Below are 113,256 nucleotides of genomic sequence, written 5' to 3'. Positions count from 1 at the left end.
GCCGGCACGCGCATGAATGCGCTGGCCGAAACGCACGGCTTCATCGTCGCCTATCCGATCCAGCCGCAGAGCGCGAATGCGTCGAAATGCTGGAACTGGTTCAAGCCGGGCGATCAGCAACGCGATCAGGGCGAGCCATCGCTGATCGCGGGAATGACGCGCGAGATCATGGCGAATCACAACGTGGACCCCAAGCGCGTATATGTCGCCGGGCTGTCGGCGGGAGGCGCGATGGCGGCGATCATGGCGCAGCGCTATCCGGATCTGTACGCGGCGGCGGGCGTTCATTCCGGCCTGCCCGTCGGAAGCGCGCACGACTTGCCTTCAGCGCTCGCGGCGATGCGCGGCGGCAAGGCCAAAGCCAAGGCAGGCCGTGCGGGCATGCACGACGCACAAACGCCAAAATGCCCGCTCATCGTATTTCACGGCGATGCCGACGCCACAGTGAATCACGCCAACGCCCACGAACTGATGCGCGGATTCTCGGCGAACGGAACAGCGTCTGCCGCCGGTCTCGGTGCGCGCAAACATTCGGTCCAGAAAATGACGTCTAAAGAAGGCATAGCCGCCGAATTATGGACCCTTCATGGCGCACCCCACGCATGGTCAGGCGGCTCGGCGAGCGGAACCTATACCGATCCCAGCGGACCCGATGCCAGTGCGGAGATGCTGCGCTTCTTCCTCGAACACCCGCGCCGGCACTAACCGTCGTCAGCCTGCGGGCACGCTTTCGAGCAAGCGTTTCAATCGCGTCACCGCCTCGTCGGATTCGGACTGGATCATGCGCTTCAGCACGATCCAGTTCACGAGCGCGAACCATAGCGAAGGCGCGCGATACGTGAACTCGCGAACGAAGCGCGTCGTTCCCTTCCCTTGCGGCGTGAGCGTATAGGTGACCGTGCCCGCGGCGCGGCCATCGATCACGCCATCGATCGACCATCTCGCGGGATACGCTTTGTCGCCGACGGTCCACACGACGCGGCCGCGTCTGCCTGCAACGCGAAATTCCTCGACGACCTGCTCGCCCACATCGAGCGGATGATCCACCTTCCCTTGAACCGATAGTGACGACGGATGCCATGCCGGCCAATGCGCCGGCGTCGTGACGAAATCGAATACGACCGAGGGCGCACGTCGTATCTCGACGACACTGACGATGCGCGTTTCCGGCGACACGTCGCGCGGCAACGGAATGAAAAGCGCGCCGACGACGACCACCAGCGACGCCAGCAACACCAGCAGAGTCCTCATCGTCGATCATGCTCCGCATAACGTCGCCGTCCACACTGGCGAACGCGATGCTATATTGCCCGACATACCCAGCCATCAGCGCAGTCCGGCCCATTTTTGCCCATGACGGACATCACCTCAGGCAACACCGGTAACTTCGACGCGAACGCCTCCGACGACGCCGACAGGCTGCGCCGCGAGCACGTGAACCGCCTGCTCGTGAACGTCGCGAGCGGCGACGAGAAAGCGTTCGACGAACTGTATCGCGCGACCTCGCCGCGTATTTTCGGCGTGATCGTACGCATGATCCGCGACCGCGGCGAAGCCGAAGACATCCTGCAAGAGGTCTTCGCCGCCGCCTGGCGTCGCGCCGATACCTTCGACATGACGCGCGGCAGCGCCATCACCTGGCTCATCACGCTCGCGCGCAATCGTACGATCGACCGCATGCGTCAGCATCGCGAGGAACCGCTCGGCGAGAAGGACGCACCGGAAATCGCAGACGAATCGCCGACGCCCGCTGTCGCGGCCGAATCGAGCGAGGAACGGCGGCGGCTCGAACACTGTCTCGACCGGCTCGAACCGCAACAAAAGAGCGCGGTCCGCGAAGCCTTCTTCACAGGCGCGACGTATAGCGAAATGGCGCAACGACTCGCCGTGCCGCTTGGCACCATGAAAAGCTGGATTCGCCGCAGCCTGATGCAACTCAAGACCTGCCTCGAACAATGAACACGCCCGCCGCGAACGACGACGACCTGCGCTGCGCCGAATACGCGCTCGGCGTGCTGGATGCCGAAGCGCGCGCGACGCTCGAAGCGGACGTATCGCGTGATCCTGCGTTGCAACGCGAACTCGATGCGTGGCAGCAACGGCTTGCGCCGCTCGCGGACGATATCCGCGCGATCGCTCCTCCCGAGCGCGTCTGGACGCGTATCCGCCGCGATCTCGGCTTCATGACGCCGCAAGCGGGCACGCCCGCAAGCCAGCGCTGGTGGGACAGCCTGAACGTCTGGCGCTGGCTCGCGATCGGCGCGAGCGTTGCCGCGCTCGTCCTGCTCGGCGTGAACCTCGTGTGGGTGCGGCAAGCGCCGCAAGCCCCGACGACAGCCGCCGTGCCCAGCGAATACATGGTCGCGTCGATCGCCCGCAAGGACGGCCTCGTGCACTGGACCGCGACTGTCGATCTGCGCGGCGCGCACATGGTCGTCGTGCCCGCCGCGAGCGTGGCGGTGCCCTCGAACCGTGCGACGGAACTGTGGCTCATCCCGCCCGACGCGAAGCCGATCGCGCTCGGCGTCTTCCCGTCCGATCGCCCCGCGACGATGACGCTGCCACCCGAGATCATCGCGCAGATGAGTGCGCGGGCCGTGCTCGCGGTGTCGGAAGAGCCGCCCGGCGGATCGCCGACCGGCGCGCCCACCGGCCCCGTGCTCGCAACCGGCCAGATGCATTCCACCTGAGGATTGCAGTCCTCCTGATTTTCCGTCGCGCTGCATCCGATCGCGCGTCCCATCCGTAAGGCTCAGTGAACACGTGTTCGCGGAGCTGTCATGCCCGTCGTCGTCACTGTCGTTATCGTCGTCATCGGTCTTGTGCTGGTGTTTTCCGCCGCGTGGCTCTGGCAGCTGCGCACGCAAAACGCCGGCATGGTCGATCCGGTCTGGGCCGCTTCGCTCGGCGCGGCCGCGCTCTTTATCGGCGCGTGCGCGACGGGCGCGGCGGCCAATCGCGCGTGCGTCGCGGCGGGCGGCGCGCTCTGGGGCGCAAGACTCGCGCGGCATCTGTGGCGGCGCAATCACGGCAAGCCCGAAGATCGGCGTTATCGCGCATTCCGTGAACGCTGGGGCGCGCGCGCCGCGCGCAACATGTTCGGCTTCTTCCAGTTGCAGGCGCTCATTTCGGTGTTGCTGGCCATCGCGTTCCTCGTGCCCGCGTATGCGCCGGAGGCGGCGAGCCCGCTGAGCATCGCCGCATTCATCGCGATATGGCTCATCGCTGTCGCCGGGGAAGCCGCCGCCGACCGTCAGCTGAAGCGCTTCGCCGCCGATCCCGCGCAGCGCGGCAAGGTGTGCCGCGAAGGATGGTGGCGCTATTCGCGTCATCCGAACTATTTCTTCGAATGTGTGCATTGGGTCGCCTACGCGGTGCTGTCGATCGAACTGCCGTGGGGCTGGGCCACGCTGGCGCCGCCCGTGGTGATGGCATGGCTGCTGCTGAAGGTGTCGGGTGTTCCGATTCTGGAGGCGCATCTGGCGAAGACGCGCGACGGTTATCGCGACTACATGCGTACGACTAGCGCGCTGATTCCGTGGCCGCGCAAAACCTGTGTGAACCCGGGGAGAACGAGCCGATGAACATCACCGCCCGCGACACGCCCGCCGACATGCCCGCGCTCGACGAAAGCCGCATCATCCGCGCCTGCGAGCGTGGTCTCGTGCCCGATGCGCTCGTGCGCGCCGGCATGTGCATGCTGATCCGCCAGCGTCTCATCGACGAGCACGCGCACGACAACGCACTGCGCACGCAAGCCTTCGAGCGCCTGCTCGCCGAACTGCGCGCAAGCCCCATCGCGATCCACACGCAGGCCGCCAACACGCAGCATTACGAATTGCCCGATGCCTTCTTCGAAGCCCATCTCGGTCCGCTGCTCAAGTATTCGTGCGGCTTGTATCCGCGCGGCGACGAGACTCTCGCGCAAGCCGAACTGGCAATGCTCGAATGCTATGCGGATTGCGCGCAGCTCGCGGATGGCCAGCGCATCCTCGATCTCGGTTGCGGCTGGGGATCGCTCGCGTTGTGGCTGGCCGCGCGCTATCCGCGCGCGCAGATCGTCGCGCTATCCAATTCGCACGGGCAACGCGCCTTCATCGAAGCGCGGGCGCGGCAGCGCGGACTCGGCAACCTGCGCGTCGTCACGGGCGATATCGTCGATTTCGAATTCGCGCGCGATGAAGCACCCTTCGACCGCATCCTGTCGATCGAGATGTTCGAGCATATGAAGCACTACGGCTTGTTGCTGGCGAAGATCGCGCGCTGGCTCGCCGACGACGGACGACTTTTTGTCCATCTCTTTGCGCACAAGACGCTTGCGTATCACTTCACATCGCGCGATGGCGGCGACTGGATGTCCCGTTACTTCTTTACCGGCGGCACGATGCCGTCCGCGTCATTGTTGCTGCATTTCCAGGACGATTTGCGCGTCGCCCGCCAATGGTGGGTGAACGGCACGCACTACGCCCGCACCGCGAATCAATGGCTCGCCTCGCTCGACGCCGCACGCGCTCGTGTCCTGCCGATGTTTCGCGACGTCTACGGCGATGCCGCCTCGATCTGGTTCCAGCGCTGGCGCATGTTCTACATGGCGGTGGCCGAACTGTTCGGCTATGCGCGCGGCGGCGAATGGGGCGTCGCGCACATGCTGTTCGAGCCGCGTGCGACGAAGGTGGCGTCATGAAGCGCGCGCTCGTCGTTGCGTTGCTGGCGGCTGGCGTCGTCGTGGCGGTGGCAGCCTGTTCGAGCCCGCCGAATCCCAATCCGCGCGCGCAGCAGCCGCTCGACACCGTGGCCGTCGACATTCCTCGCTATATGGGGCGCTGGTACGTGATCGCCAACATTCCGTACTTCGCCGAGCGTGATTACGTCGGCACGCACGTCGAGTGGTCGCTGCGGCAGGACGGCAGGATCGACGATATCTTTCACGGCCACAAGAACGGTTTCGCGCAGGCGGAAACGACCTATCACTTCATCGATACCGTCAAGCCCGGCAGCAACGGCGGCGAGTGGAGCGTGCAGCCGTTCTGGCCGGTTCGTGTGACGCAGCTCACGCTCTACGTCGATCCCGACTATCGCTACACGATCCTCGGTTACCCGAACAAGAAGCTCGGCTGGATCTTCTCGCGCGAGCCGACGATGAGCGACGAAGTTTATCGCTCACTCATTGCACGCCTCGACGCGATGGGCTACGACACCGCGCGTTTCCGGCGCGTGCCGCAATCGCCCGAACAAATCGGCCAGGCAGGTTTTCAGAGTCCCGGCCAGCGCGAGTGACGAAGCGCCCACGCGCGTGCATCCGCGCGCGCGTCTCTTTCGTATCTGTAGAAACGACCACGTCCAAGCGGCGCGAGGAGACCTTCTGGCGCGAGGAGACCACCCGGCAATGAACGTATCGAATCGAGGAGGAAGTCAGCGCATCGCGGTGATCGGCGCGGGAATCGCCGGTCTCGCGGGCGCGTATCTGCTCGCGCGCGCGCATCGCGTGACGCTGTTCGAAGCGGCCGATTATCTCGGCGGTCACACGCATACCGTCGATGTCGCGCTTGATGGCATGCATCATCCGGTCGATACGGGTTTTCTCGTCTTCAACGAGCGTACGTATCCCAACCTCATCGCTCTCTTCGACGAACTCGGCGTCGCCACGCATCGCAGCGAGATGTCGTTCTCCGTGTCGCTCGACGGCGGACGTTTCGAATGGGCGGGCTCGAATCTCAACACCGTCTTCGCGCAGCGGCGCAATCTCTTTTCGCCGGCGTTTCTCGGCATGTTGCGCGATATCATGCGTTTCAACGCGTCGGCGCACAGGCATCTGGAGCGTGTGAGCGCGAATCGCTGTTCGGTCGGCGAACTGCTCGTCGAAGGCGGTTACGGTGCGCCGTTTCAGCAGCACTATCTTTTGCCGATGGCCGCAGCGATCTGGTCCAGCGCCGCGCATGACATCCTGCGCTTTCCCGCCGCGACCTTCCTGCGCTTCTGCCTCAATCACGCGCTGTTGCAGGTGAACCAGCGCCCGCCATGGAGAACGGTGGTGGGCGGGGCGCGCGAATATGTGCGGCGCATCGCGGCCACGCTCGACGACGTGCGCACGCGCGCGCCCGTGCGAGGCGTGCGCCGCGACGACGACGGCGTTATCGTGATGACCGACGCTGCCGGCCGCGAGCGCTTCGATGCCGTCGTGCTCGCCACGCACGCGCCGACGAGTCTTCGCCTGCTCGACGATGCGTCGCCGGACGAACGCGCCCTGCTCGGCGCCGTGCGTTATCAGCGCAACCTCGCGGTGCTGCACACGGATTGCGCGCTGCTGCCGCGCCGTCGCCGCGTGTGGTCGGCGTGGAACTACATCGGCGCGCGCTCGGGACTTGCGCGCGGGCAGGCCGTGCCGGTGTGCGTGAGCTATCTGCTCAACCAGCTTCAGCCCTTGCCTTTTACGACGCCCGTCGTCGTGACGCTCAATCCCGTCGATGAACCCGCGCCCGGCACGCAGCTCGGCCGCTACGAGTACGAACATCCGCTCTTCGATCTCGCCGCCATCGACGCGCAGACCCGTCTGCCCCATATCCAGGGCACGCGCCGCACGTGGCACGCGGGCGCATGGACGGGTTATGGCTTTCATGAAGATGGCCTGAAATCGGCGCTGCGCGTCGCGCGCGACTTCGGCGTGCAGCCGGCCTGGGCCACGCCATGAGAACGGCGCAATGGCTGACAGGCCGCGTGATGCACGAGCGATTGCGTCCGGCGCGGCATCGATTCGACTATCCGGTGCGCTATGTCTATTGCGATGTCGCGCAGCTCGATGCGCTGCGTTGCGCGTGGTTCGGCATCGACCGCGTTCGGCCGCTCGCGCTTTTCAGGCGCGATTACGGTGCGCGCGACGACTGCGATCTCGATCTCTGGATGCGCGCGTGCCTCGCCGAAGCGCGCATTCCCGCCGATGGCGAAATCCATCTGCTGACGATTCCGCGCGTGTTCGGCTACGCGTTCAATCCGGTGAGCTTCTGGTTCTGTCACGATCGCGCGGGCGCGTTGCGGGCGCTTTACGCCGATGTGCGCAATACCTTCGGCGAGCATCGCGGTTATCTGCTGAGCGCGAAGGACCACGCGCCGATCGCCGATGACACCGTGCTCGTCTGCCGCAAGACGCTGCACGTCTCCCCTTTTTGCGAGGTCGTCGGCGATTACGCCTTTCGCGTGCGACGTCATGGCGAGCGCCTGTCGGTGTCGATCGACTATCGCGATCGCGATGGGCTCGTGATCCGCACCGCGATCAGTCTTGCCGCGCGGCCGCTTACTCGCGCGATCGTATGGCGCACGCTGTTGCGCGAGCCGTGGTTCGCCGCGAGCGTCATCGTGCGGATTCACTGGCAGGCGCTGAGGCTGTGGATGAAGCGCGTGCCTTTTCACGGCAAGCAGTCATCCGGTACCAAGGAAACGAAACACAAGGCTCGAACATGAACTTGCTGCGGTCCTTTTCCGCGCAAGCGGCCATGCCGCTGTCCGCGCGGATTTTTTTCGGTCTTCTGCGTCGCATTCGCGTCGGGCATCTCGTGCTCATCACGCCGGACGGCGGCCGCTACGTGTTCGGCGATCCGCTCATGCAGCCCGCCGCGCGTCTCGCCATTCACGACTGGCGCGCGTGCCGTGCGATCCTGCGCGCGGGCGATATCGGTTTTGCGCAGGCGTATCGTGAACAGTGGCTCGACACACCCGATCCGTGCGCCCTGCTGCGGCTCGCGATCCGCAACGAGGCGGCGCTGGCGCGCACTGTCGCGGGCGGTGTCGTCGCGCAGTGCTGGCACAATCTGCGCCATCGATTGCGGCTGAATACGCGCGCGGGCAGCCGCCGCAACATTCACGCGCATTACGACATCGGCAATGCGTTCTACGCGCTCTGGCTCGATCCGACGTGGACCTATTCGAGCGCATGGTTCGATGGCGACGATGCGCTCTCGCTCGAGGCCGCGCAGGATCGCAAGTATCAGCGCATCGTCGATACGCTCGGGCTGTCGGCGGGCATGCGCGTGCTGGAAATCGGCTGCGGCTGGGGCGGCTTCGCGCGGCACGCGGCGCGCCTCGGCATTCGCGTGCATGGCGTGACGATATCGCCGGCGCAGCACGCGTTCGCCGTCGAGCGCATCGCGCGTGAAGGACTGGATGAGTTGGTCGATATCGAGTTGCGTGACTATCGCGATCTGCGCGGCCAGTATGACGCGGTCGTGGCGATCGAAATGTTCGAGGCGGTCGGCGAGACGTTCTGGCCGGTGTTTTTCCGTACGCTAAAGCGCTGTCTCGGGCCGGGCGCGAAGGCGCTGGTGCAGTCGATCACCATCGACGATGCACGCTTTCCCGCGTATCGCGCGTCGAGCGATTTCATTCGCGAGGCGATCTTTCCGGGCGGCATGCTGCCGAGCCCGGAGCGCTTCGCGCGCGCGGCACGGCGCGCGGGACTTGCGGCGCGCTCGACGCTTTCGTTCGGCGCGGACTATGCGCGTACGTTGCGGTATTGGCGCGATGCGTTCGAGGCGCGCGCTGACGCGGTCCGCGCGATGGGATTCGATGAAGCGTTCGTGCGTGTCTGGCGGCTGTATCTGGCTTATTGCGAGGCCGGGTTCGATGAGAGGCGCACGGATGTGATGCATTTTGTGGTCGCGCGGGAAGGTTGATATTGGCGGCTTTCTGCTCGCCGATGACATTGCGCGCCATTTACTGGCGTTGCAAACTAAGACGGTTAGTTGCGATGCCACGTCTTCCAACCGATGCGCGTCTTTCCCATTCAGCCAATCCCCCCACCCAATCCGTTATCCCGGCCAATTCCCTTTGACATCGACGAAACCGAAACCTAACTTTCAAGCCGACACCACGCGTTCCGCAGTCGGAGACGGCTCATGGACAATGCCGCTGAACACACGCTGATCCGGGACTTCTCCCGCGATGTCCTGACGCAGCTCGCACCTCAGGAGCTTCCGCTATTCACAACCGCCAGCGCGGCGTGGTTCGCCGATCCCGCCGCCGCGATGAAAGCCTCGAAAAACCGCGATGCCGCGCTTGGCTTCGGCACCGAGGCGTTCTCGATCCTGTTCACGCCGCTGATCCTTCAGGTCGTCTCCGAAATCATGCCGATACTGGGCGGCATCGCGCTCAAGGCGACGGAAACCGCGGTCGGAGAAGAAGTGTCGATACTCGTCAGAAAGATGTTCCGGCGCGGCGAAGCCGATACCGCCGCCAGCGCCGATGCCGCATCCGTCCTGACCCGCGAACAGTTGGGCGACGTCCATCAGCACGTGATCGCCGCCGGCAAACGCCTGCGTCTTGAATCCGCTCAGGCGCAGCGGCTCGCCGATGCGGTCATCGCGCAATTGGTCCTTCCGAAAGAGTGAAGACATCGTGTCGGACCATGTCGCTCCGGGACTGCGTGCGTCGCGGCTCAATCCGTTGCCCTTTCCGTCCGACATCACCCTTCGGTTCGATCTGCTGATCGTTCTGATCGTCTGCGTCAGCAGCCAGTTCTATGGGCACTTCTGGGAAAGCATCCATCTCGAAGGAAGAGACGCGCTGACGGCCTGCGCGTCGAGCATGGTTACGGGCGTATTCGATCCCAGCCTGCGCACCCAGGATGTGCTGTCTTCGTCGGAAATACGCGCGCAATTCGCCCCGCAGGTGGCAAGCTGCATGGCGATGCTCAGGCCGCAATCGACCTGGAAGATCATCGGGATCGTCGTCACGCTCGCGCTCGGAGCCGTGTTCTACTGGCTCTTTCCCCTCTGGAAGCTGAAGACGCAGCATCTCACGCCGATCCACAAGGACGATCCGCCCGGCCTCCTCGATGCGCTCACCAGCCTGTGTCAGGAAGCGCAACTGAGCCGCGCGCCCGCCTTCGTATGGAATCCGCTCGCGAGCGGTCTGCCGGTGACGTTCGGACGCCGTCGCAACCATTACGTCGCGCTCAGCGGATACTTCGTGGCGCATTATTTCTACGCCGATCCAGCCGCCTTTCGCGCGATCATCCTCCACGAGCTGGCGCACATCCGCAACCGCGACATCGACAAGACGTTCATGACGATCTCGGCGTGTCTCGCGTTCGTCATCGTGAGCGTGGTGCCGTTGCTCGGGGTCATCGCGCTGACCGAGCGCGCGTGGCATGAATCCATCTTTCTGCTCGCGGAAACCGCCCTATGGAGCGCGCTCGTGCTGCTCTCGGGCGCGTCGGTGCTGCGCGTTCGCGAGTTCTACGCGGATGTTCAGGCATCCCAATGGGACGGCTCGCCTGCCCAGGTCGATCGCGTCCTCGCGCGCATGAACGCCGCGCCGGCACACGGACCGGGCGCATACCTGAGCCTGCATCCGCGTGGCGAAACGCGCCGCGCGGTGCTCGTCGACACCACGCCGCTCTTTCGGCTCGGCAAGTGGGATGCGCTCGCCATCGGCTTCGCGGCCGGCGTCGTCATCGATACGGCGAACGGCTTTCTGATCGGCTTCGTTCCGGCGGGTTCCACGGCGGCGGTCGCGCGCATGTCGTTTGTCGTGACGCTGGTCACGCCGCTCATCGTGATGACCTTCGCGATCGGCGCGCTCAGCACCGGAATCTGGCGCGGCGCCTACGCGGCCGTGCTGAACGGCCGCGATCCCGTGAAGGGCACGGCCGCTGCAGGCGCGCTCTTCGCGCTCGGATACTTTTTGAATCAGATCCTGCTGGGCGTGGAGTTTCTCTGGGGCGGAGCGTCGACGCCGCACATTCCCGCCGACAACGCGATGACGATGTTCGAAATTCACATCATCGCGTTCGTGTTCGCGATCATCGGCTGCTGGCTGTTCTGTGACTGGATCGCGCGCGCGGCCGCCGCGTGGGTCGAGGTGACCGTGAAAAGCCGCTCGCCCCTGCCGGTGCTGATGCTGACGGGCGGCTTCGCCGTCGCGGGCGTCGCGACGATGTTCGCGTGGGGCACGTTCGTGTCCGCCTCACTCGTCTCGCTCGGACCTCACAATACGTTCTACACGTCGCTCGTCATGATCGCACCGCCGTTGGTCGTCGGGGCGCTCGCGGCATGGCTCTTTCCCTGGTCGTCGCGATGGTTCGGGCGCACGCGCCGCACACGCGCCGTAGCCGGCTGGGTGTTTCTCGATGCGGGACCGCACGCCGCAGGCGCTTTGCGTCACGTCGAGTTCCGTCCGATGCGCGCTTGGTGGACAGGCGTCGCCGCCGGGCTGGTGTTTTGTCTCTGGATCGAACTGCTCAGATTTCGCAAGCTTTTGCCGGATGGTATCGACGCGGCGGTCTATGCGCCATTCGCCGCGCTCCTGCGCATCGCGGAGCGCGCGGGCAGCAGCGGATTCGCGCTCATCATTCCCGTGGCGTGCGCGGCGGCGCTGGCGGCGTTCATCGCGGCGTCGCGTCCCGGCGCGTTCAATGCGCTCTACGGCCTGTGCGCAGGTTCGGTCGCGGGTATCGTGATGAGCGTCGGCGCGCTGGTGACCATCGAGCTGAACGCGCAATCGACGCTGGAATCGTGTCTGACATCGGTTCTGCTGTATCTCTGTGTGGCCTCGCTGGCGGCGCTGCCGGGCGCGATGACGGGAGCTGTCGTCAGCAAGGTTCGCCGTGCCGATCCACGGCGCGAGCTTTCCGTAGCGCACAAAGTGGCAATGGCCGCGCTGGGTCTCGTGGTGATCGCGGGATGGATCAAGTCGATCCATGCCTGACCGACCTGTGGCGCCGCCGCACGCCACTGTCGCAGGACGAAACGGTGTCGATCTGAACCCTCGTCAAAGGCGCGTTGGGCAGCCATCATCCGCCCGACACGGCGAATCGGACGATGGATCAGCAACGCGCCCGGCGTTCCGATCAGCGCGGACAATCAGGCCGTGGCGGTGGAATCGAGTCAGACCGCGGCTTGACGGAGCGGCGGTCGCGCTATGCAACGTCAAGCACGAAGTCGAAGCGGGCCGACTTCCGGTCGCCGCTGTCCTCGATCGTCATCAGCAACCGGCGATCGAACAGCGAATCGCGCGCATTGCCCTGCTCGCCGGGAAAGTAGAGCTGCGTGGTAAGCGCCGATCCGCGCGGCGGACGCAAGGTCACATGGAAATGCCGCGTGCGGCCCGGATACCCACCCGGCACGATGGTTTCGAGCCGGTAGCGCCCTTCGCTGTCCGAGAATTGATGGCCGCGCAGCCGGAAGCCATCGATGTCGTATTCCCCGTGGTCGTCGGCGTGCCAGAAATCGAGCAAGGCGCCGGGCACCACCTTGCACCGCGACGACCACACCCGCCCGCTCAGGACGATCTTCGTTCCGCCGATGCCCGGTTCGAGCAGCGATGTCCGCTGCGGCGAGTCCGGCAGAAAGAACGGCCCGGGCGTCTGCCGACGCGTGGGTTCGTGTTCGTCGGCGCAGGCGGGTGTCGCTGAAACCTTATCGGCCAGCGCCAGCAGCAGCAAAGTCGGTGGCACCGCCCCAGCCTTGCGAAGAAAATCGCGCCGTCCCCGGTTCGGATTTCGTGTCCACATCGCGCGCTCCCAGGTTGCCCCGTCGAATATGGTAAGCCGAAAGCCCAAACGCTCAGTCATCCTTTTAAAGATGCAATCGATTACGCAACACGCTACACTCCGCGCGTCGAACGATTGAAGCGAAGCTTTCAAAGTGCCCTCATCCAGCGCTAATTCTCATGTCCGATCATGGATGCGTGGTCGTGATGATCGATTCGAAAAGCAACCTGGAGACGCCTCAAATGAGCACTATCGCTGACAGCAATGTTCCTGCACATCCGAGATCGAAGCGCTTCGGTCTTTTCGTCTGCCTCATGGCAGCGCTCGCCGGCCTGCTGTTCGGCCTCGACATCGGCGTGATTTCGGGCGCGCTGCCCTTCATCGCGAAACATTTCGTGCTGAACGACCGCGCGCAGGAATGGATCGTCAGTTCGATGATGGTCGGCGCGGCGGTCGGCGCATTGGGGGCCGGCTGGCTGTCGTGGCGCCTCGGACGCCGCCATTCGCTGGTGCTGGCGGCGGTGCTTTTTATCGTCGGGTCGCTCTGGTCGGGGTTCGCGGGAAGTCCCGAGCATCTGATCGGCGCGCGCCTGGTGCTCGGGCTTGCGGTCGGCATGGCTTCGTTCACGGCGCCGCTGTACCTTTCTGAAGTGGCGCCACGGCAGGTGCGCGGCGCCATGATCTCCACCTATCAACTGATGATCACGGTCGGGATTCTCGCGGCCTTCCTGTCCAACATCGGCCTGTCCTACGTGGCCGACTGGCGCTGGATGCTCGGCGTGATCGCCATCCCCGCCGCGTTCTTCCTGGTCGGCGTGCTCGCCCTTCCCGACAGCCCCCGCTGGCTGCTTCAGCGCAACCGCGGCGCGGAAGCGCGCGCCGTGCTGCAGCGTCTCTACGCCAATCCGGCCGACGTGCAGGCCGAACTCGACCAGGTCAACGAGGACAACACGCGGCCCCAGCAGGGATGGAGCCTGCTGCGCAAGAACTCGAACTTTCGTCGCTCGGTGCTGCTGGGCGTCGTGCTGCAGATTTTCCAGCAGCTCACCGGCATCAACGTCGTGATGTACTACGCGCCGCGCATCTTCGAACTGGCCGGCTTCGCTACACACGAGCAGCAATTGTGGGCGACGGTCATCGTCGGTCTCGTCAACGTGCTGGCGACGTTCGGCGCGATCGCGTTCGTCGACCGCTGGGGCCGCAAGCCGATTCTCTACGCGGGATGCGCCGTCATGGCAGTCGGCATGTGCTCGCTCGGGTTTCTCATGCATGCCGGTGTGGCGGGTCTGACGGCGCAGGTCTTCGCGGTCGGGTCGCTGCTGCTCTTCATCGCGGGCTTCGCGATGTCCGCCGGTCCGCTGGTCTGGATTCTCTGCTCGGAGATTCAGCCCCAGCTGGGACGCGACTTCGGCATCGCCGTCTCGACGCTGGTCAACTGGGTCGCCAACATGGCCGTCGCGGCGACGTTCCTCAGCCTGCTGTCCACGGTCGGCGAAGCGAACACCTTCGTGCTGTATGCCATCCTCAACGTCATCTTCGGCGTCGTCGTGTTCTTCTACGTGCCCGAGACGCGCGGTGTCTCGCTCGAAAAGCTGGGCAGCGATCTGATGGCCGGCAAGCGTCTTCGTGATCTGGGCAAGGTCAACTAAGCATCAGGCTTGCTTCGAATGCTCGGCAAGCAACTGCCGGTGGCGTGCTTCGGTTTCGTCATCGGCGGGAAACATGCATTCGAGACGTAGTTCCTGTGCCGCCACGTTCTGCGGCGCGCCGACGGTCGTGACCATCGAGAAATATCGAAGCACGACGCCCTCGCTGAGAAAGCCAATCGGAATGACGGGCATCGTGGGCGCCGCCGGGTGCCCATGTTGCGTTTTCCAGTCGCGCGGCACGTCGGGATAAGCGAGCAGTTCGTCGAGCAGACGCCCGGTGCCGGCGTCGACCACATGCCCGACCGATTCCCGATACACCCGCTGCAACAGGCTCCGCGAAACGATGTCCCAATCGGCCACGAACGGCCGCATCCCCTGCGGATCGAAGATCAGATGCAGCATGTTGCGCGGACCTTCGCGCGCGGCCATGTCGATGAAACAGTCGAAGAAGCGCGGCGCGGCGTCATTGGTCATCAGCACGTTCCAGTGGCGATCCATCACGATCGCCGGAAACGGATCGTGCTGCCGAACGACCCGTTCGAGCGCGCGGATCACGCCATGCATCTCCTGCGCGTTCCACGGCGCTTCCGAATACACGGGCGCGTAGCCCGCCGCGAGCAGCAGCGCGTTGCGCTCGCGCAGCGGCACATCGAGGGTTTGCGCGAGCGTGAGCAGCGTGTCCCGGCCCGGCACGCTGCGCCCGCTTTCGATAAAGCTGATCTGCCGTTGCGAAACGCCCGCCTCCAGCGACAGATCGAGCTGACTCACGCCGCGCACGTCGCGCCAGTAGCGCAGCAAATCACCCAGTTCGACAGGCGGCGCATTCGAATCGGGACGCATGGCGTTCATCGGATCTTCCGGATCGGGGTGGATGAATGGAGCACGCTCAGGCTGCCGGCGCATGCCAGGCGAACGCTTCGAACTGCGCTTCGAGCGGCGGCCGGGTCACGCTGCTGGCATAGTTCGTGATTGTCGATGCGGCAACGACCGCGATGACCTCGAGTATTTGCGCGGCGTCGAAGCCCGCTTCCAGAAAGCGCCGCTGATCCGCCTCCGCGACGCGACCGCGCTGCCCGATCAGCGCGCGCGCCAGTGCCGACAGCGCGGCCAGTCCGGCGTCGTCGGGCAGCGCGCCTCGGCGGATAGCGTCGACATCGGCGGGAGAAATGCCCTGTTTCAGTGCAAGTGCCGTGTGAAACGCGACCGGCCATTCGCTGGCGTTCGCGACGGCGTTGGTCAGCAGGAGCGTCTGAATCTGCGGCTCGGTGAGGCTGCTCGCGTGCACGCGCTGGAACACGCCGACGAAAGCGTCGATCAGCACCGGCGACGCAGCCATCGTGCCCGCGACATTCGGGATCAGGCCCAATGCCTGCTGCAGTTGCCGGAGCGCCGGCCGGGATTGCGCGGGCGCGGAATCGATCGTATGAACAGGAAAGCTCGACATGGTAAGTCCTTGGCGATGGGCGCCGCCGGAATGGCGACGCGACAGCCCAAGAGTAGAAGCGCCCGGTGCTCGCGCCAATTACATCCGATGTAATCGACGCGGCGCACGATACGTCGAATAGACGCCTGTTGTGACGGCTTCTCGCGGCATCGGCCGGGCGCCGCCCCCTGCACACTGATGGTCAGCAGATGCACGCACATAACGCGTTTCCGACCGGATGAGGTGAACATGTTCCTGCTCGAATTCCTTGGCACGATGGCGTTCCTGGCTGTCGTTTCGCTGTCGCTGCTGGCGATGTTCGACATTTTCGTGCCGCGAGCCTCGCGCGTTTCCGGCGCGCGACGCTCCGCCGAGCATCCGCGCGCACGCAGGCAAGGGAAACTGCACGGGTAAGCGCTTGCTGAATCTCGTATATCGTTAGCGAAAATGATGCGTTCCGGCACGCCCGGCCGCTGGCTATGATGCTCCATCCGACGGCTCGCGCCGTCCCCTTGCCGGAGCATCGAACTTGTCCCGAACTGAATCTTCGCGCCGGCCTTTCGTGGTCGGCATTGGCGGCACGACGCGGCCCGCCTCGTCGACAGAACGCGCGTTGGCGCTCGCGCTGAAAGGCGCACAGGATTCCGGCGCGCGCGTGCAGTTGTTCGGCGGCGCGTTCCTTCACAGCCTCCCGCATTACGCGCCCGAGACGCGCGAACTGACCGACGAACAGCACGAACTCATCGAAGCGGTGCGCGCGGCGGACGCGCTCATCATCGCGACGCCCGGTTATCACGGCGGCATTTCGGGGCTCGTCAAGAACGCGCTCGATACGCTCGAAGAACTGCGGCTCGACGGGCGTCCGTATCTCGATGGCCGCGCGGTCGGCAGCATCGTCACGGCTTACGGCTGGCAGGCGGCGGGCACGGTGCTGACATCGCTGCGCTCGATCGTGCACGCGCTGCGCGGCTGGCCGACGCCGTTCGGCGCCGCCGTCAACACGCTGGAGACGCGCTTCGAAACGACCGATACGTGCTCGGACCCGAAAGTCCTCGAGCAGTTGCGCACGGTCGGACAGCAGGCGTCGAGCTTCGCGCTCGCGTTCGGCGCGCATCGGCAGGACGCGTGGCAGGCAGTGGATGCGCGCGTGGCCGTGACGCAGGACTGATCGCGCGGAAACTTTCAAGTAGCGGGATCGCCAGAGTCTGGCGATCCCCATATCACGCGCCCAGATCGCGCCCGGAGAAGAAGCGATCGTCGGGCACGACGTTCAGCGCGATCGTCAGGCGGTTCGCATAGTTGAAAAACGCCGAGACTTCGAGCACTTCCGTCACGGCTTGCGACGTGAAGCCGATCGATCGCAGACGCTGTAAATCTTCCTCGCGCACGCTCGACGCATTGCGCGTAAGGCGTTCGGCCAGTTCCGCGAGCGCGGCCTCCTTCGCCGTCAGACGCACATGATGAAAGCCCTGCGCGATGCGTTGCGCGCGCACCGTGTCGGCGGTCACTTTCGCGAGCGCCTGCGTGTGATTGAACACGCAATAGCTGCAATTATTCGCCGCCGACGTCACCACTGCGATCAGTTCGCGCTCCGCCGCCGTCAGATGGCTGCGATGCGGATCGAACAGATGCTCGTAGAACGTGACGAGCCGATACGCCGTATCAGGATTGATCGCGAGCGCCGCGAGCCAGTTCGGCACGAAGCCGTATTGCCGGCGGAACTTCGCATAGATCTCCGCGACGTGCGGCGGCAGTCGCGTTTCCTCGGGCACGCCGAAGCGCGAAACGGGTTCGCGGTCGGCAATGTCGTCGGATGCGTTCAGGGATTCGGCGAGGGCGAGCGTAGACATCGGAATAGACTCCTGCGCTGGTCGTGAAGCGCTCAAGGTAGCGCACCTCCCGATGCTTCGTATGGCTGATTTTTCATAAGCAAATGCGAGCGCACCGGCTGGATAGCAAATCGCAAATCGATATTGGATCGCGCTCGCGCTCGCTGCGCATAATGGCTCGCACTCTCCTTCGCGAGGAACGCGACATGGCAGAAGTCCTTCACGCCGATGCGCAAGTCATCGGCCGTCTCGACGTGCCCGAACACGATGCGCTGGGCGATGACATCCGCGAGCTCGTCGATCGTCATGGCAACGACAACTGGATTCGAGCGCTCGCACTGAATCCGGACACGGCGCGACGCTTCGCGCAGTATTTCGAAGGGCTTTTCAGCGCGACGGGCGGCCGCCTGCCGATCGAGGAGCGCGAGCTGATCGCGGTGATCGTGTCGCGCACCAACGGCTGCGGTCTGTGCACGATCCATCACGCGCATGCGCTCGGCGCGGCGCTCGACGATCGCGTGAAGGCACGCCGCATCGCGCTCGACTATCACCTCGCGGATCTGTCGCCGCGCCAGTTCGCGCTCGCGCAGATCGCCGAAACCATCACGACGACTCCGCGCGAGATCACCGCGCAAGACCTCGACCGGCTTCGCGCGCTGGCCTCTCCGACGCCGACATTCTCGAAGCCGTCGAAACGGCGTCGTGGTTCAACCATACCAATCGCATCTTCATCGCGACCGGCGTCGTGCCGGACGAAAAATACTTTTCCGCTCTTGCGTGAAGGAGACCTACGATGAGTGCCGTCCTGCAACCCGTCGTCGCGCCGCCAGCGGCTTTATCGCGATGTCCGCGCGGGTGCGTTTCATCCGCCGAACGCGGATGCGAGTCATGAGGTTATCGGGCAGGCGTGGTTGGGGGTGTTGGGGCAGGTGTAAGTGGCATCACCTGATCTGCACCACCGCATCACGCACATCGATATGGCGCGGAATCACCTTGTCGCGCCAGGCGAGATCGGCGGAATCCTGTTGCGCCCTGATGACCTCATCGGGAATCGGATAGCTCACGCCCCATTCGAGCCGCGCAATCGCACGGCTCCAGACGTTCAGCGGCACGCCGGTGTTGCTCGCGAGAAAGCGCGCGGTGTCTTCGGGATGCGCAAGGCTGTCGGCGTTCTGCGCGGCGAGTTCGTCGAAGATCAAACGCAACGCGGCGGGGTATCGTTGCGCGAAGCTACGCGTCGAAATATAGAACCCGTACTGCGGCACCGACAGTTTGCCGATGGTGAGAATCGTGCGCGCGCCGGTGGTCAATTCGGTGTCGGCGTAGCGCGGATCGGGCACCGCCCACGCATCGACGAAACCGCGCTCGAACGCCGAACGCGCATCGCCATAGGACAGGTAGGTGAACTGCGCGTCATCGGGATTCATGCCCGCGTCCTGCATCGCCTTCAGCACGAAAAGATGCCCTTGCGAGCCCTTCGCGAACGCGATCTTCCTGCCCCTGAGATCGCGTACGTCCCTGACCGGCGAATCCTTCGGCACGACGATGCCATAGCTCGCGCTGAGCTTCGGCGCGGACGCCACGTACACCACCGACGGCGCCGCGCCCGCCTGCGCCATGATCGGCGGCGTCGAGCCGACGGTGCCGAGATCGATGTCGCCCGCATTGATCGCTTCGACGAGCGGCGCGCCATACACGAACTCGTGCCACGAGACCTTTACGTGATGCGCGGCGAGCGCTTTCTCCAGCCGTCCCGAAGCGCGCAACGCGACGAGCCCGTCGCCCTTCTGGATGCCGATACGCACCTGCTCCGGATAGCCTTCGTCGGCAAATGCGGCCGAAGCCAGCGCAAGGCAGCCGGCGACGATCGCCAGCGGTTTCAACACATGTCTGAGCATCAGCGTTGGAAATAAGGATTGGACGGGCGCGCGAGGCCGTAGTGACCGCGCAACGTGTCGTGTTCGTATTCGCGCCGGAACAGGCCACGCTTTTGCAGGATCGGCACGACATGTTCCGCGAACACCTCGAACTGCGCGGGCAGCACAGGCGGCATCAGATTGAAGCCGTCGGCGGCGCGGCTTTCGACCCAGTCGGCGATCACGTCGGCAATGCGCTCGGGCGTGCCGCTCAGCGTGAAGTGGCCGCGCGCCGCCGCAAGCTGTCTCAGCAGGACGCGCAGGGTCGGCCGCTCGCGCGCGACGAGTTGCGTGATGACCGCCGCGCGGCTTTGCGCGGCCTGCACCGTCGACGGGTCCGGAAAGTCGTCGACGGACAACGGCTGGTCGAGCGGCAGCGTCGAGAAGTCGTATCCGCCGAAGCGGGCCGACAGGCGTCCGAGGCCGACGCTGATATCGGTGAGTGAATCGAGTTCGTCGAGCAACGCGTTCGCTTCGGCGTCGGTGGAACCGATCGCCGCGCTCAGTCCGGGCAGGATCACGATGTCGTCCGCCGAACGGCCCTGCGCGATCGCGGCGGCCTTCAGCTCCGCATAGAAAGCGCGCGCCGATTCCTTCGTCAGGTGCGCGGTGAACACGGCCTCGGCATGGCGCGCGGCGAACGCCTTGCCCGCCTCCGACGAACCCGCCTGCACCAATACCGGATGCCCCTGCGGCGGACGCGGCAGATTGAGCGGCCCCGCCACGCGATGAAAACGCCCTTCGTAGCCGATGCGCCGCACCCGCGCGGGATCGAGAAAGCGGCCGCTCGTCGGGTCGTCGATGATGGCGTCGTCGGCCCAGCTATCCCACAACTGCTTCACGACGTCGAGAAATTCGTGCGCGCGCGCATAGCGTTGCGCGTGCTCGATCTGCGCGTCGTAGCCGAAGTTCGGCCCCGCGCCGCCCGACCACGACGTCACGATGTTCCAGCCCACGCGCCCGCCCGAGATGTGATCGAGCGAGGCGAACTGGCGCGCGAGATTGAATGGCTCCGTGTAGGTCGTCGATGCCGTCGCGATGAGCCCGATGCGCGTCGTCGCCTGTGAGAGCGCGGCAAGCGTGGTAACCGGCTCCAGCGCGCCGGACGCGACGAAGCGCGCGCCGTCGCCGAGCGCGAGCACATCGGCGAAGAAGATCGAATCGAACAGGCTTTGTTCGGCCTTGACGGCGAGATCGCGGAAATAGCCGATGTCGGTCAGCGCCTGACGCGTCGCGCCGGCATGACGCCATCCGGCTTCGTGATGACCGCGTCCGTGAACGAAGAGATTGAGGTGCAGGTGTCGGGGCATGAGGGCGCGAAATGTGAGGCCGGTCTGGGCCGGCGAACAGGCGTCTCAGTCTAGTCAAGGGCCGTTCATGCGCTAACGAATGAAGTTTCATATCGATATGAAACGCGCTCCATCGAGGCGCCGAAGCTGGAAAGCTAAGCATAAAAAACCGTTTGTCACGGCCACGCCCGGCAGCCTCTAATAGCAAGCTCTCTTTCGCGATGCCCCACCCGGAATCGACATGTCCGATCTGACTTCTTCACCACCCCGCTATGTCGCTTCGACACCGAGCCGATCCGGTTTGTCGAAGGCCGCGCTCTATCGATGGCTGTCGTGGATCGTCCCCGCGCTGGTTGTTCTGCTCTGGGAGGCCGCCGCGCGCCTCGGGCTGATCGCGCCGCAAGTGTTGCCCGCGCCAAGCCGTGTCGTCGAAACCGCTTTCGACATGGCCCGCACCGGCGATCTCTTTGTTCACCTCGGCGTTTCGCTGTTGCGCGCCGCGGCGGGCTTCGTGATCGGCGGCGCGCTCGGGCTCGTGCTCGGGATTCTCGTCGGCTTCTCGCCGCTCGCGCAGGCGCTGCTCGACCGCTCGATCCAGATGGTGCGCGCCGTGCCCTTTCTCGCGATGCTGCCACTCGTGATCGTGTGGTTCGGCGTGGGCGAGATCGCGAAGATCTTTCTGGTTTCGCTCGCCGTGCTGTTTCCGATCTACATCAACACGATGCTCGGCATTCGCCAGATCGATCCGAAGCTGATGGAGCTGGCCAAGGTCGTCGGGCTCGGCTGGACCGCGATCGTGCGGCGAATCATCCTGCCGGGCGCAATGCCCTCGATCCTCACGGGCGTGCGCTATGCCCTCGCCCACGCGTGGCTCGCGCTCGTCATCGCCGAAACGCTCGCGACCACCAGGGGCATCGGCTTCCTCGCGATGGACGCGCGCGAATTCCTGAACACGAATGTCATCCTGCTGACCGTGATCATCTACGCGATCATCGGCGTGGCGGCGGATACGCTGGTGCGTCTGCTCGAAGCGCGTTTGCTGTCGTGGCACGCGAACTATGCCAAAGGAGCACGCTGATGGATCAGAGCATCACCGTGTCGCGCGATTCGAACGCGCATGTCCGCAACGACGAGCCGCCGCTCGCCGTATCCGTGCGCGGTCTCAAACGGCGTTACGGCAGCCGCGTCGTCATCGATGCGCTGGACCTCGATATCCGCCAGGGCGAATTCGTCGCGCTGCTCGGCGAAAGCGGCTGCGGCAAGACCACGCTGCTTCGCGCGCTGGCCGGGCTCGATCAGCCGGACGCCGGCACGATCCGCGCGCCCGAGCGCCCGTCCGTCGTGTTCCAGGAGCATCGGCTGCTGCCGTGGGCGGCGTTATGGGCCAACGTCGCGCTCGGCCATGAATCGACGATCGGCCGCGCGGGCGCGATACGCGCATTGGCCGAAGTCGGACTCGCCGGACGCGAAGACGACTGGCCGCGCAATCTCTCAGGCGGCCAGTCGCAGCGCGTGGCGCTGGCGCGCGCGCTCGTGCGCGATCCCGCGTTGCTGCTGCTCGACGAACCGTTCGCGGCGCTCGACGCGCTCACCCGCATCAAGATGCACGGGCTCGTCAAGGAACTCGTCGCGCTGCACCAGCCGGGCGTGCTGATCGTGACGCATGACGTCGATGAAGCGCTCACGCTCGCCGACAGGATTCTCGTCATGCGCGCCGGACACATCGCCGCTTCCTTCCAACCGAAAGACCACACGCCGCAGACACTGCGGCCCATTCTGCTCGAAGCACTGGGCGTACAGAACAAAACGACAAGGACCATGAACGCATGACCGATTCTTCTTTGACCCGCCGCCAACTTTTGCGCGCGGCGGGCGGCCTGTTGGCCGGCGCTGTTCTTCCCGTTGCGGCTCGCGCAGCCGAGCCGCGCAAGCTGACGCGCAACACCGATGTCGTGCGCATCGGCTGGGGTTACGGCAGTCTGCCGGATATCGCGAAGCAGCGCGGCGTATTCGAGAAGACGCTCGCCGCGAAGGGCATCAGGGTCGAATGGATCGGCCCGTTCCCGAACCACGCGCCGTCGATTCAGGCGGTGGTCGGCGGCAGCGCGGACTTCGGCTTCTGGGGGTCGACCACGCCCGCGCTGGCCGCGATGCTCGCCGGCTCGCCGATCGTCTTCAATGCGTTCGATATCTATTCGCCGCGCTCGACGTCGATCATCGTGAAGAAAGCGAGCGGCATCAATTCGATCGCGGATCTGGCGGGCCGCAAGGTCGCCGTCAATCGTTCAGGGCTGGGCGAATTCCTGCTCATCGCGGCGCTGGAGAAGCACCGCATCGATCGGGACAAGGTTCAGTTCGTCTATCTCAATCCGCCGGATGCCGCGCCCGCGTTCGCGCAAGGCAAGGTCGACGCGTGGTCGATGTGGTCGCCGGGCGTGGACATCGCGCGCTTCTCGAACGATGCGAAGGACATCTTCGTCGAAGGCCGCGACCTCGACTTCCTGATCGACTACAGCTCGCTCGTGACGCGCCGCAAGTTCACCGAAGAGAACTCCGAGCTGATTCGCGCGGTGATCGACGCGTATTACGTCGAAGGCGCGTGGCAATCGACGCATTCCGTCGAATCGGAGCAACTCGTGCAGCGGGAAGGCAAATATCCGGATCAGGTGCGCGATTATCTGGCGGGCCTCAGGCGCGTGAACCAGTTTCACGAAGCCGACGACGCCGCGTTTCTCGGCCAGTTCCAGCGCGCGGCCGACTGGCTCGCGGAACGCAAGATCATCAATTCGCGCATCAAGGTCGCGGACTACAGCATCAAGGTTTGACGATGACCGACACGAACACCATCGGAGCGCGGCTGGTCTCGCCGCTGTCCGCGAAGCTCGGCTTCGCCGGGATCATCGCCGATATCGCAGCCACCGCAGCGGCGCGCGAACGCGAACATCGGCTGCCACACGAAGAGATCGCGCAACTCAAGGCGCTCGGCTTCGGCGCGCTGCGTCTGCCGGCCGATGCAGGAGGACACGGCGCGTCGCTTGCCGAAGTCTTCGTCGTGGCGCGCGACGTCGCGGCCGCGGATTCGAACATCGCGCATGCGTTTCGCAATCACTTGTGGCAGGTCGAAGCGGCGCTCCGGCAGCGCGATCATCCTTTCCATGCACACGTGCTCGAACTGACCGGCAAGCGGAAGACCGTGGGCTTAAGCTTCACGGAAACCGATGTCGTCGCGGCAGGCGCGCGTCCCGGCAAGGTTCTCACCCGCCTCGAATGGGACGAAATCCGGCAGGCGTATGTCGGCTCGGGCGACAAGGTCTATGCGACGGGTAATCTGTATAACGATGCATTCATCGGCGTCGCGGTGGAAAGCCGCGCGGGCAGCACCGTGCAATACGTGCTGGAGCGCGGACCGGGCGTCGGCAACGACGACGACTGGCAGGGCTTCGGCCAGCGCCTGACGGGCTCGGGGACAGCAAAGTTCCGCGCTGTCGCCGTGCCCGCCGCGCATGTCTATCCGATCGACCCGCCGCGCTCCGGCGACGCGTCGCCGTGGGGCTTCACCTTTCACCAGGTCTATCTGACCAACTGCATCGCGGGCATTACGCGTCGCGTCGCGCTGGATGCCGTGGAAGTCCTTCGCTCACGCGGGCGGAACTTCTATCACGGCGAAGCCACGCATCCCACCGACGAGCCCGTGTTGCAGGCCTTGCTTGGGCGCATCCGCGCCTACGCGGCCAGCGTCGAAGCGAGCGCAGACCGCGCCGTCGCCGCGTTGCAGCGCGCATGGGACGCATACGCCACCGCCGACGAATACGACACCACGCTCGCCGCCACCTTCGCGGCGGCGGAGGCCAAGGTCGTGATCGACGATCTCGCGCCGCAGATCGCAAGCTGGCTGATCGATCTCGGCTCGGGCTCGGTCGTCTCGCGCGTGGGCGCGCTGGACCGGCACTGGCGCAACATCAAGGTGATCGCCTCGCACAACCCGCGGCTCTACAAGGAGCGCCTGCTCGGACAGAACGCGCTCACGGGACAGCTTCCGCCCACGGGCGCGTTCTTCTGATCGCACGCGACGTTCAAGCAGACAGCAGACGGCGCACGCGCGGCGCGACCTCTTCCGCGAAGAGGCGCATGTCGGCTTCGAACGGCTGAAACTGCAGCATGAAGAGTTCGATGCCCGAGCGATGAAAATCCGCGATGCGCCGCGCGACCGTATCGTAGTCGCCGACGAGTCCCGCCGCCGTGCCGCCATTCGACCCGACGCGCGGCGACCGCGCGAAGGTCCGGTGCATCACCGTGGCGGGATCGGTATTGGCCTTTTGCCGTTCGCGCAGCGGCTTGTCCAGCTCGGCCAGCGTGAACAGGTGATCGAGATGCGCGTCGGCCTGCGCCTGCGTCGCGCGCGCGATGACGAACGCCGACAGGCCGAAGCGCAACGCATCGAGTCCAGCCGGGCGCGCACGCGCGGAGACATCGGCGATCAGGCGTGCGACGTCCTCGGGCGGCTGGCCGTTGATGAACCAGGTGTCGCCGTGCGCGGCCACCAGCGCGCGCGCCGGCTCCGACTCGCCGCCCACGTAAATACGCGGACGCGCGCGAAACGGATCGGCCGGCAGCAGCCGATAGCCGTCAATATGGAAACTGTCGCCGCGATGATTCACGGTCTCGCCGCGCAGCAGTTTGTCGACGACCGTGATCCATTCGCGGCCGTAGGCATAGCGCTCGTCGTGTTCCGCGAAGCCGATGCCGGCGCGTTCCAGCTCCGGACGATTCCACGCGTTCACGAGATTGATCGCGAAGCGCCCGCCGCTGATGTGCTCGATCTGCTGCGCCATCTTCGCGAGCACGACCGGGTGATAGAGATAAGGCTTGATCGCCGCGATGATCTCGATGCGCGACGTGAGCGCCGCGAGCGCCGCCGAGGCCGTCCACGCTTCGAGCTGATCGAACGTCGGATCGTGCGGATTGACCGTGTGCTGAGCGACGAGCACCGAGTCGTAGCCGAGACGCTCGGCTTCGAGCACGAGCGCCTTGTTGCGTGCCCAGGAAGCGTCGTAAGGTTCTGCGGGATCTTGCAAGGCGGCGCGGCTGCCGTGCACGAGCGCCCAGACGCCGAAGCGTGGAAGTTTGGATGACATCGGTTTGAAACGCGAAGAACGCGAAATGGCCGTGATGAAGGATGCTCATGCTAACGCCGCATGCGCGCGTGGCCATCCAATTTCTGACGATATGCAACTGCCGAAAACGCATTAAGAACGGCTGCTAAACTCGAAGCATCGTCAACTTCGATTCACGAATGACCACGATGCCCGATACCGTCCAGCCGGCCGATCTGAGCTTCTTCTCGACGCTGTCCGCCGCTGGCAGCCTGAGCGCGGCGGCACGGGAACTGGGCCTCACGGCGGCGGCCGTCAGCAAGCGCCTCGCGCAGATGGAATCGCGCGCGGGCGTGGCGCTCGTCAACCGCACGACGCGCCGGATGATGCTCACGCCCGAAGGCGAACTGTATCTCGAACATGCGCGCCGGATTCTCGACGAGATCGATGAACTGTCGGAAATGCTCGGCTCCGCGAAGCAAAGTCCGAAAGGCCTGCTGCGCGTGAACGCGACGCTCGGCTTCGGGCGCAGCCACGTCGCGCCGGTGATATCGAAGTTCGTTGCGCACTATCCGCAGGTGTCGGTGCAGCTTCAGTTGTCGGTGACGCCGCCGCCCCTCACCGACGATGCCTTCGATGTCTGCATCCGTTTCGGCGAGCCGCCCGATACGCGCATGGTCGCGAGGCGGCTGGCCGGCAACCGCCGGCTCTTGTGCGCGGCGCCGGCCTATATCGCGTCGCGCGGCATGCCGCTCACCGCGCACGATCTCGCGCGGCACAACTGCATCGGCATCCGGCAGGGCGACGAAGCGTATGGCGTGTGGCGGCTGACATCCGGCCGTGGGACGTCGCGCAAGACCGAGGCCGTGCGGATCAACGGCACGCTCACCACCAACGACGGTGAAATCGCGGTGAAGTGGGCGCTGGAAGGACACGGCATCCTGATGCGCGCCGAATGGGACCTCAAGCCGTATCTGGCAGACGGTTCGCTCGTTCGCGTGCTGCCCGATCACGAAACCCCGAACGCCGATATCTTCGCGGTCTATTCCCAGCGGCATCAGATGTCGAACCGGATTCGCGCGTTCGTCGACTTCATCGCGCACGAACTCCAGAGCGAGTAAGTCCGCTACCAGTTGGAGCTGACCGGCGACGGGCCGTCGGCATGCTGGCCCAGATAAGAGCGCAGATGCTCGACGAAGCACGCCACCTTCGCGGAGAGATTGAGACGCTCGGGATAGACCGCGTAGATATCGGCGGGCGGCGTGTCGTAGTCGGTCAGAACCTGCACCAGCCGGCCGCTGCGAAGATACTTGGCGATATCCCATTCGGCCCGCATCAGGATGCCGTGGCCTTCGAGCGCCCAGTTGAGCGCCACTTCGCCGTCGTTCGTGCTCAGCTTGCCGTGCACCTTGATGGTCTCGGTGCGCCCGCCGCGGCTCAATCGCCAGTTGCCGTAGGCGGCATCATTCTGCCGCAGCACGATGCACTGATGCTGCGTCAGATCGTGCGGATGAGCCGGTGCGCCGGCAGCACGCAAATAGCCGGGCGAAGAAACCAGCAGACGCCGATTGTTCGCGATTTTTTTGGCTATCAGGCGCGAGTCAGGCATCTCGCCGAAACGCACGGACACATCGATGCTGTCATCCGGCAGGCTCACGGGCCGGTCGGTGAGATGCAATTGCACTTCGACATCGGGAAAGTCCTGACTGAACACCGAAATCGCCGGTCCGATGTAGGAACGCCCGAATCCCAGCGGCGCGTTGACCCGCAGCAGGCCTTTCGGCGCGGCGCGGCTGCTCGACACGAGCCGTTCCATGTCGTCGATGTCGCTCAGGATGCGCTGGGCATTGGCGAAATAGACCTCGCCCTCGCTCGTCAGGCTGATGCGCCGCGTCGTCCGGTTCAGCAGGCGCACGCCCAGGCGGTCTTCCAGCGCCGAAAGCCGCCGCGACACCGCCGGCGGCGTCAGATTCAGCTCCCGCGCCGTCGACGCGAGGCTGCCCTGCTTCACCAGCAGGCAGAAGAAGCTCAACTCCGAGTCCATACTCATTCGTGAATTTTTTGCAATGATGAATTAAGTTTAGATAGATTCATACGTGTTTCCATCGGTTTTAACCTTCATTCCAGGCTAGAACGAAGCCGCACAAGACGGCTGACATCCATAGGTCATCGGAAAAAGGAGACATTCCATGGACAAGGATCTGGAAAGACGCACCTTGCGCAAGGTGAGCTGGCGCATCGTGCCGTTCATCATGCTGCTGTACTTCATCGCTTACATCGACCGGGTCAACATCGGCTTCGCTTCCCTCACGATGAAAACGGATCTGGGCTTCACCGCCTCGATTCTCGGCTTCGGCGCCGGCATCTTCTTCTGGGGCTACTTTCTGTTCGAAGTGCCCTCCAACATCATCCTGCACAAGGTCGGCGCGCGCATGTGGATTGCCCGCGTGATGGTCACGTGGGGCATCATTTCCGCGACGATGGCCTTCGTCACGGGACCGACCAGCTTCTACGTCGTGCGCTTTCTGCTCGGCGCGGCGGAAGCCGGCTTCTTCCCCGGCATCATCCTGTATCTCAGCTACTGGTTCCCGGCGCGGCACCGCGCGGGCGTGGTGGCGCTCTTCATGGCCGCCGCGCCGATCTCGACCGCGCTCGGCTCGCCGCTTTCGGCCGCGTTGCTCGAAATGAACGGCGTGATGGGTCTGCGCGGCTGGCAGTGGATGTTCGTTCTCGAAGCCGTGCCCGCGCTCATTCTCGGGGTCGTCGTGTTCTTCTACATGACGGACAAACCCGAAAAGGCCAAGTGGCTCAAGGACGACGAACGCGCGTGGCTCGTCAACGTGATGAACACCGAAACCGCCAACCGGGCCACCGGCGGCAAGCACGGCATCATCAGCGGCCTCGCGAATCCGCGTGTCCTCGCGCTGTCGCTGATCTACTTCGGCACGTCGGCCGGCCTGTACACGCTCGGCATCTGGGCGCCGCAGATCATCAAGCAACTGGGCGTTGCGTCAATGACAGTCGGCCTGCTCAACGCGATTCCGCCCGTCATCTCGGTGATCGCAATGGTGTTCTGGTCGCGCCACTCCGACCGCACCGGCGAGCGCACCTGGCACGTCGTGCTGGCCTGCGTCGCGGCGACGATCGGTCTCGTGATCGCGGCGCTCGCCAATAGCGTCGTCGGGCTGATCGCCGCGCTGACGCTCGTGAATATCGGCATCAGTTGCGCGAAGCCGCCTCTGTGGACCATGCCGACGACCTTCCTGTCCGGCGCGGCGGCGGCGACCGGCATCGCCACCATCAATTCGATCGGCAATCTCGGCGGCTTCGTCGGCCCGGCGATGATCGGCTGGGTGAAGGACCGCACGGGCAGCTTCAGCGGCGGACTCTACTTCGTTGCGGGCCTGCTCGTGCTCTCCGCCGTGCTCACGCTCATGCTGGCCCGTTCGCAGAAAGCGCCCATCACGCCCGGCAACGCGGCCGTGCACTAAAAAACGAAACGCGTGTCCCCCAACTCAATGCGTCATACGTCGTCAGAGGAATGCAACATGGAAAAGGAAGCAGCCATTCAGTCCGTCACGGACACCATGGCGAAATTCACCGCCTATATCGGCAAGCGTCTGCCGAAGGACGTGAAGGCCAAGCTCGCGGAATTGCGCACGATGGAAACGAATCCGCTCGCCAAGTCGATCTACGACTCGATGCACGGCAATCAGGAAGCCGCCGACAAGCTCGACCGTCCGAGCTGTCAGGACACGGGCGTGATCCAGTATTTCGTCGAGTCCGGCGCGAATTTTCCGCTGCTCGGCGAACTGGAGGAAATCCTGCGCGAAGCCACGGCGGGCGCGACCCGCATGGGCCCGCTGCGCCACAACGCCGTCGAAACCTTCGACGAGAAGAACACCGGCACCAACACGGGCACGCAGATTCCGTGGCTCGACTGGCGCATCGTTCCGGAAAAGGATAGCTGCACCATCGACGTCTATATGGCCGGCGGCGGCTGCACGCTGCCCGGCGCGGCCAAGGTGCTGATGCCGGGCCAAGGCTACGAAGGCGTCGCGGAATTCGTCATGGACGTCATCACGGAACGCGGCGTGAACGCGTGCCCGCCGCTGCTCGTCGGCATCGGCGTGTCGACGTCGGTCGAGACCGCGGCGCGCCTCTCCAAGCTGGCGATCCTGCGCCCCGTCGATTCGAAGAGCGACAATCCGCGCGCCGCGCTGATGGAGGAATTGCTGGAGGACGGGCTCAACGAGATCGGCATCGGCCCGCAAGGCCTGAAGGGCAACAACAGCGTGATGGGCGTGAATATCGAATCGTCGGCGCGGCATCCCTCGACCATCGGCGTCGCGGTCAATACGGGTTGCTGGGCGCACCGGCGCGGCAAGATCCGCATCAACGCCGACCTGTCCTATGAAGTGCTTTCCCACGAAGGAGTGGTGCTGTGAAAAAGGTTCTGACGACCCCCATCAAAAGCGAAGACCTCGAAGATCTGAAGGCCGGCGACGTCGTCTATCTGACCGGACGGCTGGTCACCTGTCGCGATGTCGCGCACCGCAGACTGATCGAGCAAGGCCGGGAACTTCCCGTCGATCTCGACGGCGGCGCGATCTTCCACGCGGGACCGATCGTCCGGAAGAAGGACGACGGCAGTTTCGAAATGGTCTCCATCGGACCCACGACCAGCATGCGGATGGAGAAGTTCGAGCGCGAGTTCATCGAGCAGACCGGCGTGAAGCTGATCGTCGGCAAAGGCGGCATGGGGCCCGAGACGGCTGCGGGCTGCATGGAACACAAGGCCGTGCACGCGATTTTTCCGGGCGGATGCGCGGTACTGGCGGCGACGCTTGTCGAGGAAATCGAAGGCGCGGAATGGCAGGATCTGGGCATGCCGGAAACCCTGTGGATCAACCGGGTCAGGGAGTTCGGCCCGCTGATCATTTCCATCGACACCAAGGGCAACAACCTTATTCAGGACAACAAGGCTGTGTTCAACGAGAAGAAAAAGCCCATTCTGGACAGGATCAGCCGGGAACTCGGCTTCATCCGTTGAGCGGCGTCGCGGCAGGCCAGAACGTTTTTTGGCCTGCCGCGACAGCAGGTTCGGGTTTTCCCGCGCGGGGTTAGCTAACCGGGCGCAGATACGTCAGCAGCATGTCGAGATGCATCGCCGCGATGGACGCCTGATGTTCCTGCTCGGCGTAATTGCGCCCCGTGAAAATATCAATAGTGAAACGGTTGGACACGATGTAATACCCCATGCCGACCAGCGTCACATAGAAGTCCAGCGGATCGATGCCCTGCCGGAACTGTCCCGACGACATGCCCCGCTCGAGGGTGACGCGCAACAGATCGACCACCGGCGAGATGGTTTCGCGCAAGTGGCTCGAACGCTCCAGATAGCGCCCTTCGTGCAGGTTTTCGTTATTGATGAGGCTCAGCCACTCCGGATTTTCCCGCAAGTGCGTCCAGATGGACTTCGCCAGTTCGCGGATGGCGTCGGCCGGTTGCAGGCCGGACAGATCAAGCCCCGCCTCCCGCTCCGCGAACTGCGCGTACATGGCTTCGAGCACCGCGACGTACAGGCCTTCCTTGCTCGCGAAGTAGTAGTAGAGCATGCGCTCGTTCGTGCCGGCCGCCGTGGCGATGGCGTCGACCCGCGCCCCTGCGAGGCCGAGCTTCGTGAACTGCTCGGTGGCGGCCTCCAGAATGCGCCGCCGCGTACCTTCGGGGTCTCGTTTTGCTCGTTGTTCGCTCATGTCTTTGCCGGCTTCGGATGGAATTGCGACGGTCATTTAATCACTCCCATTATGCCGAGCGTCATGGCTCCGAGGATAGACCCGGGTATACGGAATGTGCCGCCTTGACGACGAGAAAATGAAACGCTAGCGAAGCTACAGCCGCCTACGATCTCTGCGCGCTCAAGGATCGCGGGAAAACGCCGTTAACTGCGACACGACGTTCCCGAGCATAACCGACCTGGAGCGCTCAGCCATGAGTCGTAGTCAAATTGTTCCGTTCGCGCGCGCCGAGGCCGATGACAGTTTCATCGGCAACTCGACGGCGTTTCAGCAACTCGTCCGCACGATCGACCGGATCGCGCCGACCGATCACGCCGTGCTCATCTTCGGCCCGACGGGTTCCGGCAAGGAGCTGGTCGCGCGCCGCGTGCACGCCGGCAGTCTGCAGCGCGATCAGCCTTTCGTCGACGTAAACTGCGGCGCGATTCCCGAGCATCTTGTCGAGGCCGAGCTGTTCGGCCACGTCAAGGGCGCGTTCACCGGCGCCGGCGAGACGCGCCAGGGCCTGTTCCAGCAAGTCGGCAAGGGCACGCTGCTGCTCGACGAAATCGGCGAACTGCCGCTCGCATTGCAGCCGAAGCTGCTGCGCGTGCTGGAGACGCGCACGTTCCGGCCGGTCGGCTCATCGACGAATCTGCGCTTCGAAGGGCGAATCGTCGCGGCGACGCATCGCGATCTGCGCGAGCTGGCGAACGACGGCCGCTTTCGCGAAGACCTTTATTATCGGCTTGCCGTGTTCGTGCTGGCCGTGCCCGGGCTCGAACAGCGTGTCGAGGACATTCCCGCGCTCATCGCCCACTTCGCCGCGCAGCATCCGCGCAAGCTCGAGTTCTCCGCGGCGGCGCTCAGGCAGTTGTGCGCGCATCCGTGGCCGGGGCACATTCGCCAGTTGCGCAATCTCGTCAGCCGCCTGAGCGTGCTCGCGGAAAGCACGCGCATCGACGTCGAAGCGCTCGCACCGCTGCTCGCCAGCGACAAGGTCGAGCCGGTCGCGCGCGTGAGTCTGGCGGACATGCTGCTGCAACTGGAGGGACGGGACAAGCTCGCGGCCGCCGAAGATCTGCTCGTCGACCGCGCGCTCGAACGCACCGGCGGCAACAAGAGCGCTGCGGCGGCGTTGCTGGGCGTGGGGCGCAAGATGGTCGAGCGGCGGCTGAAGGCGCGCGAGCAGTTTCATCTGAAGGCACGCGGCGATCTGGAGCGCGCGAACGCGCTCATCGAGGACTCGCGGTTCGCGGAGGCCGTTCCCCTGCTTCGCCGTTGTCTGAACACGCTGCAAGGAAACGGCGATCAGGACGATGTGCGCCGTCTTCAGTTCGACGCTTACCGTTTGCTCGGCATGAGTCTGCGCAGCGTGCATGGCTGGCTGCACGCCGAAGCGACCGCGTGCTATGCGGCCGCGCTGGGCATCGGCGAAGGACTCTGCGATGCGCGCGAAATCGCGATGATCCAGTTCGGCATCTGGACGACGCAACTCACCACGCTGCAACTCAAGCCAGCGCGCGCGACGGCGCAGGACATGCTGCAGCGTGCCCAGAACAGCGGCGATCGCGTCGCGCTCGATGAGGCCCACGTCGCGCTGACCAACACGCTGTTCTGGCTTGGCGACAGCGAAGAGGCGCTCGCCTGCCTCACGCGCGGCAATCTCGCGGGCATCGGGCGGCACGATACGCGCACCGGTTCGCAAGGCATCGATCTGGCGGCGCTGGCCCTGACGCTCGAAGGGCTCTCGGCCTTTCATACGGGCGCCTTCGATCAGGCGCGTCACGCCATGACGATGCTGATCGAACGTGTGTCGGAGGCGGGAGGACATGCGTTTGCTCACGCGGTCAATCTGCAGGGCGCGGCCTGGCTCGCGTGCCTGTTCGACGACATGGACCGGCTCGGCCGCCTCGCGAGCGAACTCGAAGGCATATCGATCACGCATGGCTTCGCTTTCTATCGGGGCGTGGGACAGGTGCTGCGCGGGTGCCATTTGACATCGCTCGATCGTTACGACGAAGCGGAGACCGTCATGCTCGATGGCTTCGACAACCACATGGTCGGCAACGGCGGCGCCCTGTTCTTCTCGTTCAAGGCGTGGCAGCACGGCGAACTGCTGTTGCGCGCCGGTCGCGCCGAAGCCTGCAAGGTCATGATCGCCGATGCGATCGAGGAAACGCTGGCGCGTCAGGAGCGCGTCTATATGGGCGAATTGCTCGTCACGCAGGCGCGCGCCCACTGGGCGCTCGGCGATCTGAGCGCGGCGGAGTCGGGATTGCGCACCGCGCTATCGACGGCGCTCGCGCTCGGTTCGATGCCCGCACGCATCGACGCTGCGCGCCATCTCGCCTTGCTCCTGCGTACGACGGGCCGTATCGGCGAGAGCATCGACACGCTCGAGCGCGGACTGCGCACGCTCGCGCCCGGCGCCACGCCCCGCGTGAATGCAGCGATGGATCTGCTGGCCGAGCTTCGGCAGGAAGCGTGTTCGCGCATGACCGGGACGTGAGCGATGTGGACGGAATCGTCCACATGGGTTCGATGGTGCGGACGCGACAGTCCACATTTGCTCATCTCGTTGCTGCGATTGAGTAGCGTCCCGCACTGCGCGCAGTCTCTGGCACAGCGATTGCTTCCTTCCACGCGATGTCGAGAGGGCCGTTCGGTCCACCTTCAAACCTATTCGCTTCGGATGCGCGCATTCGTCTGGGACCATGCTTCAATTCATCATCGAAAAAGATCTTCTGCATCTCGAACGAATCGTTCAGCAGGCTTCCGACGGCACGTTTCCGTTCACGTACTGGCATGCGCGCATCGATGCGCTCAGAACGCCGACGATGACGCCGCCGATCACGCGGCGCATCGACCGGCTCAAGGATGTGTTGTCGGCGCTCGAGGCGCGCATGCGATAAGGACCAGTGCGCCCAGCAGGAGCACGCCCGTCACGAGATAGAGGCCCGACGTGAGTGAGCCCGTCGCGGTCTTGAGCCAGCCCATCGCGAACGGACTTGCGAAGCCGCCCACCAGACCGAGGCTGTTAATGAACGCGATCGCGACCGCGGCCGACGGAGTCCCCGAGAAGTAATCGGTCGCGATCGACCAGAACAATGGCATCGTGGCGAAGATGCCGGTCGCGGCCACGGTGAGCAGGACGATGGTCACCGATACGTCCTTGGGCGCATGAGGCAGCAACGCAAGCGCGAGCGCACCGGCCATGGCAGCGAGCGACGTGTGCCACCGCCGTTCCATCGTCCGGTCCGAATTGCGGCACAGCCAGACCATGCCTGCTGCACTGATCCCGTATGGAATCGCGGAATACCAGCCGATGCGCGCGACATCCGTGACGCCGCTCGACTTGAGCACGGTCGGCAGCCAGAAACTCACGGCGTATGTTCCGCAGATGAAGGCGAAATAGGCGAACGCCATGACGCACAGCCGCGGGCTCGTCATCGCCGTACGCAAGCTGGAGTCGGCACGGGAAACATTCCTTTCCGACTCGGTCATTAACGCATGGCTCAGCCGTTCGCGCTCGTCGGCGGTGAGCCACTTCGCTTTCTTCGCGTTGTCATCGAGATAGGCGATGGCGACGATCCCGAGCAGCACCGCCGGCGCCGCCTCGATGATGTAGAGCCATTGCCAGCCAGCCATGCCGAGGCCGCTGACACTCGACATCGCCCAGCCGGACACCGGTCCGCCGAAGAGGCCGGCGATCGGGATGCCTGTCATGAAAATGCCGAGCATGTGACCGCGCCTCGACTCCGGGAACCAGCAGCCGATGTAGTAGACGACGCCCGGAAAGAAACCCGCTTCGAACACGCCGAGGAGAAATCGAAGAACATAGAATTCGGTGGGACTCGACACGCGTGCCATCAGACATCCCACGATGCCCCAGCAAATCATGATTCGCGCGATCGTCTTCTTCGCGCCGAAGCGTTCGAGAATCATGTTGCTCGGCACTTCGAACAGAAAGTATCCGATGAAGAAGATGCCCGCGCCCAGTCCATACACCGTGTCGCTGAAACCGAGCGCTTCCTGCATCTGCAGTTTGGCAAAGCCGACGTTGATGCGGTCGAGATAGGCCACCACATAGCAAATGAATAATAGCGGAATGAGCCGCCACGCGACTTTTCTGTATAGCCGGGATTGAGCTTGCGCCTCCGATGTGTCGCCAATCAGATCGCTTGCGAGCGGCTGAATCTTTCTGTACATGTCTTCTCCCTGCATTGCGGGCTTATGGTGTTTTCAGATGGCCTGGCGTGAATCACACAGACCAGACTTCGCCCAGCAGGCGAAGCCAGTTTTCGCCAAGCACTTTCTCGATGACACGCTCCGGAATATCTGCGGATTGCATCGCGCGGGTGAGGTTCGGGAATTCGCCGATCGTCCTCAAACCGAGCGGATTCAAAACCGTTCCGAAGTCGGTCAGCTTCCGGTAAGCGCCTTTGTCGTGGCTGATCCAGTCGTAGAAGCCTTTGTCGTAGCCCTGAGTGAAATCGGTTCCGATGCCTACGGCATCCTCACCCACGACATCGATCACGTATCGAATCGCCTCGACGTAGTCTTCGATCGTCGAATTCGGACCGTTTTTCAGGAATGGCGAGAACATGGTCACACCGACGAATCCGCCGTGGTCGGCGATGAAACGCAATTCCTCATCGGACTTGTTGCGCGGATGCTCTTTCAGTCCGGATGGAAGACAGTGGGAATAGCAGACCGGCTTTCTCGATGCCAGAATCGCTTCCCGCGACGTGTTCGGCCCTACGTGCGAGAGGTCGACCAGAATGCCGACACGATTCATTTCCTCGACGATCTCGTGTCCGAAGCCCGATAGCCCGCCGTCACGCTCATAACAACCCGTGCCGATGAGGTTTTGCGTGTTATAGGCGAGTTGCGAGATTCCCACGCCGAGTTCCTTGAAGATTCCGACATACTCGACGCGATCCTCGAACGCATGACTGTTCTGGAAACCGAGGATGATCGCCGTCTTCCCTGAGCGCTTCGCGGCGCGAATGTCGTCCACCGACCGCGCAAGCGTCACCAGTTCGCTGCTCGCCGCGACCAGCTTCTTCATCTCGATGATGTTGTCGACCGTACCAAGGAAGTCCTCCCAGATGGATACCGTGCAGTTCGCGGCCGTCAGTCCGCCGCGGCTCATGTCCTCGAAGATCGATCGGTCCCATCTGGAAACGATGAGACCGTCCATCACGATGCAACGCTCGTGCAGTGTCATTGCTCTTCCCTCTTTTCGACTGGCTGTCCGTGTGAGAGCAATGTATGCTTGTCAATTACATAGGTCTATACGTATCGGTTACCTAGGTAAATGTCCACGCCAGCGCCGCCGCTCGACTACAAAGATGTCTTCCTGAAGCTGCCGACTGCGGTCATCGTTGCGCGTGAGCGCATCATGGTCGACTGCAACGACAGGGCGCTCGCCCTCTTTCGGGCCACACGAAGCGACATCGTGAATCAATCGTTCGCTGTCCTCTATCCCGAGCAGAAGGATTTCGCGAGCACGGGTCGCCGGATCGCCCCATTGATCGCGAAACGCGCGGTGTTCAGCGACGACCGCATCATGCGGCGTATCGACGGCAGTCATTTCTGGGTGACGGTATGCGGATTCGGCTTCAATCCGAAGCGCCCCTATGAGCTGGCTCTGTGGACTTTCACGGATCTCTCGAAGCAGGAGAAGCAATCGGACGTCGCGAGTCTGCTGACCGAGCGCGAACGCGACGTCGCTGCTCTGGTCGTGCACGGTATGACGAGCAAGGAGATCGGAAGAGAACTCGATATCAGCCCGCGCACAGTCGACATCCATCGGGCAAGTCTCTTGCGAAAATACGAAGTGAAAACCACCACTGAGTTGATCAAGCAACTTCTCGCCTGACAATTTCGCGCCATCGAACCTGCCATGACATCGGAAAACCGACGACTCGATCAAGCCCGCCGCCTGCTCGCCCTCGCCCAGACAGGCCTGCACTACACCACCGCCGTGTTCGACAAGGAACGCTACGAAGAAATCGCGGCAATCGCCCACGAGCAGCTCGCCGATCTCGCGTCGATGGAAACCGGCGATCTCGCCGAACTATTCGCATTCGAAACGGGCTACGCCAATCCCAAGCTCGACGTCAGATGCGCCGTGTTCAACGAAGCCGGACACATACTGCTCGTGCGCGAGGCCGCCGATGGTTTGTGGTCCCTGCCCGGCGGCTGGGCCGACGTCGGAGCGTCTCCGGCGGAAAACGCGGCCAGGGAAGTCCGCGAGGAAAGCGGCTATACCGTCCAGATCGTGCGGCTGCTCGCCGCGTGGGACATGGCGAAGCATCCGCATCCGCCGTCGGTCTTTCACATCTGGAAGCTCGTTTTTCTCGGCGAGATTCGTCAGAGTGGCGCGACGGTCGGCACGGAAACCGATGCGGTCGGATTCTTCAGTCCCGATGCTCTTCCCGCGCTGTCGCTCGGCCGGATCATGCCCGAGCAGATCCGGCGCCTGGACGAACTCCGACATTGCAACACCGTGGACTTCGACTGAGACCCCACCGCCCGACCGGTGGTAATCTGTGTGGCGATTCGCCGATTGCTTCGCGAGGAGGACCTCATGCCGGCCCGCTCGATCGCCTCACTGTCGTTGTCCTTCGGACTCGTCTCGATTCCCGTCAAGCTCTACTCCGCGACGGAAAGCGCGTCGGACGTCCGCTTCAATCTGCTCGCCCCCGATGGCGCGCGCGTCAAGCAGCAGTACGTCTCGGACTCGACAGGCGAGGTCGTCGAGCGTTCGTCCATGAAAAAGGGCTACGAGTTCGAGAAAGGCCGCTATGTCGTCTTCACCGGCGATGAACTCAAGGCGCTGGAGGAAGGCGCGAGCCACGTCGTCGAAATCGTCTCGTTCGTCCCCGAGAAATCGGTCGATCCGATCTTCTACGACAAAGCCTATTTCATCGCGCCCGACAAGCGCGGCGGCAAGCCATACAGCCTGCTGCAACAGGCCCTGGCGCAAAGCGGACGATGCGCACTCGCCAAATGGTCCTACAAGGGCAAGACGAGAATCGTGCAGGTGCGTCCCGCCGAAGACGGCATGGTCTTCCAGCAACTGCTGTTCGCCGATGAAGTGCGCTCGCTCAAGGATCTGAACATCGAACAGGCGCCGGTTTCGGCGGCGGAACTGAAGCTCGCGCTCCAGATCATCGAACAGGGCACCGAGGACGCCTACGATGCGTCCGCCTACGAAGATGAGGAAAAGAAACGCGTCCTCGCCGCCATCGACCGGAAGATCGAGGGCAAGGAAATCATTTCTCCCGAAGCCGAAGAACCCGCGAGCGGCGGCGAAGTCATCGATCTGATGGACGCGTTGCGCGCGAGCCTCGGCAAGTCCAACGGCAAAGCCAAGGCCGCCGCGCCAGCGAAGCGCAAGACCGCCGCGCAAACAGAAGAAGTCATCGACGTGCCGAAAGTCAGAAAGCCCGCCGCGCGCGCGCCGAAGGTGCCGGTCGAAGCGCCGGCCAGAACGCGTGCCCGCAAGTGACAAGGGGAATGGTCGCGCACGATCTGTCGTTGCCGAAACTCGTGTCGATGCTGGGCGTGACGCGCCGGGTCGTCGCCGGCCTGATCGATGCGGGTTTCGTCACACCCGAACGCGGACCTCGCAATGAACTGCGCTTTTCATTTCAGGACGTGGTCCTGCTGCGCACGGCGCTGCGCCTTCGCGAAGCCGACGTCGCGCCGCGCAAGATCAGCCAGGCGCTGTCCCGATTGAAATCGGACTTGCCGGACGAGCTGCCGCTTTCGGGTCTGCGCGTCACAGCCGAGGGCGGCTCGGTCGTCGTGAAGACCGGACCATCGCAATGGGACGCCGTGACCGGCCAGTTATTGCTCGATTTCGAACTCGCCGAAGTGAAGGGCAACGTCGTGCTGCTCGATGCCGCGCCGGAACGCAAGAGCGCCGCCGCGCTCCAGGCGCGGGACTGGTACGACCTCGGCGGACAGCTCATGAAAACCGACGCGAAGGGCGCGGAGCGAGCCTACTGGCGCGCGATCGAACTATCGCCCGAGCCGTATTACGGAGCGTATGTCGATCTCGGCGCATTGCTGTGCGAAGACGAACGACGCTGCGACGATGCGCTGCTCGTCTTCGACACCGCGCTCGCACACTTCCCCGCCGACGCCGTGCTCCACTTCAATCGCGCCGTCGCGCTCGAAGGGCTCGGCCGCGTCGAGGAAGCGCTGCAAAGCTATCGGCGATGCCTGGAAGCCGACGCCGATTACGCCGACGCGCATCACAACCTCGCGATCCTGCTGGAAAAGCGCGGCGACCGGCAAGGTCTGATTCGTCATCTGAATGCCTATCGCAGGCTGAGCAGCTGACGCGATCGCATCACGCGCCATCGACGAGCAGGCTGCGCAGCGCATCGAGCGCCGCCGACGCATGCCCCTTGCGCCAGACGAGCAGCGTATCCACGCGCCCGAGTTCGCCCATCGGATGCAGATCGACTTCATCGTCGAGTCGCGCGAGTGCGAGCACCGAGCGCGGCGCCACCGCGACGCCCGCCCCCGCCGCCACGCACGCCACGATTGCGTGATACGAACCGAGTTCCAGCACCCGCGCCGGCCTGATCTTGCGCTGCTCGTACCAGCGCATCGCATACGAGCGGTATGCGCAGCCGCGCTCGAACGCCACCAGCGTCAGCCCCGTCGCTTCGCTCGCCATGGCCGCCGGATGCCGTCCGCGCGGCGTGACCAGCGCCAGTTCCTCCTCGAACACCGGTACGGATTCGAACTGCTCCGCCGGCAGCGCCTCGGGCTCGATCGGGCGCGCCATCACCGCCGCGTCGACTTCGAACGTGCGAACGCTGTCGATGAGCGCGCGCGTCACGCCCGTCGCCAGTTCGAGCGTCACCTCCGGCCAGCGCTGATGGTAGGTCGCCAGCACGCGCGGCAGGCGGCTCGCGGCGGTGCTTTCCATCGTCCCGAGCCGCAGACGCCCATGCGGACGATTCTCGCTGACCGCGTGACGCGCCTCCTCGGCCAGCGCGAGCAGACGTTCCGCGTACGGCAGCAGCGTCTCTCCGGCAGGCGTCAGCACGAGCCGGCGGCCGTCGCGAATAAAAAGGTCCGTGCCGAGCGTTTCTTCGAGCTGACGGATGCGCGTCGTCACGTTGGACTGCACGCGATTGAGTTTGAGCGCCGCCCGCGTCACGCCGTTTTCGCGCACGACGGCCCGGAAAATGGTCAACGCTGCGAGATCCATGATCTTCCCTGGAGATTGATGACATCCCGATTATTCATTTTTCAAGATGATTCGGTCAAGCTAGGATCGAGCTATTCCTGCATTCGAAGATCGACCCATGGCCTCGCCCGCCCACGCTTCGTCGTTGCCCGCTCATCCCGCGCGATACGCCGCGCTCGCGTGCGCCGTCGTGCTCGCGGTGGCGCTCGGCGTCGGGCGCTTCGCGTTCACGCCGCTGCTGCCGCTGATGCTGACGAGCGGCGCGCTCGATATCCGTCACGGCGGCTGGCTCGCGTCGGCCAATTACGCGGGCTATCTGATCGGCGCGCTGTCGTGCGCGGCGATCCGCATCGACCACGTGCGCATGGTGCGTCTCGCGCTCGCGTCGACCATCGTGCTGACGCTCGCGATGGGCCTCGTCCACGTCTTCTGGCTGTGGGCCGCGATACGCTTCGCGGCGGGCGTCGTCAGCGCGTGGGCGTTCGTGTTCGCGTCGCAATGGGGCCTGCGACGGCTCGCGGAACTCGACGCGCACGGCCTGGGCGGCGTGATCTACGCGGGGCCCGGCGTCGGCATCGTCGCGACCGGCCTGCTGGGTGCAGCAGCGGCGGCATTCGACGTGCCCGCGCCATCGGTGTGGATCGGGTTCGCGGTCTGCTCTGGCGTGGCGGGGGCGATCGTGTGGCAGGCGTTCGCGCATCCGACCTCGGCGATGCGTGGTCACGCGCGTGTCGCCGATCACACGCCGCCCGCGTCGACGCGCGCCGATTCGGTCGGCCTCGTCGGTTTCTACAGTCTCGCGGGATTCGGCTACATCATCACGGCGACCTTCCTGCCCGTGATCGCGCGACAGGCGTTGCCGGGCTCGCCGTGGCCCGACCTGTTCTGGCCGGCGTTCGGACTGGCGCTGATGGCGGGCGCGCTGATCGGCGCGCGGCTGCCGCTGTCGTGGGATAACCGCTTGCTGCTGGCCGCGTGCTATCTCATTCAGGCATTGGGGATAGGCCTCGGCATCGTGTTCCCGAGCGCGCTCGGCTTCGGCATCGGCAGCCTGTTGCTGGGCTTGCCCTTCACCGCCATCACCTTGTTCGCGATGCGCGAGGCGCGCCGTCTGCGCGGCGATGCCGCAGCCGGACTGATGGGCTACGCGACGGCCGCATACGGCCTCGGACAGATCGTCGGACCGCTGGTCGCGGCGCCGATCGCCGCGCATACGGGATCGTTCTCCATCGCGTTATGGATCGCGGTGGCGGCGCTGGGACTGGGCGCGGCCGGACTGGTCTGGCTCGGGAGGCGAAGCGCGCGCGCCTGACGCAGCAGGATCGTCCTAGCCGCGCTGGCGGCTGCATGACAAAGTAACGCGCATCCTCTGACGTGGAGCATGCCGTGTCCCTTCTCTACCGCCCTTTCACCGCAGACGATATCGCTGCCGCGCACGCGCTGTCGGTCGAGGTCAAATGGCCGCATCGCGCCGATGACTGGCGCTTCGTGCTCGATGCCGGCGCAGGCTTTATCGCGCAGGACGGCGAGCGCGTCGTCGGCACCGCGCTGTACTGGAATCATGGCGACGATGGCGGATCGCTCGGCATGGTGATCGTCGCGCCGGATTGCCAGGGCAAGGGCATCGGCCGCAAGCTGATGGAGCTGCTGCTCGAATCGCTCGGCAAGCGCATCACCGTGCTGCACGCAACGCCCGCCGGCGAGCCGCTCTACGCCAAGCTCGGCTTCGAGCGCATCGGCGCGATACATCAGCATCAATCCGCGGATGTCAACGTGCCGCGCATCGACTTGACGCAAGGCGAGCGCATTCGCGCGATGGAACCCGGCGATACCGAAACACTCGTCGCGCTCGCATCGCGCGCAAGCGGATTCGATCGAAGCACGCTGCTGCCCGCGCTTTTGAAAATCGCACGCGGCGTCGTGCTCGAACGCGATGGCCAAGCGCTCGGCTTCGCGCTCATCCGTGAGTTCGGGCGCGGTCTTGCCATCGGTCCGGTCGTATCGGTCACGGCCGATCAGGAGCACACGCGCCGCGCGCAGGCGCTCATCGCGCATTGGCTCGCGCAGCACGAAGGCCAGTTCACGCGCATCGATACCCCGCACGAAAGCGGTCTGTCGGACTGGCTCGAAAGCATCGGGCTCAAGCGCGTCGACACGGTCATCAGGATGGCTCGCAACGGCACGCCGCCGCGCGATGCATCCGTCGCGCAATTCGCGATCATCAATCAGGCGCTGGGTTGACGGCCATGACGATCCTCTACAAGGCCGATCCCGAACGCGGCAGGCAGTGGGCGCAGCTCTTCGCGCAGAAAGCGCCGGACGTGCCGTTCCGTTTATGGCCCGATATCGGCGATCCCGCCGCCGTGCGCTATCTCGCCGCATGGCAGCCGCCCGCCGATGTCATGCAGACCTTCCCCAATCTCGAAGTGATCTTTTCGGTCGGCGCGGGCATCGATCAGTTCGATCTGTCGGGCGTGCCGCCGCATGTCGCCGTGGTGCGGATGACGGAGCCTGGCATCGTCGAAGGCATGGTCGAGTATGTGACGCAGTCGGTGCTGACCATTCATCGCGACCTTTTTGACTACGCCGCGTTGCAACGCGAGCGCGTGTGGCGCGAGATGCCCGTGCGCGCCGCTGCGACGAGACGCGTCGGCGTGCTCGGGCTCGGCATGCTCGGCACGGCGGTGCTGAAAACGCTGCGTCTGTTCGGCTTCGATTGCGCGGGCTGGAGCCGTTCGCCGCACGAAATCGAAGGCGTCGAATGTCATGCGGGCGCCGAATCGCTCGATGCGTTTCTCGCGCGCACCGATATCCTCGTGTGCCTTCTGCCGCTCACGGATGCGACGCGCGGTCTCATCGACAAGCGCGTGTTCGATACGCTGCCGCGAGGCGCGTCGTTCATCAACGTGGGGCGCGGACCGCACGTGATCCAGCAGGATCTGCTCGATGCGCTCGACAGCGGCCAGCTTCATGCCGCCATTCTCGACGTCACCGATCCCGAGCCTTTGCCGGTCGAGCATCCGTTCTGGACGCATCCGCGCGTGCGTCTGACGCCGCATATCGCGAGCGCGACGCGCCCTGAAACGGCAGTCGACCGCGTGCTGGACAACCTGCGCCGCCATCGCGCGGGCGAGCGGATGACCGGCGAAATCGACCGCACGCGCGGCTATTGAACCGTCGCACGGCGCGCGCAGCACAAAATGCTGCGCGCGCCGTGCAAAACGCCGCGAATTTGCTTTTTGGCGATTTTTTTGGCGATGCGCGCGATACAGCTCTGCCGATAGTATGAAACGGTCAAGAGCCATTCCGCCCCTATCGCGAAGAGAGAGCCGCATCATGCCGATTCAATCGCTTGTCGAGTCCGACCGTAAGCACCTGATTCATCCCGTCGTCAGCTATCGCGCGCATGAGGCGCGCGGCGTCACCGTGCTCGATTCCGCCGATGGCGTGTTCCTGCGCGATATCGATGGCAAGCAGCTGCTCGATGCCTTTTCCGGCCTGTGGTGCGTGAACACGGGTTATGGTCACGCGAGTATCGTCGAGGCCGCCGCGAAGCAGATGACGAAGCTGCCCTACGCGACCGGCTATTTCCACTTCGGCTCCGAGCCCGCGATCGAACTCGCCGCGAAGCTCGTCGAACGCGCGCCCGCCTCGCTGCAACACGTGTACTTCACGCTCGGCGGCTCGGATGCGGTCGATTCCGCGCTGCGCTTCATCACGCACTACTACAACGCGACGGGCCGTCCGTCGAAGAAGCATTTCATCGCGCTGCAACGCGGTTATCACGGCTCGTCGTCGATCGGCGCGGGACTCACCGCGCTGCCCGCGTTTCATCGCAACTTCGATCTGCCGCTGCCGACCCAGCATCACATTCCGTCGCCGTATGCCTACCGCAACGACTACGCCGACGACGCCGCGCTCATCGCGGCTTCGGTGCAGGCGCTCGAAGCGAAGGTCGCGGAACTCGGCGCGGATCATGTGGCCGCGTTCTTCTGCGAGCCGATCCAGGGCTCGGGCGGCGTGATCGTGCCGCCCGTCGGCTGGTTGAAGGCGATGCGTGAAGCGTGCCGCAAGCTCGATATCCTCTTCGTCGCCGATGAAGTCATCACCGGCTTCGGCCGCACCGGCCCGCTCTTCGCGTGCGAGGGCGAAGGCGTCGAGCCGGATCTGATGACGGTCGCGAAGGGCCTGACCGCCGGCTATGCGCCGATGGGCGCGGTCCTCATGTCCGATGCCGTGTATCAGGGCATCGCGGATGGCGGCGATGCATCCGCCGTCATCGGTCACGGTCATACGTACTCGGCGCATCCGGTCAGCGCGGCCATCGGTCTGGAAGTGATGCGGCTCTATCACGAAGGCGGCCTGCTCGCGAACGGCCAGGCGCTGGCGCCGCGCTTCGCGCAAGGGCTCGATGCGCTGCTCGCGCATCCGCTCGTCGGCGATTCGCGTCATCGCGGCCTGCTCGGCGCGCTCGAACTCGTCGCCGATAAAGACAGCAAGCGCGGCTTCGATGCTTCGTTGAAACTGCCCGATCGCATCGCCGCAGCGGCCTATGGCAACGGCCTCGTGTTCCGCGCGTTCGGCGACAACATTCTCGGTTTCGCGCCGGCGCTCTGCTATACCGAAGCGGACTTCGACATGCTGTTCGAGCGCCTCACCAAAACGCTCGACGACGTGCTTGCGCAAAGCGAAGTGCGCGCCGCATTGACGGGCGCGTCCGGATGTAGTTCTCGCGCAGCCGCGTGATAACATCGACCGACCGCCGACATGCGAGACCGAACCCGTCACGATGAGCAACGACAGCAAGCTGGACCGAATCGATCTGCGTATCCTCTCGCAATTGCAGAAGCGCGGGCGCATCACGAACGTGGAGCTTGCAGATGCGGTCGGTCTGTCACCCAGCCCTTGCCTGATTCGCGTGAAGCGGCTGGAGAAGGCGGGTTATATCGTGGGTTATGGTGCGCAGATTCAACTGGAAAAGCTCGGCGACGTGCAGGTCGTCTTCACGGAAGTCACGCTCGCGGATCATCGCCGCGAGGACTTCATCAACTTCGTGAATGCGGTAAAGGATGTCGACGAGATTGTGGAGTGTCATCTGGCGAGCGGCGGCTACGACTACCTGCTCAAGTTCGTCACGCGCAGCGTGAGCCATTATCAAAGCATCATCGAGGGACTGCTGGAGCGCGGTATCGGCATCGAGAAGTACTTCAGCTATGTCATCATCAAGACGTCGTTCGTCAAGACGCATTACCCGCTCGAAACGCTCTTCTCGCAGAGCCATCACTGAGGCACGCGCCTCGACCATTTTCATTTGAACGCACGCGCGGGCTTTTTGCACGCGCGTGCTTTTTATCGTCGATCAACTTCACGCGGAGTAGCACATGTCCAGCAAATATCGTATTGCCGTGATTCCGGGCGACGGCATCGGCAAGGAAGTGATGCCCGAAGCAGTGCGCGCGCTCGATGCGGTGAGCAAGCGCTTCAATATCGAACTGGAGTACCGGCATATCGAGTGGGCGAGTTGCGATTACTACGCGCAGCACGGCCAGATGATGCCCGATGACTGGAAGGCGCAACTGCAGGACAGCGACGCCATTCTGTTCGGCGCGGTCGGCTGGCCGGACACGGTGCCGGATCACATCTCGCTGTGGGGCTCGTTGCTCAAGTTCCGCCGTGAGTTCGATCAATACATCAACCTGCGTCCGGCGCGCCTGTTCGATGGCGTGCCCTCGCCGCTCGCGAATCGCAAGGCGGGCGATATCGACTTCATGATCGTGCGCGAGAACACCGAGGGCGAGTATTCGTCGGTCGGCGGCACGATGTTCGAAGGCACGGACCGCGAGTTCGTATCGCAAACGTCGATCTTCACGAGGAAGGGCGCGGAACGCGTCTTGAAGTTCGCGTTCGAGCTCGCGCAAAAGCGTGAGAAGAAACTGACGGTCGCGACCAAGAGCAACGGCATTTCGATCAGCATGCCGTGGTGGGATTCGCGCGCCGCCGAAATCGCGCAGCAGTATCCCGACATCAAGTGGGACAAGCAGCACATCGACATTCTGTGCGCGCGCTTCGTGCTCAGTCCGGACCGCTTCGACGTGGTCGTCGCGACGAATCTCTTCGGCGACATTCTTTCGGATCTCGGTCCGGCATGCACGGGCACGATCGGCGTTGCGCCTTCGGCCAACATGAATCCGGAACGCAACTTCCCGTCGCTGTTCGAGCCGGTGCATGGTTCCGCGCCGGATATCGCGGGCAAGGGCATCGCCAATCCGGTCGCGATGATCTGGTCCGCCGCGATGATGCTCGATTTCCTCGGCGAACGCGCCGCGCACGATGCGATCCTTTCCGCCATCGAAACCGTGCTGAAGCAAGGGCCGCATACCGGCGATCTCGGCGGCCGCGCGAACACGACGGAAGTCGGCACGGCCATTGCGCGCCTGCTCGCCTGATCCTTGTGGAGACCATCTGACATGACGCAACGCTACGAGTTGAGCGATCTGATTCGCGCCGACAATTTCATCGACGGCAAATGGGTGCCCGCCGCGAGCGGCAAGCGCTTCGCCGTCACCGATCCGGCGACGGGCGACTTCATCGCGCAGGTCGCCGACAGCGGCCCCGCCGATGCCCGCGCCGCCACCGATGCCGCCGCGCGCGCGTTCCCCGCCTGGCGCGATGCCTTGCCGAAGGACCGCGCGGCCGTGCTGCATCGCTGGCATGCGCTGATCGTCGAGAACGCGGATACGCTCGGGCGTCTCATCTCGCTCGAGCAAGGCAAGCCGTTCGCGGAAGGACGCGGTGAAGTGATGTACGGCGCATCGTATGTCGCATGGTTCGCCGATGAAGCCACGCGCATCTATGGCGACATCATTCCGCAGCAGCAGCGCGGCAAGCGCATGAGCGCGGTGAAGGAACCGGTGGGCGTCGTCGCGGCGATCACGCCGTGGAATTTTCCGCTCGCGATGATCGCGCGCAAGATCGCGCCCGCGCTCGCGGCGGGCTGCACGGTCGTCGGCAAGCCAGCCGAGGACACGCCGCTCACCGCGCTCGCGCTGGTGCTGCTCGCGCATGAAGCGGGCGTGCCGGCGGGCGCGTTGAATCTCATCAGCGCTTCGCGCGAGAACGCGCAGGAAGCGGTCGCCGACTGGCTCGAAGATGGCCGGGTGCGCAAGATAACGTTCACGGGCTCGACGCCGGTGGGCAAGTATCTCGCGCGCGAATCGGCGGGCACGCTGAAGAAGCTGTCGCTGGAACTCGGCGGCAATGCGCCTTTCATCGTGTTCGACGACGCCGATCTCGATGCCGCCGTCACGGGCCTCATGGCATCGAAGTTCCGCAATGGCGGGCAGACTTGCGTATGCCCGAATCGCGTGTATGTGCAGTCATCTGTCTATGAGAAGTTCGCCGATCTTCTGGCAAAGCGTGTCGCGGCATTGAAGGTCGCGCCCGCCACCGATGCCGACGCGCAGATCGGCCCGATGATCAACGCGCGCGCGGTGGAGAAGATCGAACGTCACGTGAACGATGCGCTCGAACATGGCGCGCGCGCGCTCACGGGCGGCAAGCGTCTGACCGCGCTTGGTCCGAACTACTACGCGCCGACCGTGCTCGCCGATGCCACGCCCGACATGCAACTGAGCTGCGAGGAAACCTTCGGCCCGGTCGTGCCGCTGTTCCGTTTCGACGACGAAGCCGAGGCGATCCGCGCCGCCAACGACACGCCGTTCGGCCTTGCCGCGTATTTCTACAGCCAGAACCTGAAGCGCATCGATCGCGTGTCGCGTCTGCTCGAATCGGGACTCGTCGGCATCAACGAAGGCGCGATTTCGAGCGAGGCGGCGCCGTTCGGCGGCGTGAAGGAATCGGGCTATGGACGCGAAGGCTCGAAGTACGGTCTCGACGATTACCTCTCGATCAAATACCTCTGTCAGGGCGGACTCGAATGAACGCGTATCCGATCGAGATCACGTTTCCCGATATCGGCGCGCATGCGGCGGGCAATGCGGGCGTGCCTTATGTGCATACCTTCGATTCGGGCATTCATGGTCCGCATGTGATGATCAACGCGCTCACGCACGGCAACGAGGTGTGCGGCGCGATCGTCGTCGATGCATTGCTGCGCGCCCAATTGAAACCGCGGCGCGGCAAGCTCACGCTCGCATTCGCCAACGTCGATGCCTACGCGCGCTTCGATGCCGACAAGCCCGACGCATCGCGCTTCGTCGATCAGGACTTCAATCGCGTGTGGACCGCGCAGACGCTCGACGACGCCTCACGTGATTCGAGCGAACTGCGCCGCGCCCGCGCGATGCGGCCTGTCGTCGATACGGTGGATCTGCTGCTCGATCTTCATTCGATGCATGAGAAGAGCAAGCCGCTGATCGTCGCGGGACCGCTGAACAAGGGCATCGAACTGTCGGCGAAGCTCTGCACGCCTGCGACCATCATCTGCGACGAAGGCCATCCCGAAGGCCGGCGCATGCGCGATTACGAAGGCTTCGGCGATGCGGGAAGCCCGAAGAACGCGTTGCTGATCGAATGCGGACAACATTGGGAAGCGAATGCGGTCACGGTTGCGCGCGATGTGACGGCGCGGTTTCTCGTGCTGTCCGGCGTGGTCGACGAGGAAGACTTGCCCGTGGGCTGGATTCAGCCATCGCCGCCGGAAATGCTCGTCGTGCGCGTGACGGAACCCGTCGTCGCAAAGAGCATAGACTTCCGTTTCGCCGGCGATTACACCGGTCTCGAAGTGTTTTCTGACGCGGGCAGTGTGATCGGCTGGCTGGATGGCGAGCCTGTCAAAACGACATATGACGATTGCATGCTGGTGATGCCGTCGTTGCGGCAGTTGCGGCCGGGGGTGACGGTCGTGAGGCTCGGCAAGATCGAGAGACGCATTCAATCCACCTAAAGGCAGAAACATGAAAGTTCAGCAGATCAAGCAGAGCATAGCAATCGAGGGACTGGAAGACTGGGGCACGGCGGGACTTCCCGGCACGCAGGAAATCAGGGTAAGCGGCGTTCAGAAAGTAATCCCGGGCAGCGAGGCGATCGATACCGGCGTATTCGAATGCACACCCGGCACGTACCGCCGTTCGGTGAAACAGGCCGAGGTGATGCATTTTCTCGCGGGCCGCGGCAGCTTCACCCCCGATGGCGAAGACACAGTTCATTTCACGGGCGGCGACACGCTCTTCTTCGAAGCGAACACCGAAGGCACATGGGAAGTCGATGAAACCATGCGCAAGGTTTACGTGATCTTCTAACCGGATGTGACCATCGCCCAGACATAACATCAGGTCATGGTCACTCCAACAATTCCGGCGTTGCCCTCGCGTATTTGACTCAATATATTTTTAGTCATCTGCAATACGTCCGCTGCATCAACCTTGTCGAGGAATACGCCGTGATGAAGATTGCAAGGTTCCGCTGTCCGCACTTCCCCATTCGCCCGCTCGCCATGACCTTGCTGCTGTCCATCGCGGGCGCGGCGCCGGCGTTCGCCGCGGGCAAGATCACGTTCGTATCGCAGGGCGGCGCGTATCAGGAAGCGCAGACCAAGGCGATTCTCGATCCCGCCGCGAAAGAACTCGGCATCACGATCACGCAGGACAGCATTCCGGACGCGTGGCCGCAAATCAAGGCGCAAGGGGCCACCGGCAAGCCGATCTGGGATGTCGTCGATACGCCGACCTCGAACTGTCTGCGCGGCGGGCGCGAAGGCCTGCTGGAGAAGCTCGATTTCTCGAAGATCCCGAACGCGGCAGCCATTCCCGAGAAATACCGCACGCCGTATTCGGTGGCCTACGAGTTCTATTCGACCGTCATCGGCTATAACAAGAAAACGCTCAAGAAGGTGCCGCAAAGCTGGAAGGACTTCTGGGATGTGAAGAATTTCCCCGGCACGCGCGCGCTGCGCAACGACCCGATGACCGTGCTCGAAGCCGCGCTGCTCGCGGATGGCGTGCCGCGCGACAAGCTCTATCCGCTCGATGTGGATCGCGCCTTCAAGAAGCTCGAAGAGATCAAGCCGAACGTCACGGTGTGGTGGACATCGGGTGGCCAGTCCGCGCAATTGCTGCACGACGGCGAAGTCGACATGACGATGATCTGGAACGGCCGCGCGAGCGCCGTGATGAAGGATGACCCCAACATCGCCTTCACGTTCAACGATGGCATTCTGCAGAACACGCAGCTTTGCATCCTGAAGAACGCGCCGAATCTGAACGACGCCGTGCGCTTTCTGAACGCCGCCGTGTCGCCGGAATTGCAGGCGAATCTGCCGCTTTATATCGACTATGGTCCGGGCAATCCGGCCGCCTTCAAGACCGGCAAGATCACCGACAAGCGCGCGGCCGAACTGCCGAGCGCGCCTGCAAACGCAGCGAAGCAGGCGCTCTTGTCGGAGGAATGGTGGGCCACCGAGCCCGGCATTCAGGCCAAGGCGCGCTGGCTCAAGTTCATGCAGTGACGCGGTTCACGCGTTGCCATACGTGTTCGACTATCTGATTCTGGGCGGCGGCTCGGCCGGCTGCGTGCTGGCCGCACGCCTTTCCGAAGATGCGCGCGCGAACGTATGTCTCGTCGAAGCGGGCCGCGATATCTCCGCGCGCACGATGCCCGACGCCATTCGCAGCCGCTATCCGGGCCGCGCCTATCTCGACACGCGCAACATCTGGCAGCAGTTGAAAGCGCGCATGAGCATGAGCGGCGCGCTGCGACGCTATGAACAGGCGCGGCTTCTGGGTGGCGGCTCCGCGATCAACGCGCTGATGGCCAATCGCGGCTCGCCCGCCGACTACGACGAGTGGGAAACGCTCGGCGCCGATGGCTGGAACTGGCGAACGTGTCTGCCCTGGTTTCGCAAGCTCGAAACGGATTGCGATTTCAGCGGCCCGTTGCACGGCGGCGATGGACCGCTGCGCATTCAACGCCCGACGTGGCCGCGCATTTCGCCGTTCGTGCGCGCGGTGCTCGACTCGCTCGCCGAGCATGGTCACGCGCTGCACGAAGACCAGAACGGCCCGTGGGAAGACGGTACGTTCATCGGTTCGATTGGCGTGAGCGCGAACGGGGAACGCATCCCCACGTCGGTGTGTTATCTCGACGATACCGCACGCGCACGCAGCAATCTGACCATACGCACCGATGAAGTCGTCGAGCGCATCCTGTTCGATGGCAAGCGTGCGATCGGCGCGCGCATCGTTCGCGCCGACGGCACGCGTGAAGAGCTGAAGGCGCGGCGCGTGATCGTGTCGGCCGGTGCGATACACAGCCCCGCGTTGCTGATGCGAAGCGGCATCGGACCGGCCGATGAACTCGCCGCGCTCGGCATCGACGTGCTTGCGGATCGCCCGGGCGTCGGGCGCAATCTGATGGAACATCCGTCGATCGCCGTCTCCGCGTTCCTGCCGCGCGCCGCGCGCACGCCGTTTCCGGACGAGCATCACGAGCAGGCGATCGTGCGCTTCTCTTCAGGCATGCCGGATACCGTTCAAGGCGACATGCACGGCGCGATTCTGTCGCGTTCGGGCTGGCATTCCGTGGGTTATAGGCTGGGCACGATCTTCTTCTGGGTCAACAAGTCGTACTCGCGCGGACGCGTGACGCTGGCGTCGGCGAGTGCGTTCGATGAACCTGATGTCGATTTCGCGATGCTCTCCGATTCGCGCGATCTCGAACGTCTCAAGCTCGCGTTGCGATTCGGCGCTGCCGTCCTGGCGTCGCCTTCGATGACTGCGCATCGCGATGTGATCTTTCCATCGAGCTATTCGCCGCGCGTGGCGGCGGTGGCTATGCCGGGGACATGGAACGCGGTGCAGCGTGGCGCGTTGAGCGCATTGCTCGATATCGCCGGACCGCTGCGCGGCGCGTTGATCAAGGGCGTCGTGACGCAAGGAGTGGGCATCGAAGAACTGCTCGGCGACGATAGCGCGATGACCGCGTTCGTCGCGCGCAGTGTCGGAGGCACGTGGCATCCGTCGGGGACGTGCCGGATGAGTTCAGCGGCCGATCCGCTGGCCGTGACCGATTCGCATGGTGCGGTGTACGGTGTCGAAGGCCTGCATGTGTGCGATGCGTCGCTGATGCCTTCGATTCCGTGCGCCAATACGAATGTGCCGACGATCATGATCGCGGAACGGGTGGCGGATGTGCTACGCGGCGCGGCGCGTGACCAACATGAAACGGCCGCGCGCGCTGTGAACTACTCCCCGTAACCCACGATCCCCTTCACCTCGAGAAACGCCTCCAACCCCCACTCGCCATATTCCCGCCCGTTCCCCGATTGCTTATACCCGCCAAACGGCGACCCCGCATCCCAGGCCGGATAATTGACGTACACGCTACCCGCGCGCATTCTCATCGCTACGCGCCGCGCACGCGCCTGGTCCTTCGACTGCACATACGCCGCCAGACCATACGGCGTATCATTGGCGATGGCGATCGCCTCTTCCTCGTCGCGATACGGCATGATCGCGAGCACCGGCCCGAAGACTTCCTCCCGCGCGATCGTCATCGACGGATTCACATTCGCAAACACGGTCGGCTTCACGTAATACCCGCGTTCGAGTCCATCGGGACGTCCGGGTCCGCCCGTCACCAGTGAAGCGCCCTCTTCGATGCCGACATCGATCAGGCGTTGCACGCGCCCGAACTGCACATCGCTGACGACGGGGCCCATCGTCGTGGCAGGATCGTCGGCCGGCCCGACACGATGTTTCTGCGCCGCGCGCAAGGCGATCGCCACGGCTTCATCGTGCCGCGATGCGGGCACGAGCATGCGCGTGGGCGCATTGCACGATTGCCCGCTGTTGCTGAAGCACGAGTTCACGCCCGCAGCCACGGCGGCGTCGAAATCGGCATCGTCGAGCAGGATGTTCGCCGACTTGCCGCCCAGTTCCTGATGCACGCGCTTCACCGTCGGCGCGGCCAGCTTCGCGATCTCGATGCCCGCACGCGTCGATCCGGTGAACGACACCATGTCGATATCCGGATGCGCGCTCAACGCGGCGCCGACCGTCGGTCCGTCGCCATTGACGAGATTGAACACGCCTTTGGGCACGCCGGCCGCGTCGATGATTTCGGCGAACAGGATCGCGTTCATCGGCGACACTTCGCTCGGTTTGAGCACCACCGTGCAACCCGCCGCGATGGCCGGCGCGACCTTGCACACGATCTGATTGATCGGCCAGTTCCACGGCGTGATGAGCGCGGCCACGCCCACGGGTTCGTGATTGACGAGCGTCGTGCCCTTCCTGCGCTGCCACTGAAAGCGCTCGACGGTGCGCAGCGTTTCCTCGATATGCCGCTTGCCGAGCGCGGCCTGCCACGCATGCGCAAGCTTGGTCGGCGCGCCGATCTCGCGCGAGATGACGTCGGCCATCTCGTCATAGCGCGCGATGTACGCGTCGAGCAGGCGCTGCAACAACACGACGCGCTCTTCCACACTCGTCTGCGAAAACGATACGAACGCGCGCCGCGCCGCCGCCACCGCGCGATCGACATCGTGCGCATCGCCGAGCGCGACTTCGCCGATCGTTTCTTCCGTCGACGGATCGATGACAGGCAAACGCGCGCTGCCCGAAGGTTCGACCCATTCGCCATCGATATAGAACTGCTGGAGATGTCGCATATTTTTTGAGTGGTGGAAGGGTCAGGCTCGCGCCACAGCCGTCGATCGCCGGCTCACGACGACGATCATCACGAGGCACAACGTCAGCGCCGTCAACATCGTACTGATGGCGGCAATGGTCGGATCGATTTCATCGCGCAGCGTGACGAACATGCGGCGCGTGAGCGTCTGGTTATTACCGCCGGAAATGAACAGCGCGACGACGGTTTCATCGAGCGCCTGAATGAACACGAACACCGCGCCGGAAATCACGCTCGCCTTGATCTGCGGCAACGTCACCGCCATGAAGGCGCGAAAGCGGTTCATGCCGAGACTGCGCGCGACCATCTCCTGCGTGCGATCGAACGTGCGCAAGTCCGCGCCCACCGAGATCAGCACGTAAGGCAGGCCGAGCATCGTATCCGCGATGATCAGTCCACCCAGCGTGTTCACATAACCCGCTTGCGTGAAGACGAAGAATACGCCCACCGCGACGATGATGATAGGCACCATCAACGGCAGCATCAGCAACGGGCGCAGATAGCGCAGCGACCAGTGCGATCCGTACTGAATGCCGTAAGCCGCCGCGACACCGAGCGGCGTCGCGATCAGCGCCGCGCATGTGGAGGCCGCGAAGGTGGTCTTGGCGGCATCGATCCATGCGGGGTTATCGAAGAACGCGTGATACCAGCGCAGCGAATAAGCCGGCGGCGGGAACGTCAGGAAGCGCGCATCGGAGAAGGAAAGCGGCACGACGATCACGACCGGAATCATCAGGAACGCGAGAATCAGAATCACCGTTGCCCCCAGCGTCACACGTCCAAGCGATATCGAGTTCATTTCGCCCCCAATGTCTTTTCGAGCGGAATCACGCGGCTCACGCCGTAGAAGATCGCGAACACGCAGATGAGCAGCACCACGCTCACCGAGCTCGCCGCGCCCCAGCTGTTGTAGATCTCGACGTTGCGGCTCACGATCATCGACACCATCATCGACTTGCCGCCGCCCATCAGTTCCGGCGTGATGTAGAAGCCGAGGCACAGCACGAACACGAGCGTCACGCCCGCAAGCACGCCGCTCATCGACAGCGGAAGAAACACGCGCAGGAACACATGCAGCGGCGAACCACCGAGGCTCGCGCCCGCCTGCGAAAGATTCGGCGGAATCTTCTGCATCGCGGAATACAGCGGCAGCACCATGAACGGCAGAAGGATATGCACCATCGCGATGATGGTGCCGAACTGGTTATACGAAAGCTGTAAGGGCCGATCGATCAGACCCATGCCGAGCAGCGCCTTGTTGATGAGCCCCGTGCGTTGCAACAGCACGAGCCATGCATAGGTACGCACGAGCACGCTGGTCCAGAACGGCAGGATCACCATGCCGAGCACGAGCGCGCTCCATCGCGGCGAGATCGACGCCGCGAAATACGCGACCGGATAACCGAGCAGCAGCGTAATGGCCGTCACGATGAAGCTGAGCTTGAAGGTCAGCAGGAACGTGTCGAGATATGCGCCCGTGAAGACGCGCCGATAGTTCACGAGCGAGAACACGCCGTCGTGATAAAGCGACTGCCACGAAAGCCACGCGAGCGGCACGACGAGCAACACGATCACCACCAGCAACGCGGGCGCCATCAACATCAGCATTGTGCGGTCTTCGCGGCGCTGATGGCGCACCGAGGGGTCGATCGTGGCGGCATGCATCACAGCGGTGTCCTGGAGAATCCGTTTGGCTGTCGTCATCATGCACCTACGGCGTCGAGAAACTGATACCACGCGGCGACGAGCCTCACGCCCGGCGCGCGCAGCGCATGAAACGGCACCGGCCGCAAACCGTCTTGCGCCAGCAGCGCAAGCTCAGGTCGTTCGCCGAGCGCGAGCGCCGCCGCGTGCTGACCGATGAGACTCGCCATTGCGATGCCCGCGCCGTTGTAGCCGAGACAGAACGTGGTGGCGTCGTCGCTGCGGCCGACATGCGGCAGCGCGTTGAACGTCATGCCGACATAACCCGACCAGCGATAGTCCACCGCCACATCCTTCAATTGCGGAAAGAGCGCGACCATCGCGCGTTGCAGCGCATCGAAGCCGGTCGGCTCGCCTTCCTTGCCGAATGCATCGCGGCCGCCGAAGAGCATGCGGCCATCGACCTTCCGGAACCACTTCATCATGCGGCGCGTTTCCGTATAGCTGCGGCGTTGCACCATGAGTTGCGCATCGAGTTCGGGCGAGAGCGGCGCCGTTGCGATCATCGCGCTTCTGAACGGCACGAGTTCACGATGATACGAAGCCGTGGCATCGGTCAGATTCGAGTACGCGTTGGTCGCGACGATCACCTGTCTCGCGCGCACCGTGCCGCCCGGCGCGCGCAAATGCACGCGGCCGTCCTGCGCGCGCGACATGTCGATCACCGGTGTCGCTTCGTAGATCGGCACGCCGCGCGCGGTCAGGCCCGCCGCGATGCCGCGCACGTATTCGAGCGGCAGAATCGTGCCCGCATCCGCGCTCAGCACGCCGCCGACGAAGCCTGTCGAGCCCGTTTCATGCTGCACTTGCGCACGCGATTGCACGCTCATCGATGCATCGCCGAGCATCGTGCGCACCCAGTCCGCTTCGGCACGGATCGATGCGAGCGCGCGCTCCGTATGCGCGCAACGCAAGCTGCCCGTATGTTCAAAGCGAGCGCGCGTTAGCCTGAATTCGTCGATGAGCGCCTCGACCGTGCGCACGCCGTCATGCGCGAGCCGATGCATGCGCTTCGCGACATCGACGCCATGCGCGCCCGCGATGGCCGGAAACGACAGCCGGAACTTCGACGACACCACGCCGCCATTGCGCCCGCTCGCGCCCCAGCCGACCGGATTCGCGTCGAGCACCACGCATTCGACGCCGCGCTTTTGCAGCGCATAGGCGGCGCTCAAACCCGAATAGCCCGCGCCGATGATCGCCACTTCCACGTCGATGTCGCGTGCGAGCGGCGCGCCCGTGCTGACCGGCGCGTCCATCGCGGGCACGCGCGCGGCCATCGCCCGCCATAGCGATTCGGGTTGCGGGCGCGATGCTGTGGTCGGGGCGCGCATTGTCAGGCAGCGGCGCGCACTTCGGCGTCCACGGCATCCGCGAGCGCGGCAAGCGTCGCGAACTTCCAGGTCGGCGTGGTGACGGCTTCGGGCACGGGCGTCGCACCGAAGCCCTTCATGCCCTGACGCCGCTCGATCCAGCACGTCGCATAACCGAGCTTCGTCGCGATGCCGATGTCGTGATACTGGCTCTGCGCCGTATGCAGAATCTCTTCGAACTTGTAGCCGAATGCAGCCTGACGTCCGCGGTTATAGGCGAAGAACTGCGGATCGGGCTTCGCGACGCCGGTTTCATCGCAGCACACGGTATCGTCGAACGGATTGCCGAGCGTATGCGCGTAAGCCGACAACGCCACGCGATCCGCATTGGTCATCGCCACCAGACGGAAGTGCTTGCGCAGACGCTTCAACGCAGCGACGGAGTCCTCGAACGCTGGCCATTCGAGCACATCGCGCTGAAACGCTGCGGCGGATTGCGCGTCGTCGGGCAGGCCGAGTTGCTTCGCGAGATGCAGATAGACATTCGCCATCTCATGGCTCGATCGGCCCGGATGCTTCGCACGTCCGTCCATATACGGCTCGAAGATCTGATCATCGGTCAGGTCCTTTGCCTTCGGCCCGCCCAGCCGGCGCACGGAATCCAGCACGCCCTTTTCGAAGTTGATCAGCGTGCCGACGACATCGAACGTCAGAACCTTGAAATCAGTGAGATTCATTGCTTCATCCTCTACGGGTTGCGGTGAAAAAGCTTCAGGCCGACACGACGATCGTGTCCTGCGGATCGAGCGCGACGGTCATCAAGGCGCCCGGCGCGGGAATGCGCTTGCGCGCCTCGTGGCTGCCGGGTTGCCGAAGACTGATCGCGGTGCCGTCGGCGAGCGCGGCGAATACGCGCAGGCTCTCGCCTTGATAGAGCACTTCCGTCACGCGGCATGACAGGCGGTTCACATGCGCGTGACCCGCATCGCCGTCGATGACGAGCTTTTCCGTCTGCACGGCGAGCAACAGCTTTTCGCCGCGTGGCAAAGGATGCGCGGTGCGCAGAACCGTGTCGCCGAGGCGCACGGCATCGTCGCCGGCGCGCGTGACGTCGAGCATCGTCGCTTCGCCGATGAAGCTCGCGACGAACGCATCGCAGGGACGGTCGTACAGGCGCTCGGGCGTATCGATCTGCACGAGCCGGCCATCCTTCAGGACAGCGACGCGATCGCTCATCGTGAGCGCCTCGCGCTGATCGTGCGTCACGTTGACGATGGTCGCGCCGAGCTGACGATGCAGTCTGCGCAATTCGATCTGCATGGTCTCGCGCAACTGCTTGTCGAGTGCGGAGAGCGGTTCGTCCATCAGAATGAGTTGCGGTTGAAACACGATTGCGCGCGCGAGCGCGACGCGTTGTTTCTGTCCGCCGGAAAGCTGATGAATGCCGCGGTCTTCATAACCTTTTAGCTCGACCATCGCGAGCGCATCGGCGACGCGTTTCGCCCAGGTCGATTTCGGCTCGCGGCGCGCGCGCAATGAGAACGAGACGTTCTCACCCACGCTCATGTGCGGAAAGAGCGCGTAGTTCTGAAACACGATGCCGATCTCGCGCTTGTGTGGCGGCGCAAATGTAATGTCACGCTCGCCGACCCACACGCTGCCCGAAGACGGCTGCACGAAACCGCCGAGGATGCCGAGCAGCGTCGTCTTGCCCGAACCCGACGGCCCGAGCAGCGAGACGAACTCGCCCGGCGCGATGTCGAGCGATACATCGTCCAGCGCCGTCACCGCGCCGTAGCGCTTGGTCGCGGACCTGATCGACACTCCCGTTTTTGCGCGTGCGTCCATGTCGTTCGTCTCGTCGAAAAGAGCAGTGGTTGGGAAAATACTATGTCGCGATGTTTTTGACGGCAATTCCAAAATTGTTGGATCAGGCATAACATGAAGTCATGCCAAACCTTCGCAGAAAACTGCCCAGCGCAAACGCGCTTTTCGTGTTCGAAGCGGCTGCGCGCTGCGGGAATTTCACGCGCGCCGCGCAAGAGCTTTATGTGAGTCAGCCTGCCGTGAGCCGCATGCTCGCGCGCATGGAAGACCATATCGGCGTGCGGCTTTTCGAGCGCGTGCGCGGCGGCATCGAACTCACGGAAAGCGGCGAGATTCTTTATCGCAAGATCTCGGAAGGCTTCAGCGGCATAGAGAGCGCGATCCGCGAGATCGAGGCGCGCGCAACGGGCGTCGAAACGGTCACGCTTTCCGTGTCCACCGGCTTCACCACGCACTGGCTCATGCCGCGCATGAGCCGTCTGAATCAGGCGTTTCCTTCCGTCGATCTGCGGTTTCAACTGATATCGGGGCGCATCGGCGGGCCGCTCGTCGATGTCGATCTCGGCATGCGTTTTGTTCACGATGAGGAAATCGACGAGAACGCCGTGCTCGTCATGCCCGAAATGCTGTTGCCACTCTGCAATCCGCGTTATCACGAACTCGCGCAAACGGATGCGGCACGCGCGCACGGCGATACGGTGATCGTCATGGATGACGAGGAGCGCGGCTGGCACGAGCGTTTTCATGCATTCGCTTCAAAGGCGCGCCATGCAGCGGGCATGTTGCGATTCAACGATTACGCGATCGTCGTGCAGGCGGCGCTGCTGGGCCAGGGCATCGCGCTCGGGTGGCTCAACGTGACATCGCACTGGCTTGCGCAAGGCGCGCTCGTGCCGACCGAAGAGGAGCTGATCGTCACGAGCCGGCGCTGTTGCCTGCTCACGCCGCCGAATCGGCCCGTCAGACCGATCGTCGCCGATGTGCGCGCGTGGATCATCCAGGAAGCGCTAAGCGACCTGCGCATCGTCGAAAGCCAGTACCCGCGGCTGGGTTTGCGCGACGCGCTTAAGCAGACCGGCATCACGCTCGGCTGAACGCGCTTTCTTGCGGGTGCGCGCAACGAATGCGCTCGGCGTCATGCCGCACATGCGCTTGAAATGCCGCGCGAGATGGCTCTGATCGAAGAAGCCCACTTCCGTTGCGACGACCGATCCCGGCACGCCCGCGAGCAACAAGGTCTGCGCGCGCCGCACGCGCAACTCACACAGATACTTGTAGGGCGACAGCCCGAATTGCTCGCGAAACACGGTCGCGAAACGCGATACGCTCAGCGCCGAAAGATCCGCGAGTTGCGCAAGACTGACGGTCTGATCGAAATTGGCTTCGATATAAGCGAGCGCGTCGACGAGATTGGCTTGGCTCATGGCTAAGTCTCGGAAGTGACCGATTCCGCGTGCGTCGACGATGCGCGCTGAAATCGTCTGATGGAAAACGAAGCGAGATCGATCGGCGTGCTGCCCGTATCGATCAGCTCGGCGAGCGTTTCACCGACGCCCGGGCCGATCTGAAAACCCGATCCGCTGAAGCCGAACGCATAGAAGAGGCCATCGGCTTTCGAGCTCGGTCCGATCACCGGTTCCGAATCCGGCAGATAACTTTCGACGCCGCTCCACACGCGAATCACATGCAGCGGCCGCATTGCCGGCACCATGCGGCGGAACTGCGCCATCTGCGCGACGGTGTTCTCGGGCAGAACAGACGCTCTGCGCGTGACGGCATCGGCCGGGCCGGGCGGACCGCCGCCCAGCACGATATTGCCGCGCGGAATCTGCCGGAAATACACGCTCTCTTCCTTGATGGACGTGTACACGCCCATCGAAAACTGGAACACGTAGGGCACGGGTTCGGTCACGGCCATTTGCGGCCCGCGCGCGGCGAGCGGCACCGGTTCGCCGAATTGCGTCGATAGCGCGTTGGCCCATGCGCCCGCGCAGATCAGCACTTGATCCGCGCGATACACATCGCCCGTCGCGGTTTGCACGCGAAAGCCGTCCGATTCTTTTTCGACGTGCATCACTTCCGTGTTCTCGACGATGCGCGCGCCGAGCCGCGCAGCGGCACGCCCGAACGCGGGCGCGGCGAGACGCGGGTTCGCATGACCATCGAGCGGCGAGATCGATGCTGCGAGCACGTCGCGGCCGAGGAAGGGAAAGCGTCGGAACATGGTCGCGCCTTCGAGCACTTCGAGATCGAGTCCGTAGTCACGCGCATCGGCGGCATAGCGATGAAAGTATTCCGCATCATGCGCGTGATAGCACACGCGCGTATGACCCGATGGCAGGAACTCGATATCCTCGCCGAGCAACTCGCGCGAACGCCGCCATGTGTCGAGCGCGCGATTCGACATCGCGAGTTGTTCAAGCGCGCGTCCTTGCCGACGCACGCCGCCGAAGTTCACGCCGCTTGCCTGCTGTCCGGTCAGGCCGCGTTCTAGCAGAATCACCGAACGCTTGCGGCGGCGCAGAAACAAGGTTGTCGACGTGCCGACGATGCCTCCGCCGATCACGATCACATCGGCACGCTCGCTCATGCGTTCGTCTCCATGTCCTGATGCGGCGCGAGCGCCATCGGCAAAGGTTTGACGGGCGCCTGTCCGCGCAGGCGTCCGACTGCTTCGAGCGGCACGCGCGCTTCAGCCGCGATCACTTCCGCGCCCGCATGCGCGCAGAAGCGGCCCTGGCAACGTCCCATGCCGACGCGCGAAAACGCCTTCGCGCGATTGGCTTCCTGCGCGCCCATTTCGTTCACGACGCGCCGCAGTTCGCCAGCGGTGATCGCTTCGCAGCGGCACACGATGGTCTCGTCCGGCAACGCGGCGGCCAGTCGCGCGGGCCATGGAAATGCCGTGCGCAAGCCTGCGGCGAAGCGCGTAAAGCGCGATAGTTGCATGCGCAACCTGCTCACTTCGTCTTCGTCGCGCGCCATGCCGATGTCTTTCAACGCGGCAAGCGCCGCAAGTCGACCCGCGCGTTCGGCCGCATCCGCGCCGCGCACGCGTGCGCCATCGCCTGCGAGATAGACGCCTTGCACGTTGCTGCGGCCGTCTTCATCCGCGACGGGCAGCCATTGCTGCAACGCCTCATCGAAGCGGAATTCGCAGCCCGCGAGATCGGCGAGCTGCGTCTCGGAGCGCAAGTGATAACCGAGCGCGACGGCATCGCATTCGACGTCCAGCAGCGCGCCGTCGGCGAGTTTGACGCGCACGCCCTGCACGCCACGCTCCGGCGTCCCTTGAATCTGAACCGGTGTGATGCCGCGATGAACCGGCACACGCGCATCCCTGAGCACGCGCATCAACGCGACGCCCTTCTTCAGCGTCGATGGAATCGCGAGCAATTGCGGCAACGCGCGCAGCCGTTGCGCGAACGTCGATGTATCGAGCACCGCGCTCACCGTCGCGCCCGCCTTCACATACTGCGCGGCGACGAGATAAAGCAACGGCCCCGTGCCCATCATCACGACGCGCGCGCCGATCGCGCAGCCCTGCGATTTCAGTGCGACCTGCGCGCCGCCGAGGCTGTACGCGCCCGCGTGATGCCAGCCGGGAACGGGCATCAGACGATCGGTCGCGCCGCTGCAAATGATGAGTGCATCGAATACGAGCTTGCGATGATGGGTTCCGCTCACCACATGCACTGCGTTCGGCTCGATGTTCCACACGAGCGTATCGGGCACGTAGTCGATCTTCGCGCGCAACGCATCGAAGCTTTCGTGCAAGGCGCGCGCGCGTTGCGCTTCCGTGCCGTACAAGGTCTCATACGTGCGCGTAAAACCCTCAGGCTGACGACGATAGATCTGCCCGCCGTCGCGCCTGCCTTCGTCGATCACCACGGGACGCAGGCCCGCTTCGACCAGCGCCTGCGCCGCGCGCACGCCCGCCGGCCCCGCACCGATCACGATCACAGTCGCGGCCATACGCCCTCCTGCGCTTGCGCGAGATGCGTGACGATCGACATGCCTTCGACAGCCTGTGTCGTGCAGGCGCGCACGCGTTCGCCGTTCGCCATCCACACCCAGCAGTCCTGGCACGCGCCCATCACGCAGAAGCCCGCGCGACGGCCATCGCCGAATTCGGAATCGCGCAGGGATTCCTGCGAAGTCAGCAACGCGACCATCAGCGTGTCGCCGGCGGCTGCGAGCGCGCGCTTGCCGTCGATGACGATCTCGAAGGTTCTGCGGCCCTGCTCCGCGACTCTCACAAAACGTCCGCTCATGCCGTCACCGTTTCCATCGACTGCATGCGCGAAAGATCGTCGGCGCTGTGATGGCACAGAATCTCCGCGCCGGATGGCAAGGTCTTCTTCGCAGGCGGCGTCACATTGCACTTGCCGTCGATGCGCGCCGCGCAACGCGAACGGAAGCTGCACAGCTCGGGCGCATCGCTTTCCGGACCGAGCACGGGCAACGCGCCGAGCGCCATCGCGCGGCGCGAATCGAGCCAGCCGGGACGCAAGGCGGGCACCGAATCGACCAGCAAGCCCGTGTACGGGTGATACGGCGGATGCGACAGCGCATCGCGCTGGCCCGTTTCGACGCACTGGCCCGCATAGAGCACGATGACTTCGTCGCAGATCGCGCGCACCGTCGATATATCGTGGCTGATGAACATGTATGACACGTTGAGTTCACGACGCAGTTCCGCGAGCAGATCGAGGATCGCCGCGCCCACGACCGTATCGAGCGCGGAGGTCACTTCATCGCAGAGAATCAGCTCAGGCTTTGCTGCGAGCGCGCGCGCGAGATTCACGCGCTGCTTCTGTCCGCCCGACAGACCGCCCGGCTGACGCTTTGCGATCGATGCCGGCAGCTTCACCAGATCGAGCAGTTCGAGCATGCGCTTTTGCGCGGGCGCACCGCGCAGGCCGTGATAGAAATTCATCGGCCGCGCGAGGATATCGGCGATGGTGCGGCTCGGGTTCAGCGCGGTATCGGCGTTCTGAAACACGATCTGCACGCGCCGATATTGCTCCAGCGTGCGCTCCGAAAGCTTCGCGGGCAGCGGCTTGCCGTCGAGCAGCACGTCGCCGCGCGCGCGATCCACGAGCCCCGCGATCACGCGCGCGAGCGTCGTCTTGCCCGAGCCCGACTCGCCGATCACGCCGAGCGTGCTGCCGCGCACGATCTTCAGGCTCACGTCGTCGAGCACGCGCACGGCAGGCATGCCGTTCGCATCGATGCGGCCATAGCCCGCGCTCAGGTTGCGGATTTCGAGCAGCGGGACATCGCGCGCTTCGTCCGGCATGGTGAGCTCGGCTTCGGGACGGCGCGTCGCCGCCAGCAACTGGCGCGTGTAGTCGTCGGCGGGGGCGTCGAGCACTTGCGCGGTGGTGCCGTTCTCGCGCACGCGTCCGCCGTTCAACACGACGATGCGATCCGCCATCTGCGCGACGACCGCCAGATCGTGCGATACGTACACGGCCGTCGTGCCCAGTTCGCGCACCACGCCCTTGAATGCGGCGAGCACTTCGATCTGCGTGGTCACGTCGAGCGCGGTGGTCGGCTCATCGAACACGACGACGGCGGGATCGGTGATCAACGCCATCGCCGCCATGAGGCGCTGCAACTGGCCGCCCGACACCTGATGCGGATAGCGATCGCCGATCGTCTCAGGATTCGGCAACGCGAGCGAGCGAAACAGGCCGATCGCCTTCTGACGCGCCGCGACGGGCGTCATCAGCTTGTGCAGCAGCGCGGGCTCGGTCACCTGATCCATGATCGTGCGCGCCGGATTGAAGCCCGCCGATGCGCTCTGCGCGACATACGCGACCGTGCGTGAACGCAATGCGCGGCGGCCCTTTGCATCGAGCGACAACACATCCGTATCGCCGATCTTCACCGAGCCGCCCGCGATCGCGCAGCCGCCGCGCGCATAGCCGAGCAGCGCCAGCGCGATGGTCGTCTTGCCCGAACCCGACTCGCCGATCAGCGCGAGCACTTCGCCCTTCTTCACCGTGAAGTCGACGCCCTTCACGATCTCGACGACCGGATCGGGCGCGACGCCGGCAATGACGCGCAAGCCCTTCACTTCGATCATGTTCGTGTTCATTGCCGGCCTCCATGCGAACGCGCGCCATGACGACGCAGGCTGTCGATGAGCAGATTCACGCCGACCGTCAGCGTCGCGATGGCGACTGCCGGCATCAGCACCGCAGGCGCACCTTCCGCGAGTCCGCCGATGTTCTCGCGCACGAGCGAGCCCCAGTCGGCGTTCGGCGGCTGCACGCCGAGGCCGAGAAAGCTCAGGCCCGAGAGCAGCAGCACGATGAACACGAAGCGCAGGCCGAAGTCCGCGAGCATCGGATGAATCATGTTGGGCAGCACTTCCACGCGCGCGATATAGAACAGCTTCTCGCCACGCGCCTTCGCGACCTGCACGTATTCGAGTGTCATGATGTTCACCGCGAGCGAGCGCGAGATGCGAAACGCGCCGGGAATGTATGCGAGCGCTGCGACCATCATCAGCATCGGAATGGACGAGCCGAACGCGGCGATCACGACGAGCGCGAGAATCTTGCTCGGGATCGAGATGAGCGCATCGAAGAGACGGCTCAGCACTTCATCGACCCAGCGCCCCGACACGGCGGCCACCAGACCGAAGAACGTGCCGATGACGCTCGCCGCGACCGTCGATGCGAGCGCGAGCCCGACCGTGTACTGCGTGCCGTAGAGAATGCGGCTCAGCATGTCGCGGCCGAGATAGTCGGTGCCGAGCAGATGCGCAGCGCTGAACGAGCCGAACACTTCCGTCGATGTGAACGCGCCGCCCTTGTACGGCGCGATGACCGGCCCGATGAACGCGACCGCGAGCCAGAACACGACGATGAAAAGACCGATCAGCCCCAGTACGGCGAAGCGATCGACGAGGCGCCTGAACACGCTGCGCTTGACCACGGGCGCCTCGTCCTGCGGCGCGTCGGCGGGAGGCTGCTCGTATAGCATGGTCGTGGCGTGAGAAGAGACGTTCCGGTTCATCGTTGACGCAGCCTCGGGTTGGAGACGATCTGAGCCAGATCGGCAATGAGCACGAGCGCGAGATACGCCGCGCAGAACACCATCACGCAGCCCTGCACGAGCGGCATGTCGCGGTTGGTGACGGCATCGACCATCAGGCTCGCGAGACCGGGATAGTTGAAGATGGACTCGACGATCACCACGCCGCCGAACAGATACGACAGCGAGAGCGCAACCGCATTCGCGATCGGTCCGATGGTGTTCGGCAGCACATGGCGCAATACGACGCGCATCGGCGACGCGCCCTTGAGCAGCGCCATCTCCACATACGACGCGTTCAACTGGTCGAGCACGGCCGCGCGCGTCATACGCGCCATCTGCGCGACGATCACGCAGCACAGCGTCATCACGGGCATCGCATAGGTACGCACGAGCCCGCCGAACGACGACACATCCGACAGATACGACAACGCGGGCAGCCAGCGCAGCTTCACCGCGAAGATCAGCACGGCGATGGTCGCGACGAGAAACTCGGGCACGGCGACAGTCGACAGCGTGAGCACGTTGAGCGCGCGATCGACGAGCGAGCCGCGATACATCGCCGATGCAATGCCGATGATGAGCGCAACCGGCACGGACACGAGCGCCGTCAGCCCCGCGAGCACGAGCGAATTCGGCAGACGCGTGGCGATCAGTTCGCTGACCGGCAGATTGTTCGACAGCGACGTGCCGAAGTTGCCCGTCACCACATGCACGAGCCACTGCACATAGCGCGTGACCGCCGGTTGATCGAGGCCGAACTGATGCCGCAGCGCCTCCACCTGTTCAGGTGTGGCGGCCTGGCCGAGCGCCTGCTGAGCCGCGTCACCCGGCAACAGGCCGGTGATGCCGAACACCACCATCGACACGATGAACAGCGTGAGCAGCGCGAGGCCGAGGCGCGCGGCGACGAGTCGTTGCGCATGAACTTTCATCGGATATCGCCTCTCTCGTTGAAGGGTTGACTTCGTGCGCCGCCGCTTTAACGGCGGCGCACGTCCGGCGTTACACCATGTTCATGCCTCGAGCCATACGTTTTCCGCGAACATCCAGCCCATCAGACCCGCGAGCGGAATGCCGCCGAGACCCTTGAGCTTCGTGGTGTGCGCGTCGAGCGAGCTCTGGAACATCGGAATGCCGATGCCGCCATCGGTGTGCACGAGTTCCTGCATGTCGCCGTAGATCTTCTTGCGCTTCGCATCGTCCGGTTCGCCACGCGCGGCGACCAGCATCTGGTCGAACTGCGCGCTCTTCCAGTTCGCTTCGTTCCACGGCGCGTCGGACTTGAAGAACTGCGTGAAGATCACGTCCGCGCTCGGGCGCGCGTTGATGTTGCCGAAGCCGAGCGGATGCTTCATCCAGTGATTCGACCAGTAGCCATCGGACGGCACGCGCGTCACTTGCAGATTGATGCCCGCCTGAGGCGCGACCTGCTGCATCAGCACGGCCATTTCGACCGAGCCTTCCGCCGCCGGCGATGCGTAGAGCTGAATCGGCGCGCTGCCGAGCTTCGCTTTCTGGAAGTGGAACTTCGCCTTGTCGGGATCGAAGCCGCGTTGCGGCAGGCCCGACATGTAGTACTTGTTGCTCGGATCGATCGGCTGATCGTTGCCGATCGCGCCATAGCCACGGAAGATCGTCTTGCGCATCTGTTCGCGGTCCATCAGGTACATCATGCCGCGGCGGAAGTCCGCATTGCCCGTGATGCCGCCGTCGTCGCGCATGATGAGGTCGGTGTACTGGCCGGTCTTCGTTTCCAGCACCGCGAAGCCTTGCGTGCCCTTGATGCGCTCGGTCGAGCGCGCGCTCACCGCGTTGATGAGCTGCACGTCGCCGGACATGAGCGCGTTCACGCGCGCGGGCTCGTCGGCGATGCCGATCAGTTCCACTTCGTCCAGATGCGGCATGCCCGGCTTCCAGTACTTCTCGTTGCGCACGCCCACGGTACGCACGCCCGGCGCGAACTCCTTCACTTTGAACGGGCCCGTGCCGACCGCCGTCTTGAAGTCAGTCGTGCCGTCCTTGATGATGAGGAAGTGCGAGTCGGCGAGAATCACCGGCAGGTCCGCATTCGCGCCAGTCAGCGTGATGGTCAGTTCGTTCGGGCCGGTCGCCTTGACTTCCTTGAACTGGTCGGCGAGCGTCTTCGCCTTCGAGCCGATCGCCGGGTCTTTATGGCGCATCAGCGAATAGATGACATCCTGCGGCGTGAGCGATTTGCCGTCATGGAACTGCACGCCGCTGCGCAGCTTCACGACCCACACGGTCGCGTCCTTCGTTTCGAGCGATTCGGCGAGCGCCATCTTCGCGCCGAGATGATTGTCGAGTTCGGTCAGGCCGCTGTAGAACATGAACGCGCGCGCGTAGTCGGTGCCGAGCGCGCCCTTCGCGGGATCGAGCGTATCGGCGGCGGACGACGACTGCGTCGCCACGCGGATGCGTCCGCCCTGCTTCGGCTTGCTCTGCGCATGAGCCGCGCCGCTTGCGGTGAGAAGCCCCGCGCCCGTCACCGACAGCAGCCCGCCCGCGGCCATCGCGCGCAGGACGCTGCGCCGCGACGCGCCACGGCGCGTCAGTTCTTCGAGCCGTTTGCCGGCATCGGCATGGGCAAGTGCTTCAGGCGATGTGTCGATGCTCATGAACTTCTCCGCGATAGGGGCTGTAAATGTTCGACGGCTTGTTTATGGAATATGGGCCGCCTGTCTTTGCTTCGATGCTTCGATGCTTCAATAGAACACGTCTTTGATCGAGTAATATGCGCCGACGAGCGGCAGAAACCACGGCTTGCCCGTATGACCCGGAATCGCGGGCCAGTCGAAATCGCGCCACGGGTTCGCTTCCGCGTTGCCGTTCATCACGTCGGCCATGACCTGGCCCATGTGCGTGGACATCTGCGTGCCGTGGCCGCTGTAGCCCATCGAGAAATAGATGCCGTCGTGCTGGCCCGCGCGCGGCAGGCGGTCGGCGGTGATATCGACGAGACCGCCCCAGCAATAGTCGATGCGCGCATTGGCGAGACTCGGGAAGATCGACGCGAGATTCGCCTGCAGGATGCGTCCGCTCTTAGCATCCGATGGACGCTCCGACGCGGTGAAACGCGCACGTCCGCCGAGCAGAATGCGCGCATCGGGCGTGACGCGAAAATAGTTGTGCATCAGGCGGCTCGTCGTGTACGAACGGCGGTTCGGCAGCAGTCGTTGCAGTTGATCGGCGGGCAGCGGTTCCGTCACGATGATGAACGAGCCGACCGGCGCGAGCCTGCGCCGATACCACGAGAACGGGCCGTGCTTCGACGGGCCCGTCGCGATCAAAACCTGCTTCGCGTACAACGTGCCGCGCTTCGAGTCGATTCGATACGCGCCGCCTTCCTTCGTTATTGCAGTGACTTCGGCATGTTCATAGAGTCGCGCACCTTGCCTCACTGCGGCGTGCGCGAGACCCGCGGCGAACTTGCCCATATGCATCTGGCCGCCATGACGCTGCAGCAAGCCGCCGTAAAAGGCGTCGGACTGCACTTCGTTGCGGACCTGCTCGCGATCGAGCAGATCGATGTCCGGATCGACTTCACGCCGGATGAGCTCGGCCGTCTTCGCGATGTGTTCGAGGTGATGCGGCTTCGCGGCGAGCTTGAGCTTGCCGGATGCGAGATAGTCGCAATCGATGTGCTCCTCGCGAATCAGACGCTCGACCGTGTCGACCGCCGCCGCATACGCGCGATAACAGCCTTGCGCGCGCTCCACGCCGAGTTGCGCGCGCAGCGCCGCATAGTCCTGCGCGACGCCCGTATTGCACTGCCCGCCGTTGCGTCCCGACGCGCCGCCACCCATGCGCCCGGCATCGAGCACCGCGACCGACGCGCCGCGTTTGCCCAATGCGAGCGCCGCCGACAAACCCGTGAACCCGCCGCCGATCACGGCGACATCGGCCTGGCCATCCGCCGGGCCTTCGCACGTCGGGATCATCGCGGGCGCGGTGTCGAGCCAGTAGGAGTCGAGTTTCATCGGCATTGCTCGCGTGAAGTGGCGTGTTTTACAGACCGAGTTGCGTGGCGAGATCGCCGATGGTGTCCACTTCGTAATACTCGTAGTACGGCGTGCCCGGCTCGTGGCCGCGCTTGACGAACGCCTTGTGCTTGATGCCCATGTCGTGCGCGGTCATCAGGTCGTAACGCAGGCTCGACGAAACATGCAGCACGTCTTCCGGATTGCAGTTCAACTGGTCGAACATGTACTCGAAGCCCTGCATGCGCGGCTTGTACGACTGCGCCTGCTGCGCCGTGAACACGCGATGGAACGGCGCGCCGAGCTTGTCGACGTTGCTTTGAATCTGATCGTTCGATGCGTTCGAGAGAATCACGAGCTTGTATTTCGTGGCAAGACGCGAGAGACCTTCCGGCACGTCCGGATGCGGGCCCCAGGTCGGCACGGCGAGGTAATACTTTTCGGCTTCCGCTTCGTTGAATTCGACGTTCATGCGTTCGCACGCGCGGCGCACCGAATTGACGATCACGTCGCGATACGGCTTCCACGCGCCGAGCACTTCGTCGCGGCGATAGCCCGCGAAGAACTTGACGAATTGCTCCAGGTCGTCGCCTTGCAGGCGGTCGGCGTACATCTCGCGAGCCATATCGGCCATGCGGAATTTCGTCAGCGTGCCGTAGCAGTCGAACGTGATGTACTTCGGCTCGAAATCGATCATGGTGTCAGTCCTGTCGTGTATTGAACCCGTCCGGAGTTCAGTGGTGAAAGCAAGCAACAGCGAAGTGTTGAGAGGATTTAAACAAGGCAAAAATGACTGATGGCGTTGAATGCGCGCCTCGCAACGACATAAGTCATGCGTTTTGGAGCATCGCCGCAGCAGATAATGCGGCGTTCTTTTCGCACGCTCGTACGTATCAACTTTCAGTGTCGATCAGCACGCTCTTGAAGCGCAGATTCGCTTCGTAAGCCTGCCGTCCGAGATCCTTGCCGATGCCCGAGCGCTTGTAGCCGCCCGTCGGAATCACGAAGTCGCTCGTGCGGCCATAACGGTTCACCCAGACCGTGCCGGCCTCGATGCCGCGCACCAGGCGCAACGCGCGGCCGATATCCGCCGTATGCACGCCCGCGGCGAGGCCATAGTCGGGATGCGCGGCGAGTTCGAGCGCTTCTTCTTCGGTATCGAAGGACTGCACGGTCAGCACCGGGCCGAAGATCTCGCTGCGCACGGCATCGCTGTCCTGCGTGACGTCGCACAGCAAGGTCGGCGCATAGAACGCGCCGGGCGTCGCCGCATCCGCGCGCTTGCCGCCGCAACGCAGGCTCGCACCGGTTGCGATGCTGCGTTGAACGATTGCGTCGATGCGCTGCGCCTGCGGCTCGGAGATGATCGGCGACAAGGTCGTGCCCGCAACCCACGTCGCGCCTGCCTTGAGTTCGCCGAAAGCCTGTGCGATGCGATCGGTCAGTTCATCCGCGATCGCGCGTTGCACCAGCAGCCGCGAACCCGCGACACACACCTGCCCCGCATTGCCCGTGATCGCGCCCGCGATGCGGCGTGCGACCTCATCGATGCGCGGCGCATCGGCGAACACGATCTGCGGACTCTTGCCGCCCAGTTCGAGCGTGACGGGCTTGGTGCCCGACTCCGCGCAGGCGGCCATGATCGCGGCGCCCGTGCGCGTCGATCCGGTGAACGTCACCTTGCCGATGCGCGGATGACGCACCAGCGCATCGCCGGTCGTGCGGCCATCGCCCTGAACGACGTTGAAGATGCCCGGCGGCACGCCCGCTTCCAGAGCAAGTTCAGCAAGACGCAGCGCGGAAAACGGCGTCATCTCCGATGGTTTCAGCACGACCGCGTTGCCCGCCGCGAGCGCGGGCGCGGTCTTCCATATGCCCATCACGAGTGGAAAATTCCACGGTGCGATCGCGCCGATCACGCCGTACGGCTCGGCGATCGTCATGCCGAGATGCCGATGATCGGTCGCCGCGACATCGCCGCCGATCTTGTCGGCGAACTCCGCATAAAAGCGGATGCTCTCGGCGGTGAACGGCACGTCCCAGTTGTACGCATCGCGCACGGGACGCGTCGAGCCGAGCGCTTCGAGCGGCGCGAGATTGGCTGCATCGGCGGCGACGAGATCGGCGAACGTGCGGAGCACGCGGGCACGCTCGCGCGGTGCGCGGCGCGCCCAGTCGCTCTGCCTGAACGCGCTGTATGCGTTCTGCACGGCGTAGTCGATCATCGCTTCATCGGCGACGGGCACCGATGCATACACGACGCCATCCGACGGCCGCGCGACCTCGATGCGCGACGCGCCCGCATCGATCAATTCGCCGCCGATGAAATGCCCGCTCCTGATGACGAGGCTGGCAGGATCGAACCGGTCCATATGCGTAAGTCCTCCGGGACGTTGCGTTGACATGGCTTCATCGTAGGCCCGGCGCACCGGCATATGTCGCTGACAAAATTGCCGATTCAGCACGGCGCGCGCGTTCTCGCTGCGATAACCTGCGGTTTTGCGTTGCACCACGCGCGCACGCCCTTGAACCGTGCGGGACAGGAAGATCGTCCTAGCCAGCGGCGCTGCGCGATGTCAAAGTCACGGTAAATGTCTTCAAAGTGAGGAGGCCGGCGTGCCCGACTCGAGCAATAACGATGTGGTCGAATACCGGGCTTTCACGCTCGACGACATCCCCGCGGCGCACGCGCTGTCGGCGTCCGTCAAGTGGCGGCATCGCGCGGACGACTGGCGCCTCGCGGCACGTCTGGGCAGCGGGTTCGCCGCCGTCGATCAGCACGGCCAGCTCGTCGGCACCGCGCTCGCATTTCAGTTCGGCGCGCAGGCCGCGACGCTCGGCATGTTCATCGTGTCGCCGGAGCATCAGCGGCGCGGCATCGGTCGCGGCTTGCTCGACCGGCTGATCGCACAGCTCGGCTCGCGCTTGCTGCTGATTCACGCATCCGGCGAAGGCAAGCCCTTGTGCGAGGCGCGCGGCTTCACGCGCATCGATACGATTCATCAGCATCAGGGCGCGGCGTTTCAGCCGCCGCTCGTGTCGCTGCCGCCGGGCGAGCGGCTGCGTCCGATCGGCGCCAAGGACACGCCGCGTCTCGCCGGGCTGGCATCGCGCGCGAGCGGACTGGATCGCACCGCGCTGATGCCTGCACTGCTCGATGTCGCGAGCGGCATCGCGCTCGATCGCGATGGCGAGCTGATCGGCTTCGCGCTGTTCCGGCGTTTCGGCGACGGTCACGTGATCGGTCCGGTGATCGCGCCCGAATCGCCCGATCAGAGCCGCGCCAAGGCGTTGATCAGCTACTGGCTCGCGCTCAACGCGGGGATGTTCGTGCGTGTCGATACGCCGCTGCGATACGGGCTGTCTTCGTGGCTCGAAGGCCTCGGGCTGCCGCTCGTCGATACCATCGAGCAGATGGCGCTGAACGGCGCGCCATCCGCCGATGCAACGCTCACACAGTTCGCGCTGACGAGCCAGGCGCTGTGGTGAGCGCTTGTGCGTGGACATCGGCGGGGCCGGTCTTCACGCCTTGTCGAGCCACGCAAACTCCGCGAAACGATAGCCCATCACGCGTCCCGACGGCGTGCCCTTCAGGCCGCGCAGCGTCGAACTCTGCGCGTCGATGAAGTTGATGAACGCGGGAATCACGAGACTGTTCTTCTCGTAGACGATCGTCTGCATGTCGCCGTACATCTGCTTGCGCTTCGCTTCGTCGCGCTCGCGGCGCGCCTGTATCAGCAGTTGATCGAACTGCTCGTTCTTCCAGCCCGACTCGTTCCAGTTTGCATTCGAGCGGAAGAACTGCGTGTACAGCAGATCGAGCGTCGGGCGCGGCAGGATCGAGCCGTAGGTCATCGGGTACTTCATCCAGTAGGTCGTCCAGTAGCCATCGGCGGGCACGCGGCGCACGTTGATGTCGATGCCCGCCTGCTTCGCGGCCTGCTGGATCATCATGGCGGAATCCAGCGCGGTCTCCACCGACGGCGGCGCGACGATCTCCGCGCGCGCGCCGGGCGTGCCGGCCTTCTTGAAGTGGAACTGCGCCTTGTCCGGATCGAACGCGCGTTGCGGCAAGCCCTTCATGAAGTACGGATGCCACTCCGGCACCGGATGATCGTTCGCGAGCGTGCCGTGGCCGCGCAGCATCACGCTCACGATGCGCTGCCGGTCATGCAGATACTTGATGCCCTCGTTGAAGTCCGCGCTCTTCGTGGGCAGCATGTCCTGCCGCAATGCGAGGTCCGAATAGAGTTGCGACGGGCTTTCGAGCACCGTCACCTTGCCCGTCTGCTTGACACGATCGACATCGCGCGCGGGCAGCGGCGAGATGAGGTGCACGTCGCCCGCGAGCAGCGCATTGGTGCGCGCCGCATCATCGCCGATGCCGATGATCTCCACTTCGTCCAGATAAGGACGTCCCGACTTCCAGAAGTTCGCATTGCGCGCGCCGATGCAGCGCTGCGCCGGCGTGAATTCCTTGCATGTGAACGGGCCCGTGCCGTTGCCTTTCGAGAAGTCCGTCGTGTTCGCGGCGACGATCACGAGATGTGGAATCGCAAGCAGCGCGGGCAGATCGACGTTCGGTTCCGTCAACGTGATCTCGACCTTGAGCGGCCCGGCCGCCTTGACCGAGCTGAAGCCATCCGCGATCGACTTCGCCTTCGATGCCGTCGCCGGGTCCTTGTGGCGCATCAGCGAGAACACGACGTCATCGGACGTGAACGGCTTGCCGTCGTGGAAATGCACGTTGGGCCGAAGCGTGATGGTCCACTTCAGGAAGTCGTCCGTTTCGAGCTTCTCCGCGAGCGCGTTCTGCGTCTTGAAGTCGGCGTCGAGTTCGGTGAGGCCGCTGTAGAACATGTACGCACGCGAATAGTCGCCGGTGTGCGTGCCCTTCGCGGGATCGAGCGAATCCATCAGCGACTGGTTCGCCAGCGCCACGCGAATGCGCCCGCCGCGTTGCGGCGTGGGCTCGTTCGCCGCGAACGCAAGTGACGAAGCGCCCGGCAGGATGAGGGTCGCCGCGCCCGCGGCGGCAAGCGTCTTCATCGCCTTGCGGCGGCCTGGATCGGCGACTACGAATTCCTTCGGCAATGTCATGGTCAGCCTCGCTCGGTCATGTCGTTATGGCGGATGGTATTGAACGGGCCTTCATAGCGCGAGGCAAAGCCTGTAGGCGTCATAGATGGCCGTGTGGATGTCGCGCGACGCGCTCGCATCGCCGATGCGGTACAGATGGAATTGCCCTGCTTCGCCGTCCTGCGCGGCAGGCTGCGGCTTGCCGGTCGCGAACGCTTCGAGATCGGTATAGCCGTCGTTGACGGAATACATGCGCGCCGCCTCGAAGAGATCCTCGACCGCGAGCATGCCGCGCTCGACGACCACATGATCCGCTTCCATCTCGATGCGCTCATTCGTCAGATGATGATGGAACACCGCGCGGCGTTTGCCGCCCGCCGACGCACTCACTTCGATCAGTTCGATGTTCGCGCGCACGGGCACGTCCCAGCGCGCGATGTTGCGCATCCACACCTGATCGTCGCCGCGTCCGCCGGTTTCCTGCGCGGGCATGCTGTCGATGAGCGCGAGCGATACGTTGAGCCCCGCATCGACATAACGTTCCGCGCACAGATACGCGTTGTGCCGGCCAGTGCCGTCGTACACCAGTACGCTGCCTTCGCGCGGCGGCGTTTCCGTGAGCGCATCGAAGACGGATTTGCACAGCTCGCCGCCCGGCAGCGCATCGAGATTCGGCAGCCCGCCCGTCGCGATGATGACGACATCCGCGCCATGATCGAGCACGTCGCTCAGTTCGGCGTAGTGGTTGTAGCGCACATCGACGCCGAGCTTGTCGAGTTGCGACACGCGCCAGTCGACGATGCCGATGAGATCGCGCCGCCAGCTTCCCGTCGCCGCCAGCAGCATCTGTCCGCCCGCCGTCGAGTTCGCTTCGAGCACGGTGACGTCGTGCCCACGCGTCGCGCAGATACGCGCGGCTTCGAGACCCGCCGGTCCCGCGCCGACGATCAGCACGCGCTTCTTCTGCGCGGCTTCGGGTATGTCGTGCGTGAGGTACGTCTCGCGCGAGGTCGCCGGGTTATGAATGCACGTCGCGCGGAAGTTGCGGCAGAACGATGCGCCCACGCACGGCCGCGCCTCGTCCTCCCGGCCCGCTTCGACGAGCTTCACGAGATGCGGCTCCGCGATATGCGCGCGCGTCATGCCGACCATGTCGAGCAGGCCTTCGCGGATCGCATAGCGCGCGGTGGCGAGATCGGCGATCTTCGCCGCATGGAACACGGGCAGATCGACCGCGCGCTTGAACGCGGCGGCTTTCGGCAGCCACGGCGCGGACGGCACGAACATGCCGGGCATCGAATTGACCGCGAGCGACATCTTCGTGTCCATGCGGCCGAACGCGACATTGAAGAAATCGAAGAGACCGGTGCCCTGCAGAATGCGCGACATCTCCAGCCCTTCCTCGAAGCTGCAGCCGTCTTCGAGCGCGAAGCGAAAACCCACGATGAAATCGTCGCCCACCTGCTTGCGAATCTCCTCGTGGACCTCGATCGCGAAGCGCACGCGATTGGCCGTCGAGCCGCCGTATTTATCGGTGCGCAGGTTCACGGTCGGGTCCATGAACTGGCCGATGAGATGGCCGCCCGCATGCGTTTCGATGCCGTCGAGCCCGCCGTCGCGGCAGCGCTTCGCCGCGAGGCCGAAGTCGCGAATCACGCGTTTGATGTCCGCGTCGTGGATCGCCTGCGGCATGGCGCGGTGCAGCGTTTCGCGCACAGCCGATGGCGCGATCATCGGCAGCCAGGGTTCGGTGTAGGCATCGCCGCGCCGCCCGAGATGCGTGATCTGGCACATCAGCGCCGCGCCGTGCGTATGAATGCGATCGGCAAAGCGCCGCAGATGCGGCAGCACCGCATCGGTCCCGACGTTGATCTGCTGGAACGTGTTCGGACTGTCGAGGCTCACGTTGGACGAGCCGCCGAACATCGTCAGCGCGATACCCCCTTTTGCCTTTTCCTCGTGATACCGTTGATAGACCTCCTGCGGGAATTCGTCGCGCGTGAGACGGCTTGCGTGACTCGTGCTCATCACGCGGTTCCTGAACTGCAGATGCTTGAGCGTGAAGGGTTGAAGCAAGGGGTCCGACGAAGCAGTAGTCATGGCCTGCCAGATGAAGTGGGCGTCGGACTCAAGGTAAGGAGGTCAATATGCGCCGTCAAATTACAAATCGATGCATGCCCCATAACATGGTGTTGTATGAGTCTGCGACTTCCTTCGCTTCAGGCACTGCTTGTCTTCGAAACATCCGCGCGGCTGTTGAGCTTCACCAAGGCCGCCGGCGAACTCAACGTGACGCCCGTTGCGGTGAGCCGCATGGTGGCGCGGCTTGAAGACGCGCTCGGCTTCAGGCTCTTCGAGCGCACGAAGTCAGGGCTAACCCTGACGCATCGCGGCGCAACATTGCAGCGCGCCGTCGCGTCCGGCTTCGGGCAGATCGGCGACACCATCGATGAACTCAAGCGCGATCACGCGCAAGGCGAGATCGTCACGCTATCGCTCGCGAGCGGCTTCGCCGCGTTGTGGCTTCTGCCGCGTTATGCGGAATTCCGCCGTGCGTTTCCGTCCATCAATCTGCGCTTGCAGGTGATGGCCGGCCGTCTGTACGGCCCGCTCGAAGACGCGGACCTCGGCATCCGGCTGCACGGTCCCGGTTCGGACGACGACCCCTTCGTGCTGTGTCCGGAGATCATCGTCCCTGTCTGTAGTCCGAATTATCTGGCGGAGTTCGGCCCGCTCGATGCACCGGCGAACATCGAAGGTCACGCATACATTCATCTCGACGTGACCACGCTTTCATGGGCCGATTTTCATCGGGCGACGGGACTGTCCGACAAAGGCATCGGCGAGGCCGTGCATCACACGGACCCGGGGCTCGCCGTGCAATGCGCGATGCTCGGTCAGGGCGTCGTGCTCGGCTGGCTGCTCGCGATCGCGGCGCCGCTCAACGAAGGCAAGGTGATTCCCGCGTGGGATCGCTATATCGCAACGGGCTGCAATTACGTGCTCGAACATCGCTCGTCGAATCCGTCGGAGAGCACGCGCGCGGTGGCGCAATGGCTCATCGACGAGATGAAGAAGGAACTCGACGACGCACGACGCGTGCTCGCGCCGTTGAGCGCGGTGCCGAAGAACCGCGCGGACCATGCCGCGCGCCGCGTCGATGCCGAGACTACGGTGCCGACACCGTCATGATGCGGCGGTCGCCGAACGGTCTCGCTGCCAGCAGCGCAGGCCGAATTGCGGCACGACACCGTAGGCGTGATCGAGCATGTCCGATTGCAGGTTCTCGTAGCGTTCCCAGCGTATCTCGTTGAGATACACGCAGATCTCCAGCGCCACGATGGGCGCGGTCGACTGCACATGCCGGATCACGAACGGCAGGTCGCGGCGCACGGCCGGATGCTCGCGAAAATAGCCGCTGAGATAGAGCCGATACAGACCGAGGTTGGTGCGGCGCTCGCCTTCAGGCGGCGCGAACGGTAGACGCGCGAGCAATGCGTCGTCGGGGAAGCGAATGGTGTCGACGTCGAAGTGAATCGCATGACGCAGACGCCGCGCGCCCGATTCGAACATGCCGCGCCAGTTCTTCACGCTGTTCGACAAGAGAAGCTGGCTCGGCAACATGACGATGGTGTTGTCGAAGTTGCGTACCTTGATGGTGTTCAGCGCGATATCGATCACGACGCCATCGGCGACGAATCCGGGCACCTCGATCCAGTCGCCCACGCGCAGCATGTCGTAGGCCGCGAGTTGAATACTCGCGACGAAACCCAGCAGCGAGTCGCGGAAGATGATGATGAGCAGCGCGGTGATGGCGGAGAGGCCAGTGAGCAGATAGAGCGGCGAGCGCTCCAGCAGGACCGACACCACCGCGATCAGCGCGACCAGATACGCGACGATGGTGGCGATTTGCAGGAAGCTCTTGATCGGCCGCTCGCTCGCGGTCGGAAAATGGCTGTAGCGTTCCTCGATGCTGTCGCGCAGCGCGAGCGCCGCGCGCATGAGTGTGTAGACCATGTAGCAGGCCGCGAGAATGGCCAGCGGATGGCCGAGCGCCGGGATCACCGGAAACGTGAGGCCGGAGAGCAGCGGCGCGGATGCGTAGACGATTGCGGCGGGCACGAGCGGCGCGAGCCGGTGAAACACGCGATGACGCTCCGCGGCGATCAGCCATTTGCGCCCTTCCTTGCGTGCGAGGCGGCTGACGATCATCAGCATGACCGCGCGCGTCGCGTAATAGCAGATCACGCTCGCCAGCAGAATCGCCAGCAGCAGTGCGACGACCAGAAGCGTGGCGACAGCCCAGCTGTCCGTGGCGACGTGGACTTGCCAGTCCGGTCCGACTTCGAATCGCAAGCTGTTGCCGAACATGAACGCTCCTGACGCGGGCGAACCGACGAGATTGATCAGCCGAATCGGACGTGACACTTGCTGCGCTGGTTATTGTAGTGGCGAACGCGCCGTCGAACGATGCGCGCAGGCACTTCGCATTTCACATATTTCCCGCTACAATTCGGTCCCCTTGCCCAGGTGGCGGAATTGGTAGACGCACTATCTTGAGGGGGTAGCGCCGCGAGGCGTGCGGGTTCGAGTCCCGCCCTGGGCACCAGTCGCATCAGCGACCACTTCCGTGTTCTTCTCCTTGCGCCCCGCGCGTGCCTTGTGCATCTCGGGCGGCGCAGTCAGGCCCGCCGCGGCCGCACCCGAATGCATCAGGAACTCGCGAAACGCATTGGCGACCTGAGGCAAGCGCCGCTCCGACATATGCACGACATGCCACGCGCGCTCGATCGGTGTGGATGGAAACGGCAGCGTCGCGAGCAAGCCCGCCTGCATCTCCAGCGCGCACGCATGCAGCGAAAGAAACGCGACGCCGAGTCCCGCTTCGACGAGCTGCTTGATCGCTTCATTGCTCGATAGCTCCGACGCCGCGTGCAGCTTCAATCCCGCTTCCTTGAACAGCCCCTCGATCGCGACACGCGTGCCCGAGCCGCGCTCCCTGACGAGCAGATTCGCCGCTTCGAGATCGGTCAGATGCAGGCGCTTCGCGTGCATCAGCGGATGTGTCGGCGCGGCGACGAACGCCATCGGATGCTTCGCGAACGCGGCCGCGCTCGTGCGTAGCTCGCGCGGTTGCCGTCCCATGATCGCGAGGTCGATTTCATTGGTCGCGAGCATGCGCACGATGTCATCGCGATTGCCGATGCGGAACTGCAGCTTCACGCCGGGCCGCTCCTTCGTGAATCTCACGAGCAGCGGCGGCACCAGATACTCCGCCGTCGTGATCGCGCCGATCCGCAAGGTGCCGCCCAGTTCGCCACGCAGCGCCGCGACTTCTTCGCCGGCTTCGTTCCAGAGACTCAGGATCTCGTTCGCATAACGCGCCATCACCTCGCCTGCGGCGGTGAGCTGAACCTCACGTCCCACGCGGCGCAGAAGCGGTGTGCCTGCCGCCTCGCCCAGCAGCCCAATCTGCAGCGATACCGCCGGTTGCGTGAGATGCAGTTCCTCGGCCGCGCCCGAGATGCTGCCCACGCGCGCGACGGTCTGCAATGTGCGCAACTGGCGGAAGGTCGTCGTTTTTAACATTAGTGAAAACTTATGGGTCGGCGATAAATACTAAATAGCGCAAATGTTTTCGCGACCTTATATTTTTCCCAACGAGGTCGTCAAGCATCCAATCGCATTTCCGGGAGAACCATGATGTTGAATCAATATGCGCAACGCCAGGTCGATTCTCCGCATCGCATCGTCATCGTGGGCGGCGGCGCGGCCGGGCTGGAACTCGCGACGCGTCTCGGCAATGGCGTCGGCAAGCGGCGGCGCGCCGAAGTGATCCTCATCGACCGCTTCCCGACGCACTTCTGGAAGCCGCTGCTGCACGAAGTCGCGGCAGGCCAGATCGATGCATCGAGCCATCAGATCGACTATGCCGCTCACGCGAAGTGGAATCACTTCCGCTTCGAACAGGGCGCGCTCGCGAGCATCGACCGGGGTCGGCGCGAGATCGTCATCGACGAGACGACCGATGTCGATGGCCGCCCGCTCATGCCCAAGCGCACACTCGCATTCGATACGCTCGTGCTCGCGCTCGGCAGCGTGACGAACTTCTTCGCGATTCCGGGCGCCGAACAGCATGCGCTGACGCTGGAGACAGTGGAGCAGGCGGAAACGTTCAGGCGGCGTCTGCTGTCGAGCCTGCTGCGCTCGGGCCATGCGCGGCAGGCCGAGCCCGGCGCCGCCCGGACGCCGGTTTCAGTGACGGTGATCGGCGGCGGCGCGACGGGTGTCGAACTGGCCGCCGCGCTGCGCGGCTCGGCGGAAATGCTGCGCGACTATCACCTCGCGTCGCTCGATCCCGCCGACGATATCCGCATTCGTCTGCTCGAAGGCGCGCCGCGCGTGCTGCCCGCGCTGCCGGAGCGCATCTCGACGCGCGCTCAGGACGTGCTCGCCGGACTCGGCGTCGAAGTGAGACTGGGTTGCCGCGTGCGCGCGGTCGATGCGAACGCCGTTGCGACCGTGGATGGCGAAACGCTCGCGAGCGACATCACGATCTGGGCCGCCGGCGTGGAAGGACCGCCCGTGTTGCGCACGCTCGAAGGATTGCCGTTGAACCGGCTCGGACAGGTGATCGTCGACGGCACGTTGCAGATCGAACCCGGTTCGGGCATTCATGCGATGGGCGATTGCGCGGCGTGCGCCGCGGCGAAAGGCGACGCGCTGGTGCCGCCGCGCGCGCAGGCGGCCTTTCAGCAGGCCGTCTATCTCGCCGATGCGCTCACGCGGCGCCTAGACGATGGCCCCGTGCCGTTGTTCGCCTATCGCGATCAGGGCACGCTCATTTCCTTCGGACGCGCCGGCGCGGCGGGCGCGCTGATGAGCGAGTTGCTGCGGCAGCCGCTTTTCATCGACGGATGGTTCGCGGCGTCGTGTTACCGGCATCTGTATCGCCGGCACATCATGGGGCTGACGGGCGTCAGGCGCGCGGTGATGTACGCCGCGAGCCAATGGCTTCGCGAACGCGTGCGGCCTACGGTGAAGCTGAATTGAAGCCTTACCGCATCGCCATGGCTTCGCCGCTCTGCGCGCGGCCGGACACCAGACATTGCGATCTGAACGCGTCGCGCTGACTGCTCGCGGCGGCCTGACTGAAGCCCTTGCTCAGCGCGTCGAATTCGACCTGCGCGGCGCTCTGGACGCACGCAGCCGCGCTGAGGTCGCGTCCCTGCGCGTGGAGCATGGCACGATCGGCGACGAGGTAAGCGACGAGCGCGAATACAGCGGCCTTGAATACTTTTCGCATGCTGAGTCTCCTTGCCATCTAGGCTAAGGGTCAGACGGCTCCCGGCAAATCAGGGCAAGCCCGGAGCGAACGGACGGTTTATTCATCGCGCAGTCCGCCGAACAGCCAATCGGTAAAAATGTCAATGCCGCCGCGCGCAATGAATTTGATCCCCGGCAATTCCCCAAAATCTTTTCTTTTGAGTTATTCTCGTTAACCCTTAGGCCTGCGCTGAATACGTTCGAGTCACCCCGAACCCTCCGCGCACCCGCCCCGCCTTACATTCCACTGTCATTCGCGCTGTTCCAGCGAGCACGTCGATCGCGTGCTGGCCGCGCCTTGCGTTCGATTCAAGAAAACCCATGCATCTGCCGTCCGTTCTCAGCTTTCTCATCTGGATTCCCGTGGTGTCCGGCATCTTCGTGCTGACGTTCAGCGCATCGGCGACGCTCGCGCGCGCCGTCGCGATGTTCGGCGCGATCCTCAGCCTGCTGCCGGTCGTGCCGCTGCTGTCGCGCTTCGATGCGTCGTCGGGCGCGATGCAGTTCGTCGAGCGCGTCGAGTGGCTGCCGCAGTTCGGTATTTCGTATCACCTGGGCGTCGATGGCATTTCGCTGTGGTTCACCGTGCTCACGGCCGTGACGACGCTCATCGTCTTCGTCGCGTCGTGGCAGGCGGTCACGAAGCAGGTCGCGCAGTACTACGGCGCGTTTCTCGTGCTCTCGGGCTGCATGCAGGGCGTGTTCGCGTCGCTCGACGGCATGCTGTTCTTCGTGTTCTTCGAAGCGTCGCTGATTCCGCTGTATCTGCTGATCGGCACGTGGGGCGCCGAGCGGCGCGTGTACGCGGCCATCCGCTTCTTCTTTTTCTCGTTGCTCGGCTCGCTCGCGATGCTGGCCGCGCTGATCTACCTGTGGACGCAGGCGCATACCTTCGACATCGACGCGTGGCGGCATCTGAAGCTCGGCTTCACGCCGCAGATCGTGGTGTTCGTCTGCTTCCTCGCGGCGTTCTCGGTCAAGGTGCCGATGTGGCCGGTCCACACGTGGCTGCCCGACGTCAACGCGGAAGGCCCGACCGGCGCGGCGATCCTGCTCGGCATGCTGAAGATCGGCGGCTACGGCATGTTGCGCTACGTGCTGCCGATCGTGCCCGACGCATCCCACTTCTTCGCCCCGGCGATGATCGCGCTGGCGCTCGTCGCCGTCATCTACGGCAGTCTCGTCGCGCTCGTGCAGACGGACATGCGCAAGCTGCTCGCGTACTCGGCGGTCGCGCACATGGGTCTCGTGACGCTGGGCCTGTTCACGTTCGACCGCATGGGCACCGAAGGCGCGGTCGTGCAGATGCTGTCGTACGGCATCGTCTCGGGCGCGATGCTGCTGTGCACCGGCGTGCTGGTCGAGCGCACCAAAAACGGCTCGATCGATGCCTACGGCGGCGTCGCCAACACGATGCCCCGCTTCGCCGTCTGCGCGATGCTGTTCTCGATGGCCAACGTCGGCCTGCCCGGCACGTCGGGTTTCGTCGGCGAGTTTCTGGTGCTGATGGGCGCGATTCGCGTGAATTTCTGGATCGGCGCAATCGCCGCCTCGTCGCTGATCCTGAGCGCCGCCTACACGCTGTGGATGGTCAAGCGCGTGATCTTCGGCGCGGTGAAGAACGAACGCGTGGCCAAGCTGCGCGATCTGGGCAAGCGCGAGTTCGCGCTGTTCGGCGCGATGGCCGTGCTGGTGCTCGCGATCGGCGTGCACCCGAAGACCTTCACGGACGCGATGGGCCCGTCGGTCGAAGGTCTGCTGTCGGCGGCGCTCGGCTCGTCGTTGCCCGCCGACGCCAGTGCGCCTTCGTATGACGCGCACCGCGAGACGGTGTCGGAGCGCGCGCCCGGCTGACGCGCTCAGCGCGCCGCCGCGTGCCGATGCTCGAGCGGCAGGCGCACCTGAAACGTGGTGCCGCTATCGTTCGCGACCACGTTGAGCCGGCCGTCGTGCCGATGCACCACCGTCCGGTACGCGATGTGCAGCCCCAGCCCATTGCCCTTGCCGGGCGGCTTGGTCGTGAAAAACGGCTCGAACAGGCGCGGCAGGATATCGGCCGGTATGCCGTGGCCCGTGTCGGATATCTCGATCACCGCGCAGTTGCCTTCCCGATGCGAGCGGATCGTGAGCTCGCCGTTTTCTTCCATGGCGTCGATGGCGTTGTCGATCAGATTGGTCCACACCTGATTCAGCTCGCTGCCGTACACCGGCACGGGCGGCAACGCGCGATCGTAGTCCCGCGTGACGACCACGCCATGCTTCAGCCGATGCTGCATGATGGTCAACGTATCCTCGATACCGGTGTGGATGTCGACTTCCTGCAGCGGCGCCTGATCCATGTAGGAGTACGACTTCATCGCCTTCACGATCTCCGAGATGCGTCCGGCGCCGAGCCACGTCTGCTCCGACAGAAAGCGCATCTCGAACGTCGCGGCGAGCCAGCGGACACCCGCGCCGAATTGCTCTCGGCTCACGCGCGCCGCTACGGACTCCAGTTCTTCCGGCGCAAAACCAGCCGCCACGAGGCGCGGCGCGATGAGCCAGGGCTTCGCGAACCCGTGTGAAGAAAGCCACTGCGCGAAACGCTCTTCCGTTTCGCTCTGCCGCAACGCGCCCTGCGGCGTGGCGTCGACGACGGGCGGCGCGCGGCTCGCCCAGGCGTCGAGCGTATCCATGATGTCGGCGGGCATCGCGCACAGGACGAGCGCGCGCGTCGCCCGATGCAGACTGTCGAGCGCGTCGCGCATGCCGTCCGCCGCGCGCGCCACGGCCGCCGCCGGATTGTTCAGCTCGTGCGCGAGCCCTGCCGACAGGCGTCCGAGCGCGGCCAGCTTCTCGCCGCTCAGAATGAAGGTGTCGTAGGCGCTGATGCGGCCGTACATCGACCGGAAGATCTGCTTGCTGAACGACTCGCATTCGCTCAACAGCGTACGCACGACGCTCTCGGTCAGCGAGACGAGATAGCAATCCGTGTTCGCGCTGAAGGTGAGCGGCAGCGGCATGCCCGCGAGCAACGAAGCCTCCGCGACCGAAACCGGCGCGGGGCGCGTGTCGTCGATCACCTGCCGGCCCGCGACGAGCTTTTCCGTCAGCAGCTCGCCTTCGAGCAGGATGAACTGATGCGTCACGGTCTGTCCCTCGCGCATCAGGACTTCGCCACGCTTCAGGCGATGCTCGCTCAGATTCGCGCTGAGCCACTGCTTGCGCTCGGCGGACAAGACCGCGAAGAGCGGCATCTCGAAGAGCATCGACGGATCGCTCATGGATTCGCGAGATATTGATGGATGAAATGCACGGCGATCGAGCCTTCGCCCACCGCCGCCGCGACGCGCTTGACCGAATCGGCGCGCACGTCGCCCGCCGCGAAAATGCCGGGCACGCTCGTTTCGAGCAGGAACGGATCGCGCCCGGACTCCCATCCCGCCGGCGCGCGCCCGCCTTTGACGAGCGCGCGGCCCGTCAGCAGAAAGCCGTGCTCATCGCGCTCGACCACGCCGCGCAGCCATTCCGTGCACGGCGCCGCGCCGATGAACACGAACAGCCCGCTCGCCGGAACGGTCTCCGAATCTCCGGTCTGCAGGTCGCGCAGCGTGATGTCCGCGAGATGCCCGTCGCCGCTCACGCTCTCGACTTCCGTATGCGGGCGCACGCGAATGTTCTCGGTCTCGTGAATCTGCTCGACGAGGTAGTGCGACATGCCTGCGCTCAACGACGGCCCGCGACACAGGATCGTGACCGAGCGCGCGTACTTCGACAGAAACATCGCGCCCTGGCCGGCAGAATTCGCACCGCCGACGATATACAGATCCTGATTCGCGCACGCGACGGCTTCCACCAGCGCCGCGCCGTAATACACGCCCGCGCCCGTCAGTTCCTGCACCCCGCGCGCTTCCAGCTTGCGATACGACACGCCGCTCGCGACCATCAGCGCGAGACAGCTCACTTCCGATCCATCCGATAGCCTGACGAACTTGTACGGCGGCTCGATGCGCAGTCCCACCGCGTGCTGCGTGAGGATCATCTCCGCGCCGAAGCGCCGCGCCTGCGCGAGCGCGCGCCGCGACAGGTCCGCGCCGCTCACGCCGGACGGAAAGCCGAGATAGTTGTCGATATGCGAGCTGGTGCCGGCCTGTCCACCGGGCGCGTCGCATTCGATGATCGCGACATGCAGCCCTTCCGATGCGCCGTACACGGCCGCCGCCAGTCCGGCCGGCCCGCCGCCGACGATCACGAGGTCGTGGAACGGCGTCGTCGAGCGCGTGTGCAGCCCGACCTTTTCGGCGATCTGCGCGGTCGTGGGGCGGCTCTGCACGCTGCCGTCTTCGAACACGATCACCGGCAGGTGACGCTGCCCCGGCGCGAGCGCGCTCAGAAGCGGTTCGGCTTCGGCGTGACGTTCGACGTCGAGCCAGCGAAACGGAATGTGATTGCGCGCCATGAAATCGCGCAGTTGATGCCCTTGCGGCGACCAGCGGTGATCGAGAATGCGGATGCCCTGAAACGCCGAACGCGACGACGCGTGCCAGTCGGCGAGCAGGTCGTCGAGCGCCGGATAGAAGTTCTGCTCGGGTGGGTGCCAGGGCTTGAGCAGATACTGATCGAGATGCACCGTGTTGATCGCGCGGATGGCGGCGTCGGTGTCGGCGTAGGCGGTCAGCAGCACGCGCTTGGCTTCGGGAAACAGTTCGATGGCCTGTTCGAGAAATTCGATGCCGCTCATCTTCGGCATGCGCTGATCCGCGATGAAAAGCGCCACCGACCGGTTCTGCAGGCGCAAATGCTGCGCCGCCTCCAGCGCCGCCGGTCCCGAATCCATGCGCACGATCTGATAATGCTCGCCGTATGCGATCTGCAAGTCACGCGCCACCGCGCCGGCCACGATCGGGTCGTCGTCCACGGCGAGAATCACGGGCTTGTCCATGGCGGCTCAGGCGCTCACGACTGCGGGCGCGGCATGCGTTGCAGACATTGTAGACGCTATGGCGACGAGGTTTCGCGCACCTTTCATCACAGCACCGGACCCGCAAGCCGCCCGCTTACAGGCACTTTCGCGCGTGTCCCCGCGAGCGGCAGCGTGACCCGAAAGACCGTGCCGTTCGCATCCGATCGCGCGCCGATCGTTCCGCCGTGCCGGTTCACCACGATGCGGTACGCGATATGCAGACCGAGGCCCAGACTCGGGCCGTGTGCATGGAGCGCATACTTCGACGTGTAGAACGGCTCGAACACGTGCTCCAGCGCGTCGGGTGGAATGCCCGGGCCGTTATCGGCGATTTCGACGACGGCGTCGTCGCCGTCGCGGCGCGTGTGGATCGCAATGGCGCCCTGCCCGTCCATCGCCTCGATCGCATTCTCGACGATGCTCGTCCAGACCTGATTGAGCTCGCTTCCGTAGGCCTGGATGCGCGGCAGGCTGCGATCGTATGCGCGCGTGATCGCGATGCCGCGCTGTGTCTCGTGCGTCATCACCATCAGCGTGTTGTCGATGCCGTCGTGCAGATCGATTTCCTGTTGCGGCCCCTGATCCATGAACGAATAGGATTTCATCGCCGCGACGATATCGAAGATGCGCTGCGCGCCTTGCGCCGCGTCATCCACCACACCGCGAAGATCCAGCACACGCGCGATCCAGCCGATGGCCGCGTCGAGTTGCGCCGGGCTCAGTTCGTCCGCGAGCGGCGCGAGGTCGTCCGGCGCAACGCCGCGTGCCGCAAGCGCCGGTGCAACCCGCCACGGCTTCGTCACCTGGCGCGCGGCGAGCCAGTCGGCAAGGCGCGACTCACGCTCGCTCTGGCAAATCGGACCCGCCGCCGCCGCCACGGCCTTGCGGGCGACGAGCGCGCCGAGCCGTTCGAGCATTTCCTTCGATACCGCGTGACGGCCGAGTGCGAGCGCCGACGCTTCAAGCGCGTCGAGCTCCCGGCGCACGTAGGCAAGCCCGCTCGTCAACGCCGATGCCGGATTGTTCATCTCATGCGCGAGTCCCGCCGCGAGCTTGCCCAGTGCGGCGAGCCGGCTGCGATTGAGCGCGGCGGTTTCGAGCGCGGTCAGCCAGTCGCTCATCACGCGCGCGACGGCCTGGCTGAACGAGCCGCATGACACGAACAGTTCACGGAACGCCGCTTCCGGCAGGCGCGCGAGCCGGCAATCGCGCGTGGCGGTGAGCGTCACCGGATAGGGTATCGACGCCATCACGCAGGGCGTGCCGAATGCCTCCGGCCTGACATAGCGCTCGACATCGTGCTCTCCGCCGGCGCTTTGCGTCGCGACGAGTTCGCCGTCGAGAAGGATCGTGAGGTTCGTGGCCATGTCGCCTTCGCGCAGCACCACGTCGCCCGCCGCTATCGAGAATTCGCTGACGCGATCGCTCAACCATGCCAGCCGGTCTTGCGGGAGATCGGCGAAGATACGGATCTGGGCGAGTCTGTCGAGTTCGATCATGGTCCGCGGCCCGAACCTGTCGATTCAGTTCAGTTTAGGCAATTCGTGCGCGAGTTCCGTAACCGCGTTTACACTGCCAGCAGAGATCGGGGCGCGACGTTACCATCTGACTGTCGCGGACACGCGCCGGGCCGCGCCCGCCCCGCTTCGCCTGTTCCATCCGAAATTCCACACGCAATCGTTCGATATGCAGTCACTGGAGGCCTGGAGATGAACAAGAAGAATTCCGCAGCCATCTGGATCCTGGGCGCGATGGTCTTAGGCATCGGGCTCGGCTACATGATCTTCATGAGCTTCCCCGATAAAAAAGCCGCCACGGAGATCGCCGGTTACATCTCGCTCGTGTCCGATGTCTTTCTGCGGCTGATCAAGATGCTGATCGGGCCGCTGGTGTTTTCCACGCTGGTCGTCGGCATTGCGCACATGGGCGACGCGGCCTCCGTCGGACGCGTGTTCGCCAAGGCGCTCGGCTGGTTCGTCACCGCTTCGCTCATTTCGCTGCTGCTCGGCCTCGTGATGTCGAATCTGCTCAGGCCCGGCGACAACCTCGGCTTGCCGCTGCCCGACATCGGCGCGTCGGCGAATCTCGCGACATCGAAATTCACGCTGAAGGACTTCGTCGGCCATATGGTGCCGCGCTCCTTCGCCGAATCGATGGCCAACAACGAGATCCTGCAGATCGTCGTGTTCTCGATGTTCTTCGGCGTCGCGCTCGCCGCGCTCGGCGAGAAAGGCAAGGTGCTGCTCGCCGCGATCGATCAGCTCTCGCACGTGATGCTCAAGATCACCGGCTACGTGATGAAGCTCGCGCCGCTCGCCGTGCTCGCCGCCATGGCCGCCACCGTGGCGGTCAACGGGCTCACGATCCTGCTGAAGTTCGCCGTCTTCATGGCCGATTTCTACCTGAGCCTGTTTCTGCTGTGGGGACTGCTCGTGCTCGCGGGCTTCGTGTTTCTCAAACGACGCGTCTTCAGGCTGCTGTCGCTCATCAAGGAAGCGTTCATGCTGTCGTTCGCGACCGCCAGTTCCGAGGCCGCGTATCCGAAGATCCTCGACGCGCTCGACCGCTTCGGCGTGAAACGCAAGATCTCCAGCTTCGTGATGCCGATGGGCTACTCGTTCAACCTCGACGGCTCGATGATGTACTGCACGTTCGCGACGCTGTTCATCGCGCAGGCGTACAACATTCATCTGTCGATCAGCACGCAGATCACGATGCTGCTGATTCTGATGCTGACGTCGAAGGGCATGGCGGGCGTGCCGCGCGCGTCGCTGGTCGTGATCGCCGCCACGCTCAATCACTTCAACATTCCCGAGGCGGGGCTGCTGCTGATCCTCGGCGTGGACACCTTCCTCGACATGGGCCGGTCCGCCACGAACGCCGTGGGCAACTCCATCGCGAGCGCGGTGGTCGCCAAGTGGGAAGGCGAGTTGTTGTCGGAGCAGGACGCGGCGGCGAATGCGGCGCGCATCGAGGCCGAACAGGACGCCTCGCTCGCGCATCCGGCACAGGTCTGACGGAGGCGAGTCATGATGATGCAGCGCTTCTGGGCGGCGCTGGCTTCGGCCAGCCTGATCGCCATGGCTTGCGGCGCGCGCGCGGCCGACGACGACGTGCAGACACCGCCGCCAAACGCCGACGCCTACGCCCCCGCGACGCTGACCGGCACGCTCGCCAAGGCGCGCGACACGGGCACGATCGCGCTCGGCTATCGCGACGCGTCGGTGCCGTTTTCGTATCTGGGCGCGCGCAAGGAGCCTATCGGCTATTCCATCGAACTGTGCAAGTCGCTTGTCGCGGCGATCGGCGACGCCATCCACAAGCGCCTGAATATTCAGTGGGTGCCGGTCACGCCGGAGAATCGCATCGATGCGGTCGTCGACGGAAAAGTCGATCTGGAATGCGGCTCGACCACGAGCAATCTCGAACGCCAGAAACGCGTGGCCTTTTCGCCGATCTTCTTCGTGGCCGGCACCAAGGTGATGGTCAAGCAAGGCTCGCCGATCCGCTCGTTCCGCGATCTCGCGGGAAAGAAGGTCGCGGTCACCGCAGGCACCACCAATGAAAAGGCCTTGCGCGATCTCGACAAGAAGTTCGCGCTCGGCCTGCAGTTGCAGGTCGTGCCGGATCATGCAGAAGGCTTCGCGCGCGTCGCGAACGGCCAGGCCGATGCGTTCGCCACCGACGACGTGCTGCTGTATGGCCTCATCGCCGAAAATCGCGCGAAGGGCGGCGCGTATCAGGTGATCGGCGATTATCTGTCGTATGACCCGTACGGCATCATGTTCCGCAAGAACGATCCGCAACTCGCGCAGGTCGTGAGAGACGCGTTCCAGACGCTCGCCGCCGATGGCGAAATCGAGCGGCAGTACAAGCGCTGGTTCCTTCAGCGCCTGCCGTCCGGCACGAGCCTCGACATGCCGATGAGCGCGCAACTCGAAAGCATCATCGAGACGATGGCGGGCGGCGCGGCGCAGTAGACGCGCTTCAGGCCGGACTCGCCCGCATGACCCGGTTTCGCCCGGATGCCTTCGCGTCGTAGAGCGCTTCGTCGGCGGCGCGGATGAGCGAGCGCACGTCGTCGTCGCGTTCGGGCCGCCAGCTCGCAAGGCCGATGCTCGCCGTGACGCGGCCGAATTCGCTGCCCGCGTGCTCGATCGAGAGATCGCTGATGGCCGCGCGAATCTGCTCCGCGATGTGCGCCGCGCCCTCGGGCGGCGTGTCGGGCAACACGACGACGAATTCTTCGCCGCCATAGCGCGCAGCGGTATCGCCGGGCCGCCGGATGTTGTCGCCGATGCAGCGCGCGACGGCCGCGAGCGCGTCGTCGCCTGCCTGATGGCCGTAGGCATCGTTGTAGGCCTTGAAGCGATCGATATCGACGAACAGCAGGGAAAACAGACTGCGCGTGCGACACGCCCTGCGCCATTCCTGATCGAGAATCTCGCCCAGCGTCCGGCGATTGTGGAGCCCGGTCAGGCCATCGGTGCGCGCGAGCAACTGCAGCTCCGATTCGGCGCGCATGCGCCGCCTGAATTGCGCGGCGAGCACGAACGACAACGCGATGAAACCGGCGGCGAGCACGCCCATCGACGAACCGATGATGATCGCGCGCCGATGCCATGCCGCGTAGATGTCGTCTTCGCCCTCGGCCACCATGATGATGAGCGGCAGCTTCGGAAAATTGCGGAAATAGTAGAGACGCCGCCTGCCGTCGATCGACGATATCTCGCTGAAGCTGCCTTGTTCGGCCGCGCGAAAGTGCCTGAAGGTATCGGCATGGCTGATGTCGCGGCCGATCACGTTCGCATCGAAGGGTTGACGCATGAACATCACGCCGTCCTGACCGATCAGCGACACGGCGCCGTGCGGCCCGAGCGAAAGGCCCGCGAAAAGATTGCGAAAGTATTCGAGATTCACCGCGATCATCGCGACGCCCGCGAACGATCCGTCCGGATGCGACAGCCTGCGGCTGAGCGCGATGCTGGGCGCACCGCCGCGCAGACGCGACTGGTAGGGGCTGCTGATGTAGAGACCGGTATCGGGATGATCCCGCTGCACCGTGAAATAGCGGCGGTCCGCGAAGTTGCCTTGACGTGGCGGCAGACTGCCGGAATCGATGACGATCTGGCCGTTCGCGTCGAGCACGAGAATCGATCCGAGATCGCGGGCGGTCGCGGCGCGATCGAACAGGACATCGTTGCGCAGTTGCGGCGGCAACGCGATGACATCGGCGCGTTGCACGCCTTCCACGACGGCCTGCAAGGACAGCTCGTACAACTCGAAATTGCGCTCGATATCGCGCTCGGCGAGCAACGCGAGATTGCGCGACGTGTCGCGCGCGCGATCGAGTGCGTCGAGCCTGCCCTGATACAGCACCAGCGCGCAGAGCGCCACCATGACGAGCGCGATGAGCGTGCCGCACAGCACGATGATGTTCGGCGCGGAGAATCGCTGCCGCGAAGGCGCTGGGGTAGTCAGACTCGGGGAAAAGCGTTTTTCGGTTGCCACTATTTGGATATCCCGGAATGCTGGCTCGCGAGTTGATGTTTGCTCGGCACGGTCCTCGGTCAGCGAGCTAGGGCGATATTGTCTCTTATTTGGTTGGATTGGGTGCGGGAGGGGAAAACGGGGCGTTTGATCGCATCAGGGGCGATGGCTGATCCCTCATTGAATCGCGTTCTTATCTCGTAATACTTAGCATTGTCAACGAATGTCAATTTATGGCCCGGAGGTCAACGCCAAAGGACGGCGCGCCGTTAGGCGAAATGGCGCAACGTCGCGTCGTACCGTTTTAATTCAGGAAAGAAAGATTTATATGAAATTCAAGCTCGCTGCTTTTGCCGCCGTTGCGCTGACCTTCACTGGCGCCGCCTTCGCGAAGGATCACGGTTACCACCACGACAATGGCAATCACAACGGCCACAAGCATCACGCGGAGCATCGGGATCATCGTGATACGCGCGGCCACGATGGCGAATTCGCCAAGAATGGCGAGCGTCGCTGATCCTCTTCGATATCGCACATAGTCGTTATACGCACTGATCGAAGATGGCGAAACCTCCCCGCTGTGGAAGGTTTCGCCGTCGCAGAACGAATACGATTTCCAGTCATGATGCGCCAGGCATCCTCGATGCCGACGTCTGAATTTTCACAAGCCAGAATGATCAAATCTCCGCAGTCGCGGCATCGCATGCGCGCGACGTGTCTGGCGGTCGCCTTTAGCCTGATACTGGGCGCATGCGCCAGTCGAACGCCCACGCAGCGTCCGGCTCAACCCACTCCGCAGACGACCGCCCTCGATGTTCCGTCCACGCCCATCGGCTTCTATCGTGCGACGACCGGCGATACCCTTGCTTCCATCGCGGCCGCCTATGGTCGTGACGCGACTGCGATCGCAGACTGGAACGAACTCTCAGCCATCGCTGCACTGACGCCTGGCCAACTGCTGCGCGTCGGTCCGCCATCGGCATCGCCGGCCGTCGCCGGCAGTCCCACGCAGCAGACTCCGAACGCAACGCCCTGCCGCCCCGATGCGCTGGCGTGGCCAATCAAGGGACCCGTTCTGAAGCGCTTCGGCTCCGATGGGACGAAATCCATCATCATCGGCGGCAAGACGGGAGACACGATCCGTGCTGCGCAAAGTGGCAGGGTCGTCTACGTCGGAAATCAGATCGCCGGCTACGGCAGACTTGTGATTCTGAAACATAACAGCCGCTCCCTCACCGCTTATGGCCACAACCAGAGCATTCTCGTGAAAGAAGGCAATGACGTCAGCAAAGGGCAGCCGATCGCGATCATGGGCGATCAATCAGGGGGGCAGGCCTCGCTGCTGTTCGAGCTGAGACTGGATCGCCAGCCTGTGGATCCGCTGCCGTATCTGTTCGACTGCGCTTCATGACCTGGCGTGCACCAGTCAAAACCGCGCGACGTCGATGATCGCATCGGCGAAGGCGCGCGGCGCTTCCTGAGGCAGGTTATGCCCCACGCCGCCGCCGATATTCCGATGCTGATATCGACCCGTGAACTTCTTCGCGTAGGCGGAAGGCTCGGGATGCGGCGCGCCGTTCGCGTCGCCTTCCATCGTGATGGTCGGCACGGCGATCGTCGGCGCGGTGGCAAGGCGCGCTTCGAGCGCGTCGAACTGCGGCTCGCCCTGGGCCAGCCCGAGCCGCCAGCGATAGTTGTGAATCACGATGGCGACGTGATCCGGATTGTCGAACGATGCGGCCGAGCGATCATACGTCGCGTCGTCGAAGCGCCATTGCGGCGATGCGAGACGCCAGATCAGCTTGTTGAACTCGTGGCGATTCGCTTCATAGCCCGCGCGGCCACGCTCGGTAGCGAAGTAGAACTGATACCACCACGCGAGTTCGGCCTTGGGCGGCAGCGGCGTCTCGTTGGCCTTCTGGCTGCCGATGAGATAGCCGCTCACCGACACCATCGCCTTGCAGCGCTCCGGCCACAACGCCGCGATGATATTGACCGTCCGCGCGCCCCAGTCGAAGCCGCCCAGAATCGCCTTGTCGATCTTCAGCGCGTCCATCATGTCGATGATGTCGCGTGCGATCACCGCCTGCTGTCCGTTGCGCGGCGTGTCGGCGGAGAGAATGCGCGTCCCGCCGTAGCCGCGCAGATACGGCACGATGACGCGATAGCCCGCCGCTGCGAGCATCGGCGCGACTTCGGCGAAGCTGTGGATGTCGTACGGCCAGCCGTGCACGAGGATCACGACCGGCCCGTTCGACGGCCCCGCTTGCGCGTACCCGATGCTGAGCGTCGCGGTCTCGACGTGCCTGAGGTCCGCAAACGAAGCGGGAAGCGTGGCGGCGCCGCGCGTCGCGCCTGCCGTCTGCGCATCCGCAAGGCCGCTCAGGCCGAGTTCGAGCAGGCCGATGCCGGCAACGGTGGTGCCCAGCAAACGGCGGCGGCGAAGATTGATCGTGTCCGACATGGTGGTATCCCCTTGTTATGCAACGTTGGCTTGGGGACATTAGAACCGGTGGACGTATCTCGCTGATGTCGAATGCGCGCGCCGGTGAATCGCAATGTATCGGCGCACGGCGTGGATACACTGCGATACAAACGAGCGCGTTTCAGCCGCGCGGCTCGGCCCGCTTGAGTCTGCCGCTGTAATAGCGCTCGCGTGAAGCGCGGATTGCGCTGTCGAAGTCCGGCTCCGTCGCGAGATGCTTGTGATCCACGCTGACGAGCCATCCTTGCGCCGAGCGACACCAGCGGATGCGTCCTTCTTCGTAGAGTTCGGAGAACCAGCGCCAGAGCGTGGCATCGTCCCTGTCGGCGAGTTTGGCCGCGTCGCTCCGAAGCTTGTTGTCGATGATCGCCAGCATGGTCGTCGTCCTCAGGTCACTTCGACGCCGCGCGCCCCAGTTCGATATAGCGCGCGAGATGATGATCTTCATCGCCCAATTGATGGTCGATCATCACGAGCCGCTTCGCGTAATGAGAAAGTGGTAGCTCCCAAGTCATGCCGATGCCGCCATGCAGCTGGATAGACTCTTCCGCGACGCGCGCGCCGATACGCCCGATCGAAACCTTCGCCGCCGACAACGCACGCTCGCGCGCGACACCCGCTTCGCCGACCGCCGCCGCCGCATTGATCGCAGCGGAGCGCGCCTGCTCGATTTCGAGCAGAACATCGGCCATGCGATGCTGCAGCGCCTGAAACGCGCCGATGGGCACGCCGAACTGCTTGCGCGTGCGCAGATACTCGAGCGTATGCTCCTTCGCGACATCCATCGCGCCGACCGCTTCGGAGGCGAGCGCGACGAGCCCGTAACCGATCGCATGCGTCAGTGTCGCGTATCCATCGCCTTCGTTGCCGACGAGCGCATCGACGGCGAGCGTGACGTCATCGAGCGACACCTCGGCCACGCGTCCGCCATCGATCTTGCGATGATCGCGCACGCTCACGCCTTGCGCATCGCGCGGCACCACGAAAAGCGAAATACCAGCCGTGTCGTATTCGCCGCCCGACGTGCGCGCCGACACGAGCAGCACGTCCGCATGCCCGGCCTGCTGCACCACGCCTTTCGCGCCGTTCAGCTTCCAGCCGTCGCCGTGGCGCGTGGCGCGCGTGCTCACGCGCGCAAGCTCGTAGTGCGAGCCGGGTTCGTCGTGCGCGAACGACGCGATCGCGGCGCCGTCGATCATCTTCGCGATGATCGCGCGCTGCGTGTCATTGCCCGCATGCGCGAGCGCGCGCCCGACGATCAGCGCATCGAGAAACGGCTCGACGACGAGCCCACGCCCGAGCGCCTCGAACACGACAGCGACATCGAAGCCATCGCCGCCGAAGCCGCCAGCCGCTTCGTCGAAGAACGCGCCGACGATGCCGAGCTCGCAGAACCGTTGCCACATGTCGCGGCTAAAACCTTCATCCGAGCGCGCGATCCTGTCCCGCGCCTCGAACCCGTATTGCTCGACGACGAAGCGGTTCAGCGAGTCCGCGAGCATGCGCCGGTCGTCCGTGTGCTGGAAGTTCATCGTGCGAATCCTTTAAAGGCCGAGCATCATCTTCGCGATGATGTTCTTCTGAATCTCGTTGGAGCCACCGAAGATCGACAGCTTGCGATTGTTGAAGTACTGCGACGCCGCGTTCGACGCCTCGGCGTCGCTGTCGTCGTCGAAGAAGGGCTGCGCATATGGGCCCATCGCGCGACGCATCAGCGACGAGATTTCCTGGCGAATCTCCGTGCCGCGAATCTTCAGCATCGAGCTTTCCGCGCCCGGCGCGCCGCCGCCCGCAACCGCCGCGAGCACACGCAGATTCGTCGTCTTCATGTTCTCCAGATCGATCTCGACACGCGCGAGCCGCGCCGCGAACAAGGGATCGTCGATGAGCGCGCGGCCATTGCACTGCGCCTTGCTCGCCGCCGCTTTCAGACGGCCCAGCGCCGCGACGGAAAAGCCCACGCCGGCGATGTTCGTGCGCTCGTAGGTCAGCAGATACTTCGCATAGGTCCAGCCCTTGTTCTCCTCGCCGACGAGATTCGCAACGGGCACGCGCACATCGGTGAAGAACACTTCGTTGACTTCGTGTTCGCCATCGAGCGTGATGATCGGCCGCACTTCGACGCCGGGCGTGTTCATGTCGATCAACAGAAAGCTGATGCCTTCCTGCTTGCGCGCATCCTGCGACGTGCGAACGAGACAGAAGATCATGTTCGCGTATTGAGCGAGCGTGGTCCACGTCTTCTGACCATTGACGATGTAATGCTCCTCACCGTTCTCCATCGCGCGCACGGCCGTCGTGCGTACCGACGCGAGATCGGAGCCCGCGCCCGGTTCCGAATAGCCCTGGCACCACCAGTCGGTGCCGTCGAGAATGCGCGGCAGCCAGTGACGTTTCTGCGCCTCGCTGCCGTATTTGATGAGCACCGGCCCGAGCATGTTTACGCCGAAGGGCACGATGCGCGGCGCGCCTGCAATCGCGCATTCGTTCTCGAAGATGAACTTCTGCACCGCGCTCCAGCCAGGACCACCGTATTGCTGCGGCCAGTGATTCGCGAGCCAGCCTTTTGCATTGAGAATGCCGTGCCATTGCGCCATGTCGTCGCGCGTGAGGTGCTCGCCGGTGCGCGCCTTGTGCGCGATGCGTTCCGGCAGTGACGTGCGCACAAAGTCCAGCACGTCGGCGCGAAACGCCTCTTCGTCTGCGGTGAATTTCAGATCCATGATTGCTGTTCCGTATGAGTTCGACGAAGGCCTCAGGCCGACTGGTTCAGGCTCGCGAAGTTCGTGCCGCGTTCGACGAGATCGACGAGCAGCGGCGACGCGCGCCAGAAGAGCGGATCGTCCTTCGCGAATTCGCGGATATCGGCGAACACGTTCGCCAGGCCGATGCTATCCGCGTAATGCATCGGGCCGCCGCGATAGCGCGGAAAGCCGAAGCCGTGCATCAGCGTGGCATCGACATCGAGCGGGCGCTGCGCGGTGCCTTCGTGCACGATATTCGCGCCTTCGTTGATCATCGCGGCCAGGTAGCGGCGCACGATCTGCTCGTCGCTGAATGCGCGCGGGCTCACGCCCGCACGCTTGCGTTCGGCATCGATGATCGACTCGACTTCCGCATCGGGCTTGCCCACGCGCGCGCCGTCTTCGTATCGATAGAAGCCGCGCCCCGTCTTCTGGCCGAACCAGCCGCGCTCGCACAATTCGTCGCCGATTCGCACGTAGCGCGCGTTCGGATCGCGCGACGGGGCGCGGCGTTTGCGCGCCGCCCAGCCGATATCGGCGCCCGCGAGATCGATCACCTGATACGGTCCCATCGGAAAGCCGAAGTCGCGCACGGCCTGATCGATCTGATACGGCGACGCGCCGTCTTCCATCAGATGATCCGCCGCCGCGCGATACACGGCGAGCATGCGGTTGCCGATGAAGCCGTCGCACACGCCCGCGCGCACCGCGACCTTCTTCAGCTTCTTCGCCAGCTCGAAACCGGTCGCGACGGCATCGGCGGCAACGCGCGCGGGCACGACCACTTCGAGCAGCTTCATGATGTTCGCCGGCGAAAAGAAGTGCAGCCCGAGCACATCTTGCGGACGCGAGATGCTTGCCGCGATCTCGTCGATGTCGAGATACGACGTGTTGGTCGCGATCACCGCGCCCGGCTTGCACACGCGATCGAGTTGCGCGAACACCGCCTTCTTCACCGCCATGTCCTCGAAGACCGCTTCGATGACGAGATCGGCGTCGGCGAGCGCGTCGTAGGTCGTGTCGCCGTGGAAATTTGCCAGCGCCTGCGCCTTGCCTTCGAGCGTGAGGCGGCCCTTCGCGATAAGACCGTCGTAGACCTTTTCGACGTGCGCGCGGCCGCGTTCGAGCGATGCGTCGTCGCGTTCGATCATCGTCACCGCGAGGCCCGCGTCGAGCAGCGCGACGGCGATGCCCGCGCCCATCGTCCCGCCGCCGATCACGCCGATCAGGCGAAGCGCGCGCGCCTGCGCGTCACGCGTTTCAGGCGACTTCTGCGCCTCGCGCTCGGCGAAGAACGCATGCACGAGTCCCGCGCGCTGCGGACTTTCACGGCATTCGAGAAACTGTTCACGCTCGAAGCGCAGCCCTTCGTCGAACGGGAGATTCAACGCCGCTTCCACGCAGTCGACGATCTTCAGCGGCGACAGCAAACCGCGCGATTTCTTCTGCGTATCCGCGCGCGCGGCGGCGATCGCGGCCGCGCTGGCTTCCTTGTCCGCGAGACCGCGCGCGTTTCGCGTGCGGCGCGGCGCGGCGTGCGTCGCGATCAGTTCGTGTGCATAGGCGAGTCCTTCGGCGAACACGTCATCGCTCTGGCCGACGCGATCGACGAGACCGAGCCGCAGCGCGTCCTCCGCGCCGACATGACGCCCGCTCAGCATCAGCGACAACGCGGCCTGCGCGCCGATCAGACGCGCCGAGCGCTGCGTGCCGCCCGCGCCGGGTAACAGGCCCAGTTGCACTTCGGGCAGACCGAGCTTCGCGCCAACGACCGCGATCCGGTAATGCGACGCCAGCGCGACCTCCAGCCCGCCGCCGAGCGCCGCGCCGTGAATCGCCGCGACGACCGGCTTCGCGCACGCCTCGATGCGGTTGCACGCCTCGGGCAGCGACGGCGGCACCGCGGGCTTGCCGAACTCGCGGATATCCGCGCCCGCGATGAAGTTGCGCCCCGCTCCGACGATCAGGACCGCGCGCACCGACGGGTTGGCGTCGGCGGTTTCGATCGCGTCGATCAGGCCGCGCCGCACGGCGGCATTGAGCGCGTTGACGGGAGCGTGATCGATTGTCACGACGAGGACGCTGCCACGCAATGCGTGTTGAACAGCGATGGTTTCCGGCGCGCTCGAAAGCGTCATGAAGGAAGTCTCCTGATCCGATTCTTGCAGTTTGGCGTGCAAGCATTCTCGCGGGGAAAGGCATCCTTGACAATTACAGCGACCGTTGACAGACTGTCAAATCGCATTTGACAATCGAGATTGCTGTGGATGTCAACGAACTCACGCTTCTGGTCGAAATCCTCGATGCGGGCAATCTGAGCGAAGCGGCGCGCCGCCTCAAGATGAGCCGCGCCAATGTCAGCTATCACCTGAATCAGCTCGAAAAGTCGGTCGGTTTGCAGCTCGTGCGGCGGACCACGCGCCGCGTCGAGCCGACGGAACTCGGCCTCAAGCTCTACGAGCACGGCCGCTCGATCCAGAACGCGCTGCTGGCGGCGCAGGAATCGGTGTCGACGCTCGGGCAGCGGCTGCAGGGACGCGTGCGGCTATCGGTGCCGAGCGGTTACGGGCAACTCGTGATGTCGGAATGGCTGATCGCGTTCAAGCGCGAGTATCCGGATATCGTGCTCGACGTGATGTTCGAAAATCGCGTGGAAGACCTGATGCGCGATGAAGTCGATATCGCCGTGCGCGTGATGCCCGAGCCGCCGCCGAGCCTCGTCGCGCGCGACATGGGGCCGGTGCGGTATGTCGCGTGCGCGTCGTCGGCGTATGCCGGGGAGCACGGCATGCCGACGCGGCTCGAAGAACTGCGCGTCGCGCCGGTGATCACCGCGACGGTGGTCGGCAAGCAGACGCGCGTCGCCGCCTATCTCGACGACGAACGTCATGAGGTGATGCTGGAGCCGAGCCTGATCTCGGAGAATTTTCTGTTTCTGCGCGAGGCGATTCTCGCGGGGCTGGGCGTCGGGATCGTGCCGGATTACGTCGTGATGGAAGACATGCGGCGCGGTGAGGTCGTCACGGCGCTCGATGAATGGCGGCTCAGCATCTTCGGCACGCATATGTACATGCTGTACATGCCGAATCGGCACCACACGCGCGCGACGCTGGCGTTCATCGAGTTCATGCTGGATCGCGCGCAGAAGGCGGGGCGCGGGCGGCGTTGAAGGGGCGTGCGCCGTCAGTATCCGCCGAAGAGTCGATCTCGCGCGTCAGCAATCAGGCCACGGAATTCACCAAGCGATCCGATCCTTTTGCCAAGCACACCGGCCGGAACGGCGGCCATCGCTGGCGTGTCCAGAAAACAGTCTTCGCCGTCGATCACGAAGCTCGGGAGCAGATCGGATGGCGCGCCCGTGTAGCCCAGAAGGTTCGAACGCCGTAGGGGAATCACCACGCGAGTCGGCAGACTGCCGACATGATCGCTTTGTACATCGACCACGTAGGGTGTGCTGTTTCGCGAATCTTCGTTGGGGTTGAGATAGAGGTCAAAACGAGCCATCAGAACGTCCGATATTTCGCCAAAGGCAGGCCTTCCCGCTCCACCATCGCGGTGTAGGCCTTTACGAGTTCGGCGTTTTGCTCGGCCCACTGGCGGGCCTCGACTTCCTGAACCTCTTCACGCAACCCGCGTTCGCTCGCACGCGAAACATTGACGTTGAGTTCCCTGGCGCGCTCCAGCAGATCCGACGGCAGAGAAACGTTGGTTGGCTTGCGTGTGACTTTGGCGCCTCTCTCGGGCTGGACTGTCGACTGAAGGTCCGCGCGCGTAACGAAAGCGTGGGCCATGTGCATCCCCTATGTGCATAAACAATGTTCATAGTATCGCACACAGACGACTGCTTGCGTCACCCGCCCCGCCCCCGCTCCGCGAACCAGATCGCCACCGACATCCCCACGACGCCCGCGAGTTGCACGCCGCTCAGACGCTGATCGAAATACAGCCAGTCGATGACGATGGCCACCGCCGGATAGACGAACTGGAACACCGCGACGCGCGCCGTATCGAGTCGCGCCATGCCGATATACATCAGCGTGTACGCGAGGCCGGTGTGGATCAGCCCGAGCCCCGCGAGCCACGCCCACGAGATGCCCCACGCGGGCCAGCCCTGCTGCATCGGCCAGACCCACAGGAGCAGCGTGCCGACCGCGCATTGCCACCACGCGAGCGTGCCGGCGGGCAGTTCGCGCAAGCGTTTCGCGATGATGGTCACGCACGCCATGCACAGCGACCCCGCCAGACACGCGGCGACGCCGATCCAGTAGCCCGGTTCGAGCGAGCCGCTTGCGCTGTGCTCGACGATGCCCGTTGCCATGACGAGTCCGATCATCGCGACCGATACCGCCGCGATGCGCTGCCCGCCGATCGCCTCCTTCAGCAGGCACGATGCGAGCACCAGCACCCACATCGGCTGAACATGGAACAGCACGATGGCCACGCCCGCCGAAATGCGCTCGACCGCGCTGAAGAACAGCGACCAGCTCAAGACCATCAGCACGCTGGCGGCGAGCACCCACGAAGCCGTCTCGCGCGTCAGGCGCAGAAACCGCGTTTGCCCACGCAGCACGACCCAGACGCTCATCCCCAGCAAGCCGAATGCACAGCGGAACCACGTCGCCGTCAAGGGATCGGCTTTGGCTTCGTGCAGAAAAATGCCGATCGTGCCGAGCAGCGCGCAGCCGAGAAGAAAGGGCCAGGCGCCTGCCGCGCGGTGTGTTTGCGCGCGCACCGCGAAGCGCGATGCCGTCCGAGGCGATGTCGGGTTCGTATTCATGGACGCAGTGTGTGCCGCGGCTGGTCGAACGAAAAGCGCATAATTCGAACACTATCCATTCGATTATCGAAAGCATCTTCCTGGACTGATGAAACGACACGATCTGCAAACGGACTGGCTCAAGTGCTTCGTCGCGGTCGTCGACGCGGGTTCGCTGTCTAGCGCGGCGGGCGAAGTGCATCGCTCGCAATCGGCGGTGAGCATGCAGTTGAAGAAGCTCGAAAGCGCGCTGGGACTGCGGCTCATCGAGCGCGGCTCGCGCACGCTGGAACTCACGCACGACGGGCAGACGCTGCTCGGCTACGCACGCCGCATTCTGGATCTGCATGCGGAAGCCCAGGTTGCGCTGCAAGGCGAGCAACTCACCGGCCGCGTGAGGCTCGGCGTGCCGGACGACTACGCGGCGAAGTATCTGACGCCCGTGCTCAAACGCTTCGCGCCGCGCCATAGCGGCGTCGAGATCGAACTGATCTGCGAGCAGTCGACATCGCTCATCCCGCGGGTTGCGAACGGCGAACTCGATATCGCGCTCGTGTCGCGCGACCATGGCCGACGCGGCACGCTGCTGTTCCATGAACCGCTGGTGTGGGTGGGCGCGGCGCAATTCGAGCTATGGCGGCGCGATCCGTTGCCGATCGCCGTCTACGAAAGCGCGAGCCTCGCGCGGCGCGGTGCGATCAATTCGCTCGCGCAGCAAGGACGCCGCTACAAGGTGGTCTACAACAGTTCGAGTCTGGCCGGTCAGATCGCCGCCGTCGAAAGCGGTCTGGCCGTCGCGGCGCTGACGCAATGCAGCGCGCCGGGACATCTGCGGATTCTGGGCAGCGACGAAGGCCTCGGGCCGCTCGAACCGATGGAAGTGGCAGTGTATCGAAGCCGCGACTCGCGCGGCTCGAAAGCCGTGGATAGCCTGCACAGCCTGCTCGTGAAGACGCTCAGGCAATCGGCCTCAGTCTGAGCGCCGATGTGACGCAATGCCTTCCATCTCGACGAGCAGATCGGCGCGGCAGATATCCACTTGCAGATAGCGGATGCTCGCATCCGGATGAAACGCGGCTCGCGCCAGTTTCGTCACGGCAGGCAGATCCGCCGCATGCCGGTAGTACACCTTGATCTGGTCGAGATCGCGCAGTGTATAACCGCCGTCCACGCCTTGCGCTTCGAGATTATCCGCGCCGATCAGATGCGCGATGTTGCCGATCGCGACGCTCCACTGCCGTTCGAGATCGCCCTCGTGCATCGTCTCGTGTCCGAGAATGCTGGCCGTGCCTGATACGAACAGCGTGTCGCCCAGCAGCGTGCCGCGCGCGAAACTCGGCGACTTCGGACCGTAACGCTGCGGGTACTCATACGCGGGCGTCTGACGCGAATTCTCGATGTGCCGCAGCGCGCCGTCGCGGCACGCGAGAAAGTAGAAGCCGACGCCCTCGCCCCACGTGCCGATGCCCGTCGCCGCCGGCATGCCCGATGCGTGCGCGTAATCCTGTTCGAATGCGACGGCGCGGCCACGGCAGAAATCGCGATACACCTCCAGCCCTTCCCCATTTTCGCCATTGATATGGGGAATGAAGTTCCACATGCGAAAGATCTTCGGAAAGTTCAGTTCGCTGACGAGCGCGAAGGCATCGGTGTAGGCCTGGCGCGTGGCCTCGGTGTATCGGCCGGACAACGGGATGAAGCCGGCGCAAAAGAGGAATGTGTCGTCGTGAGCGAACACCAGATCGTTGACGGTACCGCTGCGGACCGGCCCGGCGCTGCGCCAGATTTCGGCGAAGCCTTCGCGCGCGTCGTCGGCCATCCTGAGAGGCAGCGTCGGCACGCCGTTCTCGATGCCCGGCCGGCCGCTCGTCGCGCCGAAGACGATGCGCGCGAGTGCACCGTCGCCGGATGGCGCGTCGAGCCCGGCGAAGCGCGATTCGATCATGCCTCGTCACCGAAGAGGTCGGCGGTGCCCACGCTCTCGTCCCGCACCGGCAGCGCGCCGCTGCGGACCTGTTCGAGCACGTCGGCCGGCAGCCACGTCTCTTCCAGTGCGCCGATGCCGTTCTCGATCATCTGCTGAAGAAAGAACGATTGCTTGCGTCCCGTCACCTCTGCCAATAGTCGCAGCCGTTGCTCGAATTGTGGATCGACCCGCACTGCGACCACCTTCAACTTGTTTTCGGCGGTCCTTCTCACTGCATGCTCCTGTCACGTTCGTTGCGCGCCGCGAGCGGGCGCGCGCATGCGGTGCTTATACCATACGCGTCCGGCACGTTCGCACCTACGCAGCTATTCAAAGCATCGATTCATTCAAAAGCATCCGTGAAATGATCGGTTTGCGATGCCAGCCTGCGCGACGAAGATGATCCTTTTTCTTCCCCACGACGCCGCTGGAGCAGGCGCTCCCCGTCGATGTCGCCTACACAGGATTCTCGCCCATGTCCCGCTTCGTGTCTCCCGCGCAATTGCGCACGCTCATCGCTCAACGTTCCGAACTCGCCGTGCTCGATGTCCGCGAGGAAGGCGTGTCGGCGCGAAGGCGGCTGTTCTATTCGTCGGTCGCGCCGGTCGGACGGCTCGGGCTCGTGATCGCGCGGCTCGTGCCGAGGCGCGGCACGCCCATCGTGCTCGTCGACACGCACGGCGAGCACACGCCGCGCGCCGCCGCCCTGCTCGCGCGCTGGGGCTATACGGATGTGTCGATACTCGAAGGCGGCGTCGACGGCTGGGAGAACTCGGGCTTCGAGGTCTTCAGCGGCACCAACGTGCCCGGCAAGGCCTTCGGCGAAGTGATCGAACACGAACTGCATACGCCCAACATCGACGCCGAGACACTGAAGGCGCACCAGGACGCGGGCGACGATCTCGTCGTGCTCGACTCGCGTCCTTTCGGCGAATTCAACACGATGAACATTCCCGGCGGCATCGACTGCGCGGGCGTGGAGCTCGTCTATCGCGCGCTCGCGGCGGCGCCGTCGCCCGAGACGCTGATCGTCGTGAATTGCGCGGGCCGCACGCGCAGCATCCTCGGCGCGCAGTCGCTCATCAATGCGGGCGTGCCGAATCCGGTCGCGGCGCTGACGGGCGGCTCGATGTCGTGGCTGCTCGCGGGTCTCGAACTCGAGCACGGCAACATCCGCACCGCGCCGCGTCCCGATGCGGCCACGCTCGCCGTCGCGCGCGAGCTCGCCGGGGCCGCCGCGCGCAAGGCGGGCGTGCCCGTGATCGATCGCGAGACGCTCGCCGCGCTGGAGCGCGAAAGCGGCGAGCGCACGCTGTATCGCTTCGACGTGCGCGATCCGCTCGAATACGAAGCGGGTCATCCGTCGGGCTGGCGCTCGGCGCCGGGCGGTCAGCTCGTGCAGGCGACCGACGAATACATCGGCACGCTGCACGCGCGCGTGGTGTTGCGCGACGATGACGGCGTGCGCGCCCGCATGACCGCATCGTGGCTGAAGCAGCTTGGCTATCTCGACGTGCGCGTGCTCGACGACGCCGCCAGCGCCGCGCTCACCGCCGACGCGCTCGAAGCCGGTCCCGAGCCGCTCGCCGTGCGGCCGCATGGCGCGCGCACGCGCTGGATAGAGCCGGACCAGTTGCGCGAGGCGATCGAAGCAGGCACGGCGCAGGCGATCGATATCGACAGCAGTCTCGCGTTCAGGCGCGGCCACGTGAGCGGCGCGCGCTTCATCGCCGCAAGCGAGCTGCCTGCGCGTCTGCATGACTTCGCGCGGGGCACGCAACTCGTGCTCACGTCGGAGGATGGCGTGCTCGCCAGTCTCGTCGCCGCCGAACTCGCGCAGCAGCGGCCGGAGATCGCCGCGCTGACCGGCGGCACGCGCCGCTGGAGCGCGCTCGGCCTGCCGCTCGACTCGGGCGACACGCATAACCTCACCGCCGACGACGACGCCTGGTACAGCCCCTATCACGCCGAACCGGGCCGCGTCGCCGAACAGATGAACGCGTATCTCGCATGGGAACTGCAACTCGTCGCGCAACTGGAGCGCGACGCGATCGCCTCGATCGACGTGCTCGACTTCGGCACGGCGACGGCGAAGCGCAGCCACGCGCGTCTGAGCGCGCTGAAGGAGAGCATCGTATGACAGCCGCGTTCGACGGTACCACCAGCCCCGCCGACATCCCCGGCAGCCCGCTGCATGCGGCGTTTCAGCAACCGCTGATGCTCGGCTTGTTCCTGCCGATCCAGAACGGCGGCTGGTCCATCTCGACGCTGCCGCGCGGCACCGACTGGCGCTTCGACTACAACGCGCGCCTCACGCAAAAGGCCGAGGCGCTCGGCTTCGATCTCGTGTTCGGCCTCGCGCAATGGCTCGGCAAGAACGGGCACGGCGGCGCGCTCAAGTATCGCGAGCAATCGCTCGATGCGTTCATCGCGACCAGCGCGCTCGCCGCGATCACCGAGCGCATCCTGCTGATCTCGACCGTGCACGCGCTCTATGGTCCGTGGCATCCGCTGCATCTCGCGAAGTTCGGCGCGACGCTCGATCACATCTCGGGCGGCCGCTGGGGCATCAATCTGGTGACCGGACACGTGGCGAGCGAATGGGCGATGTTCGGCCAGCCGATGATCGAGCACGACGAACGCTATGTGCGCGCGGCGGAGTTCGTCGGCGTGCTCGACACGCTCTGGCGCAGCGACGCGAACCAGCACATCAGGACGAAGCACTGGCAACTGAACGATGCGTTCGTGAGTCCGCGTCCGCGCTTTCATCGCCCTGTGCTGGTGAATGCGACGGGGTCGGCGGCGGGCATCGATTACGCCGTGCGGCATTCGGACCTCATCTTCATCACGAGCCCGGCAGGCGCGGCCTTCGATGACGCCATCGCGGCCTTGCCCGCGCATACCGCGACGATTCGCGAGAGCGCGCAACGCGTGAACCGCCGTGTCCGCACGCTGATCAATCCGACCATCGTGTGCCGGCCGACCGAGCGCGAGGCGCGCGAGTATCACGACGCGATCGTCGCGCATGCCGACGAAGGCGCGCTCGATGGCTTTGTCGGCATGCACGGCAAAAGCGATGCGAAAGCGTGGGCGCAGCACAAGCGCGAGCAGCGCATTCTCGGCGGCAACCTGCATCTGATCGGCTCGCCCGAGCGGATCGTCGAGCAGTTGCTCGCGTTGAAGCGCGCCGGATGCGACGGCGTGCAGCTCACCTTCTTCGACTTCGAACCCGATCTCGCGTATTTCGGCGATGCGGTACTGCCGCTGCTCGTCGAAGCAGGCTTGCGCGTTCCCGCATCGGACCATCAACCGCTTCTTCATACGACGTCATGAGCCACACGCGCCAACTGCATCTGAACACCAACATCACCGGCGTCGGACGCCATCCTGCCGGATGGCGCACGCTCGATAATCCGCGCTCGATCATCGATCTGAATTTCTTCAAGGAAATCGCGTCGATCGCCGAGCGCGGCAAGCTCGATGCGGTGTTTCTCTCCGATCTGCTCGCGCTGCGCAATCACGCCGAAGGGCCGTCGCAGGCGCTGGAACCGACCGTGCTGCTGACCGCGCTCGCGGGCGCGACGACGCATGTCGGCCTGATCGCCACGGCTTCGACGACCTTCAACGATCCCTTCAATCTTGCGCGGCGCTTCGCATCCGTCGACCATCTGAGCGGCGGGCGAGTTGCCTTCAACGCGGTCACTACCTACGATGCGGCCGCCGCCGCGAACTTCAGCCACGACGTGCCGCTCACGACCGACGAACGCTATGCGCGCGCGCAGGAGTTCGTCGAAGTGGTGACGAAGCTGTGGGATAGCTGGGAAGACGATGCCTTCGTCGCCGATCGAACGACCGGCCGCTATGCCGATCCATCGCGCGTGCATGCGATCGAGCATCGCGGGACTTACTTTTCGGTGCGCGGTCCGCTTACCGTGCCGCGCAGTCCGCAAGGGCGGCCGGTGCTCGTGCAGGCGGGTTCGTCCGAAGGCGGCCGCGCGCTGGCCGCACGTTTCGCCGATGCCGTGTTCACCGCGCAAACCACTTTGCCGACGGCGCAGACCTTCTATGCGGAGATGAAGGAGCGCGTGCGTCTGCATGGACGCAATCCGGATCATTTTCTGCTGCTGCCGGGTTTGTATCCGGTGATTGGCGGGACCGAGCGCGAAGCGCGCGAACGCAAGGCCGAACTCGATGCGCTGCTCGATACCGATCGCGAAGTCGCGCGTCTTGCGGGCGCGCTCGGCCTCGCGCCGGACGATCTGCATATCGATGCGGCGCTGCCTTATGAGCTGATCGGAAAGGTTGCGCGCTCGGATCTCTCGCGTGGCTTCATCGATTCGACGATTGCGCTCGCGGAAAGCGAGAACCTCACCGTGCGCGATCTGCTGGATCGCAATCCGGGCGCACATCGGATCATCGTCGGCACACCGGAGCAGATCGCCGACGATATCGCGCGCTGGTTCAACGAGCGCGGCGCGGACGGCTTCAACCTGAACGCGGATGTGTTCCCTTCCGGGCTTGCGGCGTTCGTCGATCATATCGTGCCGCTGTTGCAGAAGAAGGGCATCTTCCGGCGCGATTACGAAGGCACGACGTTGCGGGAACATCTGGGCTTGCCGCGGCCTGACAGTCAGTATGCGCGTGCGGCGCGTGCGGCGTGAGGACACCATGAACAGCATTCATCGCGCCAGCATCATCAAATCGGATAACGAAGCAATCGAAATCGCGCGTCGGCTTGCGCGTGAATTTGCCGTTGAAGCATCGCATCGCGACCGTGAGCGGCATTTGCCCGTGAACGAAGTCGAGGCATTCAGCGCGTCGGGATTGTGGGGCATCAGCGTCCCGCGCGCGTTCGGCGGCGCGGATGTTTCCGTACGCACGATCGCCGACGTGTTCGAGCTGATATCGGCGGCGGATTCGTCGCTTGGACAGATTCCGCAAAATCATTTCGCCACGCTCGAACGTCTTCGGCATGACGGCACGCCGAGCCAGCAGGATTTCTTCTTTTCTCGCGCGCTCGCGGGAGAACGTTTCGGCAACGCCACCGCGGAGCCGGGCGATCGCTTGCCTTCCGAGCACGAGACGCGCGTGCATCGCAGCGCAAGCGGCTTCGTGCTCTCCGGCCGCAAGGTCTATTCGACGGGCGCGCTGTTCGCCGACTGGATTCCGGTCGCGGCGCGCGACGACGATGGCCTGACCGTCACCGCATTCGTCCCACGGCACGCGCGCGGCGTCGAGGTCATCGACGACTGGTCGGGCTTCGGTCAGCGCACGACGGCGAGCGGCCAGGTGCGGCTCGATCACGTCGAACTCGATGCATTGCAGATCGTGAAGCGTGGCCAAAGCGGACATATCGACGCGGCGAACGCGGTATCGCAGCTCATTCATGCGGCGATCGACCTGGGCATCGGGCGCGCGGCGCTCGACGATACGAAGCGGTTCCTGAAGGCGTTATCGCATCCGGCGCGTGGCAGCGCTACGACGCGCGCGGTCGACGATCCCTACACGTTGCGCGACATCGGCTCGTTGACGGTCGACTATCACGCGGCGCAGGCGCTGACGGCGCGTGCCGCCGCGTCGATCGATGCCGCGCGTGACGCAGACGGGCGCGCCGATGTGGCTGCGGCGATCGTCGCCACGGCCGAGGCGAAGATACTCACGACGCAGTTCGCACTCGATGCCGCCAGCAAGCTCTTTGAACTGGCGGGCACGCAATCGACACTGGACACGCATAACCTCGACCGGCACTGGCGCAATGCAAGAACGCACACGCTGCACGACAGCGTGCGGTGGAAGTATCACGCGGTGGGGCAGTTTGCGTTGAATGAGCTGCTGTGTGATCCGTTCACGTACGCGCATCCTTATACAGCGATCGATGAGTGAAAAAAAGGCGCGCTCCACGGCGCGCCTTTTCGCATGAGCCGATGTGGATCACCGCGCCGCCACCGCCTGCGCATCGAACACCGGGTTGAACTCGATATCGACCGTGATCTTGTTCTTGATATCTCCCGACCGATAAAGCGTATCGGCAATGCGCTGCTCTCGCGCGACGAGCGCCTTGTCGAGCGGATAAAACACCGAGCGTCCATTCTCCGCCGAGAACTTCGCGCGCGCCGGGCTCTGCTTCATCTTCTCCAGATAGATCTTCTCGACAGCCGGCACATTCTGCGCCCACCACGTCCACGAGTTCTTCAGGCGCCCGAGGAAGTCGCCGAGCGCGCGGCTCTTCGCCGGATCGCGCAGCACTTCCGTGCGCGCCGTGAACACGGACAACGCCGGAATATCCAGCTCATCGCTCTTGATGACGACGCGCGCATCGCCCTTGTCGACCGTTTCCTTCACCGGCCCATAGCCGCCCGAATACACCGCAACCTGCCCCGCATTGAACGCCGACGCCGACACGTTGCCATCGCCGAACTTCACACCCTGAAAGTCCTTCGGCTTAAGATCGGCCTTGTTATACGACAGCACGTATTGCAGATAATTGAAGCCGCCGAAGTTATAGCCCCACGTCTTGCCGCGCAGATCGGCGAGATTCCTGACATCCGCATCCTTGCGCACGACCGTGACGATCGGCGGATAACCGCTGTCCGGATTGCGCCATCCCGCGATGATCTGCAAGGGCGCGGTCTCGGGCGTCCACGGCGCGCGCGCATTGCCCTGCTCGATGATGAGCGACGTATCGCCCATCAGACCGACGTCGAGCACTTTCGAATAGAGCGCGGACAGTTGCGCGGCGGGCCCCGTGAGCACGGCCCATTTCACCTTGTACGGCGCGCCGTCGAGCACATGCGACGCTTCGACGATGAGCGGCCACGCGGCATCCTGCGTGCCGATGGTCAAGATGAGCGGTTCATCGGCAAAGGCCGAGGCCGACACGGCGAACAGACTCGCAACGAATAGAGCGGTAAAACGTTTCCTGATACGCATGAGAGTGTGATGAGTGAATGAAAGAGTTATGCCGCCTTCTGCGGCGAATCCTGTGTCACACCGAGTTCGGCGAGCAACCGCGTTCTGAGCGCGATGGCCGCTTCGTCGCTGCGCGAGCGCGGTCGCGGAAAATCGACGACGACATCCGCGCTGATCTCCCCTTGCGACAACACGACGATGCGGTCCGACAGCAGAATCGCCTCATCGATGTCATGCGTGACCAGCACGACGGCTGGCGTATGCGCGCGCCACAAACGCGCGACGAGCTCATACATGCGGATGCGCGTGAGCGCATCGAGCGCGGCGAAAGGCTCATCGAGCAGTAACAGCTTCGGCTCGCGCACGAGCGCGCGCGCCAGCGCGACGCGCTGCGCCTCGCCGCCCGAGAGCGTCTTCGGCCAGCCATCGGCATGACGCGTGAGGCCTACTTCATCGAGCGCGGCGAGCGCGGAAGGCTTCGCCGCGTTGAGCCGGTCGTGACCGATCACGACGTTCTCCCACACACGTTTCGCGGGCACGAGACGCGGCTCCTGAAACACGACGGAGCGCGCGCCCGCCACGCGCACGCGCCCGCTGTCGGCCTGATCGAGTCCGGCGAGAATGCGCAGCAGCGTCGTCTTGCCGGCACCCGAGGCGCCGAGCATCGACACGAACTCGCCGCGCTTCACCTTGAGCGAGACATCCTTCAGCACGGCGCGGCCGTCGAATACGCGGCTCACGCTGTCGAGTTCGAGCGCGGTCTCGCGTTCGTCGCGCACGAACCGGGTCGATGCGATATCAGGCGAGTTCAAAACGCGGCCTCCACGGAAGAGCGAGATGTTCGAGCGCGCGCATGATGAGATCGGTCACGATGCCGAGCGCCGCATAAACCAGAATGCCCGCGATGATGATGTCCGCGCGCTGGTTCTGGTTGGCGTTCACGAGGATGTAGCCGATGCCGTTCTGCGCGTTGATCTGCTCCGCGACGACGAGCGCGAGCAGCGCCACCGCCGATGAATAGCGCACGCCCACGAGTATCGAAGGCAGCGCCGTCGGCAGAATGATGCGCAGCGCGATCTGCCGGCTCGACAGGCCGAACACGCTCGCCGCTTCGAGCAGCTTCGGATCGACACCGCGCACGCCCGCATACGTGTTGAGGTACATCGGGAAGATCGTGGCGGCGAGAATCACCGCGACCTTCGCGCCCTCGCCGATGCCGAACCACGTGATGAAAAGCGGGATCAGTGCGATGAATGGAATCGTGCGCAGCATCTGCAACGGCGCATCGACGATCTCCTCGCCCACGCGCCACAGTCCCGCGAACAGGCCAGCGA

The 113,256-nt window shown here is 64.5% G+C and carries 106 protein-coding genes, 1 tRNA gene and 1 pseudogene (2 of these 108 only partly in view); 56 read left to right on the top strand and 52 right to left on the bottom strand.

Annotated elements, in window-relative coordinates; translation table 11 throughout:
- Positions 1-705 carry the 3' portion of an extracellular catalytic domain type 1 short-chain-length polyhydroxyalkanoate depolymerase gene (locus tag BTHE68_RS28565; RefSeq protein WP_162069653.1) on the top strand. Its footprint begins 354 nt before the window's first position, so only the last 705 of its 1,059 coding nucleotides appear in the window; its start codon lies beyond the left edge, outside the window; its stop codon occupies positions 703-705.
- A 6-nt stretch (positions 706-711) separates the two neighbouring features.
- Here the strand turns inward: BTHE68_RS28565 and BTHE68_RS28560 are convergent, their stop codons facing one another.
- The gene (locus tag BTHE68_RS28560) at positions 712-1,251 is read right to left on the bottom strand and encodes an SRPBCC family protein (RefSeq protein ID WP_162069652.1); all 540 of its coding nucleotides are present in this window, start codon (positions 1,249-1,251) and stop codon (positions 712-714) included.
- A gap of 102 nt (positions 1,252-1,353) precedes the next feature.
- On the opposite strand from BTHE68_RS28560, the gene BTHE68_RS28555 reads away from it, so the two are divergent.
- The 10 genes from BTHE68_RS28555 (at position 1,354) to BTHE68_RS28510 (ending at position 11,697) form a co-directional block, all read left to right on the top strand.
- Positions 1,354-1,959 carry a sigma-70 family RNA polymerase sigma factor gene (locus BTHE68_RS28555; RefSeq protein WP_162069651.1) on the top strand — a complete coding sequence of 202 codons (606 nt, stop codon included), beginning with the start codon at positions 1,354-1,356 and terminating at the stop codon, positions 1,957-1,959.
- On the top strand, positions 1,956-2,690 hold the full coding sequence (locus tag BTHE68_RS28550; RefSeq protein WP_162069650.1) for an anti-sigma factor: 735 nt from the start codon (positions 1,956-1,958) through the stop codon (positions 2,688-2,690). The genes BTHE68_RS28555 and BTHE68_RS28550 overlap by 4 nt, the downstream gene beginning before the upstream one ends.
- A gap of 90 nt (positions 2,691-2,780) precedes the next feature.
- A complete protein-coding gene (locus BTHE68_RS28545; protein WP_162069649.1) occupies positions 2,781-3,584 on the top strand; it encodes a DUF1295 domain-containing protein in 804 nt (267 codons plus the stop codon).
- On the top strand, positions 3,581-4,684 hold the full coding sequence (locus tag BTHE68_RS28540; RefSeq protein WP_162069648.1) for an SAM-dependent methyltransferase: 1,104 nt from the start codon (positions 3,581-3,583) through the stop codon (positions 4,682-4,684). Before BTHE68_RS28545 ends, BTHE68_RS28540 begins: the two co-directional genes overlap by 4 nt.
- Positions 4,681-5,277: a lipocalin family protein gene (locus BTHE68_RS28535; RefSeq protein WP_162069647.1), complete on the top strand. Its 597-nt coding sequence runs from the start codon at positions 4,681-4,683 to the stop codon at positions 5,275-5,277. Before BTHE68_RS28540 ends, BTHE68_RS28535 begins: the two co-directional genes overlap by 4 nt.
- A 109-nt stretch (positions 5,278-5,386) precedes the next feature.
- Positions 5,387-6,688 carry an NAD(P)/FAD-dependent oxidoreductase gene (locus BTHE68_RS28530; protein WP_162069646.1) on the top strand — a complete coding sequence of 434 codons (1,302 nt, stop codon included), beginning with the start codon at positions 5,387-5,389 and terminating at the stop codon, positions 6,686-6,688.
- Positions 6,685-7,455, top strand: coding sequence for a DUF1365 domain-containing protein (locus tag BTHE68_RS28525; RefSeq protein ID WP_162069645.1), 771 nt, complete (start codon positions 6,685-6,687; stop codon positions 7,453-7,455). Before BTHE68_RS28530 ends, BTHE68_RS28525 begins: the two co-directional genes overlap by 4 nt.
- A complete protein-coding gene (locus BTHE68_RS28520; RefSeq protein WP_162069644.1) occupies positions 7,452-8,663 on the top strand; it encodes an SAM-dependent methyltransferase in 1,212 nt (403 codons plus the stop codon). Before BTHE68_RS28525 ends, BTHE68_RS28520 begins: the two co-directional genes overlap by 4 nt.
- A gap of 222 nt (positions 8,664-8,885) precedes the next feature.
- Entirely contained in the window at positions 8,886-9,377 is a 492-nt protein-coding gene (locus BTHE68_RS28515; RefSeq protein WP_162069643.1) for a hypothetical protein, read from the top strand.
- A 7-nt stretch (positions 9,378-9,384) separates the two neighbouring features.
- Positions 9,385-11,697, top strand: a complete 2,313-nt coding sequence (locus BTHE68_RS28510; RefSeq protein WP_162069642.1) for a M48 family metalloprotease — start codon at positions 9,385-9,387, stop codon at positions 11,695-11,697.
- 211 nt (positions 11,698-11,908) lie between these two features.
- Here the strand turns inward: BTHE68_RS28510 and BTHE68_RS28505 are convergent, their stop codons facing one another.
- Positions 11,909-12,433, bottom strand: a complete 525-nt coding sequence (locus tag BTHE68_RS28505) for a dioxygenase family protein (protein WP_232078122.1) — start codon at positions 12,431-12,433, stop codon at positions 11,909-11,911.
- A 290-nt stretch (positions 12,434-12,723) separates the two neighbouring features.
- Between BTHE68_RS28505 and BTHE68_RS28500 the strand changes: the two genes are divergently transcribed.
- Positions 12,724-14,130 carry a sugar porter family MFS transporter gene (locus tag BTHE68_RS28500; RefSeq protein ID WP_162069641.1) on the top strand — a complete coding sequence of 469 codons (1,407 nt, stop codon included), beginning with the start codon at positions 12,724-12,726 and terminating at the stop codon, positions 14,128-14,130.
- Positions 14,131-14,133: 3 nt separating this feature from the next.
- On the opposite strand, the gene BTHE68_RS28495 is transcribed toward BTHE68_RS28500, so the two are convergent.
- Both BTHE68_RS28495 and BTHE68_RS28490 read right to left on the bottom strand, forming a co-directional pair.
- Positions 14,134-14,979, bottom strand: coding sequence for a helix-turn-helix domain-containing protein (locus BTHE68_RS28495; protein WP_162069640.1), 846 nt, complete (start codon positions 14,977-14,979; stop codon positions 14,134-14,136).
- Between the two features lie 37 nt (positions 14,980-15,016).
- The gene (locus BTHE68_RS28490; RefSeq protein ID WP_162069639.1) at positions 15,017-15,574 is read right to left on the bottom strand and encodes a carboxymuconolactone decarboxylase family protein; all 558 of its coding nucleotides are present in this window, start codon (positions 15,572-15,574) and stop codon (positions 15,017-15,019) included.
- A 228-nt stretch (positions 15,575-15,802) separates the two neighbouring features.
- On the opposite strand from BTHE68_RS28490, the gene BTHE68_RS28485 reads away from it, so the two are divergent.
- The gene (locus BTHE68_RS28485) at positions 15,803-15,967 is read left to right on the top strand and encodes a hypothetical protein (RefSeq protein ID WP_162069638.1); all 165 of its coding nucleotides are present in this window, start codon (positions 15,803-15,805) and stop codon (positions 15,965-15,967) included.
- A gap of 115 nt (positions 15,968-16,082) precedes the next feature.
- Positions 16,083-16,721, top strand: coding sequence for an NADPH-dependent FMN reductase (locus BTHE68_RS28480; protein WP_162069637.1), 639 nt, complete (start codon positions 16,083-16,085; stop codon positions 16,719-16,721).
- A 52-nt stretch (positions 16,722-16,773) separates the two neighbouring features.
- Here the strand turns inward: BTHE68_RS28480 and BTHE68_RS28475 are convergent, their stop codons facing one another.
- The gene (locus BTHE68_RS28475; protein WP_162069636.1) at positions 16,774-17,403 is read right to left on the bottom strand and encodes a peroxidase-related enzyme; all 630 of its coding nucleotides are present in this window, start codon (positions 17,401-17,403) and stop codon (positions 16,774-16,776) included.
- Positions 17,404-17,588: 185 nt separating this feature from the next.
- Here BTHE68_RS28475 and BTHE68_RS28470 point away from each other — a divergent pair, with 185 nt between their 5' ends.
- Positions 17,589-18,179, top strand: coding sequence for a peroxidase-related enzyme (locus BTHE68_RS28470; protein WP_232078121.1), 591 nt, complete (start codon positions 17,589-17,591; stop codon positions 18,177-18,179).
- Positions 18,180-18,323: 144 nt separating this feature from the next.
- Here the strand turns inward: BTHE68_RS28470 and BTHE68_RS28465 are convergent, their stop codons facing one another.
- Entirely contained in the window at positions 18,324-19,268 is a 945-nt protein-coding gene (locus tag BTHE68_RS28465) for an aliphatic sulfonate ABC transporter substrate-binding protein (RefSeq protein ID WP_232078120.1), read from the bottom strand.
- 11 nt (positions 19,269-19,279) lie between these two features.
- Complete coding sequence (locus tag BTHE68_RS28460; protein WP_162069634.1) at positions 19,280-20,608, bottom strand: LLM class flavin-dependent oxidoreductase; 1,329 nt, start codon at positions 20,606-20,608, stop codon at positions 19,280-19,282.
- 220 nt (positions 20,609-20,828) lie between these two features.
- On the opposite strand from BTHE68_RS28460, the gene BTHE68_RS28455 reads away from it, so the two are divergent.
- From BTHE68_RS28455 to BTHE68_RS28440, 4 genes are read left to right on the top strand one after another with little or no spacing between them, the layout of a single operon-like run.
- A complete protein-coding gene (locus BTHE68_RS28455) occupies positions 20,829-21,665 on the top strand; it encodes an ABC transporter permease subunit (RefSeq protein ID WP_162069633.1) in 837 nt (278 codons plus the stop codon).
- Positions 21,665-22,417 carry an ABC transporter ATP-binding protein gene (locus BTHE68_RS28450; RefSeq protein WP_162069632.1) on the top strand — a complete coding sequence of 251 codons (753 nt, stop codon included), beginning with the start codon at positions 21,665-21,667 and terminating at the stop codon, positions 22,415-22,417. Before BTHE68_RS28455 ends, BTHE68_RS28450 begins: the two co-directional genes overlap by 1 nt.
- The gene (locus BTHE68_RS28445) at positions 22,414-23,412 is read left to right on the top strand and encodes an ABC transporter substrate-binding protein (RefSeq protein ID WP_162069631.1); all 999 of its coding nucleotides are present in this window, start codon (positions 22,414-22,416) and stop codon (positions 23,410-23,412) included. Before BTHE68_RS28450 ends, BTHE68_RS28445 begins: the two co-directional genes overlap by 4 nt.
- 2 nt (positions 23,413-23,414) lie before the next feature.
- Positions 23,415-24,647 carry an acyl-CoA dehydrogenase family protein gene (locus tag BTHE68_RS28440; protein ID WP_162069630.1) on the top strand — a complete coding sequence of 411 codons (1,233 nt, stop codon included), beginning with the start codon at positions 23,415-23,417 and terminating at the stop codon, positions 24,645-24,647.
- A gap of 13 nt (positions 24,648-24,660) precedes the next feature.
- On the opposite strand, the gene BTHE68_RS28435 is transcribed toward BTHE68_RS28440, so the two are convergent.
- Positions 24,661-25,722, bottom strand: coding sequence for an LLM class flavin-dependent oxidoreductase (locus BTHE68_RS28435; RefSeq protein WP_162069629.1), 1,062 nt, complete (start codon positions 25,720-25,722; stop codon positions 24,661-24,663).
- 167 nt (positions 25,723-25,889) lie between these two features.
- Between BTHE68_RS28435 and BTHE68_RS28430 the strand changes: the two genes are divergently transcribed.
- Positions 25,890-26,801, top strand: a complete 912-nt coding sequence (locus tag BTHE68_RS28430) for a LysR family transcriptional regulator (protein ID WP_162069729.1) — start codon at positions 25,890-25,892, stop codon at positions 26,799-26,801.
- A gap of 5 nt (positions 26,802-26,806) precedes the next feature.
- On the opposite strand, the gene BTHE68_RS28425 is transcribed toward BTHE68_RS28430, so the two are convergent.
- Positions 26,807-27,730, bottom strand: a complete 924-nt coding sequence (locus BTHE68_RS28425) for a LysR family transcriptional regulator (RefSeq protein ID WP_162069628.1) — start codon at positions 27,728-27,730, stop codon at positions 26,807-26,809.
- A 139-nt stretch (positions 27,731-27,869) separates the two neighbouring features.
- On the opposite strand from BTHE68_RS28425, the gene BTHE68_RS28420 reads away from it, so the two are divergent.
- From BTHE68_RS28420 to ttdB, 3 genes are read left to right on the top strand one after another with little or no spacing between them, the layout of a single operon-like run.
- The gene (locus tag BTHE68_RS28420; RefSeq protein WP_162069627.1) at positions 27,870-29,171 is read left to right on the top strand and encodes an MFS transporter; all 1,302 of its coding nucleotides are present in this window, start codon (positions 27,870-27,872) and stop codon (positions 29,169-29,171) included.
- 57 nt (positions 29,172-29,228) lie between these two features.
- The gene (gene ttdA / locus BTHE68_RS28415) at positions 29,229-30,128 is read left to right on the top strand and encodes a L(+)-tartrate dehydratase subunit alpha (RefSeq protein WP_061177926.1); all 900 of its coding nucleotides are present in this window, start codon (positions 29,229-29,231) and stop codon (positions 30,126-30,128) included.
- A complete protein-coding gene (ttdB, locus tag BTHE68_RS28410) occupies positions 30,125-30,733 on the top strand; it encodes a L(+)-tartrate dehydratase subunit beta (protein WP_162069626.1) in 609 nt (202 codons plus the stop codon). The genes ttdA and ttdB overlap by 4 nt, the downstream gene beginning before the upstream one ends.
- Before the next feature lie 70 nt (positions 30,734-30,803).
- On the opposite strand, the gene BTHE68_RS28405 is transcribed toward ttdB, so the two are convergent.
- Entirely contained in the window at positions 30,804-31,439 is a 636-nt protein-coding gene (locus BTHE68_RS28405) for a TetR/AcrR family transcriptional regulator (RefSeq protein ID WP_162069625.1), read from the bottom strand.
- Positions 31,440-31,674: 235 nt separating this feature from the next.
- On the opposite strand from BTHE68_RS28405, the gene BTHE68_RS28400 reads away from it, so the two are divergent.
- The gene (locus tag BTHE68_RS28400; RefSeq protein ID WP_162069624.1) at positions 31,675-33,972 is read left to right on the top strand and encodes a sigma-54-dependent transcriptional regulator; all 2,298 of its coding nucleotides are present in this window, start codon (positions 31,675-31,677) and stop codon (positions 33,970-33,972) included.
- 205 nt (positions 33,973-34,177) lie between these two features.
- Positions 34,178-34,375: a hypothetical protein gene (locus tag BTHE68_RS28395; protein WP_162069623.1), complete on the top strand. Its 198-nt coding sequence runs from the start codon at positions 34,178-34,180 to the stop codon at positions 34,373-34,375.
- On the opposite strand, the gene BTHE68_RS28390 is transcribed toward BTHE68_RS28395, so the two are convergent.
- The gene (locus BTHE68_RS28390) at positions 34,335-35,672 is read right to left on the bottom strand and encodes an MFS transporter (RefSeq protein WP_162069622.1); all 1,338 of its coding nucleotides are present in this window, start codon (positions 35,670-35,672) and stop codon (positions 34,335-34,337) included. The genes BTHE68_RS28395 and BTHE68_RS28390 overlap by 41 nt on opposite strands.
- Before the next feature lie 52 nt (positions 35,673-35,724).
- Positions 35,725-36,693, bottom strand: coding sequence for a dipeptidase (locus BTHE68_RS28385; protein WP_162069621.1), 969 nt, complete (start codon positions 36,691-36,693; stop codon positions 35,725-35,727).
- 90 nt (positions 36,694-36,783) lie between these two features.
- Here BTHE68_RS28385 and BTHE68_RS28380 point away from each other — a divergent pair, with 90 nt between their 5' ends.
- The 4 genes from BTHE68_RS28380 to BTHE68_RS28365 all read left to right on the top strand — a co-directional run bounded on the left by BTHE68_RS28380 (position 36,784) and on the right by BTHE68_RS28365 (position 39,821).
- The gene (locus tag BTHE68_RS28380) at positions 36,784-37,347 is read left to right on the top strand and encodes a PAS and helix-turn-helix domain-containing protein (protein ID WP_162069620.1); all 564 of its coding nucleotides are present in this window, start codon (positions 36,784-36,786) and stop codon (positions 37,345-37,347) included.
- Positions 37,348-37,371: 24 nt separating this feature from the next.
- Positions 37,372-37,992, top strand: a complete 621-nt coding sequence (locus BTHE68_RS28375; protein ID WP_162069619.1) for an NUDIX hydrolase — start codon at positions 37,372-37,374, stop codon at positions 37,990-37,992.
- Between the two features lie 66 nt (positions 37,993-38,058).
- Entirely contained in the window at positions 38,059-38,982 is a 924-nt protein-coding gene (gene ku / locus BTHE68_RS28370) for a non-homologous end joining protein Ku (RefSeq protein WP_162069618.1), read from the top strand.
- 8 nt (positions 38,983-38,990) lie between these two features.
- Positions 38,991-39,821: a tetratricopeptide repeat protein gene (locus BTHE68_RS28365; protein ID WP_162069617.1), complete on the top strand. Its 831-nt coding sequence runs from the start codon at positions 38,991-38,993 to the stop codon at positions 39,819-39,821.
- A 10-nt stretch (positions 39,822-39,831) separates the two neighbouring features.
- On the opposite strand, the gene BTHE68_RS28360 is transcribed toward BTHE68_RS28365, so the two are convergent.
- Positions 39,832-40,704, bottom strand: coding sequence for a LysR substrate-binding domain-containing protein (locus BTHE68_RS28360; RefSeq protein WP_162069616.1), 873 nt, complete (start codon positions 40,702-40,704; stop codon positions 39,832-39,834).
- Positions 40,705-40,801: 97 nt separating this feature from the next.
- On the opposite strand from BTHE68_RS28360, the gene BTHE68_RS28355 reads away from it, so the two are divergent.
- The 11 genes from BTHE68_RS28355 to BTHE68_RS28305 all read left to right on the top strand — a co-directional run bounded on the left by BTHE68_RS28355 (position 40,802) and on the right by BTHE68_RS28305 (position 52,895).
- A complete protein-coding gene (locus BTHE68_RS28355) occupies positions 40,802-41,995 on the top strand; it encodes a YbfB/YjiJ family MFS transporter (protein WP_162069615.1) in 1,194 nt (397 codons plus the stop codon).
- 74 nt (positions 41,996-42,069) lie between these two features.
- Positions 42,070-42,924: a GNAT family N-acetyltransferase gene (locus tag BTHE68_RS28350; RefSeq protein WP_232078119.1), complete on the top strand. Its 855-nt coding sequence runs from the start codon at positions 42,070-42,072 to the stop codon at positions 42,922-42,924.
- A 5-nt stretch (positions 42,925-42,929) separates the two neighbouring features.
- Complete coding sequence (locus tag BTHE68_RS28345) at positions 42,930-43,856, top strand: 2-hydroxyacid dehydrogenase (RefSeq protein ID WP_162069613.1); 927 nt, start codon at positions 42,930-42,932, stop codon at positions 43,854-43,856.
- Between the two features lie 163 nt (positions 43,857-44,019).
- Positions 44,020-45,429, top strand: a complete 1,410-nt coding sequence (locus BTHE68_RS28340) for an aspartate aminotransferase family protein (RefSeq protein WP_162069612.1) — start codon at positions 44,020-44,022, stop codon at positions 45,427-45,429.
- Between the two features lie 43 nt (positions 45,430-45,472).
- Positions 45,473-45,970 (top strand): Lrp/AsnC family transcriptional regulator, encoded by a 498-nt coding sequence (locus BTHE68_RS28335; RefSeq protein ID WP_061177940.1) that lies wholly within the window; start codon positions 45,473-45,475, stop codon positions 45,968-45,970.
- Positions 45,971-46,064: 94 nt separating this feature from the next.
- Positions 46,065-47,129 carry a tartrate dehydrogenase gene (locus BTHE68_RS28330; protein ID WP_162069611.1) on the top strand — a complete coding sequence of 355 codons (1,065 nt, stop codon included), beginning with the start codon at positions 46,065-46,067 and terminating at the stop codon, positions 47,127-47,129.
- Positions 47,130-47,150: 21 nt separating this feature from the next.
- Positions 47,151-48,623, top strand: coding sequence for an NAD-dependent succinate-semialdehyde dehydrogenase (locus BTHE68_RS28325; RefSeq protein WP_162069610.1), 1,473 nt, complete (start codon positions 47,151-47,153; stop codon positions 48,621-48,623).
- Positions 48,620-49,588, top strand: a complete 969-nt coding sequence (locus tag BTHE68_RS28320) for a M14 family metallopeptidase (protein ID WP_162069609.1) — start codon at positions 48,620-48,622, stop codon at positions 49,586-49,588. The genes BTHE68_RS28325 and BTHE68_RS28320 overlap by 4 nt, the downstream gene beginning before the upstream one ends.
- A gap of 10 nt (positions 49,589-49,598) precedes the next feature.
- A complete protein-coding gene (locus BTHE68_RS28315) occupies positions 49,599-49,943 on the top strand; it encodes a cupin domain-containing protein (protein ID WP_162069608.1) in 345 nt (114 codons plus the stop codon).
- A 143-nt stretch (positions 49,944-50,086) separates the two neighbouring features.
- Positions 50,087-51,148 carry an ABC transporter substrate-binding protein gene (locus tag BTHE68_RS28310; protein ID WP_162069607.1) on the top strand — a complete coding sequence of 354 codons (1,062 nt, stop codon included), beginning with the start codon at positions 50,087-50,089 and terminating at the stop codon, positions 51,146-51,148.
- Between the two features lie 22 nt (positions 51,149-51,170).
- A complete protein-coding gene (locus BTHE68_RS28305; protein ID WP_162069606.1) occupies positions 51,171-52,895 on the top strand; it encodes a GMC family oxidoreductase in 1,725 nt (574 codons plus the stop codon).
- Here the strand turns inward: BTHE68_RS28305 and BTHE68_RS28300 are convergent.
- The 6 genes from BTHE68_RS28300 to BTHE68_RS28275 are packed head-to-tail and all read right to left on the bottom strand — an operon-like array spanning position 52,883 to position 59,195.
- On the bottom strand, positions 52,883-54,310 hold the full coding sequence (locus BTHE68_RS28300) for an aldehyde dehydrogenase family protein (protein WP_162069605.1): 1,428 nt from the start codon (positions 54,308-54,310) through the stop codon (positions 52,883-52,885). The genes BTHE68_RS28305 and BTHE68_RS28300 overlap by 13 nt on opposite strands.
- A 21-nt stretch (positions 54,311-54,331) precedes the next feature.
- Positions 54,332-55,129 carry an ABC transporter permease gene (locus BTHE68_RS28295; protein WP_162069604.1) on the bottom strand — a complete coding sequence of 266 codons (798 nt, stop codon included), beginning with the start codon at positions 55,127-55,129 and terminating at the stop codon, positions 54,332-54,334.
- On the bottom strand, positions 55,126-56,037 hold the full coding sequence (locus BTHE68_RS28290; RefSeq protein ID WP_162069603.1) for an ABC transporter permease: 912 nt from the start codon (positions 56,035-56,037) through the stop codon (positions 55,126-55,128). Before BTHE68_RS28290 ends, BTHE68_RS28295 begins: the two co-directional genes overlap by 4 nt.
- A complete protein-coding gene (locus BTHE68_RS28285) occupies positions 56,034-57,368 on the bottom strand; it encodes an NAD(P)/FAD-dependent oxidoreductase (protein ID WP_162069602.1) in 1,335 nt (444 codons plus the stop codon). The genes BTHE68_RS28290 and BTHE68_RS28285 overlap by 4 nt, the downstream gene beginning before the upstream one ends.
- A gap of 2 nt (positions 57,369-57,370) precedes the next feature.
- Positions 57,371-58,084: an HAD-IA family hydrolase gene (locus BTHE68_RS28280; RefSeq protein WP_162069601.1), complete on the bottom strand. Its 714-nt coding sequence runs from the start codon at positions 58,082-58,084 to the stop codon at positions 57,371-57,373.
- A 34-nt stretch (positions 58,085-58,118) separates the two neighbouring features.
- On the bottom strand, positions 58,119-59,195 hold the full coding sequence (locus BTHE68_RS28275; RefSeq protein WP_162069600.1) for an ABC transporter ATP-binding protein: 1,077 nt from the start codon (positions 59,193-59,195) through the stop codon (positions 58,119-58,121).
- A gap of 101 nt (positions 59,196-59,296) precedes the next feature.
- Here BTHE68_RS28275 and BTHE68_RS28270 point away from each other — a divergent pair, with 101 nt between their 5' ends.
- Positions 59,297-60,268: a LysR family transcriptional regulator gene (locus BTHE68_RS28270; RefSeq protein ID WP_162069599.1), complete on the top strand. Its 972-nt coding sequence runs from the start codon at positions 59,297-59,299 to the stop codon at positions 60,266-60,268.
- Here the strand turns inward: BTHE68_RS28270 and BTHE68_RS28265 are convergent.
- The 11 genes from BTHE68_RS28265 to BTHE68_RS28215 form a co-directional block, all read right to left on the bottom strand.
- The gene (locus BTHE68_RS28265; RefSeq protein ID WP_162069598.1) at positions 60,182-60,598 is read right to left on the bottom strand and encodes a helix-turn-helix domain-containing protein; all 417 of its coding nucleotides are present in this window, start codon (positions 60,596-60,598) and stop codon (positions 60,182-60,184) included. The genes BTHE68_RS28270 and BTHE68_RS28265 overlap by 87 nt on opposite strands.
- A 2-nt stretch (positions 60,599-60,600) precedes the next feature.
- Positions 60,601-61,764 carry an NAD(P)/FAD-dependent oxidoreductase gene (locus BTHE68_RS28260; RefSeq protein ID WP_162069597.1) on the bottom strand — a complete coding sequence of 388 codons (1,164 nt, stop codon included), beginning with the start codon at positions 61,762-61,764 and terminating at the stop codon, positions 60,601-60,603.
- Positions 61,761-63,149 carry an FAD/NAD(P)-dependent oxidoreductase gene (locus tag BTHE68_RS28255; protein WP_162069596.1) on the bottom strand — a complete coding sequence of 463 codons (1,389 nt, stop codon included), beginning with the start codon at positions 63,147-63,149 and terminating at the stop codon, positions 61,761-61,763. Before BTHE68_RS28255 ends, BTHE68_RS28260 begins: the two co-directional genes overlap by 4 nt.
- A complete protein-coding gene (locus BTHE68_RS28250) occupies positions 63,134-63,448 on the bottom strand; it encodes a (2Fe-2S)-binding protein (RefSeq protein ID WP_162069595.1) in 315 nt (104 codons plus the stop codon). Before BTHE68_RS28250 ends, BTHE68_RS28255 begins: the two co-directional genes overlap by 16 nt.
- Entirely contained in the window at positions 63,445-65,280 is a 1,836-nt protein-coding gene (locus tag BTHE68_RS28245) for an ABC transporter ATP-binding protein (RefSeq protein ID WP_162069594.1), read from the bottom strand. Before BTHE68_RS28245 ends, BTHE68_RS28250 begins: the two co-directional genes overlap by 4 nt.
- The gene (locus BTHE68_RS28240) at positions 65,277-66,206 is read right to left on the bottom strand and encodes an ABC transporter permease (protein ID WP_162069593.1); all 930 of its coding nucleotides are present in this window, start codon (positions 66,204-66,206) and stop codon (positions 65,277-65,279) included. Before BTHE68_RS28240 ends, BTHE68_RS28245 begins: the two co-directional genes overlap by 4 nt.
- Positions 66,203-67,159 (bottom strand): ABC transporter permease, encoded by a 957-nt coding sequence (locus BTHE68_RS28235; protein ID WP_162069592.1) that lies wholly within the window; start codon positions 67,157-67,159, stop codon positions 66,203-66,205. Before BTHE68_RS28235 ends, BTHE68_RS28240 begins: the two co-directional genes overlap by 4 nt.
- 81 nt (positions 67,160-67,240) lie before the next feature.
- Positions 67,241-68,863 (bottom strand): ABC transporter substrate-binding protein, encoded by a 1,623-nt coding sequence (locus tag BTHE68_RS28230; protein WP_162069591.1) that lies wholly within the window; start codon positions 68,861-68,863, stop codon positions 67,241-67,243.
- Between the two features lie 87 nt (positions 68,864-68,950).
- Positions 68,951-70,225: an NAD(P)/FAD-dependent oxidoreductase gene (locus BTHE68_RS28225; protein ID WP_162069590.1), complete on the bottom strand. Its 1,275-nt coding sequence runs from the start codon at positions 70,223-70,225 to the stop codon at positions 68,951-68,953.
- A gap of 28 nt (positions 70,226-70,253) precedes the next feature.
- Positions 70,254-70,922 (bottom strand): haloacid dehalogenase type II, encoded by a 669-nt coding sequence (locus BTHE68_RS28220; protein ID WP_062258951.1) that lies wholly within the window; start codon positions 70,920-70,922, stop codon positions 70,254-70,256.
- Between the two features lie 196 nt (positions 70,923-71,118).
- Positions 71,119-72,597 (bottom strand): aldehyde dehydrogenase family protein, encoded by a 1,479-nt coding sequence (locus tag BTHE68_RS28215; protein WP_162069728.1) that lies wholly within the window; start codon positions 72,595-72,597, stop codon positions 71,119-71,121.
- Positions 72,598-72,841: 244 nt separating this feature from the next.
- Here BTHE68_RS28215 and BTHE68_RS28210 point away from each other — a divergent pair, with 244 nt between their 5' ends.
- Entirely contained in the window at positions 72,842-73,714 is an 873-nt protein-coding gene (locus tag BTHE68_RS28210) for a GNAT family N-acetyltransferase (RefSeq protein WP_162069589.1), read from the top strand.
- Positions 73,715-73,747: 33 nt separating this feature from the next.
- On the opposite strand, the gene BTHE68_RS28205 is transcribed toward BTHE68_RS28210, so the two are convergent.
- Together BTHE68_RS28205 and BTHE68_RS28200 are read right to left on the bottom strand one after the other, a co-directional pair.
- Complete coding sequence (locus tag BTHE68_RS28205) at positions 73,748-75,325, bottom strand: ABC transporter substrate-binding protein (RefSeq protein ID WP_162069588.1); 1,578 nt, start codon at positions 75,323-75,325, stop codon at positions 73,748-73,750.
- A gap of 51 nt (positions 75,326-75,376) precedes the next feature.
- Positions 75,377-77,404 (bottom strand): oxidoreductase, encoded by a 2,028-nt coding sequence (locus tag BTHE68_RS28200; protein WP_162069587.1) that lies wholly within the window; start codon positions 77,402-77,404, stop codon positions 75,377-75,379.
- A 156-nt stretch (positions 77,405-77,560) separates the two neighbouring features.
- Between BTHE68_RS28200 and BTHE68_RS28195 the strand changes: the two genes are divergently transcribed.
- Positions 77,561-78,496, top strand: a complete 936-nt coding sequence (locus tag BTHE68_RS28195) for a LysR substrate-binding domain-containing protein (RefSeq protein ID WP_232078118.1) — start codon at positions 77,561-77,563, stop codon at positions 78,494-78,496.
- Here the strand turns inward: BTHE68_RS28195 and BTHE68_RS28190 are convergent.
- Positions 78,491-79,675, bottom strand: a complete 1,185-nt coding sequence (locus tag BTHE68_RS28190) for a mechanosensitive ion channel family protein (protein ID WP_162069585.1) — start codon at positions 79,673-79,675, stop codon at positions 78,491-78,493. The two genes, BTHE68_RS28195 and BTHE68_RS28190, sit on opposite strands and share 6 nt — an antisense overlap.
- Positions 79,676-79,828: 153 nt before the next feature.
- Between BTHE68_RS28190 and BTHE68_RS28185 the strand changes: the two genes are divergently transcribed.
- A tRNA-Leu gene (locus tag BTHE68_RS28185) sits at positions 79,829-79,913 on the top strand.
- A 44-nt stretch (positions 79,914-79,957) separates the two neighbouring features.
- On the opposite strand, the pseudogene BTHE68_RS28180 reads toward BTHE68_RS28185, so the two are convergent.
- A pseudogene (locus tag BTHE68_RS28180) lies at positions 79,958-80,893 on the bottom strand (LysR family transcriptional regulator); the annotation flags it as partial.
- Between the two features lie 111 nt (positions 80,894-81,004).
- On the opposite strand from BTHE68_RS28180, the gene BTHE68_RS28175 reads away from it, so the two are divergent.
- Positions 81,005-82,357: an NAD(P)/FAD-dependent oxidoreductase gene (locus tag BTHE68_RS28175; protein WP_162069584.1), complete on the top strand. Its 1,353-nt coding sequence runs from the start codon at positions 81,005-81,007 to the stop codon at positions 82,355-82,357.
- Between the two features lie 4 nt (positions 82,358-82,361).
- Here the strand turns inward: BTHE68_RS28175 and BTHE68_RS28170 are convergent, their stop codons facing one another.
- On the bottom strand, positions 82,362-82,610 hold the full coding sequence (locus BTHE68_RS28170; RefSeq protein WP_162069583.1) for an adhesin: 249 nt from the start codon (positions 82,608-82,610) through the stop codon (positions 82,362-82,364).
- Between the two features lie 341 nt (positions 82,611-82,951).
- On the opposite strand from BTHE68_RS28170, the gene BTHE68_RS28165 reads away from it, so the two are divergent.
- On the top strand, positions 82,952-84,484 hold the full coding sequence (locus BTHE68_RS28165) for a complex I subunit 4 family protein (RefSeq protein ID WP_162069582.1): 1,533 nt from the start codon (positions 82,952-82,954) through the stop codon (positions 84,482-84,484).
- A gap of 5 nt (positions 84,485-84,489) precedes the next feature.
- On the opposite strand, the gene BTHE68_RS28160 is transcribed toward BTHE68_RS28165, so the two are convergent.
- The 3 genes from BTHE68_RS28160 to BTHE68_RS28150 form a co-directional block, all read right to left on the bottom strand.
- Positions 84,490-85,893, bottom strand: a complete 1,404-nt coding sequence (locus tag BTHE68_RS28160; RefSeq protein WP_162069581.1) for an ATP-binding protein — start codon at positions 85,891-85,893, stop codon at positions 84,490-84,492.
- A complete protein-coding gene (locus tag BTHE68_RS28155; protein WP_162069580.1) occupies positions 85,890-87,551 on the bottom strand; it encodes an FAD-dependent oxidoreductase in 1,662 nt (553 codons plus the stop codon). The genes BTHE68_RS28160 and BTHE68_RS28155 overlap by 4 nt, the downstream gene beginning before the upstream one ends.
- Positions 87,552-87,637: 86 nt before the next feature.
- Positions 87,638-89,071 carry a sensor histidine kinase gene (locus BTHE68_RS28150; RefSeq protein ID WP_162069579.1) on the bottom strand — a complete coding sequence of 478 codons (1,434 nt, stop codon included), beginning with the start codon at positions 89,069-89,071 and terminating at the stop codon, positions 87,638-87,640.
- A gap of 210 nt (positions 89,072-89,281) precedes the next feature.
- Here BTHE68_RS28150 and BTHE68_RS28145 point away from each other — a divergent pair, with 210 nt between their 5' ends.
- Together BTHE68_RS28145 and BTHE68_RS28140 are read left to right on the top strand one after the other, a co-directional pair.
- Positions 89,282-90,589: a dicarboxylate/amino acid:cation symporter gene (locus tag BTHE68_RS28145; protein WP_162069578.1), complete on the top strand. Its 1,308-nt coding sequence runs from the start codon at positions 89,282-89,284 to the stop codon at positions 90,587-90,589.
- A 12-nt stretch (positions 90,590-90,601) separates the two neighbouring features.
- Positions 90,602-91,552, top strand: a complete 951-nt coding sequence (locus tag BTHE68_RS28140; protein WP_162069577.1) for an amino acid ABC transporter substrate-binding protein — start codon at positions 90,602-90,604, stop codon at positions 91,550-91,552.
- Positions 91,553-91,559: 7 nt separating this feature from the next.
- Here the strand turns inward: BTHE68_RS28140 and BTHE68_RS28135 are convergent, their stop codons facing one another.
- Positions 91,560-93,083: a sensor domain-containing diguanylate cyclase gene (locus tag BTHE68_RS28135; protein ID WP_162069576.1), complete on the bottom strand. Its 1,524-nt coding sequence runs from the start codon at positions 93,081-93,083 to the stop codon at positions 91,560-91,562.
- A gap of 202 nt (positions 93,084-93,285) precedes the next feature.
- On the opposite strand from BTHE68_RS28135, the gene BTHE68_RS28130 reads away from it, so the two are divergent.
- Positions 93,286-93,579 carry a hypothetical protein gene (locus tag BTHE68_RS28130; RefSeq protein ID WP_162069575.1) on the top strand — a complete coding sequence of 98 codons (294 nt, stop codon included), beginning with the start codon at positions 93,286-93,288 and terminating at the stop codon, positions 93,577-93,579.
- A gap of 105 nt (positions 93,580-93,684) precedes the next feature.
- Positions 93,685-94,473: a peptidoglycan DD-metalloendopeptidase family protein gene (locus tag BTHE68_RS28125; RefSeq protein WP_232078117.1), complete on the top strand. Its 789-nt coding sequence runs from the start codon at positions 93,685-93,687 to the stop codon at positions 94,471-94,473.
- Between the two features lie 15 nt (positions 94,474-94,488).
- On the opposite strand, the gene BTHE68_RS28120 is transcribed toward BTHE68_RS28125, so the two are convergent.
- The 5 genes from BTHE68_RS28120 to BTHE68_RS28100 all read right to left on the bottom strand — a co-directional run bounded on the left by BTHE68_RS28120 (position 94,489) and on the right by BTHE68_RS28100 (position 100,429).
- On the bottom strand, positions 94,489-95,526 hold the full coding sequence (locus BTHE68_RS28120; protein WP_162069574.1) for an alpha/beta fold hydrolase: 1,038 nt from the start codon (positions 95,524-95,526) through the stop codon (positions 94,489-94,491).
- Positions 95,527-95,668: 142 nt separating this feature from the next.
- Positions 95,669-95,923 (bottom strand): hypothetical protein, encoded by a 255-nt coding sequence (locus BTHE68_RS28115; protein ID WP_225936682.1) that lies wholly within the window; start codon positions 95,921-95,923, stop codon positions 95,669-95,671.
- A 16-nt stretch (positions 95,924-95,939) separates the two neighbouring features.
- Positions 95,940-97,079, bottom strand: a complete 1,140-nt coding sequence (locus tag BTHE68_RS28110; protein WP_162069573.1) for an acyl-CoA dehydrogenase family protein — start codon at positions 97,077-97,079, stop codon at positions 95,940-95,942.
- Positions 97,080-97,091: 12 nt separating this feature from the next.
- Positions 97,092-98,270, bottom strand: a complete 1,179-nt coding sequence (locus tag BTHE68_RS28105) for an acyl-CoA dehydrogenase family protein (protein ID WP_162069572.1) — start codon at positions 98,268-98,270, stop codon at positions 97,092-97,094.
- A gap of 32 nt (positions 98,271-98,302) precedes the next feature.
- Positions 98,303-100,429, bottom strand: coding sequence for a 3-hydroxyacyl-CoA dehydrogenase NAD-binding domain-containing protein (locus BTHE68_RS28100; protein WP_162069571.1), 2,127 nt, complete (start codon positions 100,427-100,429; stop codon positions 98,303-98,305).
- A gap of 125 nt (positions 100,430-100,554) precedes the next feature.
- Here BTHE68_RS28100 and BTHE68_RS28095 point away from each other — a divergent pair, with 125 nt between their 5' ends.
- Positions 100,555-101,460 (top strand): LysR family transcriptional regulator, encoded by a 906-nt coding sequence (locus tag BTHE68_RS28095; protein WP_162069570.1) that lies wholly within the window; start codon positions 100,555-100,557, stop codon positions 101,458-101,460.
- 14 nt (positions 101,461-101,474) lie between these two features.
- On the opposite strand, the gene BTHE68_RS28090 is transcribed toward BTHE68_RS28095, so the two are convergent.
- Genes BTHE68_RS28090 through BTHE68_RS28080 form a run of 3 tightly spaced genes read right to left on the bottom strand, consistent with a single transcriptional unit; the run spans position 101,475 to position 103,068 of the window.
- On the bottom strand, positions 101,475-101,795 hold the full coding sequence (locus BTHE68_RS28090; RefSeq protein WP_061177981.1) for a CcdB family protein: 321 nt from the start codon (positions 101,793-101,795) through the stop codon (positions 101,475-101,477).
- Positions 101,795-102,082, bottom strand: a complete 288-nt coding sequence (locus BTHE68_RS28085) for a type II toxin-antitoxin system CcdA family antitoxin (protein WP_162069569.1) — start codon at positions 102,080-102,082, stop codon at positions 101,795-101,797. Before BTHE68_RS28085 ends, BTHE68_RS28090 begins: the two co-directional genes overlap by 1 nt.
- A 59-nt stretch (positions 102,083-102,141) precedes the next feature.
- Positions 102,142-103,068 carry a DMT family transporter gene (locus BTHE68_RS28080; protein ID WP_162069568.1) on the bottom strand — a complete coding sequence of 309 codons (927 nt, stop codon included), beginning with the start codon at positions 103,066-103,068 and terminating at the stop codon, positions 102,142-102,144.
- 88 nt (positions 103,069-103,156) lie between these two features.
- On the opposite strand from BTHE68_RS28080, the gene BTHE68_RS28075 reads away from it, so the two are divergent.
- Positions 103,157-104,026 carry a LysR family transcriptional regulator gene (locus BTHE68_RS28075; RefSeq protein WP_162069567.1) on the top strand — a complete coding sequence of 290 codons (870 nt, stop codon included), beginning with the start codon at positions 103,157-103,159 and terminating at the stop codon, positions 104,024-104,026.
- Here BTHE68_RS28075 and BTHE68_RS28070 read toward each other — a convergent pair.
- Positions 104,018-104,992, bottom strand: coding sequence for an FkbO/Hyg5 family chorismatase (locus BTHE68_RS28070; protein WP_162069566.1), 975 nt, complete (start codon positions 104,990-104,992; stop codon positions 104,018-104,020). The genes BTHE68_RS28075 and BTHE68_RS28070 overlap by 9 nt on opposite strands.
- Positions 104,989-105,246 (bottom strand): YlcI/YnfO family protein, encoded by a 258-nt coding sequence (locus BTHE68_RS28065; RefSeq protein WP_061177984.1) that lies wholly within the window; start codon positions 105,244-105,246, stop codon positions 104,989-104,991. The genes BTHE68_RS28070 and BTHE68_RS28065 overlap by 4 nt, the downstream gene beginning before the upstream one ends.
- 242 nt (positions 105,247-105,488) lie before the next feature.
- Between BTHE68_RS28065 and BTHE68_RS28060 the strand changes: the two genes are divergently transcribed.
- From BTHE68_RS28060 to BTHE68_RS28045, 4 genes are read left to right on the top strand one after another with little or no spacing between them, the layout of a single operon-like run.
- Positions 105,489-107,153: a rhodanese-like domain-containing protein gene (locus tag BTHE68_RS28060; RefSeq protein WP_162069565.1), complete on the top strand. Its 1,665-nt coding sequence runs from the start codon at positions 105,489-105,491 to the stop codon at positions 107,151-107,153.
- Positions 107,150-108,346: an LLM class flavin-dependent oxidoreductase gene (locus tag BTHE68_RS28055; RefSeq protein WP_162069564.1), complete on the top strand. Its 1,197-nt coding sequence runs from the start codon at positions 107,150-107,152 to the stop codon at positions 108,344-108,346. Before BTHE68_RS28060 ends, BTHE68_RS28055 begins: the two co-directional genes overlap by 4 nt.
- The gene (locus tag BTHE68_RS28050) at positions 108,343-109,674 is read left to right on the top strand and encodes an LLM class flavin-dependent oxidoreductase (protein WP_162069563.1); all 1,332 of its coding nucleotides are present in this window, start codon (positions 108,343-108,345) and stop codon (positions 109,672-109,674) included. Before BTHE68_RS28055 ends, BTHE68_RS28050 begins: the two co-directional genes overlap by 4 nt.
- A 7-nt stretch (positions 109,675-109,681) precedes the next feature.
- Positions 109,682-110,896 carry an SfnB family sulfur acquisition oxidoreductase gene (locus BTHE68_RS28045; RefSeq protein WP_162069562.1) on the top strand — a complete coding sequence of 405 codons (1,215 nt, stop codon included), beginning with the start codon at positions 109,682-109,684 and terminating at the stop codon, positions 110,894-110,896.
- 48 nt (positions 110,897-110,944) lie between these two features.
- Here BTHE68_RS28045 and BTHE68_RS28040 read toward each other — a convergent pair whose 3' ends face one another.
- The 3 genes in view from BTHE68_RS28040 to BTHE68_RS28030 are tightly spaced (at most 26 nt apart) and all read right to left on the bottom strand, a layout consistent with a single transcriptional unit that may run on beyond the window.
- Positions 110,945-111,943, bottom strand: a complete 999-nt coding sequence (locus BTHE68_RS28040) for an ABC transporter substrate-binding protein (RefSeq protein WP_162069561.1) — start codon at positions 111,941-111,943, stop codon at positions 110,945-110,947.
- Between the two features lie 26 nt (positions 111,944-111,969).
- Positions 111,970-112,734, bottom strand: coding sequence for an ABC transporter ATP-binding protein (locus tag BTHE68_RS28035; RefSeq protein WP_162069560.1), 765 nt, complete (start codon positions 112,732-112,734; stop codon positions 111,970-111,972).
- Positions 112,721-113,256, bottom strand: partial view of an ABC transporter permease gene (locus BTHE68_RS28030; RefSeq protein ID WP_162069559.1) — the 3' portion only. Its footprint extends 382 nt past the window's final position; only the last 536 of its 918 coding nucleotides appear in the window; its start codon lies off the right edge, out of view; the stop codon is at positions 112,721-112,723. Before BTHE68_RS28030 ends, BTHE68_RS28035 begins: the two co-directional genes overlap by 14 nt.

Origin of the sequence: Burkholderia sp. THE68, from assembly GCF_009938265.1 — a bacterium.
Classification (GTDB): Bacteria; Pseudomonadota; Gammaproteobacteria; order Burkholderiales; family Burkholderiaceae; genus Caballeronia.
The sequence above is the reverse complement of the archived record's forward strand: the minus strand, read 5'-3'. Positions and strand labels throughout refer to the sequence as shown.

Bases quoted from the DNA above. Each gene is read 5' to 3' on its own strand.
- BTHE68_RS28155 (WP_162069580.1), bottom strand. From the start codon at position 87,551: ATGGACAAGCCCGTGATTCTCGCCGTGGACGACGACCCGATCGTGGCC.
- BTHE68_RS28390 (WP_162069622.1), bottom strand. From the start codon at position 35,672: ATGTACAGAAAGATTCAGCCGCTCGCAAGCGATCTGATTGGCGACACA.
- BTHE68_RS28540 (WP_162069648.1), top strand. From the start codon at position 3,581: ATGAACATCACCGCCCGCGACACGCCCGCCGACATGCCCGCGCTCGAC.
- BTHE68_RS28530 (WP_162069646.1), top strand. From the start codon at position 5,387: ATGAACGTATCGAATCGAGGAGGAAGTCAGCGCATCGCGGTGATCGGC.
- ttdA (WP_061177926.1), top strand. From the start codon at position 29,229: ATGGAAAAGGAAGCAGCCATTCAGTCCGTCACGGACACCATGGCGAAA.
- BTHE68_RS28520 (WP_162069644.1), top strand. From the start codon at position 7,452: ATGAACTTGCTGCGGTCCTTTTCCGCGCAAGCGGCCATGCCGCTGTCC.
- BTHE68_RS28045 (WP_162069562.1), top strand. From the start codon at position 109,682: ATGAACAGCATTCATCGCGCCAGCATCATCAAATCGGATAACGAAGCA.
- BTHE68_RS28335 (WP_061177940.1), top strand. From the start codon at position 45,473: ATGAGCAACGACAGCAAGCTGGACCGAATCGATCTGCGTATCCTCTCG.
- BTHE68_RS28405 (WP_162069625.1), bottom strand. From the start codon at position 31,439: ATGAGCGAACAACGAGCAAAACGAGACCCCGAAGGTACGCGGCGGCGC.
- BTHE68_RS28165 (WP_162069582.1), top strand. From the start codon at position 82,952: ATGCATCTGCCGTCCGTTCTCAGCTTTCTCATCTGGATTCCCGTGGTG.
- BTHE68_RS28120 (WP_162069574.1), bottom strand. From the start codon at position 95,526: ATGTCGGACACGATCAATCTTCGCCGCCGCCGTTTGCTGGGCACCACC.
- BTHE68_RS28100 (WP_162069571.1), bottom strand. From the start codon at position 100,429: ATGACGCTTTCGAGCGCGCCGGAAACCATCGCTGTTCAACACGCATTG.
- BTHE68_RS28255 (WP_162069596.1), bottom strand. From the start codon at position 63,149: ATGGCCGCGACTGTGATCGTGATCGGTGCGGGGCCGGCGGGCGTGCGC.
- BTHE68_RS28340 (WP_162069612.1), top strand. From the start codon at position 44,020: ATGCCGATTCAATCGCTTGTCGAGTCCGACCGTAAGCACCTGATTCAT.
- BTHE68_RS28175 (WP_162069584.1), top strand. From the start codon at position 81,005: ATGATGTTGAATCAATATGCGCAACGCCAGGTCGATTCTCCGCATCGC.
- BTHE68_RS28040 (WP_162069561.1), bottom strand. From the start codon at position 111,943: ATGCGTATCAGGAAACGTTTTACCGCTCTATTCGTTGCGAGTCTGTTC.
- BTHE68_RS28085 (WP_162069569.1), bottom strand. From the start codon at position 102,082: ATGGCCCACGCTTTCGTTACGCGCGCGGACCTTCAGTCGACAGTCCAG.
- BTHE68_RS28495 (WP_162069640.1), bottom strand. From the start codon at position 14,979: ATGAACGCCATGCGTCCCGATTCGAATGCGCCGCCTGTCGAACTGGGT.
- BTHE68_RS28280 (WP_162069601.1), bottom strand. From the start codon at position 58,084: ATGAATCTCACTGATTTCAAGGTTCTGACGTTCGATGTCGTCGGCACG.
- BTHE68_RS28240 (WP_162069593.1), bottom strand. From the start codon at position 66,206: ATGAACCGGAACGTCTCTTCTCACGCCACGACCATGCTATACGAGCAG.
- BTHE68_RS28385 (WP_162069621.1), bottom strand. From the start codon at position 36,693: ATGACACTGCACGAGCGTTGCATCGTGATGGACGGTCTCATCGTTTCC.
- BTHE68_RS28515 (WP_162069643.1), top strand. From the start codon at position 8,886: ATGGACAATGCCGCTGAACACACGCTGATCCGGGACTTCTCCCGCGAT.
- BTHE68_RS28290 (WP_162069603.1), bottom strand. From the start codon at position 56,037: ATGATGACGACAGCCAAACGGATTCTCCAGGACACCGCTGTGATGCAT.
- BTHE68_RS28105 (WP_162069572.1), bottom strand. From the start codon at position 98,270: ATGGATCTGAAATTCACCGCAGACGAAGAGGCGTTTCGCGCCGACGTG.
- BTHE68_RS28285 (WP_162069602.1), bottom strand. From the start codon at position 57,368: ATGCGCGCCCCGACCACAGCATCGCGCCCGCAACCCGAATCGCTATGG.
- BTHE68_RS28320 (WP_162069609.1), top strand. From the start codon at position 48,620: ATGAACGCGTATCCGATCGAGATCACGTTTCCCGATATCGGCGCGCAT.
- BTHE68_RS28345 (WP_162069613.1), top strand. From the start codon at position 42,930: ATGACGATCCTCTACAAGGCCGATCCCGAACGCGGCAGGCAGTGGGCG.
- BTHE68_RS28455 (WP_162069633.1), top strand. From the start codon at position 20,829: ATGTCCGATCTGACTTCTTCACCACCCCGCTATGTCGCTTCGACACCG.
- BTHE68_RS28315 (WP_162069608.1), top strand. From the start codon at position 49,599: ATGAAAGTTCAGCAGATCAAGCAGAGCATAGCAATCGAGGGACTGGAA.
- BTHE68_RS28160 (WP_162069581.1), bottom strand. From the start codon at position 85,893: ATGAGCGATCCGTCGATGCTCTTCGAGATGCCGCTCTTCGCGGTCTTG.
- BTHE68_RS28300 (WP_162069605.1), bottom strand. From the start codon at position 54,310: ATGCGACATCTCCAGCAGTTCTATATCGATGGCGAATGGGTCGAACCT.
- BTHE68_RS28250 (WP_162069595.1), bottom strand. From the start codon at position 63,448: ATGAGCGGACGTTTTGTGAGAGTCGCGGAGCAGGGCCGCAGAACCTTC.
- BTHE68_RS28475 (WP_162069636.1), bottom strand. From the start codon at position 17,403: ATGTCTACGCTCGCCCTCGCCGAATCCCTGAACGCATCCGACGACATT.
- BTHE68_RS28470 (WP_232078121.1), top strand. From the start codon at position 17,589: ATGGCAGAAGTCCTTCACGCCGATGCGCAAGTCATCGGCCGTCTCGAC.
- BTHE68_RS28295 (WP_162069604.1), bottom strand. From the start codon at position 55,129: ATGAACTCGATATCGCTTGGACGTGTGACGCTGGGGGCAACGGTGATT.
- BTHE68_RS28265 (WP_162069598.1), bottom strand. From the start codon at position 60,598: ATGAGCCAAGCCAATCTCGTCGACGCGCTCGCTTATATCGAAGCCAAT.
- BTHE68_RS28360 (WP_162069616.1), bottom strand. From the start codon at position 40,704: ATGGATCTCGCAGCGTTGACCATTTTCCGGGCCGTCGTGCGCGAAAAC.
- BTHE68_RS28270 (WP_162069599.1), top strand. From the start codon at position 59,297: ATGCCAAACCTTCGCAGAAAACTGCCCAGCGCAAACGCGCTTTTCGTG.
- BTHE68_RS28525 (WP_162069645.1), top strand. From the start codon at position 6,685: ATGAGAACGGCGCAATGGCTGACAGGCCGCGTGATGCACGAGCGATTG.
- BTHE68_RS28205 (WP_162069588.1), bottom strand. From the start codon at position 75,325: ATGACATTGCCGAAGGAATTCGTAGTCGCCGATCCAGGCCGCCGCAAG.
- BTHE68_RS28260 (WP_162069597.1), bottom strand. From the start codon at position 61,764: ATGAGCGAGCGTGCCGATGTGATCGTGATCGGCGGAGGCATCGTCGGC.
- BTHE68_RS28490 (WP_162069639.1), bottom strand. From the start codon at position 15,574: ATGTCGAGCTTTCCTGTTCATACGATCGATTCCGCGCCCGCGCAATCC.
- BTHE68_RS28440 (WP_162069630.1), top strand. From the start codon at position 23,415: ATGACCGACACGAACACCATCGGAGCGCGGCTGGTCTCGCCGCTGTCC.
- BTHE68_RS28545 (WP_162069649.1), top strand. From the start codon at position 2,781: ATGCCCGTCGTCGTCACTGTCGTTATCGTCGTCATCGGTCTTGTGCTG.
- BTHE68_RS28215 (WP_162069728.1), bottom strand. From the start codon at position 72,597: ATGGACCGGTTCGATCCTGCCAGCCTCGTCATCAGGAGCGGGCATTTC.
- BTHE68_RS28535 (WP_162069647.1), top strand. From the start codon at position 4,681: ATGAAGCGCGCGCTCGTCGTTGCGTTGCTGGCGGCTGGCGTCGTCGTG.
- BTHE68_RS28075 (WP_162069567.1), top strand. From the start codon at position 103,157: ATGAAACGACACGATCTGCAAACGGACTGGCTCAAGTGCTTCGTCGCG.
- BTHE68_RS28235 (WP_162069592.1), bottom strand. From the start codon at position 67,159: ATGAAAGTTCATGCGCAACGACTCGTCGCCGCGCGCCTCGGCCTCGCG.
- BTHE68_RS28220 (WP_062258951.1), bottom strand. From the start codon at position 70,922: ATGATCGATTTCGAGCCGAAGTACATCACGTTCGACTGCTACGGCACG.
- ku (WP_162069618.1), top strand. From the start codon at position 38,059: ATGCCGGCCCGCTCGATCGCCTCACTGTCGTTGTCCTTCGGACTCGTC.
- BTHE68_RS28275 (WP_162069600.1), bottom strand. From the start codon at position 59,195: ATGGACGCACGCGCAAAAACGGGAGTGTCGATCAGGTCCGCGACCAAG.
- BTHE68_RS28445 (WP_162069631.1), top strand. From the start codon at position 22,414: ATGACCGATTCTTCTTTGACCCGCCGCCAACTTTTGCGCGCGGCGGGC.
- BTHE68_RS28550 (WP_162069650.1), top strand. From the start codon at position 1,956: ATGAACACGCCCGCCGCGAACGACGACGACCTGCGCTGCGCCGAATAC.
- BTHE68_RS28365 (WP_162069617.1), top strand. From the start codon at position 38,991: ATGGTCGCGCACGATCTGTCGTTGCCGAAACTCGTGTCGATGCTGGGC.
- BTHE68_RS28460 (WP_162069634.1), bottom strand. From the start codon at position 20,608: ATGCCCCGACACCTGCACCTCAATCTCTTCGTTCACGGACGCGGTCAT.
- BTHE68_RS28380 (WP_162069620.1), top strand. From the start codon at position 36,784: ATGTCCACGCCAGCGCCGCCGCTCGACTACAAAGATGTCTTCCTGAAG.
- BTHE68_RS28245 (WP_162069594.1), bottom strand. From the start codon at position 65,280: ATGAACACGAACATGATCGAAGTGAAGGGCTTGCGCGTCATTGCCGGC.
- BTHE68_RS28450 (WP_162069632.1), top strand. From the start codon at position 21,665: ATGGATCAGAGCATCACCGTGTCGCGCGATTCGAACGCGCATGTCCGC.
- BTHE68_RS28395 (WP_162069623.1), top strand. From the start codon at position 34,178: ATGCTTCAATTCATCATCGAAAAAGATCTTCTGCATCTCGAACGAATC.
- BTHE68_RS28355 (WP_162069615.1), top strand. From the start codon at position 40,802: ATGGCCTCGCCCGCCCACGCTTCGTCGTTGCCCGCTCATCCCGCGCGA.
- BTHE68_RS28375 (WP_162069619.1), top strand. From the start codon at position 37,372: ATGACATCGGAAAACCGACGACTCGATCAAGCCCGCCGCCTGCTCGCC.
- BTHE68_RS28425 (WP_162069628.1), bottom strand. From the start codon at position 27,730: ATGAGTATGGACTCGGAGTTGAGCTTCTTCTGCCTGCTGGTGAAGCAG.
- BTHE68_RS28400 (WP_162069624.1), top strand. From the start codon at position 31,675: ATGAGTCGTAGTCAAATTGTTCCGTTCGCGCGCGCCGAGGCCGATGAC.
- BTHE68_RS28060 (WP_162069565.1), top strand. From the start codon at position 105,489: ATGTCCCGCTTCGTGTCTCCCGCGCAATTGCGCACGCTCATCGCTCAA.
- BTHE68_RS28115 (WP_225936682.1), bottom strand. From the start codon at position 95,923: ATGCTGGCGATCATCGACAACAAGCTTCGGAGCGACGCGGCCAAACTC.
- BTHE68_RS28145 (WP_162069578.1), top strand. From the start codon at position 89,282: ATGAACAAGAAGAATTCCGCAGCCATCTGGATCCTGGGCGCGATGGTC.
- BTHE68_RS28130 (WP_162069575.1), top strand. From the start codon at position 93,286: ATGTCAATTTATGGCCCGGAGGTCAACGCCAAAGGACGGCGCGCCGTT.
- BTHE68_RS28090 (WP_061177981.1), bottom strand. From the start codon at position 101,795: ATGGCTCGTTTTGACCTCTATCTCAACCCCAACGAAGATTCGCGAAAC.
- BTHE68_RS28225 (WP_162069590.1), bottom strand. From the start codon at position 70,225: ATGAAACTCGACTCCTACTGGCTCGACACCGCGCCCGCGATGATCCCG.
- BTHE68_RS28170 (WP_162069583.1), bottom strand. From the start codon at position 82,610: ATGCGAAAAGTATTCAAGGCCGCTGTATTCGCGCTCGTCGCTTACCTC.
- BTHE68_RS28070 (WP_162069566.1), bottom strand. From the start codon at position 104,992: ATGATCGAATCGCGCTTCGCCGGGCTCGACGCGCCATCCGGCGACGGT.
- BTHE68_RS28200 (WP_162069587.1), bottom strand. From the start codon at position 77,404: ATGACTACTGCTTCGTCGGACCCCTTGCTTCAACCCTTCACGCTCAAG.
- BTHE68_RS28555 (WP_162069651.1), top strand. From the start codon at position 1,354: ATGACGGACATCACCTCAGGCAACACCGGTAACTTCGACGCGAACGCC.
- BTHE68_RS28330 (WP_162069611.1), top strand. From the start codon at position 46,065: ATGTCCAGCAAATATCGTATTGCCGTGATTCCGGGCGACGGCATCGGC.
- BTHE68_RS28050 (WP_162069563.1), top strand. From the start codon at position 108,343: ATGAGCCACACGCGCCAACTGCATCTGAACACCAACATCACCGGCGTC.
- BTHE68_RS28500 (WP_162069641.1), top strand. From the start codon at position 12,724: ATGAGCACTATCGCTGACAGCAATGTTCCTGCACATCCGAGATCGAAG.
- BTHE68_RS28080 (WP_162069568.1), bottom strand. From the start codon at position 103,068: ATGAATACGAACCCGACATCGCCTCGGACGGCATCGCGCTTCGCGGTG.
- BTHE68_RS28055 (WP_162069564.1), top strand. From the start codon at position 107,150: ATGACAGCCGCGTTCGACGGTACCACCAGCCCCGCCGACATCCCCGGC.
- BTHE68_RS28485 (WP_162069638.1), top strand. From the start codon at position 15,803: ATGTTCCTGCTCGAATTCCTTGGCACGATGGCGTTCCTGGCTGTCGTT.
- BTHE68_RS28325 (WP_162069610.1), top strand. From the start codon at position 47,151: ATGACGCAACGCTACGAGTTGAGCGATCTGATTCGCGCCGACAATTTC.
- BTHE68_RS28140 (WP_162069577.1), top strand. From the start codon at position 90,602: ATGATGATGCAGCGCTTCTGGGCGGCGCTGGCTTCGGCCAGCCTGATC.
- BTHE68_RS28420 (WP_162069627.1), top strand. From the start codon at position 27,870: ATGGACAAGGATCTGGAAAGACGCACCTTGCGCAAGGTGAGCTGGCGC.
- BTHE68_RS28110 (WP_162069573.1), bottom strand. From the start codon at position 97,079: ATGAACTTCCAGCACACGGACGACCGGCGCATGCTCGCGGACTCGCTG.
- BTHE68_RS28560 (WP_162069652.1), bottom strand. From the start codon at position 1,251: ATGAGGACTCTGCTGGTGTTGCTGGCGTCGCTGGTGGTCGTCGTCGGC.
- BTHE68_RS28430 (WP_162069729.1), top strand. From the start codon at position 25,890: ATGCCCGATACCGTCCAGCCGGCCGATCTGAGCTTCTTCTCGACGCTG.
- BTHE68_RS28230 (WP_162069591.1), bottom strand. From the start codon at position 68,863: ATGAGCATCGACACATCGCCTGAAGCACTTGCCCATGCCGATGCCGGC.
- BTHE68_RS28190 (WP_162069585.1), bottom strand. From the start codon at position 79,675: ATGTTCGGCAACAGCTTGCGATTCGAAGTCGGACCGGACTGGCAAGTC.
- BTHE68_RS28435 (WP_162069629.1), bottom strand. From the start codon at position 25,722: ATGTCATCCAAACTTCCACGCTTCGGCGTCTGGGCGCTCGTGCACGGC.
- BTHE68_RS28310 (WP_162069607.1), top strand. From the start codon at position 50,087: ATGAAGATTGCAAGGTTCCGCTGTCCGCACTTCCCCATTCGCCCGCTC.
- BTHE68_RS28150 (WP_162069579.1), bottom strand. From the start codon at position 89,071: ATGATCGAACTCGACAGACTCGCCCAGATCCGTATCTTCGCCGATCTC.
- BTHE68_RS28125 (WP_232078117.1), top strand. From the start codon at position 93,685: ATGATGCGCCAGGCATCCTCGATGCCGACGTCTGAATTTTCACAAGCC.